Source organism: Streptomyces sp. NPDC015242, assembly GCF_043079125.1.
GTDB lineage: Bacteria > Actinomycetota > Actinomycetes > Streptomycetales > Streptomycetaceae > Streptomyces.
In genome coordinates this window covers 461,374-574,102 of record NZ_JBIBUF010000002.1, presented here as the reverse complement: position 1 = coordinate 574,102, position 112,729 = coordinate 461,374, and the positions used below count along the sequence as shown (strand labels likewise).

Annotated in this window: 99 protein-coding genes, 2 tRNA genes, 3 pseudogenes and 1 riboswitch (2 of these 105 running past the window's edge); of the genes and pseudogenes, 61 read left to right on the top strand and 43 right to left on the bottom strand. The window is 71.8% G+C overall.

Features of this window, described 5'->3' with window-relative positions:
* From ACF07N_RS08020 to nudC, 4 genes are all read left to right on the top strand, one after another.
* Nucleotides 1-2,839: the 3' portion of an ATP-dependent helicase gene (locus tag ACF07N_RS08020; RefSeq protein ID WP_392109722.1), read on the top strand. It extends 680 nt beyond the left edge of the window; 2,839 of the gene's 3,519 nt are visible here — the last part of the coding sequence; its start codon lies beyond the left edge, outside the window; its stop codon occupies nt 2,837-2,839.
* Nucleotides 2,840-3,041: 202 nt separating this feature from the next.
* Nucleotides 3,042-6,560, top strand: a complete 3,519-nt coding sequence (locus ACF07N_RS08015; protein WP_392109719.1) for a UvrD-helicase domain-containing protein — start codon at nt 3,042-3,044, stop codon at nt 6,558-6,560.
* A gap of 10 nt (nt 6,561-6,570) precedes the next feature.
* The gene (locus ACF07N_RS08010; protein ID WP_392109716.1) at nt 6,571-7,974 is read left to right on the top strand and encodes a dipeptidase; all 1,404 of its coding nucleotides are present in this window, start codon (nt 6,571-6,573) and stop codon (nt 7,972-7,974) included.
* Nucleotides 7,975-8,145: 171 nt separating this feature from the next.
* Nucleotides 8,146-9,090, top strand: a complete 945-nt coding sequence (nudC, locus tag ACF07N_RS08005; protein WP_383324043.1) for an NAD(+) diphosphatase — start codon at nt 8,146-8,148, stop codon at nt 9,088-9,090.
* Nucleotides 9,091-9,194: 104 nt separating this feature from the next.
* Here nudC and ACF07N_RS08000 read toward each other — a convergent pair whose 3' ends face one another.
* Nucleotides 9,195-9,437, bottom strand: a complete 243-nt coding sequence (locus tag ACF07N_RS08000) for a mycoredoxin (protein ID WP_333936850.1) — start codon at nt 9,435-9,437, stop codon at nt 9,195-9,197.
* Nucleotides 9,438-9,620: 183 nt separating this feature from the next.
* On the opposite strand from ACF07N_RS08000, the gene ACF07N_RS07995 reads away from it, so the two are divergent.
* From ACF07N_RS07995 to ACF07N_RS07980, 4 genes are all read left to right on the top strand, one after another.
* The gene (locus tag ACF07N_RS07995; protein WP_383337415.1) at nt 9,621-11,816 is read left to right on the top strand and encodes an ATP-dependent DNA helicase UvrD2; all 2,196 of its coding nucleotides are present in this window, start codon (nt 9,621-9,623) and stop codon (nt 11,814-11,816) included.
* 164 nt (nt 11,817-11,980) lie between these two features.
* Nucleotides 11,981-12,307: a hypothetical protein gene (locus ACF07N_RS07990; protein WP_383324037.1), complete on the top strand. Its 327-nt coding sequence runs from the start codon at nt 11,981-11,983 to the stop codon at nt 12,305-12,307.
* A gap of 170 nt (nt 12,308-12,477) precedes the next feature.
* Nucleotides 12,478-12,846: a WhiB family transcriptional regulator gene (locus ACF07N_RS07985; RefSeq protein WP_383324034.1), complete on the top strand. Its 369-nt coding sequence runs from the start codon at nt 12,478-12,480 to the stop codon at nt 12,844-12,846.
* Nucleotides 12,843-13,166, top strand: a complete 324-nt coding sequence (locus tag ACF07N_RS07980; protein WP_383324031.1) for a hypothetical protein — start codon at nt 12,843-12,845, stop codon at nt 13,164-13,166. The genes ACF07N_RS07985 and ACF07N_RS07980 overlap by 4 nt, the downstream gene beginning before the upstream one ends.
* 138 nt (nt 13,167-13,304) lie before the next feature.
* Here ACF07N_RS07980 and ACF07N_RS07975 read toward each other — a convergent pair whose 3' ends face one another.
* Both ACF07N_RS07975 and ACF07N_RS07970 read right to left on the bottom strand, forming a co-directional pair.
* The gene (locus ACF07N_RS07975; RefSeq protein ID WP_392109710.1) at nt 13,305-14,675 is read right to left on the bottom strand and encodes an ABC1 kinase family protein; all 1,371 of its coding nucleotides are present in this window, start codon (nt 14,673-14,675) and stop codon (nt 13,305-13,307) included.
* On the bottom strand, nt 14,668-15,882 hold the full coding sequence (locus tag ACF07N_RS07970) for a TOMM precursor leader peptide-binding protein (RefSeq protein ID WP_392109707.1): 1,215 nt from the start codon (nt 15,880-15,882) through the stop codon (nt 14,668-14,670). Before ACF07N_RS07970 ends, ACF07N_RS07975 begins: the two co-directional genes overlap by 8 nt.
* Nucleotides 15,883-16,096: 214 nt before the next feature.
* On the opposite strand from ACF07N_RS07970, the gene ACF07N_RS07965 reads away from it, so the two are divergent.
* From ACF07N_RS07965 to ACF07N_RS07950, 4 genes are all read left to right on the top strand, one after another.
* Nucleotides 16,097-16,705 (top strand): M48 family metallopeptidase, encoded by a 609-nt coding sequence (locus ACF07N_RS07965; protein WP_392109704.1) that lies wholly within the window; start codon nt 16,097-16,099, stop codon nt 16,703-16,705.
* Nucleotides 16,706-16,847: 142 nt separating this feature from the next.
* The gene (locus ACF07N_RS07960) at nt 16,848-18,641 is read left to right on the top strand and encodes a TerD family protein (protein WP_392109701.1); all 1,794 of its coding nucleotides are present in this window, start codon (nt 16,848-16,850) and stop codon (nt 18,639-18,641) included.
* Between the two features lie 11 nt (nt 18,642-18,652).
* On the top strand, nt 18,653-19,333 hold the full coding sequence (locus ACF07N_RS07955) for an AIM24 family protein (RefSeq protein ID WP_383324016.1): 681 nt from the start codon (nt 18,653-18,655) through the stop codon (nt 19,331-19,333).
* A 17-nt stretch (nt 19,334-19,350) separates the two neighbouring features.
* The gene (locus ACF07N_RS07950; protein WP_383324014.1) at nt 19,351-20,106 is read left to right on the top strand and encodes an AIM24 family protein; all 756 of its coding nucleotides are present in this window, start codon (nt 19,351-19,353) and stop codon (nt 20,104-20,106) included.
* A 171-nt stretch (nt 20,107-20,277) separates the two neighbouring features.
* On the opposite strand, the gene ACF07N_RS07945 is transcribed toward ACF07N_RS07950, so the two are convergent.
* On the bottom strand, nt 20,278-20,805 hold the full coding sequence (locus ACF07N_RS07945; protein ID WP_392109696.1) for an NUDIX hydrolase: 528 nt from the start codon (nt 20,803-20,805) through the stop codon (nt 20,278-20,280).
* Nucleotides 20,802-22,253: a zinc-dependent metalloprotease gene (locus ACF07N_RS07940; protein ID WP_383586419.1), complete on the bottom strand. Its 1,452-nt coding sequence runs from the start codon at nt 22,251-22,253 to the stop codon at nt 20,802-20,804. Before ACF07N_RS07940 ends, ACF07N_RS07945 begins: the two co-directional genes overlap by 4 nt.
* A 192-nt stretch (nt 22,254-22,445) precedes the next feature.
* Here ACF07N_RS07940 and ACF07N_RS07935 point away from each other — a divergent pair, with 192 nt between their 5' ends.
* From ACF07N_RS07935 to ACF07N_RS07920, 4 genes are all read left to right on the top strand, one after another.
* Nucleotides 22,446-23,567, top strand: a complete 1,122-nt coding sequence (locus ACF07N_RS07935) for an SDR family oxidoreductase (protein ID WP_383324005.1) — start codon at nt 22,446-22,448, stop codon at nt 23,565-23,567.
* Between the two features lie 119 nt (nt 23,568-23,686).
* Nucleotides 23,687-24,148 carry a molybdenum cofactor biosynthesis protein MoaE gene (locus tag ACF07N_RS07930; RefSeq protein ID WP_094057152.1) on the top strand — a complete coding sequence of 154 codons (462 nt, stop codon included), beginning with the start codon at nt 23,687-23,689 and terminating at the stop codon, nt 24,146-24,148.
* Nucleotides 24,149-24,264: 116 nt separating this feature from the next.
* Complete coding sequence (locus ACF07N_RS07925) at nt 24,265-24,429, top strand: hypothetical protein (RefSeq protein ID WP_383324000.1); 165 nt, start codon at nt 24,265-24,267, stop codon at nt 24,427-24,429.
* A 102-nt stretch (nt 24,430-24,531) separates the two neighbouring features.
* The gene (locus ACF07N_RS07920; RefSeq protein WP_392109691.1) at nt 24,532-25,623 is read left to right on the top strand and encodes a PDZ domain-containing protein; all 1,092 of its coding nucleotides are present in this window, start codon (nt 24,532-24,534) and stop codon (nt 25,621-25,623) included.
* Nucleotides 25,624-25,686: 63 nt separating this feature from the next.
* Here ACF07N_RS07920 and ACF07N_RS07915 read toward each other — a convergent pair whose 3' ends face one another.
* Nucleotides 25,687-26,229, bottom strand: a complete 543-nt coding sequence (locus ACF07N_RS07915) for a PPA1309 family protein (protein WP_392109688.1) — start codon at nt 26,227-26,229, stop codon at nt 25,687-25,689.
* 163 nt (nt 26,230-26,392) lie between these two features.
* On the opposite strand from ACF07N_RS07915, the gene ACF07N_RS07910 reads away from it, so the two are divergent.
* The 4 genes from ACF07N_RS07910 to ACF07N_RS07895 all read left to right on the top strand — a co-directional run bounded on the left by ACF07N_RS07910 (nt 26,393) and on the right by ACF07N_RS07895 (nt 32,350).
* Nucleotides 26,393-29,320, top strand: a complete 2,928-nt coding sequence (locus tag ACF07N_RS07910) for a UPF0182 family protein (protein ID WP_392111075.1) — start codon at nt 26,393-26,395, stop codon at nt 29,318-29,320.
* Nucleotides 29,321-29,376: 56 nt separating this feature from the next.
* Nucleotides 29,377-29,450, top strand: a tRNA-Met gene (locus ACF07N_RS07905).
* A 234-nt stretch (nt 29,451-29,684) separates the two neighbouring features.
* On the top strand, nt 29,685-31,508 hold the full coding sequence (locus ACF07N_RS07900; RefSeq protein WP_383323991.1) for a sel1 repeat family protein: 1,824 nt from the start codon (nt 29,685-29,687) through the stop codon (nt 31,506-31,508).
* A 768-nt stretch (nt 31,509-32,276) separates the two neighbouring features.
* Nucleotides 32,277-32,350 (top strand) — tRNA-Met (locus ACF07N_RS07895).
* A gap of 131 nt (nt 32,351-32,481) precedes the next feature.
* On the opposite strand, the gene ACF07N_RS07890 is transcribed toward ACF07N_RS07895, so the two are convergent.
* Entirely contained in the window at nt 32,482-32,898 is a 417-nt protein-coding gene (locus ACF07N_RS07890; protein ID WP_309095379.1) for a Fur family transcriptional regulator, read from the bottom strand.
* 73 nt (nt 32,899-32,971) lie between these two features.
* On the opposite strand from ACF07N_RS07890, the gene ACF07N_RS07885 reads away from it, so the two are divergent.
* On the top strand, nt 32,972-34,498 hold the full coding sequence (locus ACF07N_RS07885; RefSeq protein ID WP_392109683.1) for a catalase: 1,527 nt from the start codon (nt 32,972-32,974) through the stop codon (nt 34,496-34,498).
* Nucleotides 34,499-34,580: 82 nt separating this feature from the next.
* Here the strand turns inward: ACF07N_RS07885 and ACF07N_RS07880 are convergent, their stop codons facing one another.
* Together ACF07N_RS07880 and hisN are read right to left on the bottom strand one after the other, a co-directional pair.
* Nucleotides 34,581-34,973 (bottom strand): cyclic nucleotide-binding/CBS domain-containing protein, encoded by a 393-nt coding sequence (locus ACF07N_RS07880; protein ID WP_383323985.1) that lies wholly within the window; start codon nt 34,971-34,973, stop codon nt 34,581-34,583.
* Nucleotides 34,974-35,083: 110 nt separating this feature from the next.
* On the bottom strand, nt 35,084-35,884 hold the full coding sequence (gene hisN, locus ACF07N_RS07875; RefSeq protein ID WP_392109680.1) for a histidinol-phosphatase: 801 nt from the start codon (nt 35,882-35,884) through the stop codon (nt 35,084-35,086).
* A 204-nt stretch (nt 35,885-36,088) separates the two neighbouring features.
* Here hisN and ACF07N_RS07870 point away from each other — a divergent pair, with 204 nt between their 5' ends.
* The gene (locus ACF07N_RS07870) at nt 36,089-36,697 is read left to right on the top strand and encodes a TetR/AcrR family transcriptional regulator (protein ID WP_392109677.1); all 609 of its coding nucleotides are present in this window, start codon (nt 36,089-36,091) and stop codon (nt 36,695-36,697) included.
* 7 nt (nt 36,698-36,704) lie between these two features.
* Here ACF07N_RS07870 and ACF07N_RS07865 read toward each other — a convergent pair whose 3' ends face one another.
* The 4 genes from ACF07N_RS07865 to ACF07N_RS07850 form a co-directional block, all read right to left on the bottom strand.
* Complete coding sequence (locus ACF07N_RS07865) at nt 36,705-37,028, bottom strand: DMT family transporter (protein WP_383323976.1); 324 nt, start codon at nt 37,026-37,028, stop codon at nt 36,705-36,707.
* 119 nt (nt 37,029-37,147) lie between these two features.
* On the bottom strand, nt 37,148-38,158 hold the full coding sequence (gene rsgA, locus ACF07N_RS07860) for a ribosome small subunit-dependent GTPase A (protein WP_094057141.1): 1,011 nt from the start codon (nt 38,156-38,158) through the stop codon (nt 37,148-37,150).
* Between the two features lie 17 nt (nt 38,159-38,175).
* Nucleotides 38,176-39,492: a 3-phosphoshikimate 1-carboxyvinyltransferase gene (aroA, locus tag ACF07N_RS07855; RefSeq protein WP_392109673.1), complete on the bottom strand. Its 1,317-nt coding sequence runs from the start codon at nt 39,490-39,492 to the stop codon at nt 38,176-38,178.
* Nucleotides 39,493-39,563: 71 nt separating this feature from the next.
* On the bottom strand, nt 39,564-40,286 hold the full coding sequence (locus ACF07N_RS07850) for a M50 family metallopeptidase (RefSeq protein ID WP_383323970.1): 723 nt from the start codon (nt 40,284-40,286) through the stop codon (nt 39,564-39,566).
* A 201-nt stretch (nt 40,287-40,487) separates the two neighbouring features.
* On the opposite strand from ACF07N_RS07850, the gene ACF07N_RS07845 reads away from it, so the two are divergent.
* From ACF07N_RS07845 to ACF07N_RS07775, 15 genes and pseudogenes are all read left to right on the top strand, one after another.
* Entirely contained in the window at nt 40,488-41,072 is a 585-nt protein-coding gene (locus ACF07N_RS07845; protein ID WP_383588073.1) for a sigma-70 family RNA polymerase sigma factor, read from the top strand.
* 23 nt (nt 41,073-41,095) lie between these two features.
* Entirely contained in the window at nt 41,096-41,824 is a 729-nt protein-coding gene (locus ACF07N_RS07840; protein ID WP_392111072.1) for an anti-sigma factor domain-containing protein, read from the top strand.
* Between the two features lie 216 nt (nt 41,825-42,040).
* Nucleotides 42,041-43,642, top strand: a complete 1,602-nt coding sequence (locus ACF07N_RS07835; protein ID WP_392109669.1) for a molybdopterin-dependent oxidoreductase — start codon at nt 42,041-42,043, stop codon at nt 43,640-43,642.
* A gap of 77 nt (nt 43,643-43,719) precedes the next feature.
* Nucleotides 43,720-44,379, top strand: coding sequence for a fasciclin domain-containing protein (locus ACF07N_RS07830; protein WP_383337443.1), 660 nt, complete (start codon nt 43,720-43,722; stop codon nt 44,377-44,379).
* Between the two features lie 156 nt (nt 44,380-44,535).
* Nucleotides 44,536-45,456, top strand: a complete 921-nt coding sequence (locus tag ACF07N_RS07825) for a YihY/virulence factor BrkB family protein (RefSeq protein WP_392109665.1) — start codon at nt 44,536-44,538, stop codon at nt 45,454-45,456.
* A 216-nt stretch (nt 45,457-45,672) separates the two neighbouring features.
* Nucleotides 45,673-46,488 carry an SOS response-associated peptidase gene (locus tag ACF07N_RS07820; protein WP_383323957.1) on the top strand — a complete coding sequence of 272 codons (816 nt, stop codon included), beginning with the start codon at nt 45,673-45,675 and terminating at the stop codon, nt 46,486-46,488.
* A gap of 55 nt (nt 46,489-46,543) precedes the next feature.
* Complete coding sequence (locus tag ACF07N_RS07815) at nt 46,544-47,173, top strand: alpha/beta family hydrolase (RefSeq protein ID WP_392109661.1); 630 nt, start codon at nt 46,544-46,546, stop codon at nt 47,171-47,173.
* A gap of 256 nt (nt 47,174-47,429) precedes the next feature.
* On the top strand, nt 47,430-48,116 hold the full coding sequence (gene sigR / locus ACF07N_RS07810; protein ID WP_383323955.1) for an RNA polymerase sigma factor SigR: 687 nt from the start codon (nt 47,430-47,432) through the stop codon (nt 48,114-48,116).
* A complete protein-coding gene (rsrA, locus tag ACF07N_RS07805; RefSeq protein WP_383323952.1) occupies nt 48,113-48,415 on the top strand; it encodes a mycothiol system anti-sigma-R factor in 303 nt (100 codons plus the stop codon). The genes sigR and rsrA overlap by 4 nt, the downstream gene beginning before the upstream one ends.
* Before the next feature lie 120 nt (nt 48,416-48,535).
* Nucleotides 48,536-49,813 (top strand): annotated as a pseudogene (locus ACF07N_RS07800) (HD-GYP domain-containing protein); the annotation flags it as partial.
* 422 nt (nt 49,814-50,235) lie between these two features.
* A complete protein-coding gene (locus tag ACF07N_RS07795; RefSeq protein WP_392109658.1) occupies nt 50,236-51,483 on the top strand; it encodes an HD-GYP domain-containing protein in 1,248 nt (415 codons plus the stop codon).
* 117 nt (nt 51,484-51,600) lie between these two features.
* The gene (locus ACF07N_RS07790) at nt 51,601-52,581 is read left to right on the top strand and encodes a hypothetical protein (protein WP_010047594.1); all 981 of its coding nucleotides are present in this window, start codon (nt 51,601-51,603) and stop codon (nt 52,579-52,581) included.
* 114 nt (nt 52,582-52,695) lie between these two features.
* Complete coding sequence (gene def, locus ACF07N_RS07785; RefSeq protein ID WP_392109655.1) at nt 52,696-53,346, top strand: peptide deformylase; 651 nt, start codon at nt 52,696-52,698, stop codon at nt 53,344-53,346.
* Nucleotides 53,347-53,641: 295 nt separating this feature from the next.
* Nucleotides 53,642-54,727: an epi-isozizaene synthase gene (gene cyc1 / locus ACF07N_RS07780; RefSeq protein ID WP_392109652.1), complete on the top strand. Its 1,086-nt coding sequence runs from the start codon at nt 53,642-53,644 to the stop codon at nt 54,725-54,727.
* The gene (locus tag ACF07N_RS07775) at nt 54,724-56,094 is read left to right on the top strand and encodes a cytochrome P450 (protein ID WP_392109649.1); all 1,371 of its coding nucleotides are present in this window, start codon (nt 54,724-54,726) and stop codon (nt 56,092-56,094) included. The genes cyc1 and ACF07N_RS07775 overlap by 4 nt, the downstream gene beginning before the upstream one ends.
* Before the next feature lie 12 nt (nt 56,095-56,106).
* Here the strand turns inward: ACF07N_RS07775 and ACF07N_RS07770 are convergent, their stop codons facing one another.
* Nucleotides 56,107-57,069, bottom strand: coding sequence for a GlxA family transcriptional regulator (locus ACF07N_RS07770; protein ID WP_392109646.1), 963 nt, complete (start codon nt 57,067-57,069; stop codon nt 56,107-56,109).
* Nucleotides 57,070-57,162: 93 nt separating this feature from the next.
* Here ACF07N_RS07770 and ACF07N_RS07765 point away from each other — a divergent pair, with 93 nt between their 5' ends.
* Nucleotides 57,163-57,405, top strand: a complete 243-nt coding sequence (locus tag ACF07N_RS07765; protein WP_383323935.1) for a hypothetical protein — start codon at nt 57,163-57,165, stop codon at nt 57,403-57,405.
* Here the strand turns inward: ACF07N_RS07765 and ACF07N_RS07760 are convergent.
* The 5 genes from ACF07N_RS07760 to ACF07N_RS07740 all read right to left on the bottom strand — a co-directional run bounded on the left by ACF07N_RS07760 (nt 57,318) and on the right by ACF07N_RS07740 (nt 63,947).
* Nucleotides 57,318-58,328 (bottom strand): ribonucleotide-diphosphate reductase subunit beta, encoded by a 1,011-nt coding sequence (locus ACF07N_RS07760; protein ID WP_311679450.1) that lies wholly within the window; start codon nt 58,326-58,328, stop codon nt 57,318-57,320. The genes ACF07N_RS07765 and ACF07N_RS07760 overlap by 88 nt on opposite strands.
* The gene (locus ACF07N_RS07755; RefSeq protein WP_392109642.1) at nt 58,328-60,691 is read right to left on the bottom strand and encodes a ribonucleoside-diphosphate reductase subunit alpha; all 2,364 of its coding nucleotides are present in this window, start codon (nt 60,689-60,691) and stop codon (nt 58,328-58,330) included. The genes ACF07N_RS07760 and ACF07N_RS07755 overlap by 1 nt, the downstream gene beginning before the upstream one ends.
* A 121-nt stretch (nt 60,692-60,812) precedes the next feature.
* Nucleotides 60,813-60,971: riboswitch (cobalamin riboswitch) on the bottom strand.
* A gap of 173 nt (nt 60,972-61,144) precedes the next feature.
* The gene (gene mctP, locus ACF07N_RS07750; protein WP_311679446.1) at nt 61,145-62,773 is read right to left on the bottom strand and encodes a monocarboxylate uptake permease MctP; all 1,629 of its coding nucleotides are present in this window, start codon (nt 62,771-62,773) and stop codon (nt 61,145-61,147) included.
* Nucleotides 62,770-63,036, bottom strand: coding sequence for a DUF3311 domain-containing protein (locus ACF07N_RS07745; RefSeq protein WP_383323925.1), 267 nt, complete (start codon nt 63,034-63,036; stop codon nt 62,770-62,772). Before ACF07N_RS07745 ends, mctP begins: the two co-directional genes overlap by 4 nt.
* Before the next feature lie 146 nt (nt 63,037-63,182).
* Nucleotides 63,183-63,947 (bottom strand): GntR family transcriptional regulator, encoded by a 765-nt coding sequence (locus ACF07N_RS07740; protein WP_309097218.1) that lies wholly within the window; start codon nt 63,945-63,947, stop codon nt 63,183-63,185.
* A 311-nt stretch (nt 63,948-64,258) separates the two neighbouring features.
* Between ACF07N_RS07740 and ACF07N_RS07735 the strand changes: the two genes are divergently transcribed.
* From ACF07N_RS07735 to ACF07N_RS07720, 4 genes are all read left to right on the top strand, one after another.
* On the top strand, nt 64,259-65,542 hold the full coding sequence (locus tag ACF07N_RS07735) for an extracellular solute-binding protein (RefSeq protein WP_392109637.1): 1,284 nt from the start codon (nt 64,259-64,261) through the stop codon (nt 65,540-65,542).
* A gap of 71 nt (nt 65,543-65,613) precedes the next feature.
* Complete coding sequence (locus ACF07N_RS07730; RefSeq protein ID WP_383323918.1) at nt 65,614-66,603, top strand: carbohydrate ABC transporter permease; 990 nt, start codon at nt 65,614-65,616, stop codon at nt 66,601-66,603.
* On the top strand, nt 66,600-67,448 hold the full coding sequence (locus ACF07N_RS07725) for a carbohydrate ABC transporter permease (protein WP_383337455.1): 849 nt from the start codon (nt 66,600-66,602) through the stop codon (nt 67,446-67,448). The genes ACF07N_RS07730 and ACF07N_RS07725 overlap by 4 nt, the downstream gene beginning before the upstream one ends.
* Before the next feature lie 9 nt (nt 67,449-67,457).
* Nucleotides 67,458-68,996 carry a glycoside hydrolase family 3 protein gene (locus tag ACF07N_RS07720; protein ID WP_392109632.1) on the top strand — a complete coding sequence of 513 codons (1,539 nt, stop codon included), beginning with the start codon at nt 67,458-67,460 and terminating at the stop codon, nt 68,994-68,996.
* A gap of 534 nt (nt 68,997-69,530) precedes the next feature.
* Here the strand turns inward: ACF07N_RS07720 and nagB are convergent.
* Together nagB and ACF07N_RS07710 are read right to left on the bottom strand one after the other, a co-directional pair.
* A complete protein-coding gene (gene nagB, locus ACF07N_RS07715; protein WP_392109629.1) occupies nt 69,531-70,316 on the bottom strand; it encodes a glucosamine-6-phosphate deaminase in 786 nt (261 codons plus the stop codon).
* Between the two features lie 251 nt (nt 70,317-70,567).
* Nucleotides 70,568-71,320 carry an SDR family oxidoreductase gene (locus tag ACF07N_RS07710; RefSeq protein WP_392109626.1) on the bottom strand — a complete coding sequence of 251 codons (753 nt, stop codon included), beginning with the start codon at nt 71,318-71,320 and terminating at the stop codon, nt 70,568-70,570.
* Between the two features lie 97 nt (nt 71,321-71,417).
* Between ACF07N_RS07710 and ACF07N_RS07705 the strand changes: the two genes are divergently transcribed.
* Together ACF07N_RS07705 and ACF07N_RS07700 are read left to right on the top strand one after the other, a co-directional pair.
* Nucleotides 71,418-72,077 (top strand): TetR/AcrR family transcriptional regulator, encoded by a 660-nt coding sequence (locus ACF07N_RS07705; RefSeq protein ID WP_392109623.1) that lies wholly within the window; start codon nt 71,418-71,420, stop codon nt 72,075-72,077.
* Nucleotides 72,078-72,445: 368 nt separating this feature from the next.
* Nucleotides 72,446-73,912, top strand: a complete 1,467-nt coding sequence (locus tag ACF07N_RS07700) for a sensor histidine kinase (RefSeq protein ID WP_383325000.1) — start codon at nt 72,446-72,448, stop codon at nt 73,910-73,912.
* A 232-nt stretch (nt 73,913-74,144) separates the two neighbouring features.
* Here ACF07N_RS07700 and ACF07N_RS07695 read toward each other — a convergent pair whose 3' ends face one another.
* Together ACF07N_RS07695 and ACF07N_RS07690 are read right to left on the bottom strand one after the other, a co-directional pair.
* Nucleotides 74,145-74,402: a WhiB family transcriptional regulator gene (locus ACF07N_RS07695; protein WP_003992873.1), complete on the bottom strand. Its 258-nt coding sequence runs from the start codon at nt 74,400-74,402 to the stop codon at nt 74,145-74,147.
* Between the two features lie 319 nt (nt 74,403-74,721).
* Complete coding sequence (locus ACF07N_RS07690; protein WP_383323899.1) at nt 74,722-75,690, bottom strand: diacylglycerol/lipid kinase family protein; 969 nt, start codon at nt 75,688-75,690, stop codon at nt 74,722-74,724.
* 116 nt (nt 75,691-75,806) lie between these two features.
* Here ACF07N_RS07690 and ACF07N_RS07685 point away from each other — a divergent pair, with 116 nt between their 5' ends.
* Entirely contained in the window at nt 75,807-76,256 is a 450-nt protein-coding gene (locus ACF07N_RS07685; RefSeq protein WP_383323896.1) for a hypothetical protein, read from the top strand.
* Between the two features lie 39 nt (nt 76,257-76,295).
* On the opposite strand, the gene ACF07N_RS07680 is transcribed toward ACF07N_RS07685, so the two are convergent.
* The 3 genes from ACF07N_RS07680 to ACF07N_RS07670 all read right to left on the bottom strand — a co-directional run bounded on the left by ACF07N_RS07680 (nt 76,296) and on the right by ACF07N_RS07670 (nt 78,398).
* Entirely contained in the window at nt 76,296-77,432 is a 1,137-nt protein-coding gene (locus ACF07N_RS07680; protein WP_392109619.1) for an RNA polymerase sigma factor SigF, read from the bottom strand.
* 17 nt (nt 77,433-77,449) lie between these two features.
* Nucleotides 77,450-77,863 carry an anti-sigma regulatory factor gene (locus ACF07N_RS07675; protein ID WP_361198141.1) on the bottom strand — a complete coding sequence of 138 codons (414 nt, stop codon included), beginning with the start codon at nt 77,861-77,863 and terminating at the stop codon, nt 77,450-77,452.
* A gap of 274 nt (nt 77,864-78,137) precedes the next feature.
* A complete protein-coding gene (locus tag ACF07N_RS07670) occupies nt 78,138-78,398 on the bottom strand; it encodes a UBP-type zinc finger domain-containing protein (protein ID WP_383323890.1) in 261 nt (86 codons plus the stop codon).
* A gap of 62 nt (nt 78,399-78,460) precedes the next feature.
* On the opposite strand from ACF07N_RS07670, the gene ACF07N_RS07665 reads away from it, so the two are divergent.
* Complete coding sequence (locus ACF07N_RS07665; RefSeq protein ID WP_392109615.1) at nt 78,461-80,059, top strand: Na+/H+ antiporter; 1,599 nt, start codon at nt 78,461-78,463, stop codon at nt 80,057-80,059.
* Between the two features lie 39 nt (nt 80,060-80,098).
* Here the strand turns inward: ACF07N_RS07665 and ACF07N_RS07660 are convergent, their stop codons facing one another.
* Together ACF07N_RS07660 and ACF07N_RS07655 are read right to left on the bottom strand one after the other, a co-directional pair.
* Nucleotides 80,099-81,007: a 1-aminocyclopropane-1-carboxylate deaminase/D-cysteine desulfhydrase gene (locus ACF07N_RS07660; RefSeq protein ID WP_392109612.1), complete on the bottom strand. Its 909-nt coding sequence runs from the start codon at nt 81,005-81,007 to the stop codon at nt 80,099-80,101.
* Nucleotides 81,008-81,017: 10 nt separating this feature from the next.
* Nucleotides 81,018-81,509 (bottom strand): DUF6010 family protein, encoded by a 492-nt coding sequence (locus ACF07N_RS07655; RefSeq protein WP_392109609.1) that lies wholly within the window; start codon nt 81,507-81,509, stop codon nt 81,018-81,020.
* A gap of 303 nt (nt 81,510-81,812) precedes the next feature.
* Here ACF07N_RS07655 and ACF07N_RS07650 point away from each other — a divergent pair, with 303 nt between their 5' ends.
* From ACF07N_RS07650 to ACF07N_RS07640, 3 genes are all read left to right on the top strand, one after another.
* Complete coding sequence (locus ACF07N_RS07650) at nt 81,813-83,219, top strand: family 2B encapsulin nanocompartment shell protein (RefSeq protein ID WP_392109606.1); 1,407 nt, start codon at nt 81,813-81,815, stop codon at nt 83,217-83,219.
* A gap of 111 nt (nt 83,220-83,330) precedes the next feature.
* Nucleotides 83,331-84,500, top strand: a complete 1,170-nt coding sequence (locus tag ACF07N_RS07645) for a family 2 encapsulin nanocompartment cargo protein polyprenyl transferase (RefSeq protein ID WP_392109603.1) — start codon at nt 83,331-83,333, stop codon at nt 84,498-84,500.
* Nucleotides 84,501-85,111: 611 nt separating this feature from the next.
* Nucleotides 85,112-85,741 (top strand): GNAT family N-acetyltransferase, encoded by a 630-nt coding sequence (locus ACF07N_RS07640; RefSeq protein ID WP_392109600.1) that lies wholly within the window; start codon nt 85,112-85,114, stop codon nt 85,739-85,741.
* Between the two features lie 55 nt (nt 85,742-85,796).
* Here the strand turns inward: ACF07N_RS07640 and ACF07N_RS07635 are convergent, their stop codons facing one another.
* On the bottom strand, nt 85,797-86,396 hold the full coding sequence (locus ACF07N_RS07635) for a TetR/AcrR family transcriptional regulator (RefSeq protein ID WP_392109597.1): 600 nt from the start codon (nt 86,394-86,396) through the stop codon (nt 85,797-85,799).
* Between the two features lie 112 nt (nt 86,397-86,508).
* Between ACF07N_RS07635 and ACF07N_RS07630 the strand changes: the two genes are divergently transcribed.
* The 3 genes from ACF07N_RS07630 (at nt 86,509) to ACF07N_RS07620 (ending at nt 88,363) form a co-directional block, all read left to right on the top strand.
* A complete protein-coding gene (locus ACF07N_RS07630; protein WP_392109594.1) occupies nt 86,509-87,093 on the top strand; it encodes a dihydrofolate reductase family protein in 585 nt (194 codons plus the stop codon).
* 503 nt (nt 87,094-87,596) lie between these two features.
* Nucleotides 87,597-88,010 (top strand): YciI family protein, encoded by a 414-nt coding sequence (locus tag ACF07N_RS07625; protein WP_392109591.1) that lies wholly within the window; start codon nt 87,597-87,599, stop codon nt 88,008-88,010.
* 122 nt (nt 88,011-88,132) lie between these two features.
* Nucleotides 88,133-88,363 carry a hypothetical protein gene (locus ACF07N_RS07620; protein WP_392109588.1) on the top strand — a complete coding sequence of 77 codons (231 nt, stop codon included), beginning with the start codon at nt 88,133-88,135 and terminating at the stop codon, nt 88,361-88,363.
* Nucleotides 88,364-88,375: 12 nt separating this feature from the next.
* Here the strand turns inward: ACF07N_RS07620 and ACF07N_RS07615 are convergent, their stop codons facing one another.
* The gene (locus ACF07N_RS07615; protein WP_392109585.1) at nt 88,376-89,119 is read right to left on the bottom strand and encodes a VOC family protein; all 744 of its coding nucleotides are present in this window, start codon (nt 89,117-89,119) and stop codon (nt 88,376-88,378) included.
* Between the two features lie 104 nt (nt 89,120-89,223).
* Between ACF07N_RS07615 and ACF07N_RS07610 the strand changes: the two genes are divergently transcribed.
* Complete coding sequence (locus ACF07N_RS07610) at nt 89,224-90,378, top strand: anion permease (RefSeq protein WP_392109582.1); 1,155 nt, start codon at nt 89,224-89,226, stop codon at nt 90,376-90,378.
* A gap of 167 nt (nt 90,379-90,545) precedes the next feature.
* On the opposite strand, the gene sodN is transcribed toward ACF07N_RS07610, so the two are convergent.
* Nucleotides 90,546-90,941: a superoxide dismutase, Ni gene (gene sodN, locus ACF07N_RS07605; protein WP_004983535.1), complete on the bottom strand. Its 396-nt coding sequence runs from the start codon at nt 90,939-90,941 to the stop codon at nt 90,546-90,548.
* Between the two features lie 146 nt (nt 90,942-91,087).
* Here sodN and sodX point away from each other — a divergent pair.
* A pseudogene (gene sodX / locus ACF07N_RS07600) lies at nt 91,088-91,339 on the top strand (nickel-type superoxide dismutase maturation protease); the annotation flags it as partial.
* A gap of 65 nt (nt 91,340-91,404) precedes the next feature.
* Here sodX and ACF07N_RS07595 read toward each other — a convergent pair.
* Entirely contained in the window at nt 91,405-92,064 is a 660-nt protein-coding gene (locus ACF07N_RS07595) for a CGNR zinc finger domain-containing protein (RefSeq protein ID WP_392109579.1), read from the bottom strand.
* A gap of 89 nt (nt 92,065-92,153) precedes the next feature.
* Between ACF07N_RS07595 and ACF07N_RS07590 the strand changes: the two genes are divergently transcribed.
* Nucleotides 92,154-92,924: a class I SAM-dependent methyltransferase gene (locus ACF07N_RS07590; RefSeq protein ID WP_392109576.1), complete on the top strand. Its 771-nt coding sequence runs from the start codon at nt 92,154-92,156 to the stop codon at nt 92,922-92,924.
* A 65-nt stretch (nt 92,925-92,989) separates the two neighbouring features.
* On the opposite strand, the gene ACF07N_RS07585 is transcribed toward ACF07N_RS07590, so the two are convergent.
* From ACF07N_RS07585 to ACF07N_RS07575, 3 genes are read right to left on the bottom strand one after another with little or no spacing between them, the layout of a single operon-like run.
* On the bottom strand, nt 92,990-93,751 hold the full coding sequence (locus ACF07N_RS07585; RefSeq protein ID WP_383323844.1) for an amino acid ABC transporter ATP-binding protein: 762 nt from the start codon (nt 93,749-93,751) through the stop codon (nt 92,990-92,992).
* Entirely contained in the window at nt 93,748-94,689 is a 942-nt protein-coding gene (locus ACF07N_RS07580) for an amino acid ABC transporter permease (RefSeq protein WP_392109572.1), read from the bottom strand. The genes ACF07N_RS07585 and ACF07N_RS07580 overlap by 4 nt, the downstream gene beginning before the upstream one ends.
* A gap of 32 nt (nt 94,690-94,721) precedes the next feature.
* The gene (locus tag ACF07N_RS07575; protein WP_392109569.1) at nt 94,722-95,678 is read right to left on the bottom strand and encodes an ABC transporter substrate-binding protein; all 957 of its coding nucleotides are present in this window, start codon (nt 95,676-95,678) and stop codon (nt 94,722-94,724) included.
* A 624-nt stretch (nt 95,679-96,302) separates the two neighbouring features.
* Here ACF07N_RS07575 and ACF07N_RS07570 point away from each other — a divergent pair.
* The 4 genes from ACF07N_RS07570 (at nt 96,303) to ACF07N_RS07555 (ending at nt 99,634) form a co-directional block, all read left to right on the top strand.
* Nucleotides 96,303-97,535 carry an NADP-dependent malic enzyme gene (locus ACF07N_RS07570; protein WP_383323835.1) on the top strand — a complete coding sequence of 411 codons (1,233 nt, stop codon included), beginning with the start codon at nt 96,303-96,305 and terminating at the stop codon, nt 97,533-97,535.
* A 256-nt stretch (nt 97,536-97,791) separates the two neighbouring features.
* On the top strand, nt 97,792-98,757 hold the full coding sequence (locus ACF07N_RS07565; protein WP_383323832.1) for a zinc-binding dehydrogenase: 966 nt from the start codon (nt 97,792-97,794) through the stop codon (nt 98,755-98,757).
* Nucleotides 98,758-98,855: 98 nt separating this feature from the next.
* The gene (locus ACF07N_RS07560; RefSeq protein WP_003992902.1) at nt 98,856-99,065 is read left to right on the top strand and encodes an HTH domain-containing protein; all 210 of its coding nucleotides are present in this window, start codon (nt 98,856-98,858) and stop codon (nt 99,063-99,065) included.
* The gene (locus ACF07N_RS07555) at nt 99,065-99,634 is read left to right on the top strand and encodes a Clp protease N-terminal domain-containing protein (protein ID WP_392109565.1); all 570 of its coding nucleotides are present in this window, start codon (nt 99,065-99,067) and stop codon (nt 99,632-99,634) included. The genes ACF07N_RS07560 and ACF07N_RS07555 overlap by 1 nt, the downstream gene beginning before the upstream one ends.
* Nucleotides 99,635-99,644: 10 nt before the next feature.
* Here the strand turns inward: ACF07N_RS07555 and ACF07N_RS07550 are convergent, their stop codons facing one another.
* Both ACF07N_RS07550 and ACF07N_RS07545 read right to left on the bottom strand, forming a co-directional pair.
* The gene (locus ACF07N_RS07550) at nt 99,645-100,694 is read right to left on the bottom strand and encodes a PadR family transcriptional regulator (protein WP_392109562.1); all 1,050 of its coding nucleotides are present in this window, start codon (nt 100,692-100,694) and stop codon (nt 99,645-99,647) included.
* A 1-nt stretch (nt 100,695) separates the two neighbouring features.
* On the bottom strand, nt 100,696-101,667 hold the full coding sequence (locus tag ACF07N_RS07545; RefSeq protein ID WP_392109559.1) for a DUF4097 domain-containing protein: 972 nt from the start codon (nt 101,665-101,667) through the stop codon (nt 100,696-100,698).
* Nucleotides 101,668-101,814: 147 nt separating this feature from the next.
* Here ACF07N_RS07545 and ACF07N_RS07540 point away from each other — a divergent pair.
* Nucleotides 101,815-102,652: pseudogene (locus tag ACF07N_RS07540) on the top strand (hypothetical protein).
* A gap of 250 nt (nt 102,653-102,902) precedes the next feature.
* Here the strand turns inward: ACF07N_RS07540 and ACF07N_RS07535 are convergent.
* The 6 genes from ACF07N_RS07535 to ACF07N_RS07510 all read right to left on the bottom strand — a co-directional run bounded on the left by ACF07N_RS07535 (nt 102,903) and on the right by ACF07N_RS07510 (nt 110,821).
* The gene (locus tag ACF07N_RS07535; RefSeq protein WP_028420339.1) at nt 102,903-103,082 is read right to left on the bottom strand and encodes a DUF6104 family protein; all 180 of its coding nucleotides are present in this window, start codon (nt 103,080-103,082) and stop codon (nt 102,903-102,905) included.
* A gap of 74 nt (nt 103,083-103,156) precedes the next feature.
* Nucleotides 103,157-107,011: a multifunctional oxoglutarate decarboxylase/oxoglutarate dehydrogenase thiamine pyrophosphate-binding subunit/dihydrolipoyllysine-residue succinyltransferase subunit gene (locus tag ACF07N_RS07530; protein ID WP_392109556.1), complete on the bottom strand. Its 3,855-nt coding sequence runs from the start codon at nt 107,009-107,011 to the stop codon at nt 103,157-103,159.
* Nucleotides 107,012-107,292: 281 nt separating this feature from the next.
* On the bottom strand, nt 107,293-108,405 hold the full coding sequence (locus tag ACF07N_RS07525) for an ATP-binding protein (RefSeq protein WP_383323802.1): 1,113 nt from the start codon (nt 108,403-108,405) through the stop codon (nt 107,293-107,295).
* Complete coding sequence (locus tag ACF07N_RS07520; protein WP_383323799.1) at nt 108,402-109,142, bottom strand: response regulator transcription factor; 741 nt, start codon at nt 109,140-109,142, stop codon at nt 108,402-108,404. The genes ACF07N_RS07525 and ACF07N_RS07520 overlap by 4 nt, the downstream gene beginning before the upstream one ends.
* Before the next feature lie 135 nt (nt 109,143-109,277).
* Complete coding sequence (locus ACF07N_RS07515; protein ID WP_392109551.1) at nt 109,278-109,955, bottom strand: spermidine synthase; 678 nt, start codon at nt 109,953-109,955, stop codon at nt 109,278-109,280.
* Nucleotides 109,956-110,161: 206 nt separating this feature from the next.
* Nucleotides 110,162-110,821 carry a GNAT family N-acetyltransferase gene (locus tag ACF07N_RS07510; protein ID WP_392111068.1) on the bottom strand — a complete coding sequence of 220 codons (660 nt, stop codon included), beginning with the start codon at nt 110,819-110,821 and terminating at the stop codon, nt 110,162-110,164.
* Nucleotides 110,822-110,995: 174 nt separating this feature from the next.
* On the opposite strand from ACF07N_RS07510, the gene lon reads away from it, so the two are divergent.
* Nucleotides 110,996-112,729 carry the 5' portion of an endopeptidase La gene (gene lon / locus ACF07N_RS07505; protein ID WP_392109548.1) on the top strand. The gene runs 681 nt beyond the window's last position, so 1,734 of the gene's 2,415 nt are visible here — the first part of the coding sequence; the start codon lies at nt 110,996-110,998; the stop codon falls past the right edge of the window.

Below are 112,729 nucleotides of genomic sequence, written 5' to 3'. Positions count from 1 at the left end.
CGTGCTCGACCTCCAAGGCGTGATCGACTACGCCGAACTCGTCCACCGCGCGGTGCTCCTCGCCCACCGCCCCGAGGTCGCCGCGTGGCTGGCCGACCGGTACGACGCCGTCTACGTCGACGAGTACCAGGACACGGACCCCGCCCAGGTACGGCTGCTGCGCGCGCTGGCCGGCGGCGGACGCACGCTCGTCGCGTTCGGTGATCCCGACCAGTCGATCTACGCGTTCCGCGGGGCGGACGTGAACGGCATCCTCGACTTCCCGCACGTCTTCCCGCGCGCGGACGGCCGCCCGGCGCCCGTCGCGGTCCTGCGCACGTCCCGCCGCTCCGGCGCCGCGCTGCTGGCCGCGACCCGGCTGCTGACGCAGCGCATGCCGCTGACCCGGCTGCCCGCCGAGAAGGTGCGGGCCCATCGGGAACTCGCCCCCGTGCGGGACGGCGGGCGCGTCGAGGCGTACACGTACCCGACGTCCGGGACGGAGCTGGAGAACATCGCCGACATCCTCCGCAGGGCCCACCTGGAGGACGGCGTCCCGTGGAGCGAGATGGCGGTTCTGGTGCGCGCGGGCTCCCGCACCGTCCCCACGGTCCGCCGGGCCCTGACGGCGGCGGGCGTGCCCGTGGACGTCGACGGTGACGACGTGCCGCTGCGGCACGAACCGGCGGTGGCACCGCTGCTGACCGCGCTGCGCGCGGTGGCGACGGCGGAGGCGGCGGAGGCGGGGCTTCCGGGGGCTTCCGGGGATGTGGTGGGGAGGCCGGAGGACGCTTCCGTCCCCGGCCGGGCCTCGGATCCTGCCCCCGGCTCCGGGCTTGACCCCGACCCCGACCCCGACCCCGACGAGGACGCGGGGGCCGACGCAGGCGCCGACGCCGGTTCCCGCGCCGGCACCGGACCGGACGGAGACCGAAGCCGAAGCGGGAGCGACTCCGGTCACAGCGCCGCGGGCGAGACCGGCGCCTGCTGGCTCGACACCGAGACCGCCCTCACGCTCCTCACCTCACCCCTCGCCGGCATGGACGCCGCCGATCTGCGCCGTCTCGGCCGTGCCCTGCGCGACGAGGAGCGGGCCGCGGGCAACCCGCTCCCGCCGCCCTCCGACGTCCTGCTCGCGCAGGCGCTCGCCGAGCCGGAGCGGCTCACCGTGCACGACCCCACCTACGCGCGGGGCGCCCAGCGCCTCGGCGCGCTGCTGCGCAAGGCCCGGGAACGGCTGGCCGGCGGCGGTACGGCCGAGGAGGCCCTGTGGGACCTGTGGGAGGGCACGCCCTGGCCCGGACGGCTGGAGCGGGCCGCGCGGCGGGGCGGCGCGGCCGGGCGCAACGCGGACCGTGACCTGGACGCCGTCTGCGCGCTGTTCGCCACGGCGGCCCGCGCCGAGGAGCGCACCGGCGGCCGGGGCGCGCTGAACTTCCTGGAGGAGATCGACGCCGAGGACATCGCCGCCGACACCCTCACGCGGCGTGCCGTACGCCCCGACGCCGTCCGCCTGATGACCGCGCACCGCTCCAAGGGCCTGGAGTGGCGTCTCGTGGTCGTCGCGGGCGTGCAGGAGGGCCTGTGGCCCGACCTGCGCCGCCGCGGCTCCCTCCTGGAAGCCGACCGCATCGGCCGCGACGGTCTCGCCGAACCGCTCACCCCCGGTGCGCTGCTCGCCGAGGAGCGCCGCCTGTTCTACGTGGCCGCCACGCGCGCGCGTGAACGGCTCGTCGTCACCGCGGTGAAGGCCCCGGCGGACGACGGCGACCAGCCCTCCCGCTTCCTGACCGAGCTCGGTGTGGAACCCAGGGACGTCACCGGACGGCCGCGCCGGCCGCTGTCGGTCGCCGCCCTGGTCGCCGAACTGCGCGCCACGACGGTCGACCCGCGCGTCTCCGACGCCCTCCGGGAGGCCGCCGCCCGGCGCCTGGCCCGGCTCGCCGCCCTCGCCGACGAGGACGGCCGCCCCCTGGTGCCGTCCGCCCACCCCTACCGCTGGTGGGGCATGTTCGAACCGACCGAGTCCAAGGTGCCGCTGCGCGACCGCGACCAGCCGGTCGTGCTCTCCGGCAGCGCCCTGGACCAGCTCGCCAACACCTGTGCCCTGCAATGGTTCCTGGGCCGCGAGGTGAAGGCCGACGCGCCCGCGACCGTCGCGCAGGGCTTCGGCAACGTGGTGCACGTCCTCGCCGACGAGGTCGCCTCCGGGCACACCCCCGCCGACCTCTCCGTCCTCATGGAACGGCTCGACTCCGTGTGGAACGCCCTGGCCTTCGACGCGCCCTGGAAGTCGGAGCAGGAGAAGGACAACGCGCGCGTGGCGCTCGAACGCTTCCTGCAGTGGCACGTGATGGACCGCTCCGGGCGCACCCCGGTGGCCAGCGAGCACGATTTCGACGTCACCCTCGAAGCGGGCGACTACCAGGTGCGCATCCGCGGACAGATGGACCGGGTCGAGGCGGACGGCGACGGCCGCGCCTACGTGGTCGACTTCAAGACCGGCAAGCAGGCCCCCACGTCCAAGGAGGTGGAGCGGCACCCGCAGCTCGCCGTCTACCAGCTCGCCGTCCGGGAGGGTGCCGTCGACGAGATCTTCGACGGCGTGCGCCCCGAGCCGGGCGGCGCCGAACTCGTGCACCTGCGCCAGGGCGCCGCCCGGCGCGACGGCGGGGAGAGCCTGCCCAAGGTGCAGGCCCAGGAGCCGCTGCGGGGAGAGTGGGTCGGCGACCTGCTGGCCACGGCCGCCGGCAAGGTGCTCGACGAGCGGTTCACGCCGACCGCGGGGCAGCACTGCACCCACTGCGCGTTCCGGGCCTCGTGCAGCGCGCGCCAGGAGGGCCGTCACGTGGTGGAGTGACCACCCGGGGCCGAGGGGCCGGCGGCCAGTGCCGTGGCCAGCGGTGGCGAAGAGGCCGTCGCGCGGTCGAGTGACCACGGTGGCGAAGAGGCCGCCGCTCGGTCGAGTGACCCATCGCACCATCTGTGCTGACCTGCGGTTCTTCCCTCCCGAAGGGCTGATCCGGCCCCTGCTGTCAGTGTCCGCCGCTAGCCTCTCGGATGTGCCAGCCCGTATCACCGATCCCGAACAGCTCAAAGAGCTCCTCGGCATCCCCTTCACCCCGGAGCAGACGGCCTGCATCACCGCGCCGCCCGCCCCCCAGGTGATCGTGGCCGGAGCCGGTTCGGGCAAGACGACGGTGATGGCGGCGCGCGTGGTGTGGCTGGTCGGCACCGGCCAGGTCGCGCCCGAGCAGGTGCTCGGCCTCACCTTCACCAACAAGGCCGCCGCCGAACTCGCCGAGCGCGTCCGCAAGGCCCTGATCAAGGCCGGCGTCACCGACCCGGACGTCATCGACCCGGACAACCCACCGGGCGAGCCGGTGATCTCGACGTACCACGCCTTCGCGGGGCGCCTGCTGACCGACCACGGACTGCGCATCGGCCTGGAGCCCACGTCCCGGCTGCTCGCCGACGCCACCCGCTTCCAGCTCGCCGCGCGCGTGCTGCGCGAGTCGCCCGGCCCCTACCCGGCACTCACCCGGTCCTTCCCCGACCTCGTCGGCGACCTCCTCGCCCTGGACGCCGAACTTTCCGAGCACCTCGTCCGCCCGGAGGCCCTGCGCGCGTACGACGCGCAGCTGCTGCTGACGCTGGGCGGCGCCAAGCTCACCAACGCCGACCTGCGCAAGGTGCCCGAAGCGGCCGCCGCCCGCCGCGAACTGGCCGAGCTGGTGAGCCGCTACCGGGCCGCCAAGCGCGAGCGGGACCTGCTCGACTTCGGTGACCAGATCGCGCTGTCCGCACGGCTGGCGAAGGTCCCCGAAGTGGGCCGGGCCCTGCGCGACGAGTTCCGGGTGGTCCTGCTCGACGAGTACCAGGACACCTCGGTGGCCCAACGCGTGCTGCTCGCGGGCCTGTTCGGCGAGGGCACCGGCCACCCGGTCACCGCCGTCGGCGACCCCTGCCAGGCGATCTACGGCTGGCGCGGTGCCTCCGTCGCCAACCTCGACGACTTCCCCGAGCACTTCGCCCACGCGGACGGTCGCCCCGCGACCCGGCAGGCGCTCAGCGAGAACCGCCGCAGCGGCGGCCGCCTCCTCGACCTCGCCAACGGCCTCGCCGAGCCCCTGCGCGCCCTGCACGCGGGCGTGGAGGCCCTCCGCCCCGCCCCCGGCGCCGAACGCGACGGCATGGTCCGCTGCGCCCTCCTGCGCACCCACGCGGAGGAGATCGACTGGGCCGCCGACTCCGTCGCCCACCTCGTCCGCACCGGGACGGCCCCCGGCGAGATCGCCGTGCTGTGCCGCACGGCCACCGACTTCGCCGAGATCCAGGGCGCCTTGGTCGCCCGGGACGTCCCCGTCGAGGTCGTCGGCCTCTCCGGACTGCTGCACCTGCCCGAGATCGCCGACCTCGTCGCCGTCTGCGAGGTCCTGCAGGACCCCGGTGCCAACGCCTCCCTGGTGCGCCTGCTGACCGGGCCGCGCTGGCGCATCGGCGCCCGCGACCTCGCCCTGCTGGGGCGGCGCGCCCGGCTGCTCGTGTCCCACGCGCGCGTGGAGGGCGACGACGACCCGGACCGTCGTCTCGCCGAGGCCGTCGAGGGGGTCGACCCGGCCGAGGTGATCTCGCTCGCGGACGCGCTCGACACGTTCCTCGAGACGCCCCTCGACGGCCGCGGGGACGACGACGGACTGCCCTTCTCACCCGACGCGCGCGTGCGCTTCGCCCGGCTCGCCACGGAACTGCGCGAACTGCGCCGCTCCCTGGCCGACCCGCTGATGGACGTCCTGCACCGCGTCCTCGCCGTCACCGGCCTGGAGGTCGAGCTGTCGGCGTCCCCGCACGCCCTGGCCGCCCGGCGCCGCGAGACCCTGTCCAACTTCCTGGACGTCGCCGCGTCCTTCGCCGCCGGCGACAACGAGGCGACCCTGCTCGCCTTCCTCGGCTTCCTGCGCACCGCCGCCCAGTACGAGAAGGGCCTCGACAACGCGCTCCCCGGCGGCGAGAACACCGTCAAGGTGCTCACCGCCCACAAGTCCAAGGGGCTGGAGTGGGACGTCGTGGTCGTCCCCGGCCTGGTCACCGGCACCTTCCCCAGCAGCCAGGGCCGCGAGAAGTGGACCTCACAGGGGAAGGTCCTGCCGCACGCGCTGCGCGGCGACGCCGACACCCTGCCCGACGTGCCCTCCTGGGACGCCAGGGGCCTCAAGGCGTTCCACGAGGCCATGAAGGACCACCAGCACACCGAGGAACTCCGCCTCGGCTACGTCACCTTCACCCGCCCCCGGTCCCTGCTCCTGGGCTCCGGCCACTGGTGGGGCCCCACCCAGAAGAAGCGCCGCGGCCCGTCCCCGTTCCTCCGGGCCCTCTACGAGCACTGCGAGGCCGGACACGGCGAGATCGAGGCCTGGGCGGACGAACCCGCCGAGGACGAGGAGAACCCGGTCCTGCACCAGGCCACCGCGGACCAGGTGTGGCCGCTGCCCCTGGACTCCGCGGCCCTGGCCCGGCGCCGCGCGGCCGCCGAGACCGTCCTGGCCCACCTGGAGGACCTCGCGTCCCACGAGGACGCCCGCCCCGCCGCCGTGCACGACCCCGACGCCCTCGACGACCCGGAATGGCCCCCGCCGCCCGAGGACGACGAGTTCCCGTACGAGGACGACGCCCCGTTCGACGCGGCGGACCCGTACGAGGACGCCCCCTGCGCGGACGGCCAGGAGTCCGCCGGCGGGACTGCGGCGGCCGCCGGCGGCCGGCCCGCCGACCGCCGCGCCACCGTCCCCCACCAGGCCTCCCCACCGGGCACCGGCCGCCCCGGGGGCCACCCCACCCTCACCCCGGAGGAGGCCCGGACCGTCGCCTCCTGGGACCGCGACCTCGACGCGCTCACCGGCGAGCTGCTGCGCGCCCGCGACCGTGTCACCGAGGTGCCGCTCCCCGCGTCGCTCACGGCCTCCCAGCTGATGCACCTGGCCGCCGACCCGGACGGGTTCGCGCGTGAGCTGGCCCGCCCCATGCCGCGCCCGCCCCAGCCCGCCGCACGCCGCGGCACCCGCTTCCACGCCTGGGTCGAGGCACGCTTCGAAGAGCTCACCCTGCCCCTGCTGGAACCGGAGGAGCTGCCCGGCAGCGACGCCGAGATCGCCGACGAGCGGGATCTCGAGGCGCTCAAGGAGGCCTTCGAACGCACCGCATACGCACGCCGCACGCCCTACCGGGTGGAGGCCCCTTTCCAGCTGGCGATCGCCGGCCGGGTCGTCCGGGGCCGGATCGACGCCGTCTACAAGGAAGGCGACGGCCCGGACGCGACGTACGAGATCGTCGACTGGAAGACCAGCCGCTCGCGCACCGCGGACCCGCTGCAGCTGGCCGTCTACCGCCTCGCCTGGGCCGAGCAGCAGGGCGTGCCCCCCGAGAAGGTCACGGCTGCGTTCCTGTACGTGCGCGGCGGGGAGGTCGTGCGCCCGCGGCACCTGCCCGGCCGGGCCGCGCTGGAGCGGCTGCTGCTGGAGGAGCCCTCGGGGGCGGACTTCGGTGAGGAACCGCACTCCGAGGACGTCGGTGCGGGCCGATAGGCTCGTGACCATGAGCGACACCCCGGACAGCGTCGTCCGTACGTACATCCAGCAGCACCGCGCCGCCTTCCTCGACGACCTCGCCGAGTGGCTGCGCATCCCGTCGGTGTCGGCCCAGCCCGACCACGCGCCCGACGTACGACGCAGCGCCGACTGGCTCGCCGCCAAGCTGACGGAGACCGGCTTCCCGACGGCCGAGGTCTGGCCGACCCCGGGCGCGCCCGCCGTCTACGCCGAGTGGCCCTCCGACGACCCGCGGGCGCCCACCGTGCTGGTCTACGGCCACCACGACGTGCAGCCCGCCGCCCGGCAGGACGGCTGGGACAGCGACCCGTTCGAGCCCGAGGTCCGCGGCGACCGCCTCTACGCGCGCGGGGCGGCCGACGACAAGGGCCAGGTCTTCTTCCACACCCTCGGGGTCCGCGCCCACCTCGCCGCCACGGGCCGCACCGCCCCTGCCGTGCACCTCAAGCTGCTGATCGAGGGCGAGGAGGAGTCCGGCTCGCCGCACTTCCGGGCCCTGGTCGAGCAGCACGCCGAGCGGCTCGCCGCCGACACCGTGATCGTCTCCGACACCGGCATGTGGTCCGAGGACACCCCCACCGTGTGCACGGGCATGCGCGGCCTGGCCGAGTGCGAGATACGCCTGTACGGACCCGATCAGGACATCCACTCCGGTTCCTTCGGCGGTGCCGTGCCCAACCCGGCGACGGCCGCCGCCCGCCTGGTCGCCGCGCTGCACGACGAGTACGAGCGCGTCGCGATCCCCGGCTTCTACGACGGCGTCGTCGAACTGACCGACCGCGAGCGCGCCCTCTTCGCCGAGCTGCCCTTCGACGAGCGGCAGTGGCTGCGCGCGGCCAGGTCGCACACCACCCGGGGAGAGGCCGGCTACACCACCCTGGAGCGCGTCTGGGCCCGCCCCACCGCGGAGGTCAACGGCATTGGCGGCGGCTACCAGGGGCCGGGAAGCAAGACGATCATCCCGTCCTCCGCCCTGGTGAAGCTGTCGTTCCGGCTGGTGGCGGGCCAGGACCCCGACCGCGTGGAGAAGGCCGTACGCGCCTGGGCCGAGGAGCAGGTGCCCGCGGGGATCCGCTCCGAGATCACGTTCAGCGGGGCCACGCGCCCGTGTCTGACGCCGCTGGACCACCCGGCGCTGCAGTCGGTCGTCCGCGCGATGGGCCGGGCCTTCGGCAAGCCCGTGCTCTTCACCCGGGAGGGCGGCTCCGGGCCCGCGGCCGACCTCCAGGACGTCCTGGGCGCCCCGGTGCTGTTCCTGGGCATCTCCGTGCCCTCCGACGGCTGGCACGCGCCGAACGAGAAGGTCGAACTGGATCTGCTCCTCAAGGGCGTCGAGACCACCGCGTATTTGTGGGGTGACCTCGCCGAGCACTGGCGTCACGCGCCCTGAGCCCCGCCGCCGTCCGGACCGGCCGGGCGCGCGGGGCACACTGGAAGAACCGTCCCGCACCGCACGAGACCGCCGGAAACCCGGTCGCCTCCCACCGCACAGCGCGCCGCCGCACATCCCGCCGAACAGCCGCCGAACCCAACCGTTCCACCGGGGGAGTTGGAAGCACCCGTGACCACCTGGACCGACCACAACGCCGACCGACCCATCTCGCTCACCGCCCCGAGCGGCATCGACCGGGCCGCGCACCACCGGCTCGACGAGGCCTGGCTCGCGGCGGCGTGGAGCCACCCGTCCACGCGCTGTTTCGTGGTCTCCGGCGGCCAGGTCCTCATCGACGAGACGGCGGACGGGCGCACCGAACTCGTCATGACGCCCTCCTTCGAGGCCCCCCTCACCGAGGCGCACCGCTACTTCCTCGGCATCGACGAGGACGGCGTCAGCTACTTCGCCCTCCAGAAGGACGCCCTGCCCGGGCGGATGGACCAGTCCGCGCGCCCGGCGGGCCTGCGCGAGGCCGGCCTGCTGCTGTCCGCGCGTGACGTGGGCCTGATGGTGCACGCGGTCGGTCTGGAGAACTGGCAGCGCACCCACCGCTTCTGCTCCCGCTGCGGCGAGCGCACCGTCATCGCCGCGGCCGGCCACATCCGCCGCTGCCCGGCCTGCGGCGCCGAGCACTACCCGCGCACCGACCCGGCCGTGATCATGGCCGTGACCGACGACGACGACCGCATCCTGCTCGGCCGCCAGGTGCACTGGCCCGAGGGCCGCTTCTCGACGCTCGCCGGATTCGTCGAGCCGGGCGAGTCCATCGAGCAGTCGGTGCGCCGCGAGGTCCACGAGGAGGTCGGCGTCACCGTCGGGCAGGTCGAGTACGTCGCCAGCCAGCCCTGGCCGTTCCCGTCCAGCCTCATGCTGGGCTTCCTGGCCCGCGCCACGACGACCGAGATCGACGTCGACGGCGACGAGATCCACGAGGCCCGCTGGTTCTCCCGCGACGAACTGCGCGCCGCCTTCGAGTCCGGCGAGGTGCTCCCGCCCTACGGCATCTCGATCGCGGCCCGTCTGATCGAACTCTGGTACGGCAAGCCGCTCCCGACGAGAACCGCCGCCTGACGCCGGGACGAGCGGAGGAGGCCCCGTTGTGGGGCACATCACAAGAAGGCGGTTCCTGAGCGCGCACGCTCAGGAACCGCCTTCCCCGCACAACCGCGCGGCGACTACGCGCCGATCTTCTGCTTGACCTGGGCCAGCGACGGGTTGGTGAGGGTGGAACCGTCCGGGAACAGCACGGTGGGCACCGTCTGGTTGCCGCCGTTCGCCTTCTCCACGAACGCGGCGGACTCCGGGTCCTGCTCGATGTTGATCTCGTCGTACGCGATGCCCTCGCGGTCCATCTGGCTCTTCAGCCGGCGGCAGTAGCCGCACCACGTAGTGCTGTACATCGTCACAGTGCCCGGCATGTCTCTCGTGCTCCTTCGATGACTCGGGGACGGGTTCGCAGTGGAGGGAACGTATGTGAAACCTCCACCATTCCCGGGTCCCCCGCCCCGCCGGACGTGACGCCTGCCGCATCAGTACGACTATCGGCGCCTGCCTGTGGACAACCGGCACAGCCGTCTCGCGGGACCTGGCAGCATGGCGGTGTGACAGCAGCAACGCACTCCACCCTGTTCCCGCAGGTACCGGACTCGGCCGACGCGGTGCTCGAAGGGCTCGACCCCGAGCAGCGCGAGGTGGCCACCGCCCTGCACGGTCCGGTGTGCGTCCTGGCGGGCGCGGGCACGGGCAAGACCCGGGCCATCACCCACCGCATCGCCTACGGAGTGCGGGCCGGCGTCCTGCAGCCGTCCAGCGTGCTCGCCGTCACGTTCACCAACCGCGCGGCCGGGGAGATGCGCGGCCGCCTCCGCCAGCTCGGCGCCGCGGGCGTCCAGGCGCGCACGTTCCACTCGGCCGCCCTGCGCCAGCTCCAGTACTTCTGGCCGAAGGCCATCGGCGGCTCCATGCCCCGGCTCGTCGACCGCAAGATCCAGCTCGTCGCCGACGCGGCCGCCGCCTGCCGCATCCGGCTCGACCGCGGCGAGCTGCGGGACGTCACCGCGGAGATCGAGTGGTCCAAGGTCACCCAGACCGTGCCCTCCGACTACGCGCCCGCCGCGGCCAAGGCCGGCCGCGAGGCCCCCCGGGACCCGGCCGAGATCGCCCAGCTCTACGCCGCCTACGAGGACATCAAGCGCGAGCGCTCCGTCATCGACTTCGAGGACGTGCTGCTGCTGACCGTGGCCGTCCTGCAGGACCGGCACGACATCGCCGAGCAGGTCCGCGCCCAGTACCAGCACTTCGTGGTCGACGAGTACCAGGACGTCAGCCCCCTCCAGCAGCGCCTGCTGGAGCTGTGGCTGGGCGAGCGGGACAACCTGTGCGTGGTCGGCGACGCCAGCCAGACGATCTACTCCTTCACCGGGGCGACCCCCGACCACCTGCTCGACTTCCGCACCCGCCACCCCGGGGCCACGGTCGTCAAGCTGGTCCGCGACTACCGCTCCACCCCGCAGGTCGTCCACCTGGCCAACGGCCTGCTCGCCCAGGCCAAGGGCCGTGCCGCCGACCACCGCCTGGAGCTCGTCTCCCAGCGCCCCCCGGGCCCGGAGCCGGTCTACACGGAGTACACCGACGAACCCGCCGAGGCCGAAGGCGCCGCCCGCCGCATCCGCGAGCTCATGGACGCGGGCGTCCCGGCCGCCGAGATCGCCGTGCTGTTCCGCACGAACGCGCAGTCCGAGACCTACGAGCAGGCCCTCGCCGACGCCGGGGTGCCCTACCAGCTGCGCGGCGCCGAGCGGTTCTTCGACCGCCCGGAGGTCCGCAAGGCGGGTGTCGCCCTGCGCGGCGCGGCCCGCTTCGGAGGCAACGACTCCCTCCTGGACGACGCCGTCGACCTGCCCAGCCAGGTGCGCGCCGTGCTGTCCGGGGAGGGCTGGACGCCCCGGCCCCCGGCCGGCTCCGGCGCCGTGCGGGAGCGCTGGGAGTCCCTGGCCGCCCTGGTGAACCTCGCGCAGGACTTCGCCGCCGCGAAGCCGGGCGCCACCCTGGCGGACCTCGTCGCCGAGCTCGACGAGCGGGCGAACGCCCAGCACGCCCCCACCGTGCAGGGCGTCACCCTGGCCTCCCTGCACTCGGCGAAGGGCCTGGAATGGGACGTCGTGTTCCTCGTCGGCGTCGCCGAGGGCATGATGCCGATCACCTACGCGAAGACCGACGAGCAGATCGAGGAGGAACGCCGGCTGCTCTACGTCGGCGTCACCCGCGCGCGCGAGCGCCTCCATGTCTCCTGGGCCCTGTCCCGTTCACCCGGCGGCCGTCCCGGCCGCCGCCCCAGCCGCTTCCTCGACGGACTGCGCCCCGGCTCCACGGCCACCGCCGGGCGCACGACCGCGGGCGGCGCGGGCGGCATCGAACGTGGCATTCCCGGAACCAGGGGCTCCGCCCCGAGACGGGTCCCGCGCACCCCCGCCCGCTGCCGCGTCTGCGGCCGCACCCTGACCGACGCGGGCGAGATGAAGCTGATGCGCTGCGACGACTGCCCCTCCGACATGAACGAGGGTCTCTACGACCGGCTCCGCGAGTGGCGCGCCGACCAGGCCCGCAAGAGCGGCCAGCCCGCCTTTTGCGTGTTCACCGACCGGACACTGATGGCGATCGCCGAGACCGCCCCGGACGATCAGCACGAGCTGGCGCGCATCCCGGGCGTCGGCATGCGCAAGCTCACCCGCTACGGAGCCGACGTACTGGCCATCTGCGCAGGCCAGTACCCCGCCGCGGACACGGATCAGGACTGACACGAACTCGTCGGAAAAATAGTTTGCGCATGCCCCAGCAATCCCCATAGGTTCTTAGGCACGAGAGCAGCGGCCTTCTCGGAGGCCCTGATTCCGTGTTGTACTTGCATATCCGTAGGACTGGTTCATCCAGTCCCCCGAGACGCCGAGAGGAGGCGAGTCCAGTGATCAGCATCAACACCAGCTCCATCAGCACCGTGAAAATGACCGATCGCTCGGCCGTCTCCGCGTGCATGCTCGGCGTTTCGCTCCTGGGCACCGGTCTGTCCGGCATTCGTGCCGTCCGTCCGGCGTCCTCCTCCGTTGCTCCCGCGGGCCTTCCTGTCCGTGAGCGCAATGAGCGACCGACCAAGGCACTGGAAGCGGCAGTAGCGGCACAGGCGCAGGCCTATGCCTTTACGGCGACCGGTGCCGGATTCCGGAAGCAGACGACGCAGCACCACCTGATGTGGGCCTTCCGTGGGCCAGAACCCTGGAGTGATCCAGCCTGATTCGATCAGGCCGGCGCCTTCAGGGCCGCGGAACCCCATCCGGGATCCGCGGCCCTTCTGTTTGTCCCTGAACAGGGACGACGGACCGAAGGAGCCTCGGGACAAGTCAAGAACCCGGTACCAGCCGCCCCCGGCCAACAGGCCGGAACGAACAGACGAGGAAGACGACCGTGCAACTCGAAGCGCACGCACCGTCCGTACCGCCTTCGCAAACGATCCCCAAGCCCGGCTCCACGGAGGACCCCGCCTTGACCCCGCTCACCGCGCTCACCGCGCTCGACGACGCCATCGAGAACCTCGGCGTACCCGTCCCGTGCCGCTCCTACGACCCGGAGGTCTTCTTCGCCGAGTCGCCCGCGGACGTCGAGTACGCCAAGTCCCTCTGCCGCACCTGCCCGCTGATCGAGGCCTGCCTCGCCGGCGCCAAGGAGCGGCGTGAGCCCTGGGGCGTCTGGGGTGGCGAGCTGTTCGTCCAGGGTGTCGTCGTCGCCCGGAAGCGGCCGCGTGGCCGCCCGCGCAAGAACCCGGTCACAGCATGAACACCGCAGGAACCATCGACCGTCCCCTCACGCACGACCCCCAGAAGCAGGCCCCGATGAAGCCGTCCGCCGACGAGCCCGCAGGCTCCGCGACCCAAGACTTCCCCAGCAATGGCGCGATGGACTCGCGTCAGAACAGGACCCGAGAGATGCAACTCATTCCAGAAGCCATGGCTCGTGCGCATATGCGCGAGCGACTGGACGAGGCGGAGCGGGATCGCCAGGCCGTGCGCCTGGTGACCGCCCGCCGGATGCAGCGCAGGGCGGAGCGCGCCTCGCGGCGCGCCCGCCGGGCGCTCGCCATGGCGGTCATGCAGTGACCGACCGCACCTGAAACGGTGGCCTCCCGTCCAGGAGGCGATGATCTCCCCGCGGGGCCGGTCCGTGTTTGAACGGACCGGCCCCCGCGGCGCGTTGCCGCCGGGTCAGATGTCCGAGTGGTGGTGAGGGAGGCGGACTCAGGCCTCGGCCACCGAGTCACCGCCGTCCGCCGGGTCCTCCGGAACAAACCCCGGCAGCCACTCCTGAAGCTCCTCACGCAGCAGCACTGTGGCCCCCAGCTGGCACAGCACGCCGATCGTGCTCAGCGTCACCCGGTGGATCAGCAGGTACGACGGCGGCAGATTGAGCTGCTTGCCCAGCTGGTAGGCGGGGGAGCGGGGATCGGCGACGCGGGCCGCCTGGCTGCGCATCCAGCCGCGGGTGAAGGTGAACGCGTCGACCTGGGCCGGCTCGATGATAGGCAGCAGGTAGTCCATGACGGCGTCCGGGTCCAGCTCTATGGTCTCCTTGACGAAACCCTCCACGCACAGAAGCTCGTAGACCGCCTCGGCCTCGCCGTCGAGGGTCATGCGCAGGGATTCGCCGATGGTGGCGGGCAGTCCGCCCGGGAGGCGGTCGACCGTGCCGAAGTCCAGGACGCCCAGGCGCCAGTCGTCCTCTCCGCCGGGGCCGCCGGGCAGCAGACGGAAGTTGCCCGGGTGCGGATCGGCGTGCAGCAGGCCCGTGCGGGCCGGACCGGAGAACAGGAAGCGGGCCAGGAGCTGTCCGGCCCGGTCGCGCTGCTCCTGCGTACCGTCAGAGATGATCTCCGACAGCGGGATGCCGTCGATCCACTCCGTGATCAGCACCTGCTCGGACTGGTGGACCACGTGCGGCACGAGGACGTCCGGATCGTCCGCGAACTCCTCCGCGTGCGCCTGCTGGGCCTGGGCCTCCAGGCCGTAGTCCAGCTCCTCCGAGACGCGGTCCTTCAGCTCCGCGATCAGCGGCTTGATGTCCATGCCGGGGATCAGCGGGCCGAGCAGACGGGAGAAACGGCTCAGCTGGTTCAGATCGGACAGCAGCGCCTCGCCCGCGCCGGGGTACTGCACCTTGACCGCCACCTCGCGGCCGTCGTGCCACACCGCGCGGTGGACCTGGCCGATCGAGGCGGCCGCGGCGGGCTTGTCCTCGAACTCCAGGAACAGCTCCTGCCAGTCCTCGCCGAGCCGCTCCCGCAGTACGCCGTGCACCGTGCGCGTGGGCATCGGCGGCGCGGCTTCCTGGAGCTTCGTCAGCGCGGCCCGGTAGGGGCCGGCGACCTCCTCGGGCAGGGCCGACTCGAAGACGGACAGCGCCTGGCCGAACTTCATCGCGCCGCCCTTGAGCTCACCGAGCACCTTGAACAGCTGCTCGGCCGTGCGCTGCTGGAGTTCGCGGCCGACGAGCTCCGCGGACTCGCCGACGATCCGCTTGCCGAATCCCCAGGTCGCCCGCCCGGCGATGCCGAGCGGGAGCGCGGCGAGCTTGGCGGTCCGGGTGACCGCCTTCCGGGGAAGATCAGACATGCGCCCTCCAAGTCCCAGCCGGCCGCTCCGCCGCTGCCTCACGGCACTGCGCCGACGGCCGTTGCACCGCCATTGTCTCGTGTGACGCCCCGTCCTCCGAGGGGTGCTCCCGGTTTCCTTCCCGCGCGGCCCCGCAGGGGCAGGCGGAATGGGCCCAGACCGGCCGGGCGTGCCAGTGCAGAGCGGGCAGGGACGCCTCCCAGCGCGCGCCGGCGCTCGACGGGGTGCGCCCGTCCAGGAAGGCGAGCGCGTGCGCGGCGGCCAGTCCCGCAACGGTCGTGGCCAGTGCCAGGTCACAGGGCCGCACCTGTCGCTGCCGGCCCGAGCGCCACTGCGCGGTCAGACGCGGCCAGGCCGGGTCCCGGTCGGTGCGGTTCTCGTGCAGGCAGCGCGCGCAGCCCGTCTCCCCGGGCAGGACAAGGGGGCCGACCACGCCCGTCCCCTCCACGACACCGGCGTACAGATGGGCTGTCCCGGAGGCCATCAGGGGCTCGACGAGGGACGGATCGGGCGCGTGCACCGCGACGTCGTCCCGTGGGGCGAGGACCACCAGGGAGAGACCCGGCTCGCCCTCGTCCGAGAGGGGCGGGGCCTCGGCGCGGCGCGGCGGCCGGTCCGGTGACGCCAGCCGGACGGCGCGGCGGGCCGATGCGTCCCTGCGGTCGCCCACGGCCTGGACCGGATGCCCGCCCGGGGCGACGTCCCACGGCTCCACCCGGCCGCCGTCCCGTACCTCGACCTCCCCCACACCGGCCCCCGCCAGCAGCGAGGCCAGGACGGCGCCCACCCGGCCCGCGCCCCGCACCTGGACCCGGTGGGAGCGCCGGGCCGCCAGCTGCCCGATCGCGTCTCCGGGATCCGAGGTGGTCAGGGAGAGGGAGGCCAGGTCGGGCCGCAGCCGGTCGAGGACCGTCTTCTTCTTCCGCAGCGCGTCGGCGGCGGGCCCGCCGCCCCGGGCGTCGTCGAGGAGCCCGGCCCGTGACAGGCGCCGCACCAGCTGGTCGACATGACCGTCGGGCAGGTCCATCCGGCGTCCCTCCGCGCGCAGCAGCTCCATCCCCCGCGTGCCGTTCAGCAGGTCGAGGAAGCCGGCCGTCGTCCGGTCGACCGGCCCGAGTGTCAGCGCGTGCGCCGGGGCCATGCCGAACTGCACGGTATCGAGGTCACGCCAGCCGCGCCGGAGCGCGGGTTTCACCACCGGATGCATGACAGGCCCCCGTATGCCTAGGAACGTCCCCGTATGCCGGGAGCGGACGCCGCTTCGCCGACGGGATCCAGCATGCCCATTTCCGCCGTCCGCCGCCGAAAGTTGTCCACAGGCACGGGGATTCGTCGTACAAATCCGGCGGCCGGTGAGGGCAGCGGGAGCCGAAGCGTCCCGGGGTCGGGACTTCGCCGGGTGCAGCGGGTAACGTCGGGGCGTGCCCGCCGACCCACTGCACAGCGCCGGAAAGCCACAGCGCAGCACGACGAGCCAGCCGCCGGGCGGCTCGGGGGCGAGCGCGATCGAGGTCCGCAGGAGTTCCCGCCGCCGCAGGACGGTCTCCGCGTACCGCGAGGGCGATCGCACCGTGGTGCTCATCCCCGCCCGCATGTCCGCGGCGGAGGAACAGCGCTGGGTGAACGTCATGCTCGACAAGCTGGCCGCCCAGGAGAGCAGGCGGGCCCTCGGGGACACCGAGCTGATCGAGCGGGCGCGGCGGCTCTCGGAGCAGTACTTCGGCGGCCGCGCCCGGCCCGCCTCCGTGCGCTGGGTCACCAACCAGAACACCCGCTGGGGGTCCTGCACCCCGTCCGACGGCAGCATCCGCCTGTCGCACCGCCTCCAGGGCATGCCCGAGTACGTCGTCGACTACGTCCTCCTCCACGAACTCGCGCATCTGCTCGTCCCCGGGCACGGCCCCCGCTTCTGGCGGCTCCTGGAGGCCTATCCGAAGACGGAGCGGGCGCGGGGCTATCTCGAGGGCGTGGTCGCTGCCGAGCGGTTGCCCCACCTGCCCGGCGCGCGGGGTGAGAGCCCCGCGGGGTGAGTGACCGCTTTGCCCGAGCGAGCAGCCGATACGGCTGAGCGAGGGTTCTGTACCGGCTCTGTACCGACGTCTTCCGATGTCCGGATTTGCCGTTAGCCTGGCGCGACGCACTCACGTTCTGGATGGGGGACGGTCGTTACGCATGGCCAGGGAATTCCAACGCGGCCACAAGGCCAGGATCAGTGACCTCACCGCGGGCACGGATCTGTACGTAGGCGTGCAGATCTCCGGCCCCGGCCTGAGCTTCGACATCAGCTGCTTCGGCCTGGACGCCGACGAACGGCTCTCGGACGACCGCTACTTCGTCTTCTTCAACCAGCCGAAGTCGCCCGAGGAGGCCATCCAGCTCCTGGGTGCCCAGGCGGGCGACACGGAGTCCTTCCGGGTCACGCTCGACCGCATCCCGCCGCAGATCCAGAAGCTGTCCTTCACGGCGACGATCGACGGCGCCGGGCAGATGTCGCAGATCGCCGCCGGGTACATCCGGATCGTCGCGGGCGGCGAGGAGGTGGCCCGCTACTCCTTCAACGGCTCGGAATTCTCCACCGAACGCGCCGTGATGCTGGGCGACTTCTACCTCAAGGACGTGTGGCGGTTCGCCGCCGTCGGCCAGGGCTTCGACGGCGGCCTCGACGCGCTGCTGAAGAACTTCGGCGGCGAGGTGGCCGAGGAAGAGGCAGCGGCTCCTCAGCCCGCCCCGCAGGCCCAGGGCGGTGCCGCACCGGGCTTCGCCCCGCCGCCCTTCGCGGCTCCCTCCGCCCCGGCCGCTCCGGCACCCGCCCCCGCCCCTGCTCCGGCACCTGCCCCGGCACCGGCGCCCGCCGCGCAGGGCTTCGCGCCCCCGCCCGCGGCCACTCCGCCCGGCGCCACCCCGCCTCCGGCCCCGGCGCCCGCGCCCCAGGTGCACGCCGCGCCGACCATCGTCGCGCCCATGCACACTCCGCCGGCGGGCTCGCCGGTACCGCCCCCGGCCCCGGCACCCGCGCCGTACGGCCAGCCGGGCCAGCAGCCGCCGCAGTACGGGCAGGCGCCCGGCCAGACGGCCCCGCCGCCGCCCGGATACGGCCACCCCCAGGCCCCCCAGGCCCCCGCCCCGCCCCCCGGTTACGGCCAGCCGACCCCGCCCCCGGGCTACGGCCAGCAGCCGCCGTTCGGGCAGGCCCCCTACGGCGCCCCGCAGCACGGGGCCCCGCAGCACGGCGCCCCGCAGCACGGCGCTCCCCAGCCCGGCTTCCCGCACCAGGCCGGCGGCGTGCAGGCCGGTGGCGTGCAGGGCCCCGGCGTGGTCGCCGCGCTGGAGCAGTTCAAGGAGACGCCCACCGGGCAGCGCTGGACGCAGCAGAACAAGAAGCTGGTCCGAGTCGACCTCGGCATCGGCGGGCAGCCGGTGCTGGCCCGGCAGGGCAGCATGGTGCTCTACCAGGGCAAGGTCGACTTCAGCTACAAGGGCGCCGGCTTCGCCGGCCGGATCGTCGGCAACGCGACCGGCCAGGAGATGCAGCTGATGCGCTGCACCGGCCAGGGGCAGGTGTTCCTCGCCGAGAACTCGACCATGCTGCACCCGATCGAGCTCCAGGGTGACGGCATCTGCGTCTCCGCCGAGAACGTCCTCGCGTTCGACGAGAGCCTCACCTACGAGGTCCGCCGCATCGAGGGGCACGGCATCCCCGGGGGCGCGCTGTTCACCATGCAGTTCCAGGGCACCGGCACGATCGTCGTGAAGACGCACGGCACGCCCGTCGTCCTGCCGGTCACGCCCACCACCTTCGCCGACTGCAACGCCGTGGTCGCCTGGTCGGCCGCCGCCCAGGTCGTCGTCTCCAGCCAGGTGCGGATGCGCCGCAACGCCTACCCGGGCGACACCGGGGAGAGCGTCAACCTCCAGTTCCGGGGAGCTCCCGGCAACTTCATCGTCGTCCAGCCGTACGAGGTCTGAGGGAGCCCGTCATGACACAGCAGCTCGCGGGCTACGCCCCCGCACCCGTCACCGCCCGCATGGAGAACCACGGCAACCACATGCTGAAGGTCGCCATGCAGACCGGGAACGACCTCCTCGCGCGCGTGGGGTCGATGGTCGCCTACGAAGGGTTCGTCCAGTACGAGCCGAACCCGCCCGCCGTACGGCAGATCGCCAAGGACTGGCTGACCGGCGAGGGCGCGCCCCTGATGAAGTGCTCCGGGGACGGCCTGCTCTACCTCGCCGACTACGGGGCGAACGTCGTCGTCATCAACCTCAACGGCGACGGCATCTCCGTCAACGCCACCAACCTGCTCGCCTTCGACGCCCACCTCACGTGGGGCGTGGAGCGGGTCAAGGGCCTGGCCAAGTTCGCCGGGCAGGGCCTGTGGAACACCAGGATCTCCGGGCAGGGCTGGGTCGCGCTGACCTCCCGAGGCAAGCCGATCGTCGTCGACTGCGGAGGCGGCGAGGACGAGACGTACGTCGACCCCGACGCGCTCGTCGCCTGGTCCCCGAACCTCAAGGTGAAGGGCAAGCGCAGCTTCCGGGCCCAGTCGCTGATCGGCCGCGGCAGCGGCGAGGCCTACCAGATGGCCTTCTCCGGTCAGGGCATCGTCGTCGTCCAGCCCAGCGAGGACAGCACCGACCGCCTCCGGTTCCGGGGCTGAGGGGGAGCCAGAAAGCCATGCAGAGCCCGATTTTCGCCTACAACGAGCAGCAGACCCAGGAACGCTGGAGCCTGCAGAACAAGCAGATGCTGCGCGTCGCCCTGGAGGGCCACGACGACATCCTGGCCCGCAAGGGCACCATGGTCGCCTACCAGGGGCTCGTCGAGTTCGACGCCGAGTACCAGAGCAACGACCAGGCACGCGCGCGGGCGCACACGGGTGAGGGACTCGACCTGATGCGCTGCCACGGGCAGGGCACGGTCTACCTCGCCAACCTCAAGCAGCACGTCCACGTCATGGACGTCGACCAGGACGGTCTCACCGTCGACAGCAGCTACGTGCTGGCGATGGACTCGTCCCTGCACCACGAGGTCATCGCCGTGGACAGCCTCTACGGCATCTCCGGCTCCGGGAAGTACCAGCTCAACATCTCCGGCCGGGGCAAGGTCGCGCTGATGACCTCGGGCATGCCGCTGCTGATGCAGGTGACGCCCGACAAGTACGTCAACTGCGACGCCGACGCGATCGTCGCCTGGTCGACCGGCCTGCGCGTGCAGATGCAGGCCCAGACGCACTCCTCCGGGGTGTGGCGGCGCCGCGGCAGCACCGGCGAGGGCTGGGAGCTGAGCTTCATGGGCACCGGCTTCGCGCTGGTCCAGCCCAGCGAGCTGCTGCCGCCGCAGAACGCGCAGATCGGCTCGGGCCTCGCCGCGCAGTACGGGATGGGGCAGCAGGGGGCGCGGGGGCAGAACCAGGGGAACGCCTGGAGCTGAGCGCTGCGGTCGAGCGCCGGGTGTTCAGTGGTCCGGGGTTCGGCCGATCGGGTGAGGGGGCGTGCGGACCGGTGCCGGCCGCGGGCCGATCGTGGCCGGCCGCGCGGTTCCCCGCGTCTCTGAGGGGCGGCCGGTTTCGGCGGCCGGTTTCGCGGCCGCCCCCTCGTCAGCTCACGCCGCGAGCCTCGCCCGTGTCGCCTCCAGCAGCCGTACCACCGAGTCGTCCGCCACCTTCGCCACCTCGTCGTAGCCGAACCAGCGCACGTCCAGCGACTCCTCGCTGACCGCGTGCGCGGCGTCCGGGGGCGCCACGACCGCGTACTGCACGTCGAGGTGCCAGTGGCACGGCGCCGGGATGGGGTGGCGGTCCAGGCGCACCGGGCCGCCCGGCAGCAGGGCCAGCCCCGAGACGCCGGACTCCTCCGTCGCCTCGCGCAGCGCCGCTGCCGCCAGGGTGGCGTCCCCCGGCTCGCAGTGGCCGCCCATCTGCAGCCACATCCTCAGCTTCCTGTGCAGTGTCAGCAGCACCCGGCCGCCCTCGGGGTCGACCACCAGGGCACTCGCCGTGATGTGGCCGGCGTGGCAGGCCTTCCATAGGCCGTCCGGGTGATCGGCCAGGTGGTCGAGGTAGGCCTGGCGGAGCTCCGGCTGGTCCTCGTAGCCCTTCAGCACGAGGACCGCGTCGTCGTACAGGCTCACCCGGCGTCGTCGCCCTTGCTCTTGTCCTCGCCCTCGTCCTTCTTGCGCAGGTCGGGCTTGTCCGCCGCCTCGCCGAGCATCTTGTCCAGCTCGGAGAAGTCGATCTGCTCGCGGTGGACGAAGCCGTCCGGGTCGTCCAGGTCGGTCGCCGTCGGGAGCATGTCCGGGTGGTGCCACAGGGCGTCCCGGCCGTCGACGCCGCGCGCGTCCGTGAGCGAGGCCCACAGCCGGGAGGCGTCCCGCAGCCGGCGCGGGCGCAGCTCCAGGCCGATCAGCGTGGCGAACGTCTGCTCGGCCGGGCCACCCGAGGCGCGGCGGCGGCGCAGTGTCTCGCGCAGCGCGTCCGCGGATCCCAGGCGGGGCTTCGCGGCCGCGTGGACCACCGCGTCCACCCAGCCCTCGACCAGCGCCAGCGCGGTCTCCAGACGGGCCAGGGCCGCCTTCTGCTCGGGCGTGTCCTCGGGCTGGAACATGCCCTGCTGCAGCGCTTCCTGCAGCTGCTCGGGGTTCTGCGGGTCGAACTGGCCGACCACGTCCTCCAGCTTGGCCGTGTCGACCTTGATGCCGCGGGCGTAGCCGTCGACGGCGCCGAACAGGTGCGAGCGCAGCCACGGTACGTGCGCGAAGAGGCGCTGGTGGGCGGCCTCGCGCAGCGCGAGGTACAGCCGTACCTCCTCCTGGGGGACGCTCAGGTCCTTGCCGAACGTCTCGATGTTCACCGGCAGCAGGGCGGCCTTGCCGGCCGGGCCGAGCGGCAGGCCGATGTCGGACGAACCGACGACCTCGCCCGCGAGCACGCCGACGGCCTGCCCGATCTGCGTACCGAACATGGCGCCGCCCATCGAGCGCATCATGCCGATCAGCGGGCCGGCCATGGCCTGCATCTCCTCCGGCAGGACGTCGCCCATGGCGGTGCCGACGCGCTCGGCGACCGGGTCGACGAGCTCCTTCCAGGCGGGCAGGGTCGCCTCGACCCACTCCGCGCGGCTCCAGGCCACGGCGGAACCGGCGCCCGACGGCAGGGACGTGGCGTCGTCGAGCCACAGGTCCGCCAGGCGGACGGCCTCCTCGACGGCCCGGCGCTCGGCGGGGCCGACGCTGGTGTCCTTCGTGCCGTCGGGGGAGCCCTGGGAGACCGTCTGGCGGGCGATCTGCTTGGCCATGTCCCAGTTCACCGGGCCGCCCTCGTAGGAGAGCATCTGGCCCAGCTGCTGGAACGCGGCACCCAGGTCGTTGGGGTTCAGGGAGCCGAACATGGCTGCGAACGGATTGTCCGCACCGGGGCCACCGGGGCCGCCGCCGAAGCCGCCGGCTCCGGGCAGGCCGCCGAAGCCGAACGGATTGGCCGGTCCCTGACCACCACCGCTCTGCTGGTCCTTCTTCTTGCCCTCGTCGCCGTCGTCCGGCTCCTCCGGCGGAAGGCCGAATCCGAATGGGGTGTCACTCACGGGATTCCTCGGCTGGTAGGGCCGCCGGTTCTTTCCGGCGGCACGGCTGCCCGACAACACCACCCAGCGTAGACACCCGGGGCGGATCGGGCCTCGGTGCTTCGCCGACTGACGGCCTGCGGCAGGATGGATGCCACCTGGTACGCACGCGTCGCTCGCGCTCGTACTGAAGACAACCGCTGGAGACGCCCGGTGAGTTCCCCAGATCCGCAGGTTCGCGCAGCGCGAAACCAGTCAACCAGTTCCGCGAGTCCCACGGGGCGCGGCCCCGTCGTCGCGGTCACCGGCGCCGCGTACGGCGTCGGCGCGCTGCTCACCGAGCGGCTCGCGGCGTCCGACGAGGTCAGACAGGTGCTGGCCATCGACGAGCGGCGCGGCGAGTGCGCCGCCGCGCAGTGGCACATCCTCGACGTACGGGATCCGGCCATCGCCGACAAGCTGCGCGGCGCCGACGTGGTGGTGCACCTGGCGCTGGACCTCGACCTGGAGACCGACGCGGCCGCCCGAACGGCCTACAACGTCCGGGGGACGCAGACCGTGCTGACGGCGGCGGCCGCCGCCGGAGTGCACCGGGTGGTGCTGTGCACCTCGTCCATGGTCTACGGCGCGCTGCCGGACAACGAGCTGCCGCTGTCGGAGGACGCGGAGCTGCGGGCCACGGCGGAGGCGACGGGCGTCGGCGACCTGCTGGAGATCGAGCGACTGGCGCGGCGGGCACCGCGGGCCCACCCGGGGCTGAACGTCACGGTGGTGCGGCCGGCCGTTCTGGTCGGCGGCACCGACACGGCGCTGACCAGGTACTTCGAGTCGCCCCGGCTGCTGGTCGTGGCCGGCTCGCGGCCCGCGTGGCAGTTCTGCCACGTCGAGGACCTGTGCAGCGCGCTGGAGTACGCCGTCCTGGAGAAGGTCGACGGGGAACTCGCCGTCGGGTGCGACGGGTGGCTGGAGCAGGAGGAGGTCGAGGAGCTCAGCGGGATCCGCCGGATGGAGCTGCCGTCGGCGGTCGCCCTGGGCGCGGCTGCCCGGCTGCACCGGATCGGCCTCACGCCGTCCCCGGCCGGTGACCTGGCCTACACGATGTACCCCTGGGTGGTGAGCGGCAGCCGGCTGCACGACGCCGGGTGGCGGCCGCGGTACACCAACGAGGAGGTGCTCGCGGAGCTGCTGGAGGAGGTCTCCGGGCGGCACACCGTGGCCGGGCGGCGCCTGGGCCGCAAGGACGCCACGGCCGCCGGTGCCGCGGGCGCGACGGTGGCGCTGCTGGGCGCGGCGGCGGTGGTACGGCGGGCCCGGAAGGCGCGGCGGCGCATCTGAGGGGCGCGGGGTCCCCGCACCCGCCCCGTGTGCCCCTGTAGGAGACTCCAACCGCCACGCGCGCGTGCCGGTCGATGCCTCTATTTCGCGCCGCCGGTCCCGTGCGGCACGATGGGCCCATGGCATCCACGAGCGATCACCCCGGTGAGCGGGCCGCGCAGGACCCCGTCAAGCTGATCGGGATCCGCGACACGCCCCTGTCCGTGGACGAGGTGTTCCGCGCCGTCGGGGACGACGCGTCCGGCGGCACCGCCCTCTTCGTGGGCACCGTGCGCAACCACGACGGCGGCGCCGACGTGGCGGAGCTGGGCTATTCGTGCCACCCCAGCGCGGAGGCCGAGATGCGGCGGATCGCCGAGAAGGTGGCCGCCGAGTTCCCGGTGCGGGCCCTGGCCGCCGTGCACCGCGTGGGCGACCTGCGCATCGGGGACCTGGCCGTGGTGGTCGCCGTCTCCTGCCCGCACCGCGGGGAGGCCTTCGAGGCCTGCCGCAAGCTCATCGACGACCTCAAGCACGAGGTGCCCATCTGGAAGCACCAGAGGTTCTCCGACGGCACCGAGGAGTGGGTCGGCGCCTGCTGATCCGGCGAGGCGACTTCCGGTTGCGTAACCGCACCCCTGGCGTGAGCGTTGTCACTGCGGATGGTTAATCTGCTGATCAGTCAGTTCGCGGACGCTCGATGGGGTTGGAGGTCGGCATGGCGGCGCTCGCCTGGTTGCTGATTCCGCTTGTGGCTGCGATCGGCGCGGGGCTGTGGGGAAGCTGGGCCAACCGGACCCGCAAGGTCCGCAGCGACGGCCCGGAGCTCATCGGCTACGCCCGCTTCCGCGAGGCCATGGAGAAGCCCCGGCCGGGCAGCTGACAGCCGGTGAAACAGCAGGTCACAGACGTCTCGGAGCGGGGCAGCGCCCCGGACGGGCGGCCCTGACGGTGCGCTGACAGAACCGTCCCGTACTGTCGAGTCATGCCACGCCGCACTGCGACGATGCTCGCCTCCACCCTGATGCTGATCGCGCTTTTGTGCGCAGGAGTCTTCATCCCCGTGCCGTACGCGGAGATGTCCCCGGGGCCGACGGTGAACACGCTCGGCGATCACGACGGCGAGCCGGTGCTGCAGATCGCGGGACGCAAGACCTACCCGACCAGTGGCCATCTGAACATGACCACGGTCAGGGTCACCAGCGCCGACTACCGCATGAACCTGGTCGAGGCCGTCTACGGCTGGCTCGCGCACGACAACAAGGTCGTGCCGCACGAGACGCTCTACCCGGACGGCAAGACCGAGGAGCAGTCCACCCAGGAGAACGCCGAGGAGTTCAGCCAGTCCCAGGAGAGCGCCAAGGTCGCCGCCCTGAAGGAACTCGACGTCCCGGTGAAGTCGTGGGTGATCGTCTCCACGGTCGTCAAGGGTTCCCCGGCCGAGAACAAGCTGCACGCCGGGGACGTGATCAAGGCCGTCGACGGCACGGAGGTCAAGGAACCGGCCGACGTCGCGAAGCTGGTCACCGAGCACAAGCCCGGCGAGGACGTGCGCTTCACGATCGTGCCCGCCAAGGAGCAGGCGGCCGCCGAGAAGGAGAAGCGGACGCCGACCAGGACCGAGAACATCACGATCACCACCACGACGTCCGACGACGCGGGTGAGAAGCGCGCCATCGTGGGGATCTCCGCCGGGACCGACCACACCTTCCCGTTCACCATCGACATCAAGCTGGCCGACGTCGGCGGGCCGAGCGCCGGCCTGATGTTCGCGCTGGGCATCTACGACAAGCTCACGCCGGGCAGCCTGACCGGCGGCAGGTTCGTGGCCGGCACCGGCACGATCGACGACGCCGGCAAGGTCGGCCCCATCGGGGGCATCGAGATGAAGACCGTGGGCGCGCGGGCCAAGGGCGCCCAGTACTTCCTGACGCCCGCCGACAACTGCGCCGCCGCCGCCAAGGACACCCCCGAGGGCCTCACCCTGGTCAAGGTGGACACCATCCAGGACGCCCTGGGAGCCCTGAAGGACATCCGCGGCGGCGACACGGCGGACCTTCCGCGGTGCGGTAAGTAGCGCGGGAGCGCGGGAGCGCGGGAGCCTGTGGGGCCCGGCGGGCCGGACCCCACCGCCCGCGTACTACTCCTCGAAGGTGGCGGACAGCGCCTCCGCCAGGCCCGGGACCAGGTCGGAACCGGTGAGGACCTCCGTCGGTGAGTCCTTCTCGCGCAGCCGCAGAGCCGAGTCCCGGGTGCCGTCGCGCAGCACCCCGACCGTCATGCGGACCTCCTGGCGGTCCGGGTGCTCCGCCACCCACTTGGTCAGTGCCGCCCCGCTCAGGTCCTTCGGGACCTGGGCCTCGGCGGACGGCGGCAGCATCAGGCGCTCCACGGCGAGGGCGCAGCCGGCCACCGAGTCGGGCCAGGCGATGGTGGCGAGGAACTCGTCGAGCGGCTTGCCCGTTGGAATCTCGTCCTGCTCGATCGGGGTGAGGCCGGAGTTCTCCGGCTCCTCGTCCAGACCGAGCCGGTCGGCGAGCGAGGGCTGCTCGGTGCGCAGCCGTGCGGTGTCGACGAGGGCGAAGAGGCGGGCCGGCTGGTCCCAGCCGAGGCCGGAGACGTACTCGTCGATCTCGAGAACGGCCCGGGTGAGCGGGTTCGCAGCCATGGGAGTGTTGGACATGGTCACAATCCTCTCTCGTTCCTGGCCGGAATCGGGAACCGAGTAAACGGTGAGTAAGTTGCATAGGTGAGGGTCCACGATCACGGGGGCCACGGACGGTCCGTGAAGACGCGGGCCTGACGAATCGACAGCGAACTTCGAGGTGCGCACCTTGGCTTTCCAGATGCCGGACCGCGGCGGAGGCCCTTCGGGGCCGCGGATCAGAGTGGGCCGCCCGTCCCGGCGTGTCCGGACCCTGCTCATGACGCTGGGCGTCCTGGCCGTCCTCGGCATGGCGTTCACCATGTTCGCGGGCTTTTGGACGGACTGGCTCTGGTACCGGTCGGTGAAGTACTCGTCGGTCTTCACCACGACCCTGTGGACCAAGATCGGGCTCTTCTTCGTCTTCGGCCTGCTCATGGCCCTCGCGGTCGGCTTCAACATCTGGCTGGCGCACCGCCTGCGGCCCCCGCTGAGCGCCATGTCGATGGAGCAGCAGAACCTCGACCGCTACCGCATGAGCATCGCGCCGTACAAGAAGTGGCTGCTGCTCGGGATCACCGCCCTAGTGGGCCTGATCGCCGGCGCCTCCGCCTCCGGCCAGTGGCGCACCTGGCTGATGTGGGTCAACGGCGTGTCCTTCGGCGAGAAGGACCCCCAGTTCCAGCTGGACGTGTCCTTCTACGCCTTCGACCTGCCCTGGTACCGGTTCCTGCTCGGCTTCGGCTTCGCCGCCGCGATCCTCTCCGTGATCGCCGCCGCGCTCACCCACTACCTCTACGGCGGGCTGCGCGTCACCAGCCCCGGCGCCCGCGCCACGGCGGCGGCCACCGGCCACCTGTCGGTGCTCATCGGCGTCTTCGTCGCCCTGAAGGCGGTCGCCTACTGGCTCGACCGGTACGGACTCGCGGTGAAGTCGAGCGACTTCCGCGCGACCGACAACTGGACCGGTCTGCGCTACGTCGACGCCAACGCCTACCTGCCGGCCAAGACGATCCTGTTCTGCATCGCCGTCATCTGCGCGCTGCTGTTCTTCGCCACCCTGTGGCGGCGCACCTGGCAGCTGCCCGTCATCGGCTTCGGCCTGATGGTGCTCTCGGCCATCCTCATCGGCGGCCTGTACCCGGCGATCGTGCAGAAGTTCCAGGTCCAGCCGAACGAGCAGGCCAAGGAGGCGCCGTACGTCGAGAAGAACCTCGAGGCGACGCGCAAGGCCTACGGCATCGACGGCACCAAGGTCACCGACTACACGGGTACCAGCACGACCGAGGACAAGACGAAGCTCCGCGACGACGTGGACGCCACGGCGAGCATCCGGATCATGGACCCGAACATCGTCTCGCCGACGTTCCAGCAGCTCCAGCAGATCAGGAACTACTACGCGTTCCCGACCAACCTGGACGTCGACCGCTACGCCAAGGACGGCAAGGACCAGGACACGGTCATCGGCCTGCGCGAGATCAACCTGGCGGGCATCCCGAAGAAGAACTGGATCAACAACCACTTCCGCTACACCCACGGCTACGGAGTGGTCGCCGCCGAGGGCACCAGCGCGGACGCGCAGGGCCGGCCGAACTTCACCGAGTCCGACCTGCCCTCCGAGGGCCAGCTCGGCACGTACGAGCAGCGGGTCTACTACGGCGAGAAGACCACCACGTACTCGATCGTCGGCGGTCCCCAGAAGGAGATCGACTACTCCGACGACAACGGCGAGAAGACCACCAGCTACAAGGGCGACAGCGGGGTCAACCTGTCGAACCCGGTCAACCGGGCAGCGTACGCGGTGGCGTTCGGCGAGCCGCAGATCCTCTACTCCGGCGCCATCGGCGACGGTTCGCGGATCCTGTACAACCGCACGCCCAAGGAGCGCGTCGAGGCGGTCGCCCCCTGGCTGACCATCGACGGCGACGCCTACCCGGCGGTCGTGGACGGGCGGATCCAGTGGATCGTCGACGCGTACACGACGACGAACGGCTACCCGTACTCCTCGCGCACGACCCTCGGTGACACGACGGCGGACTCGCTGACCGCCACCAACGACAACCGCGCGGTGGTGGCCCAGCAGAACCAGGTCAACTACATCCGCAACTCGGTGAAGGCGACCGTCGACGCGTACACCGGTGAGGTCAAGCTCTTCCAGTGGGACACGAAGGACCCCGTCCTCAAGACCTGGATGAAGGCCTTCCCGGACACGGTGGAGCCCAAGAGCGACATCTCCAAGTCGCTGATGGACCACCTGCGTTACCCGCAGGACCTGTTCAAGGTCCAGCGGGAGCTGCTCACGCGCTACCACGTGAAGGACGCCACGACGTTCCTCAGCGGCAGCGAGGTGTGGCAGGTGCCGGACGACCCGACGAACCGGTCGGGCAACGCGGTGCCGCCGTACTACCTGAGCATGAAGATGCCCGACCAGCAGGCGCAGGCGTTCTCCCTGACGACGACCTTCACGCCCAACGGCCGGGACAACCTCAGCGCGTTCATGGCGGTCGACGCCGAGGCGGGCACGAGTGACTACGGCAAGATCAGAATCCTGAAACTGCCGACCAACACCACGGTCAACGGACCCAAGCAGGTCCAGAGCCAGTTCAACTCGCAAGAGGACATCGCCGAGTCCATCAGGCTGCTGAGAGGCGGCGACTCGGAAGTCGAGTACGGCAACCTGCTGACCGTGCCGCTCGACGGCGGACTGCTCTACGTGGAGCCGGTCTACGTCCGCGGTGGCGGACTGAAGTACCCGCTGCTGCGCAAGGTGCTGGTCACCTACGGAGGCCAGACCGCCTTCGAGAACACGCTCGACGAGGCCCTCAACAAGGTCTTCGGAGCGGAGGGCGCGACTCCCGAGCCGCCGGACGAGGGTGACACGCCACCGCCGCCCACCTCCGAGAACCCGACGGTCCAACAGGCCCTGGAAGACGCCCAGAAGGCGTTCGACGCCGGCCAGGAGGCCCTGAAGGAGAACGACTGGGAGGCGTACGGCCGGGCGCAGAAGGACCTGGAGGAGGCTCTGCAGCGGGCCGAGGACGCGCAGGCCGCGGGCGGCGGCGCCGGGGGCGGCGAGGGCAAGCCCGACGCCGAGCCGAGCGGCAGCCCCAGCCCGAAACCGAGCAGCTAGGCCCTGGCCTGGTGAAACGCCCACTCCGCGCCGTGATACGGTTGTGAACACAACGGCGCGGGGTGGAGCAGCTCGGTAGCTCGCTGGGCTCATAACCCAGAGGTCGCAGGTTCAAATCCTGTCCCCGCTACTGAAGTCGCGACGTCCGAGTGACGGAGCGGCCACGAAGGCCCGGATTCCACACAGGAATCCGGGCCTTCGTGATGTGTGAACGCATGTCCAGGCGCAGGCCGCGGCCGCGCCGCCGGGGGGAGTTGGCCGAACTGTGTTTGACTTGTCTCTCTGTGGGCATGTCGACAAAACGCTGTAGTGACCTCACTGGCTGCGGTATACCAGGTGTACCCAGGTTGCAGGTGGTGCGACGATGGACGTTATGGGGGACAAGGCAACTCTGTTCGAGACAGGGCGTTTTGTGCAGCCTTCCAGCCGGGAGGACACCGAGACCCCGGACGAGACCGGGGAAATCGCCGACGAGGCGGCCGAAGAGCTGCGTCAGCGGCTCGCCGCGGAGGCCGGCGACGTCGAGGCGATGAGTGTCCTCGGGGCCATGCTGCTGCGCCGTGGCGACCTCGACGGTGCCGAACCCCATCTGCGTGCCGCCACCGCCGCGGGCGACCGGGCCGCAGCCAACAACCTGGGTGTCCTGCTCCACCAGCGGGGATACGCCGACGAGGCCGCCGGATGGTGGCGGATCGCCGCCGTCGCCGGATCGGCCGCGGCGGCGCACGCCCTGGGCCGGCACCATCGTGAGCGCGGCGACGAACCCGCCGCCGAGTACTGGCTGCGCCAGTCCGCCGAACAGGGCCACACCCTGGGCGCGTACGCCCTCGCCGACCTGCTGGAGCACCGTGGTGACGCCGCGGCCGAGCAGTGGATGCGCGTGGCCGCCGAGCGTGGGCACCGCGAGGCCGCGTACCGGCTCGCGCGGGCCCTGGACCGGAAGGCGGCACGGGAGACCGACGGCGACAGCGGCGTCCAGGCGCCCGAGGAGGCCGAGCAGTGGTACCGGCAGGCCGCCGCGCGCGGCCACCGGCGGGCCGCCCTGCACCTCGGGTCGATCCTGGAGCGGCGCGGCGAGCTCAAGGAGGCGGGGCGCTGGTACCTGACGTCCGCCAAGGACGGCGAGGCGCGGGCCGCCTGCGCGCTCGGGTTCCTGCTGCGCGACGCGGGCGACACGGAGAACGCCGCCGTGTGGTGGCTGCGGGCCGCGCAGGACGGCGACGGCAACGCGGCGAACGCGCTGGGGGCGCTGCACGCCGAGCGGGGCGAGACCCAGACCGCCGAGCGGTGGTACCGGGCCGCGATGGACGCGGGCGACGTGAACGGCGCGTACAACCTCGGGCTGCTCTGCGCCGAGCAGGGGCGCACCTCCCAGGCCGAGCAGTGGTACCGGCGCGCGGCCTACGCCGGGCACCGTGAGGCCGCGAACGCGCTGGCGATCCTGCTGCTGCAGGGCGGGGACGAGACGGGCGCGGAGCCGTGGTTCTCCAAGGCGGCGGAGGCCGGGAGCGTGGACGCGGCGTTCAACCTGGGCATCCTGCACGCCGGGCGCGGCGAGCAGGAGGCCGCGCTGCGCTGGTACGAGCGGGCCGCCGCCGCCGGGCACACCGAGGCGGCGCTGCAGGTCGGCATCGCGCGGCTGCGGGACGGCGACGAGCAGGAGGCCGAGCGGCACCTGCGGTGCGCGGCCGGCGGCGGGAGCGCGGAGGCCGCGTACCGGCTGGCGACCGTGCTCGACGCGCGGCGCCCGCCGGAGCCGGCGCACGAGCTCGGCGAGCCGGTGCACCGGCGCAGCGAGTGCGAGGAGTGGTACGAGCGGGCGGCCTCCCAGGGGCACCGGCGGGCCCAGGTCCGGGTCGGCATGCTGGCGGCGGCCCGGGGGGACGTGGTCGAGGCGGCCCGGTGGTACCGGGAGGCGGCCGAGGCCGGGTCCCGCAACGGCGCGTTCAATCTCGGGCTGCTGCTGGCCCGGGAGGGCAGTGAGCCCGAGGCGGCGGTGTGGTGGACACGGGCCGCCGACGCCGGGCACGGACGGGCGGCGCTCCGGCTCGCCCTGGTCTACGCGCGTCGGGGCGAGCTGGCGGAGGGCCAGCGGTGGGCCGACCGGGCCGTCTCCCTGGGGCCGGGGTCGGTGGCGGAGCGAGCGGCCCGGCTGCGGGACGCGCTCCGGCAGGAGCTGTCGGCGTGAGACCGGCCGCCCACGCCTGTGGCTGCCGCCCCGGGTAGGGGGCCGGCCCGCGCCCTGGCCGGTGCCATGGCGACGACCCGTCTCACCCTGACCGCCTCGGTCCGGCGGCCCGTACGGTGGCGGCCTGCCCCATCCGGCCGCTCCCGCCCTGGCCGGTGCCATGGTGACCGGTTCTGCCCGGCCGTTCCCGCCCTGGCCGGTCCCATGGTGACCGGTCTTGTCCGGCCGCCCCCGCCCTGGCCAGTGCCACGGTGACCGGTCCTGCCTGGCCGTTCCCGCCCCGGCCGGTGCCACGGTGACCGGTCCTGCCCGGCTGGTGCCGGCCCGGTCGGTCTGACGCGCGGGTCCGATGACCGGCCGGTCTGATGTGTTGGCCCATGACCGGCCGGTCCGAGACGGGCGGTCCGGCGATGGCAGGTCTCAGTCAGCCCGGTTCGGCGACGGCTGGTCCGAGCGAGGCCGCTCCGACGGGCCGCTCCGACGGGCCGGTCCGGCGGGGGACGGTCCCAGCCGGGCCGGTCCCTCCCGGCGGTCCCGGGAAAGCCGGTCCGCGTCGGCCGGTCACAGTGAGGCCGGTCCCAGGGCGGTCAGTGGGCCCTGCCGTCCCGGGTGACCAAGCCGGGCCGGCCGCTTTGCGGCGGCCGGTGCTGGCGCCTTCCTCCCGGACTCCGGCCCGGGCCGGAGGGGTGGGGCGAGGGTTCGGCGGGAGGTCTGGTGTTAAGCGATTTGCATCCTTCCTCGCCATTGACGTAACGTTGCATTCATCGACGCGGGGTGGAGCAGCTCGGTAGCTCGCTGGGCTCATAACCCAGAGGTCGCAGGTTCAAATCCTGTCCCCGCTACTGAAGGCCGAGGGCCGGAATCCGAAAGGGTTCCGGCCCTCGGTGTTTCCCCGGTCCGTGCCCGGTCCGTGTGCGCAGCGAAAAGCCCCGGCGCCCATGAGGGCCGGGGCTTTCGCGTGGCGCTTGGCAGGCTACGCGGCCGCGCAGTTCGGGCAGACGCCGCGGTACGTCACCTCGACGTCCGAGACCGTGAAGCCGAAGCGCTCGGAGTCGGGGAGGTCCGCCAGGGGGTTGCCGACCGGGTGGACGTCGCGGATCGCGCCGCACTGGGCGCAGACCAGGTGATGGTGCGGCCGGTGGGCGTTCGGGTCGTACCGCTTGGCGCGCTGGTCGGTCGAGACCTCCAGCACCTCACCCAGGGTGACGAGCTCGCCGAGCGTGTTGTAGACGGTCGCCCGGGAGATCTCGGGCAGCTTGGCGACGGCCCGGGCGTGGACCTCGTCGGCCGTCAGATGGACGTGTTCGCCGTCGAGGACCTCGGCCACGACGCGCCGCTGCGCGGTCATCCGCCATCCGCGTCCGCGCAGGCGTTCCAGAAGGTCACTCATGGCCACCAGCCTAACAGCTAAGGGGACCAGGTCCCGAACAGGTGTGAGATTAGAGTCTCACTTGCTTTAGACAATGTCTATTGTAGGATCGAGAACGGCTTTGGCCAAGGGACAGGTTTGGCCAGGAACGGTGCAGGAGGCGCACGTGACGACGCAGGGACCGCTTACGACGGAGGCCGGGGCTCCGGTCGCCGACAATCAGAACAGCGAGACCGCGGGCGTCGGTGGCCCGGTGCTCGTCCAGGACCAGCTCCTGCTGGAGAAGCTGGCCCACTTCAACCGGGAGCGGATCCCGGAGCGCGTGGTGCACGCCCGCGGTGCCGGCGCCTACGGCACCTTCACCGTGACCGCCGATGTCACCCCCTACACGCGCGCCGCGTTCCTCTCCGGGATCGGCAAGCAGACCGAGGTCTTCCTGCGCTTCTCGACCGTGGCCGGCAACCTGGGCGCGGCGGACGCGGTGCGCGACCCGCGCGGCTTCGCGCTGAAGTTCTACACCGAGGAGGGCAACTACGACCTCGTCGGCAACAACACCCCGGTGTTCTTCATCAAGGACGCCATCAAGTTCCCCGACTTCATCCACACCCAGAAGCGCGACCCCTACACCGGCTCGACCGAGGCGGACAACGTCTGGGACTTCTGGAGCCTGTCGCCCGAGTCCACGCACCAGGTGACCTGGCTCTTCGGCGACCGGGGCATCCCGGCCTCCTACCGTCACATGGACGGCTTCGGCTCCCACACCTTCCAGTGGAGCAACGCGGCCGGTGAGGCCTTCTGGGTGAAGTACCACTTCAAGACGGACCAGGGCATCAAGAACCTCACCAGCGCGGAGGCCGCCCGGCTCGCCGGTGAGGACCCCGACTCCCACCAGCGCGACCTGCGCGAGGCCATCGAGCGGGGCGAGTACCCGAGCTGGACCGTCGGCGTGCAGATCATGCCGGTGGCCGAGGCGGCGACGTACCGGTTCAACCCGTTCGACCTGACCAAGGTGTGGCCGCACGCGGACTATCCGCTCGTCGAGATCGGCAAGCTGGAGCTCAACCGCAACCCGGAGAACATCTTCGCCGAGGTCGAGCAGTCGATCTTCAGCCCCGCCCACTTCGTGCCGGGCATCGGCCCGTCCCCGGACAAGATGCTCCAGGGCCGCCTCTTCGCCTACGGCGACGCCCATCGCTACCGCGTCGGCATCAACGCCGACCACCTGCCGGTGAACCGCCCGCACGCCACCGTGGCGCGCACCCACTCCCGTGACGGCCACCTCTACGACGGCCGCCACGGGGGCGCGAAGAACTACGAGCCGAACAGCTTCGGCGGCCCGTTCCAGACGGACCGTCCGCTGTGGTCGGCCGTCGCCGTGGGCGGCACCACCGGCAACCACGAGGCGCCCGTGCACGCCGAGGACGACGACTTCGTCCAGGCGGGCAACCTGTACCGGCTGATGTCGGAGGACGAGAAGGAGCGCCTGATCGCGAACCTGGCGGGCTTCATCGCCAAGGTCTCGCGCGACGACATCGTCGAGCGGGCGATCGACAACTTCCGTCGGGCCGACGGAGACTACGGCAAGCGGCTGGAGGTCGCGGTCCAGGCCCTGCGCGGCTGAACTCCAGCACTGGACCGCTTGCGGTGGCGGACGGGCCGGGTTCCCCTCGGGGAGCCCGGCCCGTCCGTGTCCCTACGTGCCGTCAGGCGGGCACCTGCTGACGTGCCGGTGCCCAGCAGCGGATGATGTCGCGGACCGAGACGACGCCGGCGGGCTCGTCGCGGTCCAGCACGATGAGATGACGGAAACCGCCGTGCGCCATCGCGCCGGCCGCCTCCTCCAGGGTCCAGGTCGGAGTCGCGAACACGACGTCGTTGGTCGTGTGGGCATGGGTGCGTTCGGTGTCCGGGTCCTGGCCACGGCCCACGGAGTTGAGGATGTCGCGTTCGGTGAGGATGCCGATGCCACCGGCGTCCGGGTCGAGCACGATGGCCGCGCCGACCTTGCGGGCGGACATCAACGCGGCGGCCTGGCGCAGGGTGTGAGCCGGGCCGATGGTGAGGACGACGGTGCTCATGGCGTCACGGACGAGCATGGATGGAGCCACCTCCTGGGAATGCCCCCGCCTTTGTTCCGCTTTTCACAAGTGCACAAGTGGGGGGACTGTCAGAGTGGCAGGCAAAGGGAGGGTCAACAAGGGGGCGGTCAGTAACGCTGGTTGAGGTATCCGAGCAACTCGTCGTGCAGCAGGCCGTTCGACGCGGCCGCGTTGCCGCTGTGCGGGCCCGGGCGGGCGTCCAGGCCGGTGAAGGTGCCGCCCGCCTCGGTGACGATGATCGCGTTGGCCGCCATGTCCCACAGCGACAGCTCGGGCTCGGCGCACATGTCGATCGAGCCCTCCGCGACCATCATGTACGGCCAGAAGTCGCCGTACGCGCGTGTGCGCCACACCGCGCGGGTCAGGTCCAGGAAGCCGTCCAGGCGGCCCTGTTCCTCCCAGCCGCTGAGCGAGGAGTACGCGAAGGAGGCGTCGGAGAGCGCCGAGACGCGTGAGACGTGCAGCCGGGAGGCCTTCGTGAGGGAGCGGCCGCTGAAGGCGCCGTGGCCCTTCGCCGCCCACCAGCGGCGGCCCAGGGCGGGTGCGGAGACGACGCCGACGACCGGCTGGAAGCCGCCCTCGCCCGCCTCCATGAGGGAGATCAGGGTGGCCCAGACGGGGACGCCGCGGACGTAGTTCTTGGTGCCGTCGATCGGGTCGATCACCCAGCGGCGGGGGCCGGTGCCCTCGACGCCGTACTCCTCGCCGAGGATCGCGTCGCGCGGCCGGGCGCGCTGGAGCTGGCCGCGGATGAGCTCTTCCGCGGCCTTGTCCGCCTCGCTCACCGGTGTCATGTCCGGTTTGGTCTCCACCTTGAGGTCGAGGGCCTTGAACCGGTCCGTCGTCGCGGCGTCCGCGGCGTCCGCGAGGACGTGAGCGAGACGCAGGTCGTCGAGGTAGTCGGGCATGTGACGAACCTATCTGCCGAGGTGGGGGTGGGGCCACCGGGGGTTCGAGAGGGCGGGGCCGCCGGCGCGTGACGCGTGGCCGGGGCCGCCGGCACCCCGCGCGACACGGCCGAAACGCGCCCCCCGAGCGCGCTCGCGAACCCTTGACAGTGGTCCCACGCGCGTCAAATCTGGGCCCAGAGCCGCTCGCCCCAAGGGGAGGCGATGATGCCTGCAGCGCGGGAGTCCCTGCTGGACGCCGCTTTCGCGGCGCTGGCGCGCCGGCCGTGGTCCGCCGTGCGGATGGTGGACGTGGCGGCGGCGGCCGGAGTGTCCCGGCAGACGCTGTACAACGAGTTCGGCAGCAAGGACGGCCTCGCGCGGGCGCTCGTGCGCAGGGAGGCGGACGGCTACCTCGCCGGGGTCGAGCGCGCGCTGGCGACGCACAGCGACCCGCGCGAACGGCTCACCGCCACCGCCGAGTGGGTCACCACCTCGGCCCGCGACAACGCCCTCGTCCGCGCCATGCTCACCGGCTGCTGGAGCGAACGCCTGCCGTCACCGGCCCTGACGGGGGTGCCGTCCACCTCCGCCGTCCCCGCCCAGCGCCGCGCCGACGGCCCGCTGCCCTCACCCGGGGACTTCGTCGCCCTCGTCCGCGACCGCGCCGTGACCGCCCTGGCCGGACCGGGCACCTCCCCGTCCGACGCGGCCGAGCTGGCCCGCTCCTGCGAACTCGCCGTCCGGCTGGCCCTGTCCTGCGTGGCCGCGCCCCCCGGCGAGGGCGGTGTCGCCGGCCTGGTCCGCGGCGCCCTGCACCGGCAGGGCGGCTGACGCGGCGTCAGTGCGCCGAGCCCGACAACTGCAGCCCGATCACGCCGATGATGACGAGACTGATCGACACGATCTTCAGCGTCGACACCAGGTCACCCAGGAACACCATGCCGTAGATGGCCGTCCCCGCCGCCCCGATGCCGGTCCACACGGCGTAGGCGGGGCCCACGTCGAGCTTCTTCAGCGACAGGGTGAGCAGACCGAAACTGCCGAGGGCGAAGACGCAGAACGCGATCGTCGGCCAGAGCCGGGTGAAGCCGTGCGACAGCTTCAGGCAGACGGCGAAACCGGTCTCGAGCAACCCGGCCACGATGACCAGCAGCCACGCCATGTGTCGTCCTCCCGTAGCCCACGTTCAGTGACCGCTTCGTCTCGTTTTGCCGAGGCTTGCATCCGGCTTGGTGCGATTATGCACTTACCGTCCGCACGGCAGGACAAACAACGCGGAGGTCAGTCGCCTTCCGTGCGCTCCCGCGTGGCCAGCAGCCGGCGCAGCGAGTACAGCCGCGCCGGGTCCGCGTGCCCCTCGGCCACCCAGGCGTCCAGCGCGCAGTCCGGCTCGTCGTGACTGCACGCGCGCGGGCAGCCCTCGGTGCCCGGCTCCAGGTCGGGGAAGGCGTGGATGACCCGGGACGGGTCGACGTGGTTCAGCCCGAACGACCGCACGCCCGGAGTGTCGATGACCCAGCCGTCGCCGCCGGCCAGCGGCAGCGCCAGGGCCGAGGTGGTGGTGTGCCGGCCGCGGCCCGTCACCGCGTTCACGTGCCCGGTCGAACGCCGCCGCTCCTCCGGTACCAGCGCGTTGACCAGCGTCGTCTTGCCGACCCCGGAGTGCCCGACGAACGCGGTGATCCGGCCGTCGAGCTGCTCGCGCACCCGGGCGACGGCGGCGCCGCTCTCCAGTTCCGCGCGGCTCGTGACGACGTACGGGATGTCGAGGTCGCCGTACAGCTCCAGCAGCTTCTCGGGCGGGGCGAGGTCCGACTTGGTCAGCACCAGCAGCGGTTCCAGACCGCCGTCGTAGGCCGCGACCAGGCAGCGGTCGATCAGGCGGGGGCGGGGCTCCGGGTCGGCCAGGGCCGTGACGACGGCCAGCTGATCGGCGTTGGCCACGACCACGCGCTCGTACGGATCGTCGTCGTCCGCCGTGCGGCGCAGCACGGACGTGCGCTCCTCGATGCGCACGATCCTCGCCAGGGTGTCCTTCTTCCCGGACATGTCGCCCACGAGGGCGACGCGGTCGCCGACGACCGCGGCCTTGCGGCCCAGCTCGCGGGCCTTCATCGCCATGACCACCCGGTCCTCGACGAGGCAGGTCAGGCGGCCCCGGTCCACGGTGAGGACGAGGCCCTCGGCGGCGTCCTCGTGCTTGGGCCTGATGTTCGTCCGGGGCCGGGTGTTCCGGCGGCCCGGACGGGTGCGGATGTCGTCCTCGTCGGTGTGCTTGCCGTAGCGGCGCATGACCTGGTCCCCGCGTCCTACGCCCCGAGCATCCCGGTCCACAGGTCGGGGAAGTCGGGCAGGGTCTTGGCCGTCGTCGCCACGTTCTCGATCTGCACGCCCTCCACCGCCAGGCCGATGACCGCGCCGGCCGTGGCCATGCGGTGGTCGTCGTAGGTGTGGAAGATGCCGCCGTGCAGCCGGCGCGGGCGGATGTGCAGGCCGTCGGCCGTCTCCGTGACGTCACCGCCGAGCTCGTTGATCTCCTTGGTCAGGGCCGCCAGCCGGTCGGTCTCGTGCAGGCGCAGATGGGCCACGCCGCGCAGGGTCGACGGGGAGTCGGCGAGGGCCGCGACGGCCGCGATGCCCGGCGTCAGCTCGCCGACCTCGCTCAGGTCGACATCGATGCCGTGGATCGAGCCGGAGCCGGTGAACACCAGCCCGTACTCGGTCAGTTCGCAGGAGCCGCCCATCTCGGTGAAGATCTCGCGGAGCTTGTCACCGGGCTGGGTGGTGCGGGCCGGCCAGTCCGGGACGGTGACCTTGCCGCCGGTGACCAGGGCCGCCGCCAGGAACGGCTGGGCGTTGGAGAGGTCCGGCTCGATCACCAGGTCCCGGCCGAGCAGGGCGCCCGGCGTGACCCGCCAGACGTTCGGCTCGCCGCCCGACTCGGGGGTGTCCACCTGGGCGCCGACCGCGCGCAGCATGTCCACGGTCATGCGGATGTGCGGCAGGGAGGGCAGCGTGGCACCGGTGTGGCGGACCTCGACGCCCTGGTTGAAGCGCGGGCCGGACAGCAGCAGGGCGCTGACGAACTGCGAGGAGTTGGACGCGTCGATCGAGACCGGTCCGCCGTCCAGGGCACCGCCGCCGTGCACGGTCAGCGGCAGGGCGCCGCGGCCGTCGTCGTCGATCCGGGCGCCCAGCTGGCGCAGCGCGTCGATCACACCGTTCAGGGGGCGCTCGTAGGAGCGGGGGTCGCCGTCGAAGCGGACGGGGCCGTCGGCGAGCGCGGCGACGGGCGGCAGGAACCGCATCACCGTGCCGGCGTTGCCGACGTCGACCGTGGCCGGGCCGCGCAGCCCCGTGGGCAGCACCCGCCACGCCTCGCCGGTGCCGTCGGGACCCACGCCCTCCTCGATCTCGATGCCCATCGCACGCAGCGCGCCGGCCATCAGCAGCGTGTCGCGGGAGCGCAGCGGGCGGCGCAGCCAGCCCGGCTCGGAGGCGAGGGCGGCGAGGACGAGGGCGCGGTTCGTGACCGACTTGGACCCGGGCACGTGGACCGTCGCGTCGACGGCTCCGCTCGCGTGCGGGGCGGGCCAGAGGGCGGTGTCTGCGGTGTTCGGGGCCATGCCTTTACTTTATAAGCAGGCCGTGGCCCGAGGGTGGCTGCGTCGGGCCCCGTCGCGCCCGGGCGGGCCGGTCACAGGCCGAGCAGCCAGCGCCCTCCGCCGACCAGCGAGCACAGCGACACGGCGTGGAACAGGAAGAACCACAGCGCCGCCGGTACGTGCGTCAGCCGGGACAACTGGTCCGCGTCCGAGTCGCCCGCCCCGCCCCGGGCCCGCTTCGCCTGGAGCTCGAAGGCCGGCCGCACCCCGCCCACCAGCAGGAACCACACCACCACGTACGCGAACGCCGCCTGCACCTGTGGGCCGGCCAGCCAGGACACCAGTACGAACAGGCCGCCGGTGATGACCATGGTGAGGGCGCCGTAGGCGTTGCGGATCATCACGAGCATGGCGAGCAGCAGGGCCGTGGCCAGCCACAGCAGCAGCGTGATGCGGCCCGCGCCCAGCAGGGCCGCGCCGCCGAGGCCCAGCAGGGGAGGGGCGGTGTAGCCGGCGGCGGCCGTGAGGATCATGCCGATGCCGTGCGGCTTGCCGCGGCTGACGGTCAGGCCGCTGGTGTCCGAGTGCAGCCGTATGCCCGTGAGGGTGCGGCCGGTGAGCAGCGCCACCAGCCCGTGGCCGCCCTCGTGCGCGATGGTGATGGCGTTGCGGGAGATGCGCCACAGACCGTGCGGGAGCACCACGGCGAGCGCGACGCCCAGGGCCGCGACCACCACCCACAGGTCGGGGTCGGGCTGCGTACCGGAGACCTCGTCCCAGAGGGAGGCGAGCGAGGCGGTTGCGGTGCTGTCCATGTGCGGCGTCGGCTCCCTGCGGTCGGACGGGATCTGGCAGTGTGGCACGTACGTGCGGACGGTATCCGAGAAGCCTGAGAGCCCGGGCAGCCGTGCGCGACGCCGGGCGGGCACCCGCGGTCGTCGGTGCCGCCGGGACCAATCCGCCGCCTCACCGGGACCGGATTACGTGCGGAGATGTCCGAGCAGCGGAGGCCCCCTGTGAAAGAAGCCGTGTACATCGGCAGAAGTCCCTCGTCCCGACCGGACCTGCAGGAGCTGGTGGGCCGTGTCGCCCTGGGCGACGAGGACGCGTTCGCCTCCGTCTACGACGCCGTGGCCGGATCCGTCCTCGGGGTCGTACGGGCCGTGCTGCGCGACCGGGCGCAGTCGGAGGAGGTCGCGCAGGAGGTGCTGGTCGAGGTGTGGCGGACCGCGCCCCGCTACCGGCCCGAGCGCGGGAGCGCCCTCAACTGGATCCTCACCCTCGCCCACCGCCGCGCCGTCGACCGGGTCCGCTCGGTCGAGGCCGCCGCCGTCCGCGACCACAAGGCCGCGCTGCTGGAGCGCACGCCCGAGTTCGACGAGGTGACCGAACAGGTCGAGGCACGGCTGGAGCGGGAGCAGGTGCGGCGCTGCCTGCGCACGCTCACCGAGGTGCAGCGGCAGGCCATCACGCTCGCCTACTACCGCGGCCTGACCTACCGCCAGGTGGCCGAGGCGCTCGCCCTGCCGCTGGGCACCGCCAAGACCCGCCTGCGCGACGGCCTCATCCGCCTGCGCGACTGCCTGGGGGTGACCGCGTGACCACGTCCGCCGAGCTGCACCGGATGACCGGTGCCTACGCCCTGCACGCCCTGGCCGACGGGCAACGCGCCGCGTTCGAGCGGCACCTCGAAGGCTGCGAGCCGTGTGCGCAGGAGACCGCCGAACTGTCCGCCACCGCCGCCCGGCTGGGGCTCGCCGCCACCGTGACGCCACCCCCGGCCATGCGCGCGCGGGTGCTGCACCGCGTCTCCGCGGTCCGCCAGGAGCCGCCGGGCGCGCCGGCGGCCGTGCGCACGGGACGGGCCGCGCTGCGGGCCCGGCTGCTGTCCCGGTGGGCGCTGGCCGCCTGCGTCGCGGTGGCCACCGCGCTCGGCGGCACGGCGGTCTGGCAGCACCAGCGGGCCGAGGACGCGGTGCGCGAGGCCCGGCAGGCGCGCCAGGGGACCGACCGGATCGCCGCGGTCCTGGCCGCGCCGGACGCCAGGACCCGGACGGCCGCGCTCGGCGACGGCGCGGTCGGCACGGTCGTCGTCTCGCGCAGCATGGACCGGGCCGTGTTCGCCGTCTCCGGGATGGCGCCTCCCGGTGCCGGGAAGGTGTACCAGCTCTGGTTCGACGACCGCGGCACCATGCGGCCGGCCGGGCTGATGGACCCCGGGCGCACCGCCCAGACCGTCCTGATGAGCGGCCCCGTCGACGGGGCCTCGGGCCTGGGAGTCACCGTGGAACCGGCGGGTGGCTCCCGGCAGCCGACGTCCGCGCCGGTGGCCGTGCTGGGGCTGCCCGCCTGACCGGGGCGCATACGCGAGCGGCGACCGAAGGCGGGTCCGGCCGAACCGGGCCCGCCTTCGTCATGGCGGTTCGGCGCGCCGCCTGATCCGGCACCTCCCCATTCCGTGCATTCCTTTTCATCCGGAGCCGATCGGCGTGCGGATGGGTCCGGAAAAAAGATTCATCCGATCGGGGAAACGGCCAATCCGCCCCGCCCGCCGGACCGGATTCCCCACGTGATCGACGACGACAGGAAACTCCGCAGGCCCCTCGGTGGGCTCCGCCCGGCGGCGGGCGCGCTCGCCGGGGCCGTGTCCGGCTTCGCCGCCCTCGCCGTCGCCGAGCTGGTGTCGGCGGCGGTCCGCCCGGAGGCGGGGCCTGTCGTCGCGGTCGGCGGCGCGGTGATCGACCGCACCCCGGCGGAGGTGAAGGACTGGGCGATCCGGAATTTCGGCACGGACGACAAACTGGTTCTGCAGACCGGAATTCTCGGCGTGCTCGCGCTGGTCGCGATATCCCTGGGAATGGCCGCGCTGCGCTTCAGGCGGGCCGGGGCGGCGGGGGTGCTGGTCTTCGGCGCGATCGGCGCGCTCGCGGCGACGACCCGGCCCGACTCCCGCGGTCTGTCCGACGCCCTGCCCGCCCTCGTGGGCGCGGGCGCCGGCGCGGTCCTCCTCCATGCCCTGGCGCGCCGGCCGGCCCGGCGCGAGCAGGCCGGTGCCGGTGTCTCGTCCCCTTCCGCCGCGGACTGGGACCGGCGTGGTTTCGTGGTCGCGGCCGGCGGCGCCGCCGTGGCCTCCGCCGGTGCCGGGGCCCTGGGCCGGTTCCTGAACGGCTCGCGCGGCGGGGACGCGGTGGCGTCCCGCTCCCGGGTGGTCCTGCCCGCGCCCGCGTCGCCCGCCGCGGCCGTCCCGCGGGGCGCCGCCCTGCGGATCGACGGCGTCAGCCCCTTCGTCACGCCGAACCGCTCCTTCTACCGGGTGGACACCGCCCTGGTCGTGCCCAAGGTGGACGCCACGACCTGGCGGCTGCGCATCCACGGTGACGGCGTCCGGCGTCCGCGCACGCTCTCCTTCGACGACCTGCTGCGCCGCGAGCTCGTCGCACGCGACATCACGCTCACCTGCGTCTCCAACGAGGTCGGCGGACCCTACGTGGGCAACGCCCGCTGGATCGGCGTCCGCCTGGCCGACCTGCTGGCCGAGTGCGGGGTCGTGCCGCCCTCGCGCGGCGGGCCGGCCGACCAGCTCGTGGCCCGCTCGGTGGACGGCATGACCCTCGGCAGCCCCGTCGAGGACGTCATGGACGGCCGGGACGCGCTCCTGGCCGTCGGGATGAACGGAGAGCCGCTGCCCTTCGCGCACGGCTTCCCCGTCCGCATGGTGGTGCCCGGGCTCTACGGATACGTCTCCGCCTGCAAGTGGATCGAGGACATCGAACTGACGACGTTCGCGTCCTACGACCCCTACTGGGTCCGGCGCGGCTGGGCCCGGCGGGCCCCCGTCAAGACCCAGTCGCGCATCGACACCCCCAAGCCCTTCGCCAGGCTCCCCGCCGGTCCCGTGACGGTCGCCGGCGTCGCCTGGGCGCAGCGGCGGGGCATCGACCGGGTCGAGGTCCGTGTCGACGACGGCCCCTGGCAACAGGCCCGCCTCGCCGCCGAGGACAGCCGCGACACCTGGCGCCAGTGGTCCTTCCCCTGGCAGGCCACCGAGGGCGGACACACCCTCACCGTGCGCGCCACCGACCGCACCGGGCGGACGCAGACCGCACGCCGGGCCGGCACCGTCCCCGACGGGGCCACCGGCCGGCACTCGGTCGTGGTCACCGTCGAGTGACCCACGCGCCACCCCTCCCCTTTCCCCCTTTCCCCCCGCGCGCAGCACCCCGCTGCGGCCCTACACAGGAGAATCACATGAACACCCGTATCCGCCGTGCCGCCGTCACCCTGGCCGCCGCGGCCGTCCTGCCCCTGTCCCTGAGCGCCTGCTCCGACGGCGGCGGCGACTCGGCCGAGGCCGGTTCCTCCTCCAAGGCGTCGGCCCCGGCCACCGCCTCCGGCGACGGCATGGCCGGCTCGGACACCACCACCGGCACGGACGCGCCCTTCGGCCCGGCCTGCTCGGCGGTGCCCGACAGCGGCGCCGGCTCCTTCGACGGCATGGCCCAGGACCCCGTCGCCACCGCCGCGTCCCACAACCCGGCCCTGTCCACCCTGGTGACGGCCGTGAAGAAGGCCGGGCTGGTCGACACCCTCAACAACGCCGAGAACATCACCGTGTTCGCCCCCACCAACGACGCCTTCGCCAAGATTCCCAAGGCCACCCTGGACAAGGTCCTGAACGACAAGGCGCAGCTCACGAAGATCCTCACCTACCACGTCGTGGGCCGGAAGCTCGCGCCGAAGGACCTGGAGAACGGCTCCTTCGAGACCCTGGAGAAGACGAAGCTCACCACCGCCGGGTCCGGCGAGTCCTACACCGTCAACGACTCGGCCAAGGTGGTCTGCGGCAACGTCAAGACCGCCAACGCCCACGTGTACATCATCGACTCGGTCCTGATGCCCGCCTCCTGACGGATCGTCAGCCGGGGGCGCCGGGGCCGTCGCGGTCCCGGCCCCCGGCCGCGTTCCACCGGGCTCTTTCCGGGCAACCGCGTCACAACGGCGGCCGGAGCGGACCCGGACGGGCCCGGCCGCCTCGCCGACGAGCCGGGACGGAAGGACAGCGACATGGCCACGCGGACCCCGGCCCGTGACGCCCCCGGCGGGTACGCGGAGGGCGGCGGGCGGCCGCCCGCCCTCTGGTGGCCGGCGCTGCGGCGCACCCCGGTGTCGCTGTGGGACGACGACATCACCGACTACGCGGCGGCCCTGACGTACTACGCGATCCTGGCGGTGCTGCCCGCGATGCTGGCCACGGTCCTGGCGTTCGGCCTGATCAGCCCGGACACGGCGAAGGAGTTCGTCAGCCACGTCACCGCCTACGCGCCCGCCGAGTCCGCCGGGGACCTGCACGCCGCCCTGTCCCGGATGCTCGGCGCGGACGGCGGGGCCTGGCCGCTGCTGACGGCCGGCACCGTCAGCGCGCTGTGGTCGGCCTCCAGCTACCTCGCGGTCTTCCGCCGGGCCCTGCATCACATGCACCGCATCGAGGACCGGCGTTCGCCCTGGCGCAAGGCCCACCGGATCGTCCTCACCGCGCTCGTCCTGCTCGCGCTGCTCCTGACCGGCTCCCTCGCCCTGCTGCTGACCGGGCCGCTGGCCGAGAGCGTGGGCCGGGCGCTCGGCCTGGGCAGTACGGCGGCCTGGAGTTGGAGCGTGCTGCGCTGGCCCCTGCTGCTGTGCCTGGTGGCGCTGCTCGTCGTGGTCGTGTTCCACACCGGCCCGGCCCCCGCCCGCCGCCGCCGGCTCTCTCTGCCCGGCGGTGTCCTCGCCGCCGTCCTGTGGCTGCTCGTCTCGACGGGCTTCGCGCTGTACACCTCGACCCTGAGCGCGTACAGCAGGCTCTACGGCTCGCTCGCGGGCGTCGTCGTGTTCCTCATCTGGCTGTGGCTGTCCAACCTCGCGCTGCTCACCGGCGCGCAGTTCGCCGCGGAGCTCGCGAAGGACCGGGCCGCCGGGAGCGGGAGCGGAACGGATCCCACCGGCTGATGGTGAAGGCGGGCGCGCGGCCGGTCGTGCCCGTCTGCGATTCTTGGACGTGTCCCGGTGGCCGGGACACCAGAGCAGCGAGGAGACGCCGTCCGGGCACGCCGCTCCGCAGCGCCGGGCCGGCAGGACGGCCGAGGCGACGGGCCAGGCGTCCCGGTACCGTGCCGGCCGAAGCGGCACGGTCTTGCGTCCTCGCAGGTCGGAGGGGTGTCGGAGATGTGCGGACGGTATGCGGCGAGTCGCCGGCCGGAGGACCTCGCGGGGATCTTCGAGATCGAGAAGTGGGAGCCCGAGGAGACCCTCGCGCCGGACTACAACGTGGCGCCCACCAAAGAGGTCCACGCCGTCCTCGACCGCCCGCTGAAGGACGCGGACGACCCGCGCCCGGTCCGGCAGCTGCGCACCCTGAAGTGGGGACTCGTCCCATCCTGGTCGAAGACGCCCGAGGGCGGCGCCCGGATGATCAACGCGCGCGCGGAGACCGTCCACGAGAAGCCGTCCTACCGCCGCGCCTTCACCTCCCGGCGCTGCATCCTGCCCGCCGACGGCTATTACGAGTGGGTCACCGGCACCCAGGAGCGCGAGCTGGAGGTCGAGGGGAAGAAGAAGCGGCCCCGCAAGCAGCCCTACTTCGTGACCCCCGCGGACGGGTCGGTCTTCGCGATGGCCGGGCTGTACGAGTTCTGGCGGGACAAGACGCTGCCGGACGACCACCCCCAGGCCTGGTGGGTGACCTGCTCCGTCATCACCACCGAGGCCGAGACGAGCCCGCTCGCCGTGGCCCCGGCCGAGGGCCCCGGGGCCCTGGCCGACATCCACCCCCGGATGCCGCTGATGCTGACCCCGGACCGCTGGGACGCCTGGCTCGACCCGGCCCGCACCGACGTGGACGGGCTGCGCGAGCTGCTCGCCCCGCCGCCCGGCGGGCTGATGCGTGCCTACCCCGTCTCCACGGCCGTCAGCAACGTGCGCAACAACGGGCCGGAGCTGCTGAAGGAACTGGAGGGGCCCGAAGAGGGCACACTCTTCTGACGTGACCCACGGGAAGAATGTGAAGAAGGCGCCTGGAGGTTCCCAGGTGGACGACGTGACCACGGAGACCGTCGACACCGACGCCGGGACCGCCCGCATCACCTGGCACCGGGCGGCGGAGCCCCGGCTGGTGCTCGCCCTCGGCCACGGCGCCGGCGGGGGCATCGAGGCCCGGGACCTGACCGCCCTGGCCGCCGTCCTGCCCGCCCACGGCGTGACCGTGGCCCGGGTGGAGCAGCCCTGGCGGGTGGCCGGGAAGAAGCTCGCGCCCGCGCCGAAGACGCTCGACACCGGCTGGCGCGGCCTCTGGCCCGCGCTGGCCGCGCACGGGGTGCCGGTGATCTCCGGCGGCCGCAGCGCAGGCGCCCGGGTCGCCTGCCGTACCGCCCGCGAGCTCGGCGCCCACGCGGTCCTCGCCCTCGCCTTCCCGCTCCACCCGCCCGGCAAGCCGGAGACGTCACGGGCCGGGGAACTGCTCGGCTCCGGCGTGCCCACCCTGGTCGTCCAGGGCGGCAACGACACCTTCGGCAGGCCGGCGGAGTTCCCCGACGGCCCGTACGACCTCGTGGAGATTCCGTACGGGGATCACGGCTTCGCCGTGCCCAAGCGCGCGGAGATCTCGCAGGACGAGGCCGTGGCGGTCCTCACCGACGCGGTCGCCGGGTGGGCCGGGTCACTGGGGTGAAGCCCCGGGAATGCCGGGGCGGCGGTCGCTGTTGTGCGGGACGTACGCGCTGGGGACCAGCGCCGACGCCGTAGGAGAGGAAGTCCGCCGCATGGGTTCGACCTTCTGCCCGAGCCGCAGCAGCCGTGCCGACCTGGAGTGGACGGTGCTGCACGCGGCCAAGACCGCCCCGATTCGGGCGGCGGGCGGACCGGATCGTCGTCTATCCTCCGATTCGGGTGAGACCGGCCTCGGTCTCACGAGAACACTGGAGGAGGTGGGTCCGGTCACTGGGACCGACGCAGGGACCGAACACGGCCAGGCGGAGCAGCCCGAGGGCCAGGGCGGCACGGGTGCGGAGACGACCGCGGAGCGCAGCGCGCGCTTCGAGCGGGACGCGCTCGAGTTCCTCGACCAGATGTACTCGGCCGCGCTGCGCATGACGCGCAACCCGGCCGACGCCGAGGACCTGGTGCAGGAGACCTACGCCAAGGCGTACGCGTCCTTCCACCAGTTCCGTGAGGGCACCAACCTCAAGGCGTGGCTGTACCGGATCCTCACCAACACCTTCATCAACTCCTACCGCAAGAAGCAGCGCGAACCGCAGCGTTCGGCGGCCGAGGAGATCGAGGACTGGCAGCTCGCCCGCGCCGAGTCGCACATGTCGACCGGCTTGCGCTCCGCGGAGTCGCAGGCGCTCGACCACCTGCCCGACTCGGACGTGAAGGAGGCCCTCCAGGCGATCCCCGAGGAGTTCCGAATCGCCGTCTACCTGGCGGACGTCGAGGGCTTTGCCTACAAGGAGATCGCCGACATCATGGGGACACCCATCGGAACGGTGATGTCCCGCCTGCACCGCGGCCGCCGTCAGCTGCGCGGCATGCTGGAGGACTACGCCCGTGAGCGGGGGATGGTTCCGGCCGGCGCCGGAGAGTCGAACGAAGCGAAAGGCTCGGGGTCATGAGCTGCGGAGAGCCGCACGAGACGGATTGCAGCGAAATCCTCGATCATCTCTACGAGTTCCTCGACCGTGAGATGCCGGACTCGGACTGCGTGAAGTTCGAGCACCACTTCGAGGAGTGCTCGCCGTGCCTGGAGAAGTACGGCCTGGAGCAGGCCGTGAAGAAGCTCGTCAAGCGCTGCTGCGGGCATGACGACGTGCCGGGCGACCTGCGCGACAAGGTCATGGGGCGGATCGAGCTGATCCGCTCCGGGCAGACCGTCCCCGAGCAGGACGTCACGGCCACGCCGCAGGAGTCCTGAACCCGGTCCCGGGACTCGAACGCATCACTCGAACGTGCTAATCCGCGGGTTATCGGCCCGCGGAGCCCCCTCCAGCCGTCCTAGGCTCCGGGCCTGACGGACCTGGCCGGGGAGGGGCTCATGGAAGCGGTACCGGCACGGACACGTGGATACGTCGCCTGTGTCGTCGTCGCCGCGGTCCTCTGCCTCCTGCCGCTGCCGGGGGTGCGCGTGCCCTGGTGGGCGGTCGCGCTGCTCGCCGCCCTGTACGCCGGCTGCGAGCGTGCCGCACGGTCCCGCTTCGCCGGGATCTCCCACCCGGCCGGCACCTTCTACCCCGTGCTGCTCGCCGCCGCCTTCCTGCTGCCCGCGCCGGCCGCCGCCCTGGTGGCCGTGCCGGGCGCGCTGCTCTCCCACGTCGCGCAGCGGCCCGTCGCCCTGCGACGGCTGTGGCGGGCCGCCCAGCTGGTCCTCGGAGTGTGGGCGGCGGCCCGGGTGCACTGGCTGCTCGGCGGCCGGGACGCGGTCGTCGCGGGCGACGTCCCCTACGCGCTCGGTCCCGCCGCGGCGGCCGTGCTGACGTTCTGCCTGGTGCTGGCGGCCCTGGACGGCGGCATCCTGGCCGTGGCCGAACGGGTGCCCGTCCGGCGGGCCTGGCGAGGACTGGTGGCGCGCTCCCTCGCGCCGATCGCCGTGCACGGGCTGGCCGGGCTGATGATGGCCGTACTGTGGCGCAGCCCCTACGGACCCGTGGCCGCGCTGCTCGTGCTGCTGCCGATGTGCGTCTCGTGGTGGGCGTTCGCCCAGTACCACCGGGAGCGGGCGGCCCACCAGGCGACCATCCGGGCGCTGGTGCAGGCCGTCGACATCAAGGACGGGTACACGCGCGGGCACAGCGAGCGCGTCGGGCAGGCCTCCATGATGATCGCGCGCGAGCTGGGCATGGACGACGAGCGCGTCGAGGTGCTCCGCTTCGCCGGGATCCTGCACGACGTGGGCAAGCTCGGCGTGCCCACCCGGCTGCTCCGCAAGAACGGGCCACTCACGCCCGAGGAGCGTCGGGTGATCGAGCTGCACCCCGAGTACGGGCACGAGATGGTCCGCGGCATCGGCTTCCTCGGCGAGGCCCGGGCCGCCGTGCTGCACCACCACGAGCGGCTGGACGGCAGCGGGTACCCGTACGGGCTGGCGGGCCGTCAGATCCCCGAGTCGGCGCGGGTGGTGGCGGTCGCCGACGCCTTCGACGCCATGACCTCCACCCGCTGCTACAGCAGGGCCCGGCCCGTGCCGGTGGCCCTGGCGGAGCTGGAGCGGTGCGCGGGCAGCCAGTTCGACCCCGTGATGGTCACGGCCCTGGTCGAGGCCGTCGCACGGGCGGGCTGGCGGCCGGCGGTGACCGCGGACGACACGGCGGGCCCGGTCGGCGGGGACGCCGGGGGCGGCGGAGACCGCCTGGCCGGCGAGGGCGACCGGACCGGCGAGGGCGACCGGAACGGCGAGGGCGACCGGGCCGCCCGGAGCGAACACGGCGGGCGGATCGAGCAGGCCGCCCGGAGCGAGCAGGGTGGGCGGATCGAGCAGGCCGCCCGGAGCCAGCAGGGCCAGCAGGGCGAGCAGGGCCAGCAGGGCGGGCAGGGCAAGCAGGGCAAGCAGGGAGAACAGGGCCCGGATGTCCGGGGCGGGCAGGGTGGAGAGGGCGGTCCCGGCCCTCAGGGCGAGGCGCCGGAGCGGAGCGGACCCGGCGGGCGGACGGACGAGGGCGGCGGCACCGGCCAGGGGGACGGGGCGTCCCGCGTGCCCCCGCCGGGCACCCCCGTCACCGGGCGGCCGGGGGCCCGCCGATGAACGGCCACCGGCCGCCCCCGCTCCTCACCCTCGTCCACGCCTGTGCCGCCGTCCTCGCCGCGGGCTGTCTCGCCGTCACCCTCTACGGCGGGCTGGAGGAGCGCCGGGTCGCACTCGCCTTCGGCGTGCTCGTCACCGTCGGCGAGCTCACCCGGCGCGACGACGCCCAGGTCAGGGAGCCGGCACCGCTCGGAGCCGCCGCGGCCCTGTCGTACGCGCTGCTCGGGGAGGCCGGTGGGCGGGCCACGCACCACGGTCCCGCCCAGGTCGTGGCCGTCGTGCTGGCCGCCTCGCTGCTCGGCAGCGTCCCGCACGTGGCCCGCGGGCAGGGCCCCACGCTCGACCACCTGGCACGCCGGGTGCTCACCGTCGGCTTCGTCGCCGTCTGCTTCCAGCCGCCCTACAGCCGGGGCATGTTCGACGACTGGGTCGGACCGGCCTACGCGCTGCTGCTGCTCGCGCTGCTCTCCCTGACCGCGCTGTGCGACGCGGTGCTCGCCGCCGCGCTGGCGCACTCGCGCACCGGCTGGCCGTTCGGGCCGGTGCTGCGGGACGAGCTGCGGACCGTGCGCGGCATCGGGTCCGCCGTCATCGCGACCGGGGCGGTGATGGCGCTCGCGGTCGCCGTCGTGGGCCTGTGGGCACTGCCCGTCTTCTCCGTGCCGCTGCTGCTCGCCCAGATGTCGTTCCGCCGCTACGCCGCCGTCCGGGCGACCTACCGGCAGACCATCGCCTCCCTCGCGCGGGCCACCGAGGTCGCCGGGTACACCCCCGGCGGTCACGCCCGCCGGGTCGCCGCGCTCAGCCTCGCCGTCGGGCGTGACCTGGGCCTCACCGAGCCGGAGCTGGCCGTGCTGGAGTACGCGGCCCTCATGCACGACATCGGCCAGCTGAGCCTCGTCGACCCGGTGCCGGCGGGTGCCACGGCCGCCCTGCCCGCCGCGGAACAGCGCCGGATCGCGCTCCTCGGCGGGGCCGTCGTCCGGCAGACGGGCGTCGACGAGGCCGTCGCCGTCGTCGTGGAACGCCAGGCCGACCCGTACCCGGAGCAGCCGCTCGCGGCCCGGATCGTCCGGGCTGTGAACGCGTACGAGGAGAAGTCCCGGGAAGGAGGCCCGGGCGGGCCGCTGACGGCGCTGGAGGAACTCCGGCTCGCCACCGCCGGGCAGTACGCCCCGGAGGTGGTGGAATCACTGGCCCGGGTACTGGCAAGGAGCAGTCTGACGCTGCCCGTGGCTGGGTAACCCATGGGTAATGAGCGCCCCCGAGGCCGTACGTGGTTGGATGCGAAGGAGAAGGTGTCCGGGGGCTCGAAACACAGCTACGGCCAGCCCACCGCACGGAACTGGCAGGCGGGAATCGTGAGGATCTTCGGCAAGGGACGGCACCGGCCCTCCGCCTCCTGGCGGCAGGCCACGGACCGGGCATTCACCCTCATCGGCGACGGCCGGTACGAGGACGCGGGCGCACTGCTGACACGTGCCGCCGATCTGGAGCCCTGGCTGTCCGAGTCCTGGTTCAACCTCGCCCTGCTGCACAAGTTCCGGCACGACTGGGAGCAGGCACGGGCCGCCGGTCTGCGGGCCGTGGCCCTGCTCGACCGGGACACGGGCGCGCCGGACTGGTGGAACGTCGGCATCGCCGCCACCGCCCTCCAGGACTGGCCGCTGGCCCGCCGCGCCTGGCAGGCGTACGGGCTGCGGGTGCCGGGAGCCGCGAACGACTCGGGCGAGCCGGTCGGCATGGACCTGGGCAGCGCGGCCGTACGGCTGTCCCCGGAGGGCGAGGCCGAGGTCGTGTGGGGGCGGCGGCTGGATCCCGCGCGGATCGAGGTGCTGTCCATCCCACTGCCGTCGTCCGGGCGGCGCTGGGGCGAGGTCGTCCTGCACGACGGCGTGCCGCACGGGGAGCGGACCACGGCCGCCGGGCACACCTACCCGGTCTTCGACGAGATCGAGCTGTGGGCCCCGTCGCCGGTGCCGACATGGGTGGTGCTGCTGGAGGCGGCGACCGAGTCGGACCGCGACGCGCTGGAGCAGCTGGCCGCGGACGCCGGGTTCGCCGCGGAGGACTGGTCCTCCTCGGTGCGGCTGCTGTGCCGGATGTGCTCGGAGTCGCGGATGCCGTCGGACGAGGGCGACGGGGAGCACCTCGACCCGCACGACCACAGCGAGCCGGGACATCCCGGGCCGCTGGGGCACCGCACGGACGGGCAGCTGTGGGTGCCGGAGCGGGAGTGCGGGCTGGCCGCGCCGGCTTCGCTGGTCCGGGGGTTGCTGGACGGGTGGGTGGCGGACAGTCCGGACTCCCGTGACTGGCGGGATCTGGAAGAGGTCTGCTAGCGCTGTCGTCAGGGGCGGCGCCGTCGAGGCCGTTCGCGCAGTTCCCCGCCCCCCTGATGCCCGTACCCTGTATCAGCATCCCGTGGATTTGTTCAGGAAGGCGTACGTAACGTCATGGCTCAGCAGGACACCGATCAGCAGCACGCGGGCGTGCTTCCCGTCGATGACGAGGGGTACGTGATCGACACGGAGGACTGCGAGGGGCGCGAGGCGGCCTGGCGGGAGCGGGGGACCTCGCGGCCGATCACGGTGGTCGGGAACCCGGTGCTGCACAAGGAGTGCAAGGACGTCACCGACTTCGGCGAGGAGCTGCAGCAGCTCGTCGCGGACATGTTCGCCAGCCAGCGCACCGCCGAGGGCGTGGGCCTGGCCGCCAACCAGATCGGCGTCGACGCGAAGGTCTTCGTCTACGACTGCCCCGACGACGAGGGCGTCCGGCACACCGGTGTCGTCTGCAACCCCAAGCTGGTCGAACTGCCCGCCGACAAGCGCCGGCTCGACGACAGCAACGAGGGCTGCCTGTCCGTGCCGACCGCTTATGCGCCGCTCGCCCGGCCCGACTACGCCGAGGTGACCGGGCAGGACGAGCAGGGCAACCCGATCAAGGTGCGCGGCACCGGATACTTTGCGCGGTGTTTGCAGCACGAGACCGACCACCTGTACGGCTACCTGTACATCGACCGGCTCTCCAAGCGCGAGCGCAAGGACGCGCTGCGCCAGATGGCCGAGAACGAGCCGCGCTACCCCGTGGTCGCCAACGACTGACACCTCATACGCACCAGGCGAACGGCGCCTGTCCTGGTTCCCCACCACGGACAGGCGCCGTTCGTCTGTGTCGTTCGCCTGTCCGTCGCACGTTCGATCGCTTCCGCTCTCCTGGCGATCCGGTGGCCGTCACACAACGGGAGGATCCCGGCACTGTGGGGTAGTGAATGAAGCAAATACGTTCCCAGAACGGTCAGTTGTAGTGCTGAATGGGATGAGCGGGGTATGCAACGGCGCACGCCCGGCACGAAGGGAGGGGCGCCCGCGCCAACTGGCGGCTGAGAGGGGTTAGTTCGTGCATGCTTTGTCACACGGCACCACATCGACACCGACCACCATCGCAGTTCCACCGTCGCTCTCTCTCCCTGTGATCGAGGCGGCGTTTCCCCGGCGACTCCACCCGTATTGGCCGCAGTGCCAGGAGAAGACGCGGGCCTGGCTGCTCGAAAAGCGGCTCATGCCGGCGGAGAAGGTGGCGGAATATGCCGACGGCCTGTGCTACACGGACCTCATGGCCGGGTACTACATCGGCGCCCCCGACGAGGTGATGCAGGCCATCGCGGACTACAGCGCCTGGTTCTTCGTCTGGGACGACCGTCACGACCGCGACATCGTGCACGGCCGCCCGCTCGCCTGGCGGAGTCTGCGGGACCGGCTGCACGCCGCGCTCGACTCCCCCCGGGAGCACCTGCACCACGAGGACCCACTGGTCGCCGGGTTCGCCGACAGTGTGCTGCGGCTGTACGGGTTCCTGCCGCAGACGTGGAACCTCCGGTTCGCCCGGCACTTCCACGCCGTCATCGAGGCCTACGACCGGGAGTTCCACAACCGCACGCACGGCATCGTGCCGACGGTCGAGGAATACCTCCGGTTGCGCCGGCTCACGTTCGCGCACTGGATATGGACGGACCTGCTGGAGCCGACCGCGGGGTGCGAACTCCCCGACGGCGTGAGAAAACACCCTGCCTATCGGCGGGCGGCGCTGCTGAGCCAGGAATTCGCCGCCTGGTACAACGACCTCTGCTCGCTCCCGAAGGAAATCGCGGGCGACGAGGTGCACAATCTCGGCATCAGCCTCATCACCCATGAAGGGCTGACCCTGGAGGAGGCGGTCGCGGAAGTCCGGCGCCGCGTCGAGGAATGCATCACCGAATTCCTCGACGTCGAGCAGGAGGCCTTGCGGTTCGCCGACGACCTGGCCGACGGGACGGTGCGCGGAAAGGAATTGAGCGCCGCCGTGCGGATCTGCCTCGGTGACATGCGGAACTGGTTCAGTTCCGTCTACTGGTTCCATCACGAGTCCGGCCGGTACATGGTCGACAGCTGGGACGACCGGTCCACGCCCCCGTACGTCAACAACGAAGCGGCAGGTGAGAAATGACCGTCGAGTCTGTGAAGCCGGACGTCCCTCCGGCTGTGGAACTGCGCGAGCCGCCGCGGGCCGGGGGCGGGGTCCCCCTCCTCGGGCACGGCTGGAAGCTGGTGCGCGACCCGCTCGCGTTCATGTCCCGGCTGCGCGACCACGGCGACGTGGTCCGCCTCAAGCTCGGCCCGAAGACGGTCTACGCCGTCACCACGCCGGCCCTGACGGGCGCGCTGGCGCTGAGCAACGACTTCATCATCGCCGGGCCGCTGTGGGAGTCCCTGGAGGGCCTGCTCGGCAAGGAGGGCGTGGCCACGGCGAACGGCCCGCGCCACCGCCGTCAGCGGCGCACCATCCAGCCCGCCTTCCGGCTCGACGCCATCCCCGCCTACGGGCCGATCATGGAGGAGGAGGCACACGCCCTCACCGAGCGCTGGAAGCCCGGCGAGACCGTCGACTGCACCTCCGAGTCCTTCCGGGTGGCCGTGCGGATCGCGGCCCGCTGCCTGCTGCGCGGCGACTACATGGACGAGCGGGCGGAGCGGCTGTGCGTCGCCCTGGCCACCGTCTTCCGCGGGATGTACCGGCGGATGGTCGTCCCGCTCGGACCGCTCTACGACCTCCCGCTGCCGGCCAACCGGGAATTCAACCGGGCCTTGGCCGATTTGCATCTCCTGGTCGACGAGATCGTCGCCGAGCGCCGCGCAAGCGGTCAAAAGCCGGACGATTTGCTGACGGCATTGCTGGAGGCGAAGGACGAGAATGGCGATCCCATCGGGGAACAGGAGATCCACGATCAGGTCGTGGCGATCCTCACCCCGGGCAGCGAAACCGTGGCCTCCACGATCATGTGGCTGTTGCATATGCTCGCGGAACACCCTGAACACGCCGACCGGGTGCGCGACGAAGTGCAAGCCGTCACCGGTGGCAGGCCGGTGGCATTCGGCGACGTCCGTGAGCTCAGGCACACGAACAATGTCGTGGTCGAGTCCATGCGTTTGAGTCCGGCGGTGTGGATTCTGACGCGTAGAGCGGTACGGGACACCGAACTCGGCGGTTACCGCATTCCGGCGGGGGCGGACATCGTATACAGCCCGTACGCCATCCAGCGCGACGCGAAGTCCTACGAGCGGAACCTGGAGTTCGACCCGGACCGCTGGCTGCCGGAGCGGGTCAAGGCGATCCCGAAGCACGCCATGAGCCCGTTCAGCACCGGCAACCGCAAGTGCCCGAGCGACCACTTCTCGATGGCCCAGCTGACGCTGATCACGGCGGCGCTGGCCACGAAGTACCGCTTCGAGCAGGTGCCCGGATCGAACGACAGCACGCGGGTCGGGATCACACTGCGCCCGCACGACCTGCGGGTGCGGCCGGTGGCGAGGTGAGAACCGCCGGCCTCAGGCCGCCGCGGGGCCCCTGAACGTGCGCCGGTAGGCGTACGGCGTGGTCCCCACCGCCCGGACGAAGTGGTGGCGCAGCGCGGCCGCGTTGCCGAACCCCGTCCGGCCGGCGATCGCGTCCATCGTCTCGTCCGTCGCCTCCAGCAGCCGCTGGGCCAGCAGCACCCGCTGGCCCAGCACCCAGCGATAGGGAGTCGTCCCCGTCTCCTGCTGGAAGCGGCGGGCGAAGGTGCGCGGGGACATGTGGGCGCGGACGGCGAGCTGCTCGACGGTCACCTCCTCGTCGAGGTGGCGCTCCATCCACGCCAGCACCTCGCCGATCGTGTCGGTCTCCGACCGCGGCAGCGGCCGCTCGATGTACTGGGCCTGGCCGCCGTCGCGGTGCGGCGGCACCACCATCCGCCGGGCGATCTTGTTGGCGACCTCCGGACCCTGCTCCTTGCGGACCAGGTGGAGGCAGGCGTCGATGCCGGCGGCCGTGCCCGCGGAGGTGATCACCGGATCCTCGTCGACGTAGAGCACGTCCGGTTCGACGGCCACCCGGGGATAGCGGGAGGTGAGCTCCCGCGCGTGCTTCCAGTGCACCGCGCAGCGCCGGTCGTCCAGCAGTCCGGCCGCGGCCAGGACGAAGACGCCGGAGCAGACGCTGAGCACCCGGGCGCCGCGGTCGACGCCGCGGCGCAGGGCGTCCAGCAGCTGAGGCGGGAAGGTGCGGGTGGAGTAGCCGTCCCCGGCCGGGACGGCGATGAGGTCGGCCGTCTCCAGCCGCTCCAGGCCGTGCTCGACCTGGAGCGACAGGCCCGAGGCCATACGCAGGGCGGGGCCCTCGGCCGAGGCCACGGCGAAGTCGTAGACCGGCAGGCCGTCGTCACTGCGGTCGGTGCCGAAGACCTCGCACACCACGCCGAGTTCGAAAGGGGTCACACCGTCGAGCAGGGCGACGGCCACGTTCTGCAGCATCTCCCCAGTGTGCCCCGCCGGTGGCAGTAATTCGAGGGTCTGCGGCAGTACTGCCACTGACGGTAAGGAGCATCCGGAGCGACAGTGGTGTCCATGGACACGAACCAGACGCAGACACTCATCGCCATGATCTTCGTACTCGGGACGCTGGTCCTCCTGGTCCTCCCGTCCGTGCTCGGCCTGATGCACGACAGGCGCATCGACCGGCAGATCCGGGAGGCCCAGGAGGCCCGTGAGGACGTGCCGGCTCAGAAGTCCTCGTCCAGGTCGACGGTGCCCTCCACCGCCACCTGGTACGCGGAGGGCCGCCGCTCGAAGAAGTTGGTCAGCTCCTGAACCCCCTGGAGCTCCATGAAGGAGAAGGGGTTCTCCGAGCCGTACACCGGAGCGAAGCCCAGGCGGGTCAGCCGCTGGTCGGCGACGCACTCCAGGTACTGCCGCATCGACTCGGTGTTCATGCCCGGGAGGCCGTCACCGCACAGGTCGCGCGCGAACTGCAGCTCGGCCTCGACGGCCTCGCGGAGCATGTCCGTCACCTCCTGCCGGAGCCGGTCGTCGAAGAGCTCCGGCTCCTCCTTGCGGACGGTGTCGACGACGTCGAACGCGAACGACATGTGCATGGTCTCGTCGCGGAACACCCAGTTGGTGCCGGTGGCGAGACCGTGCAGCAGCCCCCGGCTGCGGAACCAGTACACGTAGGCGAAGGCGCCGTAGAAGAACAGGCCCTCGATGCACGCGGCGAAGCAGATCAGATTGAGCAGGAAGCGGCGCCGGTCCGCCTGTGACTCCAGCCGGTCCAGCTTCTCGACCGAGTCCATCCACCGGAAGCAGAACTCCGCCTTCTCGCGGATGGACGGGATGTTCTCCACCGCCGCGAAGGCCGCCGCCCGGTCCTCCGGGTCGGGCAGGTAGGTGTCGAGCAGCGTCAGATAGAACTGGACGTGCACGGCCTCCTCGAACAACTGACGGCTCAGGTACAGCCGCGCCTCGGGGGAGTTGATGTGCTTGTACAGCGTCAGCACCAGGTTGTTCGCGACGATCGAGTCGCCCGTCGCGAAGAACGCCACCAGCCGGCCGATGAGGTGCTGCTCCGCGGGGGAGAGCTTGGCGAGGTCGGCGACGTCCGAGTGGAGGTCGACCTCCTCCACGGTCCAGGTGTTCTTGATGGCGTCCCTGTAGCGCTCGTAGAAGTCCGGGTAGCGCATGGGGCGCAGGGTCAGCTCGAAGCCGGGGTCGAGGAGATTCTGGGTGCTGGGCATTACTGGCAGGCCTCGCAGGACTCGGGGTTTTCCAGGGAGCAGGCGACCGCTTCGGGGTCGGGGGTGGCCTGCACGGGGACGGTGGCCCGGGCGGCGCGGGCGATGCGGGTCGCCGGGCGCGAGCGCAGGTAGTACGTGGTCTTCAGCCCGGACTTCCAGGCGTAGGCGTACATCGAGGAGAGCTTGCCGATGGTCGGCGTCTCCAGGAACAGGTTCAGGGACTGCGACTGGTCCAGGAACGGGGTCCTGGCCGCCGCCATGTCGATCAGGCCGCGCTGCGGGATCTCCCAGGCGGTGCGGTAGAGGGCGCGCACGTCCTCGGGGATCCAGCCGAAGCCCTGCACCGAGCCGTTGGCCTCGCGCAGTGCCTCGCGGGTGCGGGCGTCCCACACGCCGAGCCGCTTGAGCTCGTCCACCAGGTAGGAGTTGACCTGGAGGAACTCGCCGGACAGCGTCTCGCGCTTGAACAGGTTGGACACCTGCGGCTCGATGCACTCGTACACGCCCGCGATGGAGGCGATGGTGGCGGTGGGCGCGATGGCGAGCAGCAGCGAGTTGCGCAGGCCGGTCGTGGCGATCCGCTCGCGCAGGGCCGCCCAGCGTTCGGGCCAGGTCAGCTCCACGTCGTAGTGGTCGGGGTGCAGCACGCCCCGGGCCGTACGCGTCTTCTCCCAGGCGGGCAGCGGGCCGTTGCGCTCGGCGAGGTCGGCGGAGGCCTCGTAGGCGGCGAGCATGACGCGCTCGGCGAGGCGGGTGGACAGGGCCTTCGCCTCGGGCGAGTCGAAGGGCAGGCGCAGCTGGAAGAAGACGTCCTGCAGACCCATCGCGCCGAGGCCGACCGGGCGCCAGCGGGCGTTGGAGCGGCCCGCCTGCTCGGTCGGGTAGAAGTTGATGTCGACGACCCGGTCGAGGAACGTCACGGCCGTGCGGACGGTCTCGTCCAGGCGCTCCCAGTCGATGTCCCCGCCGGTCACGAACGCGCCGAGGTTGACCGAGCCGAGGTTGCAGACCGCCGTCTCGCCGTCGCTGGTCACCTCCAGGATCTCGGTGCAGAGGTTGGAGGAGTGGACGACGTGGCCCGGCTCGGCGGTCTGGTTGGCGGTGCGGTTGGCGGCGTCCTTGAAGGTCATCCAGCCGTTGCCGGTCTGCGCGAGGGTGCGCATCATCCGGCCGTACAGCTCGCGCGCGGGCAGCGTCTTGCGCGCCAGGCCCTTCGCCTCGGCGGCCCGGTAGGCGGTGTCGAACTCCTCGCCCCACAGGTCCACCAGCTCGGGCACGTCCGCGGGGGAGAACAGCGACCACTGCGCGTCGGCGTTCACCCGGCGCATGAACTCGTCCGGGACCCAGTGCGCGAGGTTGAGGTTGTGCGTGCGGCGGGCGTCCTCGCCGGTGTTGTCGCGCAGTTCCAGGAACTCCTCGATGTCGGAGTGCCAGGTCTCCAGGTAGACCGCGGCGGCGCCCTTGCGGCGGCCGCCCTGGTTCACGGCGGCGACCGAGGCGTCGAGGGTCTTCAGGAACGGGACGATGCCGTTGGAGTGGCCGTTCGTGCCGCGGATCAGCGAACCCCGGGCCCGGACGCGGGAGTAGGCGATGCCGATGCCGCCGGCGTGCTTCGACAGGCGGGCGACCTGGTGGTAGCGGTCGTAGATGGAGTCCAGCTCGTCCTTGGGGGAGTCGAGCAGGTAGCAGGACGACATCTGGGGGTGCCGGGTGCCGGAGTTGAACAGGGTGGGGGAGGAGGGGAGGTAGTCGAGGCGGCTCATCAGCCGGTAGAGGGCGGCGACTTCGTCCACGGCCCGTGCGGTGTCGTCCTCGGCGAGGCCGCTCGCCACGCGCAGCAGGAAGTGCTGGGGCGTCTCGATCACCTTGCGGGTGAGGGGGTGGCGCAGCAGGTAGCGGCTGTGCAGGGTGCGCAGGCCGAAGTAGCCGAAGCGGTCGTCGGCGGTGGTGTCGATCAGGGCGTCGAGCCGGGCCGCGTGCACCCGGACGAACTCGGCGGTGCGGTCGGCGATGAGCCCCTCGCGGTGCCCCACGGCGACCGACTCCGTGAACGACGAGACGCCCTGGGAGGCGGCCTCGGCGCGGATGCCGATGGTCAGCAGCCGGGCGGCCAGCCGGGAGTAGGCGGGGTCCTCGGAGATGAGACCGGCGGCCGCCTCGGTGGCCAGCTCGCGCAACTCCGCCTCGTCGGCCCGCGCCGACCGGCCGCGCAGGGCGGCGGCGGCGACCCGGCCGGGGTCGGCGTCGGGGAGGTCGGCGGTCAGTTCGGTCAGGGTCCGCAACAGGGCGGCACCGGGAGCGTCGTGCGCTTCTTCCGCGGGTTCTTCGGCGGCTGAGACCGGATCGGCTGGCGCGATGGTCACGTGGGGCTCTCCCTCGCTCGGCACGGGGCCTCGTCGAGGGCAGGGGGCAGCACACGAGCGCACGCGGCGTCGCGTCCACCGGCCCATTCCACGAGGCCCGGACGTCAGGCACACCGGCCGGGTGGCCGGGCGCACTGTCGGCAGGTCCTCGGACTGACGCCCATACCGCGTGAAAGGGCATGGGTACACCGTTGCGGGACAGTTCCGGATTCGCACCGGATTCCCCTGCGGCGACAGCGAGCATGAGCATACATCTTGTGCCGGGTTCGATCGGCACCCCCAGATGTTGTGTCGCGCTGGTTTCAGAGCGTCAGCTGGTAGGTGTGCAGAGTGATCTCCGGCAGGCGCGGGACGGGCACCGGGCGAACGACGGCGGGCCGCCGTGAGGTGTGCTCACGGCGGCCCGCTGCGGGTCGTTCGTCGTGCGGGGCGCGGTGCCGGGCGCCCCAAAGGTCAGTGCGAGGAACCGGCGGTGGCGGGCGGCAGTTCGACCTGCACCCCCGGGTCGCCCGCGTCGGCCGTGTAGTCCTCCGGCTTGGTCTCGTCGACGCCGTCGGGGGCCTTCAGGGCCTTGAGGACGAACGTCAGGACCACCGTCACCACCACGTTCAGCACGAACGCCGTGAGGCCGATGTAGCCGATCTCGCCGATGCCGGGGATCTCCTTGGAGGAGCCGCCGAAGTGCTTCTGCGTCGGCGAGGCGACCCCGTACGCGGCGACCGTGCCGTAGACCATGCCGACCGCCCAGCCCGCGAGCAGCGCCCAGCGGTGGAACCAGCGCGTGAACAGGCCGCCGACCAGGGCCGGGAAGGTCTGCAGGATCCAGATACCGCCGAGCAGCTGGAAGTTGATGGCGACCGTCTTGTCCATCGTCAGCACGAAGGCCAGGGCGCCCACCTTCACCAGCAGGGACACCAGCTTGGAGACCTTGGTCTCCTGCGCGGGCGTGGCGTCCGGCTTGATGAAGTCCTTGTAGATGTTGCGCGTGAACAGGTTCGCGGCCGCGATGGACATGATGGCCGCCGGCACCAGCGCGCCGATGCCGATCGCCGCGAACGCCACACCGGCGAACCAGTCCGGGAACATCGTCTCGAACAGCTGCGGGATCGCCAGCTGCCCGTTCTGCACCTTGATGCCGGCCGCGATCGCCATGAACCCGAGCAGCGCCAGCAGACCCAGCATCAGCGAGTACAGCGGCAGGATCGTGGTGTTGCGGCGGATCACCTCACGGCTCTTGGAGGACAGCGTCGCCGTGATGGAGTGCGGGTACATGAACAGCGCCAGCGCGGAGCCCAGCGCCAGCGTGGCGTAGGTCCACTGGCCCGCCTCGGGCGGTGTCAGCGCACCGCGCGGCGCGCCCGTCGCCGGGTTGGTCTGGCTGAACGCGTCGCCCGCCTTGGCGAAGATGTCGTCGAACCCGCCCAGCTTGATCGGGATGTAGATGATCGCCACCGCGATGACGATGTAGATCAGCGTGTCCTTCACGAACGCGATGAGCGCGGGCGCCCGCAGACCCGACGAGTACGTGTAGGCCGCCAGCACACCGAAGGCGATCAGCAGCGGCAGGTCCTTGATGAACCAGTTGGTGTTCTCACCGCCGCCGACCCCCATCACGTCCAGCACGGCCTGGATGCCGACCAGCTGGAGGGCGATGTAGGGCATCGTCGCCAGGATGCCGGTGAGCGCCACGGCCAGGGACAGGCCCTTGGAGCCGAAGCGGCCGCGCACGAAGTCGGAGGTCGTCACGTAGCCGTGCTTGTGGGAGACCGACCACAGGCGCGGCAGGAACGTGAAGATCAGCGGGTAGACCAGGATCGTGTAGGGCACCGCGAAGAAGCCCGCCGCTCCCGCCGCGTAGATCGCCGCCGGCACGGCCACGAAGGTGTACGCCGTGTACAGGTCGCCGCCGAGCAGGAACCAGGTGATCCAGGTGCCGAACGAGCGGCCGCCCAGGCCCCATTCGTCCAGGCTGTGCTCGTTCTCGGCCTTGCGCCAGCGCGCGGCGAGGAAGCCCATGACCGTGACGGCCAGGAAGAAGAAGATGAAGACGGCGAGTGCGACGCCGTTCACGCCGTCCTTCACTCCGACGCACCGCCCTTCGCGGCCGAGCGGGCGCGCTGGTCACGCTGCCACAGCTTGAAGGCGATCATCGTCAGCGCCGTGGAGATCAGCACCCAGGCCATCTGGTACCAGTAGAAGAACGGGATGCCGATGAAGGCCGGGTCGGTCTTCGCGTACGAGCCGACCCACAGCATGGCGATGAAGGGCGCTATGAGACAGACGGCGATGACGACGCGCATCGGCGTCACCACCGGCCCTCTGCTGGTTTCCGGGGGTTGCGACATCAGGCGGCTCCGTCCCCTCAAGTGATCACCTGTGCAATGCGCAGGCAATCTAGGTCAGGGTGCGGCGGAAGCGGAACCCCTCGTCCGCAATGCGGTACCCAAAAGAAACGGGAGTCCCGCCGTGGGCCGGTCGCGTCGCCGGCCGGTCACTCCTGGGGGCGCTTCAGGCGGGCCACGAACTTGTACCGGTCGCCGCGGTAGACCGACCGCACCCACTCCACCGGCTGGCCGTCCCGGTCCAGCGAGTGCCGGGACAGCATCAGCATGGGCAGGCCGACGTCGGTGCCGAGCAGGCCCGCCTCGCGCGGGGTGGCCAGCGACGTCTCGATCGTCTCCTCGGCCTCGGCGAGATGGACGTCGTAGACCTCGGCGAGCGCGGTGTAGAGGGACGTGTACTTCACCAGGGACCGGCGCAGCGCGGGGAAGCGCTTCGCGCTCAGGTGCGTGGTCTCGATGGCCATGGGCTCGCCGTTGGCCATGCGCAGGCGCTCGATGCGCAGCACGCGTCCGCCCGGTGTGATGTCGAGCAGCCCGGCGAGCCGGTCGTCGGCGGTGATGTAGCCGATGTCCAGCAGCTGTGAGGTCGGCTCCAGGCCCTGGGCGCGCATGTCCTCGGTGTAGGAGGTCAGTTGCAGGGCCTGCGAGACCTTCGGCTTGGCGACGAAGGTGCCCTTGCCCTGGATGCGTTCCAGCCGGCCCTCGACGACCAGCTCCTGCAGTGCCTGGCGCACGGTCGTGCGGGAGGTGTCGAACTCCGCCGCGAGGGTGCGCTCGGGCGGGACGGGCGTGCCCGGCGCCTGGGTCTCCGTCATGTCGAGCAGGTGCTTCTTCAGGCGGTAGTACTTGGGCACACGTGCGGTACGGACGGGCACCCCGTTCTCGTTCTCCGCACTGCTGACGTCGGTGCTCATGCTCCGCCTTCCCGGCTCGGTCCGCCGAACGATCTCACTTGTATACCGTCGGCGCCTTGTTTGGTCTAGTCCACCGTTGTCAGTGGTCTACCTGAAGTATGGCCTCTGCAAGCGGGTTTTCGCTGGCTTCTTACTTAAAGGTTCCTGCATATGTAGGTCGCATAACGGCTGGTCAGAGCCTTCTCGCGACCCTTGACAGGCTGGTTGGCCTGGGCCAAGCTCCCCGTACTGGTCTACACCAATGGTCCAGGCCCGGCCCACCGTCCAGTGCGGGGAGCCAGGGGGGTTGTGGGATCCCTGAGGAGGGTGGCGTGAAGCGCAAGCTGACAGCCGCGATCGGTATCGCGGGCATGATGGTCTCCATCGCGGCGTGCGGCGGCGAGGGCGACGGGGGCTCGGACAAGGGCGGCGCCGACGCCAAGGAGCTGACCGTCTGGCTCACCGTCGACGCCCAGAACAACTGGCCGGAGCTGGTGAAGGCCGCCGACGACGCGGTGAAGAAGAAGCACCCGGGCCTGAAGATCGAACACGAGTACTACGGCTGGCCCGACAAGAACGCCAAGCTCGACGCCGTCCTGGCCACGGACAAGGCCCCCGACGTGGTCGAGATGGGCAACACCGAGATGCTCGGCTACATGGTCAAGGGCGCCTTCGCCCCCCTCGACCAGGGCAAGTTCGACAACTCCGACGCCTGGCTCGACGGCCTCAAGGCCTCGGTCACCTACGAGGACAAGACCTACGGCGTCCCCTACTACGCCGGCGGCCGCGTCGCCAACTGGCGCAAGGACGTCGCCGCCTCGGTCGGCGTGAAGACGCCCCCGAAGACGTACAAGGAACTGACCGGCGCCCTGGACAAGATCCAGAAGAAGCAGGGCGACAAGTTCAACGCCTGGTACCAGCCCACCCGCGACTGGTACGCGGCCATGTCCTTCGTCTACGACGCCGGCGGCGCCATCGCCACCGAGTCGGGCGGCCAGTGGAAGGCCTCGCTCTCCTCGCCCGAGTCCCTCAAGGGCCTCAAGGAGTTCAAGAACGTCGTCGACAAGTACATGCACGGCGACAAGACCAAGGACGAGTCCGACCGCTACATCGTCTACGGCCAGGGCAAGTCCGCCATGATCTTCGCGGCCGCCTGGGAGGGCGCCACCGCCGAGGACCCGAAGAACGACAAGAGCGGCAAGCTCAAGGGCAACCTCGAGAACTTCGTGATGCCCGGCCCGTCCGGCAAGAACATGCCCGTCTTCCTGGGCGGCTCCGACCTCGCCGTGCCGGTGAAGTCCGACGCGCAGGACCTGGCCGCCGAGTGGATCAACGCGTTCACCGGCTCCTCCGGGCAGAAGGGCCTGATGGCCAAGGGCAACCTGCCCAACAACAAGACGGACCTCGCCACGCTCAAGAACGACCCCAAGACGGCGGTCCCGGCCACCGCGGCCGAGTCCAACTGGTTCGTCCCGATGGCTCCCGGCTGGGGACAGGTCGAGAAGGCGCAGATCCTGCAGACCATGCTGCAGAGCATCGGCACCGGCAAGAAGTCCGTCGAGGCCGCCGCCAAGGAGGCGGACGCCGCGATCGACAAGGTCATCAACACCAAGTGACCTACGGGCGGGGCTCCCTCACACGGAGCCCCGCCGTCGTCAGGACCTGAGGGACCGCCAAGGAGCGCGCGATGAGTGCCGCAGACACCACCACCCCCGCCAAGGTGCCGCCGCCGCGGCCGGTACCTTTGCCGCCCCCCGCCGGCCGGCGGCCCCGCCGCCAGCGCACCTCGGGCGGTGCCGCCGTCCCGTGGCTGCTGCTCGCCCCCTGCCTGCTGGTCCTGGCCCTGGTCATGGGCTATCCGCTGGCCCGCCTGGTCACCCTGTCCTTCCAGAAGTTCGGCCAGTCCCAGCTGTGGGGCTTCCAGCCCGCCGAGTCCGTCGGCTTCGACAACTTCGCCAAGGTGCTCGGCGACGGCGAGTTCTGGGCCGTCGTGCTGCGCACGGTGATCTTCGCCGGCGGGGCCGTCGTCCTCACCATGGTGATCGGCATGGCGCTCGCCCTGCTGCTCCAGCGCGTCTCGGGCTGGCTGAAGATGCTGATCAACATCGTGCTGGTGGCCAGCTGGGGCATGCCCGTGATCGTGGCCACCACGGTCTTCAAGTGGCTCTTCGACTCGGACTACGGCGTCTTCAACGCCCTGCTGAGCAAGCTGCCCGGCGTCGACATGATCGGCCACAACTGGTTCGCGAGCGGCCCCGAAGGGCTGGCCGTGATCATGCTGCTGGTGGTCTGGGGTGCCGTGCCGTTCGTGGTCATCACGCTCAGCGCCGGTCTCACCCAGGTGCCGAAGGAACTGGAGGAGGCGGCCCGCCTGGACGGCGCCAGCTCCTGGGGCGTCTTCCGCTACGTCACCCTGCCCGTCCTCAAGCCGATCATCGTGATGCTCACGACCCTGTCGGTCATCTGGGACATGGGCGTCTTCCCGCAGGTGTTCGTCATGCGCAACGGCCACCCCGAACCGGAGTTCCAGGTTCTCAACACCTACTCCTACGACCGTGCCTTCGTGGTCAACGACTACGCCCAGGGCTCGGCCATCGCGCTGATCACCGTCCTGCTGCTGCTCGGCGTGGTCGCCGTCTACATGCGGCAGATGCTGAAGATCGGAGAGGTCGAATGAGCACGCTCGCCGGAACCCGCCGCCGCAGGAGGAACCCGCGGCTCGGCTGGAACCTCCTCGGCCTCCTCGTCTTCCTCGTCGCGGGCTTCCCCCTCTACTGGATGCTCAACACGGCGTTCAAGCCCGCCAAGGACGCCATCGACCCCGACCCGAGCCTGCTGCCGACCGGCCTGACCCTCGACAACTTCGGGCGGGCGCTGGACATCGCCGACTTCTGGGGTCCGGTGGGCCGCAGCCTGGTGGTGTCGCTCGCGGTCGTCCTCATCGGCATGGGCGTCGGGCTGCTGGCCGCGCTCGCCATCTCCCGGTTCGCCTTCCGCGGCCGCAAGATCGTGATCGTCGGCATCCTCGCCGTCCAGATGGTGCCGCTGGTCGCCATGATCATCCCGGTCTTCCTGCTCCTGAACGACCTGGGCCAGTACGACCGGCTCACCGGCCTCATCATCACCTACCTGACCTTCGTCCTGCCCTTCACGGTCTGGACGCTGCGGGGCTTCATCGTCAACATCCCGAAGGAGCTGGAGGAGGCGGCCATGGTCGACGGCTGCTCCCGCACGGGCGCCTTCGTCCGGGTCGTCTTCCCCCTCCTGGCCCCCGGCATGGTCGCCACCTCGGTCTACGCCTTCATCCAGGCCTGGAACGAGTACCTCTACGCCCTGATGCTCCTCAGCCAGAAGAACCAGACCGCGACCGTCTGGCTCGGCAACTTCACCACCAAGCACGGCACCGAATACGCCCCGATGATGGCCGGAGCCACGATGATGGCCGTGCCGATCGTCGCCCTCTTCCTCCTCGTCCAGCGCAAGATGGCCGCGGGCCTGACCGCGGGCGCCGTGAAGGGATGACCTCACCCCATGACGACACTCGCCAGCGGCACCGACACGCTCACCCGCGACGCCCTGACCGTCCTGCAGCCCGGCTTCACCGGCACCACCGCGCCCGACTGGCTGCTGCGCCGGCTCGGTGAGGGCCTCGCCTCCGTCGGGCTCTTCGGCCGCAACATCGCCTCACCGGACCAGCTCGCCGCCCTCACCGCGCAGCTGCGGGCCGAGCGCGACGACGTCCTCGTCGCCATCGACGAGGAGGGCGGTGACGTCACCCGCCTGGAGGTGCGCAGCGGCTCCTCCTTCCCCGGCAACCACGCCCTCGGCGCCGTCGACGACGTGGAGCTGACCCGGCAGGTCGCCCACGAACTCGGCCGCCGCCTCGCCGCCTGCGGCGTCAACCTCAACTGGGCCCCTTCCGCCGACGTCAACTCCGACCCGCGCAACCCGGTCATCGGCGTGCGCTCCTTCGGCGCCGACACCGCCCTGGCCGCCCGGCACACCGCCGCCTACGTCTCCGGCCTGCAGTCCGCCGGCGTCGCCGCCTGCACCAAGCACTTCCCCGGCCACGGCGACACCGCCGTCGACTCCCACCACGCCCTGCCGCGCATCGACGTCTCCGCCGACGTGCTGGCCGAGCGCGAACTGGCCCCCTTCCGCGCCGCCATCGCCGCCGGGACCCGGGCCGTCATGAGCGCCCACATCCTCGTCCCGGCCCTCGACCCCGACCACCCGGCCACCCTCTCGCGCCGCATCCTGACCGGCCTGCTGCGCGGCGAACTCGGCTACGACGGCCTGATCGTCACCGACGGCATGGAGATGCGCGCCATCGCCGGCACCTACGGCATCGAACGCGGCAGCGTCCTCGCCGTCGCCGCCGGAGCCGACGCGATCTGCGTGGGCGGCGGCCTGTCCGACGACGCGACCGTGCTCCGCCTCCGGGACGCCCTGGTCGGCGCCGTCCGCACCGGCGAACTCCCCGAGGAACGCCTCGCCGACGCGGCCGGCCGCGTCCGGTCCCTGGCCCGCTGGACAGGCACGGCCACCCGCCCCGCGGGAGACCCCCACGGCAACGAGGTCGGCCTGCGCGCCGCCCGCCGCGCCCTGACGGTGACCCCGGCCCCGGGCCTCGGCAGCCCGGAGGCCTTCGAACCCCTCACCGAACCGCCCTACGTCGCCGCCCTCACCCCCGTCGCCAACATCGCCGTCGGCGACGAGACCCCCTGGGGCGTCGCCGCCGAACTGATCCACCTCCTGCCCGGCACGGTGACCGGCAGCTTCTCCGCCGGGGAGGGCCCGGAGAACGAGGCCGGGCAGCGCGCCGGCCGGGCGGCCCTGGAGGCGGCAGGTCAGCGCCGGATCGTCGCCGTCGTCCGGGACGAACACCGCCACCCCTGGATGGCCTCCGCCCTCGACGCCCTGCTGGCCACCCGCCCTGACACGATCGTCGTCGAGATGGGCGTCCCGCAGGCCGCCCCCCGCGGCGCCCTGCACATCGCCACCCACGGCGCGGCCCGCGTGTGCGGGCGCGCGGCGGCCGAGGTGATCGCGGGAGTCACGGCCCGCTGACGCCTTCCTCGAAGAACCTGGTGGTGTGAGCCTGCGACCGAATGGGGGGGGCAGTACAGCGGCCTGGCGGCCGGCCCCCACAGGGGCGTCACGCCCCGGTGGGTGGCGACGACGGCGATGAGCAGGGGCGCCGCGTAGGCCCCCGGAACGTGGCCGCCGACGCCGCCCGTGACCAGGCTCGCCGAGGACGACCCGGCCGACGACGACGTTTTGGCGGACACGGCCTTCGGCTTCTAGGCCGATGTTCGGGTCGGGGTCTCGGCGTGCCGGATGGGGCCCGGCGTGCCGGATGGAGGGCCGGCGTGCCGGATGGGGCCGGCGTGCCGGATGGAGGTCCCGTGTGCGGACCGAGTCCCCGGTGAGCCGGACCGGTTTCGGCGGTGGGCCGGACCGGTTTCGGCGGTGGGCCGGACCGGTTTCGGCGGTGGGCCGGACCGGGTTCCCGGTAGGCCGGACCGGGCTCCCGGTGGGCCGGTGGTGTCCCCGGTGGGCCGGAGCCGGCTTCCGGGCCCGGCCCGATGCGTGCGGCAGGTCCTAGATCCCCTGCCACTCCGGCTTGTTGGCGTACGTGTGCCGGAAGTAGTCCGCCAGCTTCAGCTTCGACGCGGCCGCCTCGTCCACCACCACGGTGGCGTGCGGGTGGAGCTGGAGTGCGGACGCCGGGCACACGGCCGCGACCGGGCCCTCCACCGTCGCCGCCACCGCGTCCGCCTTGCCCTCGCCGGTGGCGAGCAGCACCAGGTGCCGGGCCTCCAGGATGGTGCCGATGCCCTGGGTGATCACGTGGTGCGGCACCTGGTCGATGTCGCCGTCGAAGAACCGGGCGTTGTCGATCCGCGTCTGCTCGGTCAGCGTCTTGATCCTGGTCCGCGAGGCCAGCGAAGAGCACGGCTCGTTGAACCCTATGTGCCCGTCGGTCCCGATGCCGAGCAGCTGAAGGTCCACCCCGTCGGCCTCCGCGAGGGCCCTGTCGTACGCCTCGCACGCCGCCTGCACGTCCTGCGCGGTGCCGTCCGGACCGGTGAACCGCTCCATCCCGATGCCGAGCGGCTCCAGCACCTCACGCCGCAGCACCGACCGGTATGACTCCGGATGGTCGGCGGGCAGCCCCACGTACTCGTCGAGCTGGGCGATCCGCGCCCGGGCGACGTCCACGGCGCCGGAGCGCACCTTGGCCGCCAGGGCCTCGTACACGGGCAGGGGCGTGGAACCCGTCGCCACTCCGAGCAGGGCGTCGGGCTTGCGCCGGAGCAGCTGCGCCATCGCCTCGGCGATGAGCTCGCCACCCGCCTTGGCGTCCGGAACGATGACAACTTCCACGCTGGGCCTGCCGATCTGAGAGGGATGCTCAACTGGGACCGGACCCGGGAGGGGTCGTGTGGTTTAGACCAATCTAACAGAGCAGGTGCATCCCTCCCAGGGTGCGGGACGGCGCTCCCGCGCAGGCGGTGACGCCGTGCCGGCCAGGTCTCCGGCAGGTGAACGGCGCGAGGCGCGTTCGGGCGTTCCGCCGTGCGGGGGAGTGGAAGCTGCCCTGCCGGGCCAGCCGGATCGGGGCAGGTCAGGTCAGGTCAGGTCAGCGAACCCCCTGTCACGTCCACCCAGCTCCCCGTGACCCACCGGCCTCCGTCCGAGACCAGGAACGCCACCACGTCGGCGACCTCCGCCGGCCGGCCCACCCCGCCCAGCGCCGATATCGCCGCGGCCTTCGCCCAGCCGTCGTCGCTGCCGTGCAGCAGCTCGGCCGTGTTGTCCGTGTCGATGATGCCCGGCGCCACCGAGTTCACCGTGATGCCCCGGGGGCCCAGCACCTTGGACAGGTCGCGGGAGAGGACGTCCAGCGCGCCCTTCGTCATCGCGTACGCCACGTTGTCCGGCATCACCGCCGTGCGCGCCAGGCCGGACGAGATGTTGACGACCCGGCCGCCGTCGCGCAGACGCGTCATGCCGTGCTTGAGGATGAAGAACGGCGCTTTCACGTTCACCGCGAAGACCTCGTCGAACTGCCGTTCCTCCAGCTCGCCGATGGGCCGCGTGCTGCCGATGGCCGCGTTGTTCACCAGGATGTCGAGCCCGTCCGCGTGCCGGTCGAACTCCTCCCACAGTGTCTCGGCGTCTCCCGCCACGCCCAGCTCGACGCCGAGTGCGAAGGCCTCGCCGCCCGCCGCCTCGATCGCGGCGACCGTCTCCTTCGCCGCGGTCTCGTTGCGGCCATAGTGCACGGCGACCCGCGCGCCGTCGTGCGCCAGCCGCTCGGCGATGCCTCGCCCGATCCCCCTGCTCGCCCCCGTGACCAGTGCCGTCCTGCCGGTGAGCACGCCCATGCCGACGCCCCCTTCACATTTTTCTAGCGGTCGCTACAGAAATGACCGTACAACACCCCGCCGACATTTCTCTAGTGCCCGCTATAAAATGCACTCCATGGTGAACGACGACGGATCCGCGAAGACCCGGGGCAAGGCCGCGCCGAGACCGCCCAGGCCCCGCGGGCGCCCTCGCTCCTTCGATCGCGAGACCGCGCTGGAGAAGGCGCTCCTGGCCTTCTGGGAGCACGGCTACGAGGCCACGTCCGTCTCCGACCTCACCCGCGTCATGGACATCGGCGCCCCCAGCCTCTACGCGGCCTTCGGGGACAAGCGGTCCCTCTTCGACGAGGTCGTCCGTGTCTACGGCACGCGCTACGGCTCGTTCACGGCCCGCGCCCTCGCCGAGGAACCCACCGCGCGGGCCGCCGTCGCCCGGGTGCTGCGCGAGGCCGCCACCGCTTACACGGAACCGGGCCACCCGCACGGCTGCCTCGTCGTGCACGCCGCCGCGAACTGCTCCACGCCCGAGGTCGAACAGTCCCTGCGGGATCGCCGCAACGCCAACATCGCCGCCTTCGAGGAGCGCATCAGGGCCGACATCGCCGCTGGTGTGCTCCCGGCGGACGTCGACGCCGCGGCCCTCGCGCGGCACACGGGCGCGATGATCCAGGGCATGTCGCAACAGGCGCGTGACGGGGCGAGCCGGGAGGAGCTGGAGGCCGTCGCGGAGATTGCCATGTCGATCTGGCCCCGCACAGGAACCCACACGGGTTAGGCTGCGTGGTGGACGCCCGCGCGTCCGATCAGTCGCGGAATTGACAAGAACGAACAGCCTCCCACGCATGGACACCCCGAGTGGTCTAGTCCACAATGCGTAAGGGGAGCGCATGCATCACGCGCAGCAGACCTCCGTCTTCCCCGCACAGGAAGACGGACCGAGGAACCGAGGCTCTCTGCCCTGACTGCCCCGGCTCCTCGACCTTCGGCCGACCGGGACCGCACACCCCACGGCCGATATTGCTCCGGGCTGCGGTGCCGGGAGGGTTGAGGGTCCCTCTCAGGCGCCGCGGCCCGCGGGTGTTTCCGGGCCCGAGATATTTCAGACCCGTACAAACGCCCGGGTACGCTCGCCACGTGCCCTCCATGAACGAACTCGTACGCCAGCACACCGCCCTCGACGACACCGATCTCGAGTGGCTGCACCTGCTGGTCTCGGAGTGGCAGCTGCTCTCCGACCTCTCCTTCGCCGATCTGGTCCTGTGGGTCCCCACGAGCGACGGCACCCGGTACGTCTCGGTCGCCCAGATGCGGCCCAACACCGGCCCGACCTCGTACCAGGACGACATGGTCGGCCACCTCGTCCCGCGAGGCCGCCGCCCGATGCTGGACGCCGCCCTCGACGAGGGGCGGATCGTGCGCGAGGGCGACCCCGAGTGGCGCGAGGAAGTGCCCGTCCGGGTCGAGTCGATCCCCGTACGGCGAGAGGGCCGGGTCCTCGGGGTCATCGCCCGCAACACCAACCTGCTCACCGTGCGCACCCCGAGCCGGCTGGAGCTCACCTATCTGCAGAGCGCCTCCGACCTGGCGCAGATGATCGCGGCCGGCTCCTTCCCGTTCGCGAACCAGCAGCTCGACATGGACGCCTCGCCCCGCGTGGGCGACGGCCTCATCCGGCTGGACGCCGACGGCCTCGTGCAGTACGCCTCACCGAACGCCCTGTCCGCCTACCACCGGCTCGGCCTCGCCTTCGACCTCGTCGGCCAGCACCTCGGCAGGACCACGGCCGAACTCGCCCCCACCCGGGGCCCGGTGGACGAGGCGCTGGCCAAGGTCGCCAGCGGCTGGGCGCCGCGCGAGTTCGAGATCGAGGCCAACGACGGGGTCATCCAGTTCCGCGCCATCCCGCTCAAGCCCAAGGGCACCCGCATCGGTTCGCTGGTGCTCCTCCGGGACGTCACCGAACTGCGTCGCCGCGAGCGCGAGTTGATCACCAAGGACGCCACGATCCGGGAGATCCACCACCGGGTCAAGAACAACCTCCAGACGGTCGCGGCCCTGCTCCGCCTCCAGGCCCGCCGCATCGAGTCCGACCGCGGCAGGGAGGCCCTGGAGGAGGCGGTGCGGCGGGTCGGATCCATTGCGATCGTGCACGAGACCCTCTCCCAGAACCTCGACGAGCGCGTGGAGTTCGACGAGATCGCCGACCGGGTCCTCGCGATGGTGGCGGAGATCTCCCCGGGCAAGGTGGCGGGCCGGCGCACCGGACGCTTCGGCATCCTCGACGCCGAGGTCGCCACGCCCCTGTCGATGGTGCTGACCGAAATCCTGCAGAACGCGCTGGAGCACGGCTTCCGCGAGGGGGACACCGGCACGGTCGAGGTGTCGGCGGTCCGCGGCGGCACCACGAAGGAGGCCCGCCTTCTGGTCACGGTCCAGGACGACGGCGTCGGACTGCCGGAGGGCTTCGATCCGCACACCGCCGGCAACCTCGGCCTGCAGATCGTGCGGACCCTGGTGGAGGGGGAGTTGGGTGGCACCTTCGACATGGTCCCGGCGCCGGAGCGCGGCACCCGCGTGATCCTCGACATCCCGGTGCGCGCGCAGAAGTAGCGGCGGCCGGACACGACGATCCGGGAAAGCGGCGGGGCCGGGACGGCGACCATCCCGGCCACAGCGATGAGCCCGGGACAGCAATGAGCCCCGGGCCACCAAGTGGCCCGGGGCTAAAGCTCGTTGCTGCTTAACTAAGCGCATCGGGGGAACTGCGCGCTGCGGCTCGGGGGCGGGAGATGCGTACGCGCTGTACGCGCCGCCAAGCTCAGGCTGTCAGCAGGGGTGGGTGTCAGGCGGAGGCCTGACGGGCCCGGTTGCGGGCGGCGCGGCGCTTCATGGCGCGGCGCTCGTCCTCGCTGAGACCACCCCAGACGCCGGAGTCCTGACCGGACTCGAGCGCCCACTGCAGACACTGCTCGATCACCGGGCAGCGACGGCAGACGGCCTTGGCTTCCTCGATCTGCAGCAGCGCAGGACCGGTGTTGCCGATGGGGAAGAAGAGCTCGGGGTCTTCCTCGCGGCAAACGGCGTTGTGACGCCAGTCCATGGCTGCTACCTCTCCTTGGTATTACGTGCAGGTGCTTGTGAATGTGAACGCTTTCACGAATCCCTCAACAAGTGAAGGGCCGACCGCCAGGTTCCCTGGCGTGGGTCCTGTGAGTTGAAGAGGGGTTCTGGTGATCAGTGGAGGCCGGTGTTGCGGGCCGTCCCGATCGCCACGTAGAGACTCGCAAACCTCAGCGGCGGATACAACCCCTTCTGGAAAGTTTTTTTTGATTCTTCGGTGTCGACTAGGTCACAGCCGTACTTCCATGGGGTGGATCCTGGCCTAAACGTTCGAGTGAAAGGACTTTAGCCAGTTCTGCTCACACAATCACACGCAGTGCACGGCGTACGCCTGTGAACGTCACGCTGGTGCGCAGCCCCAGGTGGTCACCGTCCATCTGGAGGGGGAGCGGCACCTTCGAATGCAAGGTGAACTCCGTCAAATCGTGCAGAGAGGTGGCGTGCTTGCCCTGGGGTCCACGCTCGGGGGACGAAGTGAGCAACTGGGTGCCATACCGGGCAACAGCGGCGGTCGACAGGCGGCTGAGAGCGAAGATGTCGAGGCCGGTATCGAACGAGGCCTTAGGTGCCGCGTAGATCGGGCGATTCCCCAGAAACGTCCACGGGGAGGTGTTCGAGACTATGGACAGCACCAGATCGGTGACCGGGTCCGCTCCGTCCCGTTCCAGGGTGATCGTCCCGCTCCGGCGGTTCGGCTCGCCGAAGAGCTGACGCACCACCTGGCGCACGTAAAGAGCGTGTGTGGATTTCCGGCCGCGCTCGCGGTGCTGCTCCACCCGGCCGACCACGCCCGCGTCGAAGCCGAGGCCCGCGTTGAAGGTGAACCAGCGGGCCGGCACCGACTCGTCCTCCGTGCCCGGCGTGCCGGAGGTCAGTCCCAGGCCGACGGTCCGTTCGCTGCCGTCGCGCAGGGCGTCCAGCAGGGCGCCGGTGGCCTCCACGGCGTCGTTCGGCAGGCCCAGGGCGCGGGCGAAGACGTTGGTGGAGCCGCCCGGCACCACGGCGAGACCGGGGAGGCGCTCCGGGGCGGGTCCGGCGTGCAGCAGGCCGTTGACCACCTCGTTGACCGTGCCGTCGCCGCCGAGGGCCACCACAAGGTCGATGTCATCGCTGTCCGCCGCCTGCCGGCCCAGGTCGCGCGCGTGGCCGCGGTACTCGGTGGTGACCGCTTCCAGCTTCATCTCGCTGGCGAGTGCGTGGATCAGCACGTCGCGCGTGCGCGCACTCGTGGTGGTTGCCGCCGGATTGACCACGAGAAGTGCACGCATGACTGGCAGCGTACCTACTGGGTGGTACCGGGCCCAGACCGAGGTAGGGATCGGGTAAGAGACCGGGGGTGAACCTCACCACTGGGGGCGCGCGGGGCGAGGGCTACCCTTCAGGGGTGAGCAGTGAGCAGACCCCCACCACCCCCGACATCACCGGCCCCCGTCCGCGGCGCCTGACGTACGCCGCGCTGCTGGCCGCGCTGGAAGGGCTCGCGCTGGTCGTCGGCGGTGTCTGGATGCTGGTCCTCGGCTTCACCGGGCACCCGGACGACCGGCAGCAGGCCGTCACCGGAGGGATCACGCTGATCGCGCTCGCGCTGCTGCCCCTGCTCGCCGCGCGCGGACTGCTCGCGCTGCGCAGCTGGAGCCGCGGCCCGGCCGTCATCACCCAGCTCATGGCGCTGCCGGTGGCCTACAACCTGCTCCAGGCCGACAGCATGGCCATCCCCGGCGGGATCGCCCTGGCCGTGGTCGCGGTCGCCTCGCTCGTCCTGCTGGTGAACCCGGAGACGACCCGGGCCCTCGGGATCCGCGGGCCCGGCAACGCCGGCGGTACGGAGAAGTAGGCGGTACGCGAGGGCGGGCCGGGCACGGAGGGACTGTCGTCACTCCTCGACAAGCAGCTTTTCCCGGAGCTGCGCCAGGGTGCGCGCCAGCAGGCGGGAGACGTGCATCTGCGAGATGCCGACCTCCTGCGCGATCTGCGACTGGGTCATGTTGCCGAAGAAGCGCAGCAGCAGGATCCGCTTCTCGCGCGGCGGGAGGTCCTCCAGCAGCGGCTTGAGCGACTCCCGGTACTCGACGCCCTCCAGCGCCTCGTCCTCCGCGCCGAGCGTGTCCGCGACCGCCGGGGACTCGTCGTCCGTGTCGGGGACGTCCAGGGACAGCGTGGAGTACGCGTTGGCGGACTCCAGGCCCTCCAGGACCTCCTCCTCGGAGATCGCCAGCTTCTCCGCGAGCTCGTGGACCGTGGGGGAGCGCCCGTGCAGCTGCGACAGCTCGGCCGTCGCCGTGGTCAGCGACAGCCGCAGCTCCTGCAGCCGGCGCGGCACGCGCACCGCCCAGCCCTTGTCGCGGAAGTGCCGCTTGATCTCGCCGACGACCGTCGGGGTCGCGTACGTGGAGAACTCCACGCCGCGGTCAGGGTCGAAACGGTCGACCGACTTGATCAGGCCGATCGTGGCCACCTGGGTCAGGTCGTCCAGCGGCTCGCCGCGGTTGCGGAAGCGGCGCGCCAGATGCTCGACGAGCGGCAGGTGCATACGGACCAGCTGGTTGCGCAGCTCGGCGTACTCCGGGCTGCCGCTGCTCAGCGTGCGCAGTTTGAGGAACATCTCGCGCGCGCCGCTGCGGTCCGGGGCGCCGTGCTGCGTGCCGTGCGCGTGCTGCGCGCTCGGCGTCTCGTCCTCGGAGTGTCGCTCGTGCTCGCTCATCGTCCCGCCCGTCGCCCTTCCCCGAGCCCTCGCCTCCTCCGCCCCTCTCGACTTCGCGCGAGTGGCGGGAACCCCCTGGGCCGGGGATGCGGTGATCCCCCCGCCCGGAGGCGCGCTCCGCACGGCACCGTCCTGGTCGCGTCGCCCGCCGCCCGGAGGGACGGCCCCCTGGGAGTCGTCCTCCGGATGCGGGCGGGCCTGCTCGGGGATGCCGTCGATGCCCTCAGCCATGCGCCGGGCTCCGGCCGGACCGCTCACGCCCGTGCCCTCGGCCGGCAGCTCTCGTGTGCCGCGCTCTTCGTCCCGCACCGGCCCGTCCTCGTTCCTCACGCCGGCCCGGGTCCCGCGCCGCGCTGTTTGTAGAGGCTGATCGAAACGGTTCTGTCCTTGTCCACGGCGGAGGAGACCTTGCCCGCGAGGGCGGACAGCACGGTCCAGGCGAAGGTGTCCCGCGAGGGGGCATGGCCATCGGTGGTCGGCGCCGAGACGGTGACCTCGAGTGAGTCGTCGACGAGGCGGAAGACACAGCTGAGCACCGAGCCGGGCACGGCCTGCTGGAGCAGGATCGCGCAGGCCTCGTCCACCGCGATGCGCAGGTCCTCGATCTCGTCGAGGGTGAAGTCCAAACGGGCCGCGAGACCGGCCGTGGCCGTACGCAGCACCGACAGGTAGGCACCCGCGGCCGGCAGCCGGACTTCGACGAAGTCCTGGGTCGCGGGCTCGCCTGCGATCTGGGACACCCTCACCTCCATGGTGGTACAAGCGTTTCAGGGCCGAGGGTCGCCCCCCGGGGTAACGCGATACGTGGTTCAGCGGTGACGCTATCGCGCTCTCGACGATCCTGTCCCCGGGACCCCAACCCCTTGCCGTCACTCACAGTAAACCTGTGGACACGCTCCGTGTCTAGGGGTTGGGCGGGCCCAAATGGGAAGAGCGCGCGCCGGATTGACGTACCCAGACGTCAGACGCTCGAACCGTCCTGGTCGGACCGTCCTGCGCCGGGGTGGTGCCGGCTCATACGAGGACGTGATCGACGAAGCACCAACGCCATGCTTCCCCGGGTTCGTGCGTCCGCATGACGGGATGGCCGGACTGCTTGTGGTGCTCCGCGGCGTGCCGCCCCGGTGAGGAGTCGCAGCAGCCGACGTGACCGCAGCTGAGGCACAGCCGTAGTTGTACCGGGTCCGTGCCGTCGGCCAGGCACTCCGGGCACGTCTCGCTGAGCGGGTCGGGCTCGGGGTGCGGCAGCGCGTCGGCGTGCGTGCACTGTTTCATGATTGCCAGGTTACGACGGTCGAGCGGAAGACCGTGCCGAAAAAAGAGGGCGGGCGAGAACGATGGACGTGATGCCACTGCTGTTGCTGGTGGCGGGCAGTGCCGCGATCGCGGCGGCCGCGCGGCGCACCCCGGTGCCGGCGCCGCTGCTGCTGGTGGCGGCCGGGCTCGCGGTCAGCTACGTGCCCGGCGTGCCCGACTACACGCTCGACCCGCACATCGTCCTGCCGCTCATCCTGCCCCCGCTGCTGCACACGGCCGCCACCGAGAGCTCGTACCTGGACCTGCGGGCCCAGCTGCGGCCGGTCGCCATGCTGTCCGTCGGGTACGTGCTGTTCGCGACCTTCGTGGTCGGCTGGGCGCTGTACCTGATCGTGCCGGACCTGCCGCTGACCGCGGCGCTGGTCTTCGGGGCGGTCGTGGCGCCCCCGGACGCGGTCGCGGCGACCGCGGTGGCCCGCCGGGTCGGGCTGCCGTCGCGGATCACCACGATCCTCCAGGGCGAGTCCCTGCTGAACGACGCCACCGCGATCACCGCCTACCGGGTGGCGCTGGCCGCCGCCGTCGGGGAGGGCGCCACCTGGGCCGGGGGCATCGGCGAGTTCCTGGTCGCCGCGATCGGCGGCGTCGTGGTCGGGCTGGTGCTGATGGCGCCGATCCACTGGCTGCGCACGCACATGAAGGAGGCGCTGCTGCAGAACACGCTGTCCCTGCTGATCCCGTTCGTCGCGTACGCCGTCGCCGAGCAGGTGCACGCCTCCGGTGTCCTCGCGGTCGTCGTGGTCGCGCTCTACCTGGGACACCGCGCGTGGGAGGTCGACTTCGCCACGCGCCTGCAGGAGGCGGCGGTGTGGAAGATGGTCGCCTTCGTACTGGAGTCCGCGGTGTTCGCGCTGATCGGGTTGCAGCTGCCGGTGGTGCTGCGGGGTCTCGGCGAGTACGAGGGCGTCGAGGCCGCCTGGTACGCCGTCGCCGTCTTCCTGGTGGTCGTCGCGGCCCGGTTCGTGTGGGTGTACCCGGCGACCTTCCTGCCACGGTTGGTGTCCGCGCGCCTGCGCAAGCGCGAGGGGCCGCTGACCTGGAAGGGGCCGTTCGTCATCGCGTGGGCCGGCATGCGGGGCGTGGTGTCGCTGGCCATCGCCTTCTCCATCCCGCTGACCATGCACGACGGTGAGGAACCGTTCCCGCAGCGCAACCTCATCCTCTTCCTGACCTTCACGACCGTCATCGCGACCCTGGTCGTGCAGGGACTGACCCTGCCCCCGCTGATCCGTCTGCTGAAGTTCCCCGGGCGGGACGCGCAGGCCGAGACGCTCGCCGAGGCCAACGCGCAGGCGCAGGCGTCCCGGGCCGCCGAGCGGCGCCTTGACGAACTGCTGTCCGACGAGCGCAACGCCCTGCCCGCCCCGCTCGCCGACCGGCTGCGCACCGTCCTGGAACGCCGCCGCAACGCCGTCTGGGAGCGGCTCGGGCAGGCCAACCCGGTCACCGGGGAGTCCGTCGACGACACCTACCGGCGGCTGTCACGGGAGATGATCAGCGCCGAGCGGGAGGTGTTCGTCAAGCTCCGTGACGCCCGGTACATCGACGACGAGATGCTGCGGACGCTGCTGCGCCGGCTGGACCTGGAGGAGGCGGCGGCCTTCCGGGAGACGGCCTGACGGCTCGGCCGGACGCCGAGAGAGAAACGCGGCCGGGCGTCAGGGAAAGGGGCGGCCGGTGATCACGGCCGCCACCGTCGTCCCGCGGGCGAAGACACCCTCGTCGGCCAGGGTGACGAGCCCGTACAGCAGCTTGGCGACGTACAGGCGCTCCACGGGCAGGCCGTGGCGCTGCTCGAAGTCCGCGGCGAACGCGTCGAGTTCCTCGGGCACGCGCGCGTAGCCGCCGAAATGGAAACGGTCGTCCATGGCCCAGGTGCCGCGCCGGCCGCCGAAGGCCGCCCGCTGCAACGCCTCGGTGCCGGCGGTCAGGAAGCCGCCCCTGAGGACCGGCACACCCAGGGCGCGCTGCCCCGGCGCGAGACCGGCGGCCAGCCCCGCCAGCGTGCCGCCGGTGCCGCACGCCACGGCGACGACGTCCGCCCGCCCGCGCAGCTCGGTGCCCAGCTCCCGGCAGCCGCGCACCGCCTCCGCGTTGCTTCCGCCCTCCGGGACGACGTACGCGTCCTCGGCGTCCGCCGCGCGCAGGAGCCCGGCCAGGGTCCGGGGCTCGGACTTGTGGCGGTAGGCCGTCCGGTCGGCGAAGTGCAGCCGCATGCCGTCGGCGGCGCAACGGGCCAGCGAGGGGTTGAGGGGCCGGCCGGCCAGCTCGTCGCCGCGTACGACACCGACCGTGGGGATGCCGAGCAGGCGGCCGGCCGCGGCCGTGGCGCGCAGGTGGTTGGACCATGCCCCGCCGAAGGTGACGACGGTCCGGCCGGCCGCCGCCGCGAGATTCGGCGCCAGCTTGCGCCACTTGTTGCCGATCAGCTCCGGGTGGATCAGATCGTCCCGCTTGAGCAGCAGCCGCACGCCCCGGCGCTCGAACCGGGCGTCGGCGACCTCCTGCACCGGCGAGGGCAGCAGCGGCCGCAGGCCGGCGAGGCCGGGGATGTCGGGGCTGGTCACCGGGTCATTGTCACCCGGCGGGGGGAGAGGCGGCCGTGGCGGCCCCGCCGCGGCCGGCCTCGTCCCGGTCGCGGTCCGCTTCCGTCGCCGGACCGTGCTGCCGGTGCCGGGCCCCGCGCCGGGCGCGGACCCACTCGGTGAGCGACGGCCCGCCCCGCAGGCACCAGAGCGCGATCACCGGGTCGCAGACGGCACAGCCCAGCGAGGAGGTGTGGGCGAACGGGATGATCGGGTTCCCCTTGATGTGGTGCACGACGTCCCACACCGTGTGCAGCAGCCAGCCGACGCCGATCCACGTCCACGACTCCAGACCGCGGAAGGCCACGTACGTCAGGACCGCGGTGAAGGCGAACTCCCAGCCGCCCAGACCGCCGCCGCTGAGGTAGGCGGCACCGGCACCGGCCACCATGACCGCGTTCAGGCGCCGCCGGTGCGGTTCGCGGACCAGGGACATCACCAGGGCGTAGAGGAGGCCGACAGCGATCGGTGCGACGTACTGCATGGCGGGGCCGTTCTCTGGAAGGGGCCGGGGGACGGATCATCACGCTAGGACCGGTCCCGCGGGCCTCCCAGAGGCGCGGCCGCCAACTTCCCACGGGTTGTCGCCAGCAAGTCCGGGCGCGGCGGCGGGCGGCCCCGGCAGCGGGTTCCGACGCCCGAATTCGTCGCTCCTGCCCAGCAGTACGAAGATCCATTCCCGCTCTTTCGGGTAATACCATCGTCGCGCTGCGTAAGGAAGGCTGGGCCGTGCACATCGATGCCCGAGGCATGTGGGCGTCGGTCACAACCGGGAGGGCAGTTCTCTATGTCGGTAGGCGAAGAGGTCCGCACGGAGCAGACCAAGCCGCAGCAGAGTCTCGGCACGGCGGCCGCGCGGAACCTGGCCACCACGACCAAGTCCGTGCCGCAGATGCAGGAGATCAGCTCCCGCTGGCTGCTGCGCATGCTGCCCTGGGTCGACATCCAGGGCGGCACGTACCGGGTGAACCGGCGGCTGACGTTCGCCGTGGGCGACGGCCGGCTCACGTTCGTCAAGACCGGCGACCGTGTCGAGATCATCCCCGCTGAGCTGGGCGAACTGCCCGCGCTGCGCTCCTACGAGGACGAGGAGGTGCTCTCCGAGATCGCCCGCCGCTGCGAGCAGCGCGAGATCCCCGCGGGCGACGTGATCGTCTCCTTCGGCAGCCCGTCCGACGAGGTCTACCTGCTGGCCCACGGCCGCGTCGAGAAGGTCGGCACGGGCCCCTACGGCGACGACGAGTCCCTCGGTGTCCTCGCCGACGGCGCCTACTTCGGCGACGACGCGCTGCTGAACGAGGACGCCATCTGGGAGTACACGGCCCGCGCGCTCACCGCCTGCACCGTCCTCGTGCTGCCCCGCCAGGAGTTCGCGCAGATCACCGAGCGCTCGGACACACTGCGCGAGCACCTCCAGCAGCTCCGCTCCATCCCCTCGCAGCGTTCCAACAAGTACGGCGAGAAGGAGATCGACCTCGCCGCCGGCCACTCCGGCGAGCCGGACATCCCGCACACGTTCGTCGACTACGAGGCCAGGCCCCGTGAGTACGAACTGAGCGTCGCCCAGACCGTGCTGCGCATCCACACCCGCGTGGCCGACCTGTACAACCAGCCCATGAACCAGACCGAGCAGCAGATCCGGCTGACGGTCGAGGCGCTCAAGGAGCGCCAGGAGCACGAGCTCATCAACAACCGCGACTTCGGGCTCCTGCACAACTGCGAGTACGACCAGCGGATCCAGCCGCACGACGGTGTGCCCAGCCCGGACGACCTGGACGAACTGCTCAGCCGGCGCCGGGGTACCAAGCTCCTCCTCGCCCACCCGCGCGCGATCGCCGCGATCGGCCGCGAGCTGAACAAGCGGGGCCTGGTCCCGGAGACCATCGACATGGCCGGCAACCGCATCCCGACCTGGCGCGGCGTGCCGATCTTCCCGTGCAACAAGATCCCGGTCACGGACGCGCGGACGACGTCGATCATCGCCATGCGTACCGGTGAGAGCGACCAGGGCGTCATCGGTCTGCGGGCCTCGGGCATCCCGGACGAGATCGAGCCGAGCCTGTCGGTGCGCTTCATGGGCATCAACGAACAGGCCATCATCAAGTACCTGGTCACGGCCTACTACTCGGCAGCGGTCCTGGTACCGGACGCGCTCGGAGTCCTGGAGAACGTCGAGATCGGCCGCTGGCGGTGACCCTCCCGGCAGGTCCGCCGTGTCCCGCCCCGGCCGGACGGGTACACCCTGGGGGTACGCGCCCGGTGGCAGCCCAGGCGCCACCGTCCGCTCCTTCTTCGAGGCGGTCCCATGGGTGAGTTCCTCACGGAGTTCAGGACGGAACCGACGCTGCCCGCCCCCGGTGGGCAGCCCGGCTCCGAGCCCCGGCGACCGGCCGGGGCGCCGGAAGGGCGGGGGCCCATCGGGACGCAGCAGGACAGCCGGGCGGTACCGGCCGAGGGACACGAGGCGGTCATACTCCTGGAGCGCGCCCGGGCGGAGGTCGATCCGGTGCTGCGGGCCGCGCTCGACTCGCTGCCGGCGCCGATGCGCCGGGTCGCGCGCTACCACTTCGGCTGGGAGCAGGCCGACGGTACTCCGGCCGAGGGCGGCTCGGGCAAGGCGATCCGGCCCGCGCTGGTTCTCGCCGCCGCGGCCGCCCTGGGGGGACCCGAGGCAAGAGCGCGCGCGGTCCGGGCGGCCGCCGCGGTGGAACTGGTCCACAACTTCACGCTGCTGCACGACGACGTGATGGACCGTGACGCCACCCGTCGCCACCGCCCCACCGCGTGGGCCGTGTTCGGCGACGCCGACGCGATCCTCGCCGGGGACGCCTTGCAGGCGCTGGCTCTGCGGCTGCTCGCCGAGGACCCGCATCCGGTGTCCCAGGCGGCCGCCGTCCGGCTCGCGGACTGCGTGGTCGAGCTGTGTGCCGGACAGCACGCGGACACGGCCCTGGAGCGGCGCGTCCCGGCCGGGGTGACGCTGGACGAGGTGCTCGCCGTGGCGGAGGCCAAGACGGGCGCCCTGCTGGGCAGCGCGTGCGCGATCGGCGCGCTGTACGCGGGGGCCGGGGCGACGGACGTGGCGGCGCTGGACGGGTTCGGCAGGGAGGCCGGACTGGCCTTCCAGTTCATCGACGACGTCATCGGCATATGGGGCGACCCGAGCCGCACCGGCAAACCGGTCGGCGCGGACCTGGCCGCGCGCAAGAAGTCCCTGCCGGTGGTCGCGGCCCTCGTCTCCGGCACACCCGAGGCCGCCGAACTCGCCGAGCTGTACGCACGACCCGCCGACGAGGAGGACCTGGACCGCATCGCCCTGACCGTGGAGCGTGCGGGCGGCCGCGACTGGGCACAGGAGCAGGCGGCCGACCGGATGGGCCGGGCGATGCAGCAACTGGCCCGGGCGGTACCCGATCCCGAGGCGGCGGGCGGGCTGCTCGCCCTCGCCGAGTTCGTGACCCGGCGCAGCAGTTGACGGCCGGCCGGGTCAGCGCCGGGTGCGAGCGCCGCGTCTGACCGCTGGTCGGCCGAGTGAGAGGGCCGTCTTCTTCGGACGGCCGAAGGACAGACCCCGGGGCGCCGGGGCCGTGCGGCTCCTGACACCGCACGGTCACCGGAACCCGGCCGGCGGGTCCCGCACTGCCCCACGGTGTGCGGGGCCCGCCCCTCGTCCGCTCCTCACTCGTGTCACACGGCCTCTTCGGGCAGGTGTGCGACACATTTCCGCCAACGTCCGGCCTCACCGGCCACGCTGCCCCCCGACCGGCCTACGATCACGCCCGGCGGCACCGGGTCGGCACCGCGGATCTGTACCGCGATCGGCACCAGTGGTCGGCACCGCGGATCTGTACCGCTGATCGGCACCGGTCATGGGTGCCGGCGATGGGTGCCGGCGGACGGCATCGGCGTTGCGGCATCGGTGATCGGCACCAGCCATCCGGCCATCGGCAGCAGTGGCCGGCATCGGGCGGACTGCACCGCGCGGACTGCACCGCACGGACGCCATCGGTGTTCGGCGTCGGTGTCGGCAATCGGTGATGCCGGTGATCGGTGATCAGTGATCAGGGCGAGCGAAGGGGCGGGGACATGGGCGTGTCGATCCGGACGGCGGGCGCGGAGGACCGGGAGCTGATCGTCCGGCTCCTGGACGAGGCTTTCCAGGACGACCCCGTGAGCGGCTGGGTCTTCCCCGGCGTGGAGGACCGCCGGACCAAGCACCCCGGACTCATGGCCGCCTTCACCGACATCGTGCTCGAGTCGGGCCGTGTCGACGTCACCGAGGACGGCTCCGCCTGCGCGCTGTGGCTGTCCATGCCCGCCCAGGACGGTCACGGCGAGGACGGCTCCGCCGACGCCGGTGAGGACGACGGCCCCGCCCAGGTGCGGGAGGCCGTCGACCCCGGCAACGCGCGCATCGAGGCGATCGGCCGCCTGACGGCCGCGATCCATCCCGCCGGGCGCGCCCACGAGTACCTGTGGATGATCGGGGTCGCCCCCGGCCGGCAGGGCGAAGGTCTCGGGACCGCGCTCATCGAGTCGGTCCTCGACCGTTGCGACCGCGAGGGGCTGCCCGCCTACCTGGAGGCCAGCAGCGACCGCAGCCGCAAGCTGTACGAGCGGCTGGGCTTCGAGCTGTCGGGCGAGGTCCTCGAACTGCCCGACGGCCCGGTGATGTGGCCGATGTGGCGCGAGCCCCGAACGGTGACGTCCGCCTAGGTCCCTGCGGGCCGCGCCTCCACCAGCAGACCCTCACGCCCCTGCCGTTGCGCCCCTACTCTTGCGCCCCCTCCGGCAGGACCGTCGCCACGATCCGCTCCACCAGTCCGTCCGGCACGCTCACGCCGGGCAGCACGTCCTCCAGCACGCCCGGCAGGGTCAGGTGCTCCAGGAGCAGTCCGAGCATGGCCAGATAGAGCACGGCGACTCTCTCGTCACCCCCGGGCAGCCCGGCCGTCCGGTGGAACTCCATGGCCTCCTCCAGGTCGCCGCGCACCGACTTCGTGTAGGAGGCGCGCAGTTCGGGGCGCCGGGTGGCCTCCAGCCGTAGCTCCAGCAAGGCCAGGTAGCCCGTGCGGTCGCGGGTCGCGCGGGCCGTCAGGTCGTGCATGAAGGCCGTGACCAGCGAGCGGTCCCTCGGCCGGTTCATGAGCCCGGTGACCACCTCCGGGTCGGGCGCGAGGCGCGCGTGCAGCCGGGTGTCGATCTGGCGGAGCAGGTCGCCGCGGTCGGCGAAGTAGTTCGAGGCGGTGCCCACCGGGACGCCGGCCTCCGCGTCCACCGCGCGGAACGTCAGCCCACGGGCTCCCTCCCGCGCGAGGACCTCGACACCGGCGTCGACGAGCGCGGCGCGCCGCTCAGGGTTGCTGGCCATGCGGAGTCCCTTCTCCCACTTCCGCGGATCGCGGATAATCCCTTGCAACCACTACAAGTGAAGCACTACAACTGGAGTCGTTGCAGCGACAGCCTACGAAAAGAGACCTGGCTTGCGAAAGCTCACCTACTTCATCGCCTGCTCCATCGACGGCTTCATCGGGGACCCGGACGGCGACGCGTCGTCGATGTATCCCTTCGTCGACGAGGAGTTCTTCGGCTTCCTCGCGGAGGAGTATCCGGAGACCGTCGCGACCGGCGGGCGGCGCGCCACCGGCATCGACGACCTGCCGAACAAGCGGTTCGACACGATCGTCCAGGGCCGGGCCAGCTACGAAGTGGCCCTCAAGGAGGGCATCACCAGCCCCTACAGCCACCTGCGCGAGTACGTCGCCTCGCGCACGCTGGGAAAGTCGCCCGATCCGAACGTGGAGATCATCGCGGACGACCTGCTCGGCAAGGTCCGCGCGCTCAAGGCGGAGGACGGCGACCTCGGCATCTACCTGTGCGGCGGTTCCCGCCTGGCCGGAGAGCTGCTGGACGAGATCGACGAACTGGTCATCAAGACCTACCCGCTCGTCTACGGCTCGGGCATGCCCATGTTCGGCTCCGGCTTCCAGCTCTCCGAATTCACACTGGAGTCGGTGCGCACCTTCGGCAACGGCGTGCTGGTGCGCACGTACAGCAGGAAGCGCTGAGCGCCGCACCGGCCTACCCTGAAGGCATGGGCAGCGAGGAGCACGTCTGTCCGACCTGCGGACAGCCAGTGGAGACAGTCGTCCGGCGGCACAAGACGCTGGGCACCTGGGTCCCGAGGTGGGTGGCGGGACCGTGCCGCAACCCCGAGTGCGGGGCCTACGACGACGCGGAGGGTGCGGAAAGCGGCCGGGCCGAAGGCGCCCGGCCGGGCGGGGACGCCGGAGCGGCCCGGCCCGCCGAAGACCCCGCCCCATCCGTGACCGCCCCGCCGGGCCCGGCCCGGCCCGAGGCCACCCCCGGGGGAACGGTCGCGAAGAATCCCCGAGCCTGAGCCGGTATCGAGCCGGCGCCTGAGCCGGTCCCCGGATCCGTGCCCGGCACCGCGGCCCGTCCGCGGCGCCCCGCCCGGGGTCCGCCTGGGGCCCCGTGGGATCCGCGTCGGCTCCGCCTGGGATCCGCGTGGGATCCGCCCGGCGGCACGGGACGAGCACGGAGGAGCGGCATGAGGTACCTGGTCCTGGTGGAGGGCTCACAGGCGGACTACGACGCCCTGCGCGGCAAGGGCTCGGCGGACTCCGCGGCCTGGAGCGAGGAGGACCTGCGCGCCATGTCCGCGCACATGGGCGCGCTCGGCGACGACCTGGCCGGGAGCGGCGAGCTGGTCGACGCGCAGGGCCTGGCCGAGCCGGCGCGGAGCCGGCACGTCACGCTCGGGGCCGACGGGAAGGCCGTGATCGACGACGGCCCGTACGGCCTGACGGAGGTGCTGCCCGCCGGTTACTGGGTTTTGGAGTGCGCGAGCCTGGAGCGGGTCACGGAGATCGCGGAGCGGATCGCACGATGCCCCCAGCCCGCGGGCGCCCCGGGCCGTCCGGTGGTGATCCGCCCGATCGTGGACGGCTCGGCCGACCTCTGACGAGCCGACGCGGACGAATCCGCCGACGAGCCGACGCGGATCGGATCCCACCACCCTCCCGGCCCTGTCCGGGACGGTGGTCCCGGCGCGGGGGCTGAGGCCGGACGCGTTAGCGTGTGGCCATGAGCATGACGGGGGAGCGGCGTCGCAGGGTGTGGCGGTGGGTGGTGATCCTGTGGGCGCTGGTCGTGGTCGCGGCGGGCGGGCTGACCCTCTGGGCGCAGACATCGGCGGAGCCCGGAGGGCCGTACGTCTGGGAGAACGCGGATCCGGACGAGGCGCCGGATCTTCCGCCCTGCCCCACGCCCGAGGGGGACCTCATGACGGCGTGCGCGTACATCGGCAGGCCTTAGGCAGCTGTCCGGTCAACACACCCGAACCCGCGGCCGGCCCGTCTCCGGGTCCCGGGTCGTCAGGCAGTACGTGCCGCCCGCCGGGTCGCGCATCACCGTCCAGCCGGAGAACGCGGCCACGAACGACGCCCCGTGCTCCTCGTGCCAGGCCCGGGTCGTGCCGGCGTCCGCGCAGGCGAGGTCGAGGTGGGCGGAGGCCGGGCGTTCGCCGTCGAGGCGCTGCAGGAGCAGGCGCACCGGCAGCCCGGGCGGCGGCTCGACCACATGGAACTCCGGAAGGGAGCCGGGACGTGACTCCCAGCCGGTCAGCAGCGCGGTCCAGAAGGCGACTTCGGCGTCGTGGACCGACGGCGGCACGTCCAGGCACACCTGGTCGAGCCGGCTGCCGCGCACCGGGTCCGGCCGCGACGACTGCCCGCGCCAGCAGTCCGCGCAGAACAACTGCCCGCCCGGCGAGCGCAGCACGGCGAGTGACCCGAGGTCGCGCACCACGCGTGCCCCGAGCCGCACCGCCGTGTCGGTGAACTCCCGTACGTCGTCCACGCAGAAGTCCAGGTGCGCGCCGCCGGGACCGGATGCGACCGCCTGCACCTTCACGCACGCGTCGGCGCCGTCCGGGAGCAGCGTGACGAACTCGGAGTGCTCGCCGCGTGGTTCGGAGAGCCGGGTGCCGGTGACCGCCGTCCAGAAGCCGCAGGCGGCGTCGAAGCCCGCGCGGGGCCGGTCGGCGAAGGCGTACGTCCAGCGGATGCTCATGGCCGCGATCGTAGGGGGTGCGCGCCACGGCCACCTGCGTGAACCTGACCGGCCGTCGCCTCGCCGGTCCCAGCCCCCCGGCCCGGACTTGCTTGCATGCAGCAATGGACCACATCACGTTCCTCGTGGCCGTCGTCATCGTCACGGCGCTCGCGTTCGACTTCACCAACGGTTTCCACGACACGGCGAACGCGATGGCCACCTCCATCGCCACCGGCGCGCTCGCTCCCCGTACAGCGGTCCTGATCAGCGGCGTCCTCAACGTCGTCGGCGCCTTCCTGTCCACCGAGGTCGCCAGGACCATCTCGGGCGGCATCGTGGACGACGCCCTCGTCACACCGGGGATGATCTTCGCGGGGCTTGTCGGTGCGATCCTGTGGAACCTGCTGACCTGGCTCCTCGGACTGCCCTCCAGTTCCTCGCACGCCCTGTTCGGCGGGCTGATCGGAGCCGTGTGGGTGGGGGCGGGCCGTCACGGCGTGCACTTCGGCAAGGTCGTCGAGAAGGTGCTGGTCCCGGCGGTGGCCTCGCCGGTCGTGGCCGGAATCGCCGCACTGCTCGCCACCTGGCTCGCCTACCGGCTCACCGACCGCGCCCGCGAGGAGTCCGTGGCGAAGGGCTTCCGGATCGGGCAGATCGCCTCCGCCTCGCTCGTCTCGCTCGCCCACGGCACCAACGACGCGCAGAAGACCATGGGCGTCATCACCCTCACCCTGATCGCGGCCGGCGCGCTCGGCCCCGACGCCGGTCCGCCCCTGTGGGTGGTCGCCTCCGCGGGCCTCGCGATCGGCCTCGGCACCTACCTCGGCGGCTGGCGGATCATCCGCACCATGGGCAAGGGCCTCACCGAGATCCGGTCGCCGCAGGGCTTCGCCGCCGAGACCGCCTCCACCACCGTCATCCTGACCTCCGCCCACCTCGGTTTCGCCCTGTCCACCACCCAGGTCGCCTCGGGCAGCATCCTCGGCGCCGGACTCGGCCGCAGGCTCGCGGAGGTCCGCTGGAGCGTCGCGGGCCGGATGGCGGTCGCCTGGGTGATCACCCTGCCCGCCGCGGCGCTGATCGGCGGCGGGGCCGCCGCGGCCGTCCAGCACGGCGGCGACCTCGGCACGGCGGTCGTCGCGGTGGTCGGCACCGCCCTCGCCGCGGGCATCGTGGTGCTCTCGCGCCGCAACCCGGTGCACGCGCGGAACGTCAACGACACGCACGAGGTCAGCCTGCGCGACGAGCCGCCGGCCAAGGTCGGCGCGGCCGCCTGAACGGGCGGTGACGTCACGCCCCTCGACCGGACCGCACACGGCGGGGCCGCAGGCACCCCGGCCACCGTGACGCCGGCGAAGTCCCCACGACGGTGCCGGCACCGGGCACCGTACGACGAAGGGGCCCGGCCGGATCGGCGGCAGGGCCCCTTCGGCGTACGTGGCGATCAGGCCTTCTTGGTCTCCCAGAAGATCTTGTCGATCTGGGCGATGTAGTCCAGCGCCTTCTGGCCGGTGGCCGGGTCGGTCGACGCCTTGGCGGCCGAGAGGGCCTTCAGGGTGTCGTTGACCAGCTGGTGCAGCTCCGGGTACTTCTCGAAGTGCGGGGGCTTGAAGTAGTCGCTCCACAGCACCGAGACGTGGTGCTTGGCGAGCTCCGCGCGCTGCTCCTTGATGACGGTGGCGCGGGCCTGGAAGTGCGGGTCGTCGTTTCCGGCCATCTTCTCCTGGACGGCCTTGACCGACTCCGCCTCGATGCGGGCCTGGGCGGGGTCGTAGACACCGCAGGGAAGGTCGCAGTGCGCGCTGACCTTGACCTTGGGTGCAAACAGGCGGGAAAGCATGGAGCATTCCTTCCTCGTGATCGTCTTCTCACAGGGGACATTACTCCGTGGGGGAGGGGTTTTCGCGAGTGCCCCCTAGGGCTTAGGACAAAAGTCCGGGGTGAGACTGAGACTGGTGGAGGAAAGAACCGGGGAGGTGCCGGGTGATGCCGGAGCTGTCGCAGGAGTCCGAGCGGGGGAGGCCGGCCGCGCCCTTCGGGGTGGCCGAGGTGACCGGGCCGTCCATGGTGCCCACGCTGTACCACGGGGACCGGCTCCTGGTGCACTACGGCGCCCGGATCAGGCCCGGTGACGTGGTCGTGCTGCGCCATCCCTTCCAGCAGGACCTGCTCGTGGTGAAGCGGGCCGCCCAGCGGCGCGAGAACGGCTGGTGGGTGCTCGGCGACAACGCCTACGCCGGCGGCGACAGCACCGACTACGGCGTCGTCCCCGACGACCTGGTGCTGGGCCGGGTCCGGTTCCGCTACCGGCCGCTCAGGCCCGGCCGGCGCTCGCCGTGGGCGCTGCTCGGCTGGGCGCTGTCGGCCGCCAGGCCCGTCCTCTCCGGCAGGCCGGGCCGGGCCGCCTCCAGGCGTTTGCGGGCCCGGTAGGCCGCCACGTTGGCACGGGTCGCGCAGCGGTCGGAGCAGTAGCGCCGCGAGCGGTTGGTCGAGGTGTCCAGGTAGGCGTTGCGGCAGGGCGGGGCCTCGCACAGGCCGAGGCGGTCCACGCCGTACTCGGTGAGGTGGAAGGCCAGGCCCATCGCGGCGATGGCCGCGTAGCCGGCGGTGGCGTTGGACGGGTGGTCCGCCAGGTGCATGTGCCACAGCGGGCGGCCGTCGTCGTCGCGGAAGTCGTGCCCCGAGATCTGCGGGCTCACCGGGAACTCCAGCAGCAGGGAGTTCAGCAGGTCCACGGCGAGCTGCTCGTCGCCGCCGTCCGCCGCCTCGAAGACCGCGCGCAGCCGGGCCCGGACCGAGCGGAACCGGGTCACGTCCGCGTCCGTGGCGCGGCGCGCGGCCGACTGCTGGCCGCCGAACAGATCGCGCACGGCCTCCACCGAGGTCAGGGTGTCCGTGCCCCGGGCCGGCTCCTCGGTGTTGACGAGGCGCACGGCATAGTCCGAGTAATAGGCCAGTTCCACTTGTAGTCCTTACGGAGGGGCTTTATGGTCGTGAGTGCGCGCTGGTAACAGCTGATCGTGTATCCAGGGTATTACGACGGAGGGGCTCGATGACGGACGCGGACACCACCACGGCCACCACCGACTGGCAGGCCTGGCAGGCGAGCTGGGACCGCCAGCAGGAGTGGTACATGCCCGACCGCGAGGAGCGGTTCCGCATCATGCTCGACATGGTGGAGGCCGTCGTGGGCACCGCCCCGCGCGTCCTCGACCTGGCCTGCGGCACGGGCAGCATCACCGCCCGGCTGCTCGCCCGGTTCCCCGACGCCACCAGCACCGGAGTCGACCTCGACCCGGCGCTCCTCGCCATCGCCGAGGGCACCTTCGCCGGTGACGACCGGGTCACCCTGGTCGGCGCCGACCTCAAGGATCCCGACTGGCCGGCCAGGCTGCCGCACGACTCGTACGACGCCGTCCTCACCGCGACGGCCCTGCACTGGCTGCACCGGGACCCTCTCGCGGAGCTCTACGGCCGCCTCGCCGGACTCGTCCGCGAGGGCGGGGTCTTCCTGAACGCGGACCACATGATCGACGAGTCGACGCCCCGGATCAACGCCGCCGAGCGTGCCCAGCGCCACGCCCGCATGGAACAGGCCAGGGAGTCCGGCGTCCTCGGCTGGACCGAGTGGTGGCAGCTCGCCGCGAAGGACCCTGTCCTCGCCGGACCCACCGCCCGGCGTTACGAGATCTACGGCGACCACGCCGACGGGGACACGCCGTCGGTGGCCTGGCATGTGCGCGTGCTGCGCGAGAAGGGGTTCGGCGAGGTCAGGCCGGTGTGGTGCTCGCCCTCGGACACCCTGCTGCTCGCCATGAAGTAGACGCGCGGGGGAGCGCGAAGGGGGCGGCACGGAGATTCCGTACCGCCCCCTCGCCGTGCGTGCCGTCAGAGCACCTTGGACAGGAACGACTTCGTCCGCTCGTGCTGCGGGTTCGTCAGCACCTCGCGCGGATGTCCGGATTCGACCACCACGCCGCCGTCCATGAAGACCAGGCTGTCGCCCACCTCGCGGGCGAAGCCCATCTCGTGCGTGACGACGACCATCGTCATACCCGACTCGGCCAGGTCGCGCATGACGTCCAGGACGTCACCGACCAGCTCCGGGTCGAGCGCCGAGGTCGGCTCGTCGAACAGCATCAGCTTCGGGTCCATGGCCAGGGCCCGCGCGATGGCCACGCGCTGCTGCTGGCCGCCGGAGAGCTGCGAGGGGTAGTTGCCCGCCTTGTCGGCCAGGCCCACCCGGTCCAGCAGCTCCAGCGCGCGCAGCCGCGCCTGGCCCTTGTTCACGCCCTTGACCTGGACGGGCGCCTCCATGACGTTCTCCACGGCCGTCATGTGCGGGAACAGGTTGAAGCGCTGGAAGACCATGCCGATGTCCCGGCGCTTCAGCGCGACCTCGCTGTCCTTCAGCTCGTAGAGCTTGTCGCCCTTCTGCTTGTAGCCGACCAGCTCGCCGTCGACGTACAGGCGGCCGGCGTTGATCTTCTCCAGGTGGTTGATGCACCTGAGGAAGGTCGACTTGCCGGAGCCGGACGGTCCGATGAGGCAGAACACCTCGCCGGACTTCACCTCCAGGTCGATGCCCTTGAGGACCTCGACGGGACCGAAGGACTTGTGGACGCCCTCGGCCTTCACCATGGCGGTCATGCGGTGCCTCCCGTCGTCGACGAGCGGTTGGACAGGGACAGCACGTTGGCCTTGATCTTCTGGAACGGCGTGGCCGGGAGCGACCGGCTCGAACCACGCGCGTAGTACCGCTCCAGGTAGTACTGGCCGACGCTGAAGACCGAGGTCAGCAGCAGGTACCAGGCCGCCGCCAGGAACAGCATCTCAGCCGGGGCGCCGGAGGTCTGGCCGATGTCCTGGGCGGCGCGGAGCAGTTCGGGGTACTGGACGACCGAGACCAGCGAGGTCGTCTTCAGCATGTTGATGACCTCGTTGCCCGTCGGCGGCACGATCACGCGCATCGCCTGCGGGATCACGATCCGGCGCAGCGTCTTGGAGTGGCTCATGCCGAGCGCGTGCGACGCCTCGGTCTGGCCCTCGTCGACCGAGAGCAGACCGGCACGGCAGATCTCCGCCATGTACGCCGCCTCGTTCAGGCCGAGGCCCAGCAGCGCCGTCAGGAACGGGGTCATGAAGTCCGACCACTCGTCCTTGTAGAACGGCCCGAGGTTGATGTACTCGAAGACCAGGCCGAGGTTGAACCAGACGATCAGCTGGACCAGGACCGGGGTGCCGCGGAAGAACCAGATGTAGAACCAGGCGATCGACGAGGTCACCGGGTTCTTCGACAGGCGCATCACGGCGAGCAGGACGCCGCCGATGATGCCGATCGCCATGGACAGCACCGTCAGCAGGAGCGTTTTGCCCACGCCGTCGACGATGCGGTCGTCGAAGAAGTAGTCCGGGATCGCGTCCCAGTTGATCTTGCCCTGGGCGAACGCGTAGACGACGCCGCCCAGCAGGGCGAGGGCGACGACGGCCGAGATGTACCGCCCGTAGTGCCGGACCGGGATGGCCTTGATGGCCTCCGGCCCGGCCGGGGGCGTGTCGCCCGCCGTCTTGTCGATGTCAACAGTCACGGGTGTTGCCTTTCAGTGCCGCTGCGTCGCGGTCACTTGCCGCCGTTGATCGTGGCCTCGTCGACGGAGCCGTCCGTGACGCCCCACTTCTTCAGGATCTTCTCGTACTCGCCGTTCTTGATGATGGCGTCGAGCGCGGCCTTGAGCGCGTCCCGCAGCTCCGTCTGGTTCTTGGCGACCGCGATGCCGTACGGAGCGGCCTCGACCTGCTCGCCGACCAGCTGGAAGTCCTTGCCGCCGCCGGAGGTCTTCACGGCGTACGCGGCGACCGGGAAGTCGGACGAGCCGGCGTCGGCGCCGCCCGCGCGCAGGCGGGTCTGGGCCTGCTGGTCGTTGTCGAAGGGCTCGATGGCGATCTTCTTGCCGGACGGGCACTTCTTCGACTCGGCCTTGGCGAGGTCCTCGGAGACCGTGCCGCGCTGCAGCACGATCTTCTTGCCGCACAGGTCGGACCAGGTCTTGATGCCCTGGTCGTCGCCCTTCTTGGTGTAGATCGACACACCGGCGGTGAAGTAGTCCACGAAGTCGACGCCCTCGCCGACCTTCTTGCCCGTGTCGGAGTCGATGCCCTCCTGGCGGTCCTTGGTGTCGGTCATCGCGGACATGGCGATGTCGTACCGCTTGGAGCGCAGACCCGTGATCAGCGTGTCGAAGGTGCCGTTCTCGAACTGGAAGTCGACCCCGAGCTGCTTGCCCATGGCGGCGGCGAGGTCGGGGTCGATGCCGACCACCTTGCCCGAGCTGTCCTTGAACTCGACCGGGGCGTAGGCGATGTCCGAACCGACCTTGATGACGCCCTTGTCGCGGATCGCCTTGGGCAGCTTGTCGGCCAGCGGGGCGGAGGCCGTCGCGGTCTCGCTGCCCGAGCCGTTGTCCTTGGTCTGGTCACCGCATCCGGTGAGCATCAGCGCGCCTGCGACCGCGATCGCACCGACCGCTGCTAGCCGGGAGCGGGCGGCGGTCGTACGACGGGTGGAGCTTGCGGTCATGGTGGGTTCCTCCGGCGGATGGGTGGAGTTGCCGATGGGGCTCAGCGCCGCCGATGGGGTCGGCAGCGCCGTGGCCTGCCGGCGGGGCCGGCAATGCCGTGGGTCGACGAGAACACACGTCTTCGAGTGTCGCGACCTCGTGTGATTACGGCATCTTGCCATTCGGACTGCGCCATTCTGGGGGCCAGCCATGTCAAAATCGGATAACGGGCGACCCCCGAACCGCACCACTCCGGTACATCACGGCCGGACCTTCTGTGGGAATCTCTCCTTCCGGCCGGAAGATCTTCGGCATATCCCGGGATTTGGCTCCGGGGGCCGCGGACTTCGCCGCCGCTTGAGTGGTTGTCGATGGTTTGTCCAGGCCTTGTCCCGATTTTGGACGAAGAGTCAGGGCGCTGGCATGTGACCTTGGCGTTATGGACTCGTCCTCGGTGCCGTCCGTCCGGTAAGAAAGGTCTTTACACCCCTCATCCGGGGCTCAGGGCGCGTGTGCGGCGCGCCCGTCGCGTACGCGCCCGTACGTATCACGTACAAGCACGACCACGGCGGTACGCGGTCCCGCCCACCCCTCACCAGGAGTGGCCACCCTCAAACCGATGAAGATTTAAGGGGTAAAACGAAGTGGCAGCGGAGATCGTCAATCCTCGCAGCGAGAGCAAGACCGGTGATACGGGCAACGAGGGCGGTGCGGAGCCCCTCGACTCCTTCGATCCGGCGTTCGCGCTGCACCGCGGCGGCAAGATGGCCGTGCAGGCCACCGTGCCGGTCCGTGACAAGGACGACCTGTCCCTGGCGTACACGCCCGGGGTCGCGAAGGTGTGCAGCGCGATCGCGGAGCAGCCGGAGCTGGTGCACGACTACACATGGAAGTCCTCGGTCGTCGCCGTCGTGACGGACGGTACGGCCGTGCTGGGGCTCGGTGACATCGGGCCCGAGGCCTCCCTCCCGGTGATGGAGGGCAAGGCCATCCTGTTCAAGCAGTTCGGCGGTGTGGACGCGGTTCCGATCGCGCTGGCCTGCACGGACGTCGACGAGATCGTCGAGACGGTGGTGCGGCTCGCGCCCTCGTTCGGCGGCGTCAACCTGGAGGACATCTCGGCGCCGCGGTGCTTCGAGATCGAGCGGAAGCTGCAGGAGCGGCTGGACATCCCGGTCTTCCACGACGACCAGCACGGCACGGCGGTCGTGACGCTGGCCGCCCTGCGGAACGCCGCGCGGCTGAGCGGGCGGGCCGTGGGCGACCTGCGGGCCGTCATCTCCGGCGCCGGCGCGGCGGGTGTCGCCATCGCGAAGATGCTGGTCGAGGCCGGGATCGGGGACGTCGCGGTGGCCGACCGCAAGGGTGTCGTGTCGGCGGACCGGGACGACCTCACGCCGGTCAAGCGGGACCTGGCCGGGTTCACCAACAAGGCCGGGATCACGGGCTCGCTGGAGACGGCGCTGGCCGGGGCCGACGTGTTCATCGGGGTCTCGGGAGGGACCGTCCCGGAGTCCGCGGTGGCGTCCATGGCCGAGGGCGCGTTCGTCTTCGCCATGGCGAACCCGAACCCGGAGGTGCACCCCGAGGTCGCGCACAAGTACGCGGCGGTCGTCGCCACCGGGCGGTCGGACTTCCCGAACCAGATCAACAACGTGCTGGCGTTCCCGGGGATCTTCGCCGGGGCGCTGCAGGTGCGGGCCTCCCGGATCACGGAGGGGATGAAGCTGGCCGCCGCGGAGGCGCTGGCCGCTGTGGTCGGGGACGATCTCGCCGCCGACTACGTCATTCCGTCGCCGTTCGACGAGCGGGTGGCGCCTGCGGTGACCGCGGCGGTCGCGGCCGCGGCGCGGGCCGAGGGTGTCGCGCGTCGCTGATACCGCCGAGCGAGTGATGAGGTGACCCCGTCCGGGTTGGGCGGGGTCATTTCTTTGCCGGGGGTTCGGCTGTTCGGGTGGTGTACGGACGCGGACGGGTCCCGGAGGCCACCGCGGGCGCGCGCGGCGGCCTCCCGCTCCGCCGGGCCGCGGGCCGGCCCCGGCCTCAGCAGGGGCGTCCCGGTCCTGGCAAGAGGGTGTGTCTCACAGGGGCATACGGTTCCGTCACCCCGGTGGGGAACCTATCGTCAAGGTCATGTTCGCTGTCTACGCCGCCCGAATCGACCGCGACCAGCCGCTGTCCGGCCTGGAGTTGGGGGAGCGTCCTGCTCCCGAGGCCCGTCCCGGCTGGAGCACCGTCACGGTCAAGGCCGCCTCCCTCAACCACCACGACCTCTGGTCCCTGCGCGGCGTCGGCCTCGCGGAGGACAAGCTGCCGATGATCCTCGGCTGCGACGCCGCCGGGGTCGACGAGGACGGCAACGAGGTCGTCCTGCACTCCGTCATCGGACAGAGCGGGCACGGGGTCGGCCCGAAGGAACCCCGTTCCATCCTCACCGAGCGCTACCAGGGCACCTTCGCCGAGCAGGTGTCCGTGCCGACCTGGAACATCCTGCCCAAGCCGAAGGAGCTGTCCTTCGAGGAGGCCGCCTGTCTGCCGACGGCGTGGCTGACCGCGTACCGGATGCTGTTCACGAACGCGGGTGTCCGGCCCGGCGACTCCGTGCTGGTGCAGGGCGCCGGCGGCGGTGTCGCCACGGCCGCGATCGTGCTGGGCAAGGCCGCCGGGCTGCGGGTCTTCGCCACCAGCCGGGACGAGGCCAAGCGCAAGCGGGCCCTGGAACTGGGGGCCGTCGAGGCGCTGGAGGCCGGAGCGCGTCTGCCGCAGCGGGTCGACGCCGTGATCGAGACCGTGGGGGCCGCGACCTGGTCGCACTCCGTGAAGTCGCTGAAGCCGGGCGGCACCCTGGTCATCTCCGGTGCCACGAGTGGCGACCGGCCCTCGCACGCCGAGCTGACCCGCATCTTCTTCCTGGAGCTCAAGGTCGTCGGCTCCACCATGGGGACCAAGGACGAGCTGGAGGATCTGCTGGCGTTCTGCGCCGCCACCGGAGTGCGGCCCGTCATCGACGAGGTGCTGCCCATGGACCGTGCGCGGGAGGGCTTCGAGCGGCTCGCCTCCGGTGAGCAGTTCGGGAAGATCGTGCTGACCAATCCCTGAGCGCGCGCAGTGCTCGAACGGCCGGTCCGGGAACGGGCCGGCCGTTTCGCGTGTCAACTGGGGTTGACGAATGCCGGGTGTCAACCTATGTTGACGTCATGACCGAAGCAACCGATCTGGCCGAGCGTGCCGGTGACCGTGATCCGCGGGTCGGCCTGCGGGCCGTCGCCGCGCTGCGCCGGCTGCTGGAGCAGCTGGAAGCCGTGCAGGTGCGCAACGCGCGCAACCAGGGCTGGTCGTGGCAGGAGATCGCCACCGAACTCGGTGTGAGCAGGCAGGCCGTGCACAAGAAGTACGGGAGGCATTGATGTTCGAGCGGTTCACGAAGGACGCCCGGGACGTGGTCAAGAGCGCGTTCACCTATGTCGAGGCGGGTGGTGGGAGCAGCGTGGAGCCCGAGCATCTGCTGCTGGCCCTGCTCGACCGGGAGGGCAGCCGGGGCTCCTTCGCCCTCGCCGCCGTGGGGGTCGGGTCCGACGGACGGGAGTCGGTGAGGGAGGCCCTGCGGGAGGCGCGGAAGCGCGCCGGGCTGTCCCGGGCCGAGAGCGACGCGCTCGCCGGACTGGGGATCGACGTGGCGGAGATCGTCGCGCGGGTGGAGGAGGTGCACGGAGCCGGGGTCATGTCCGGCGACCGCAAGGACTCACGGTGGTGGTCGGGACGCCCCTCGTTCGGGCGCGCGGCCAAGGGCGTGCTGGAGGGGTCGCTGCGCGCGGCCCTCGCCCAGCGGGACCGGCACATCGGCGACGAGCACCTGCTGCTGGCCCTGACTGTGCGCCCGGGCGTCCCGGCCGAGGTCCTCGCCGACCACGGGGTGACGTACGCGTCGCTGGTGCGCGTGCTGTACGGGGGTGGCGGCGAGGCCAAGGCCGGCTGAACGCGGCCGCTTACGCCTTGGGCGTGCGCAGGAGCGCTCCTATGTGGGCCGCGGCCGTGGACAGGTGGCGGCGGGCGTCCCGGAGCTGGTCGGCGGTGACGCCGTTGTCGCGGGCGGCATCGCGGATGTCGTCCCGGAAGCGGTCGAGGAGGCGGTCCAGGTCGCGGGCCGGATCGCCGGTGGAGGACGCGGCGTCCTCGTGGGCCCAGGACGGTTCGTAGGCGGCGGGGAAGTCCTCCGCGGACTGTGAGCGAGCCGTCTCCTGCTTGCCCGAGCCGGTCCAGTCGAAGCCGAAGTCCTTGCCGTAGTCCTTGCCGAACTCGCCGACCTCCTTGACCAGTTCGCTGAGGCCCTCGCGCAGTCCCGTCGGCCAGTCGCCGCGGGTGAAGTGGTCCTGCACCTGCTCCTGGACGCGGCGGGCGATGCGCTGCACCTGCTCCTGCGCCTGGGCGCGGGCCTGCTCCTGGGCCTCCTTCGCCTGACGGCGGGCGCGCTGGGCGTCCTCGCGGGCGCGGCGGCTCTCGTCCTTGGCCCGGCGGGCCTGCTCCTTCCACTCCTGCCGGGCGCGCCGCATCTCCTCCTTGGCGATGCGCCAGGCGTCCTTGTCGCCGAACTGCCCGAAGTCGCCGTGAGAGGTGCCGTCGGTTCCGCCGGTCCTGGTGCCGTTGTCCCGGCGGGCCTCGGTGGCTGCTGCGCGCATCTCGCGGCGCAGGTCGCCCGCCGCTCCGCGTACGTCCGCCTGGATCTCGGCGGCCAGTTCGGCGACGGACTCCCGGATCTCCAGCTCCAGGTCGGCGAGCTCGCCGCTGCGGTCGGCCAGTTCGGCGCGGCCCGCGTCCGTGATCGAGTAGACCTTGCGGCCGCCCTCGGTGGTGTGGGTGACCAGGCCCTCGGCCTCCAGCTTGGCCAGGCGCGGGTAGACCGTGCCCGCAGAGGGGGCGTACAGCCCCTGGAAGCGCTCCTCGAGGAGGCGGATCACCTCGTAGCCGTGGCGGGGGGCCTCGTCCAGCAGCTTGAGCAGGTAGAGGCGGAGGCGGCCGTGGGCGAAGACGGGGGGCATGTCAGAGCACCTTCTTGTCGGTCGTGCCGTCGGCCGGGGCGGTGGTGGTGCCCTCGCCCGGGCCGGAGACGGAATTGTCCCCCGAGTCGCCCTCGGGGCGGCCCGCCGGGGCCGTCGGAGGGCTGTCGGTGCCGGGGCGTGCGTCCCGTGGTTCCTGGTCGTCGTCCGGCCCGGCCGGCCGGCGCAGCAGGGCGATCGAGCCGGAGACCGTGGTGGCCCGCAGGGTGCCGCTGCCCGAGCCGAGACGGCCGGTGATCTTGTGAGCGCCCCACTGGCCATGCACCCGGAGGTCGTCGAAGGCGTTGGAGACGGCGCCGCTCGCCGTGTTGGCCTCGACCTCGGCGTCCGCCCGGTGCGGCAGCCGGATCGCGATCTCGCCGGAGACGCTGGTCAGCTTCACGTCCGTGGGGCCGTCCGGGGCGAGGTCGACGATCATCGAGCCGCTGACCGAGTCGGCCCGGACCGAGCGGCCGGAGCCCTCGACCACGGTGAGGTCGCCGGAGACCGAGTTGAACCGAAGGTCACCCGTGACGTCCTGGGCCTCCAGGCTGCCGGAGACCGTGTCGGCCCGGACCGGACCGGAAAGACCCACCAGCGTGGTGTCGCCGGTGACGCCCTTGACCACCGTCCGCCCCTCGATGCCCGAGACCACGGCGGCGGCGCCCACCACTCCCACCTCCACGCGGGTGCCGGCCGGGACGGCCAGGGACGCGACCGCGCTGCGGCGCCAGCCCTTGCTGTCCAGCCAGGACAGGAAGCCCTTCCAGGGCAGGTCCTCGTAGGCCACCGTCAGGGTGCCGCCCTGCCGGGTCACCACCAGGGGCGGCCCCTCGATCTCGGAGACCTCCAGGCGGGCGGAACCTTCGTCCGTGCCCACGACGTTCACCGTTCCGTTGACCAGGCGCACGTGGAGGTCGCTCACCGGCTCGTCGAACGTGAGCTTGCTCGGTTCCGTGACGGACCACTCGGACATCGTGAGACCTCCCCGCCTCGACGCGCCATATCGCGTCTCCTGTCATTCACGATATATCGTGGTGGTCGAAAGTCAAGACACCCGTTCTGGGGATGAAGGGGTGGTCATAAGTGCTCATATCCCACCGGATCGACCTAGCGTGTGAGCATGCCGACGCCCGACGCCCCCACCGGACCCGCCCGCGGGGCGCTGCTGTTGTGCAGGGCGGTGCCCGGGGCCGTCGCGCCCGTCGCCCATCTGCTGCGGGAGCCCATGCGGCTGACCCGCGCGGGCGACGACTGGAGCGTTTTGGTCCCCGAGGGCCGGCCCTGGCGGGACGGCGCGGAGCCCGTCGACCGCGTGGTCACCGGCTGGGCCACCGCCCTCGCCGTGGGCGCGCCCTGGCCCGTCCTCGCCCTGTGGTGGGACGCCGACCACGCCGGGTTCACCCTCGCCTACGGCTTCCGCCGCCCTGTCGGATTCGTCTGGCTCGCGAGCGGCGTCCCGGCGGGGGAGGACGAGGCGCTGCGCACCTTCGCCGCGCGCGTGGGCCTCGACCCCGTCCTGGACCTGCAGGCCCTCGAACAGCTCACCAAGCCCGACCTGGCAGCCGACGGGGCCGCCCGGCTGCGCGGCCTGCTGGCGGTCCTCGCGCGCGTGGGGCGTCCTGATGCCGCCGGGACTCACCCCGGGCACACCCGCCGACCGTCTCGGAGAAATTGCCGCCCTGTTGCCGGGCAGCCTGCCCGTCGCATGGCCCGGCCTGCGCGAGGCCGTCGCGGAACGCGACACCGTCGACCACAGCCGACTCGGGCCCTGGATGCCGTGGGCGGGCGGCCCGAGGGCCCGAGCCCTGGCCCTCGTCCAGGTGGCGGGAGGCGTGCCTCTGCTGGCCTGGGGGCTACGGCGGCGCGGTGGTGGCTGGGGCTGGGCCGCGGCCGGGGCACTGCTCCTGGCCCACGGGGCGCTGGGCCTGGCCTACGACCTCACGCACCCGCGCGACTGACGGCCGTGAGGGCTGGGCCGGGTGCCGAGCAGGCGTCTGGCGACCGCGTGGTGCTGCGAACTGCGCGCGCAGGGGGGAGCCGGGCGCCTCACGGCGGAGCCGTGCTGAGCGGTGTCGTGTCCCGATCTCCCCGCCTCCGTCTGATGCGCGGCTCACGGGCCGTCGGTGGGCCGGGTGCCCAGTACGCGTCCGACGCCCGCCCGTCGCAGCGGGCCCCCGCGCGCTCAAGGGGCGCCAGCGCCGGGCTTCCCTACTCGTCGTCCTCGTCGTCCAGCCGCGCCAGCCACGTCGCCAGGCGCTCCACCGGCACCTCGAAGTCGGGGTTGAGATCGACGAACGTGCGCAGCTGCTCGGCGAGCCACTCGAAGGTGATCTCCTCCTCGCCGCGCCGCTTCTCCAGTTCCTCGATGCCACGGTCCGTGAAGTACATGGGTCAAGGATATGCGGCCGGGCCGCACCCCCTGGCGGGGATGCGGCCCGGTCACCTGCGACGGGGTACGAGGGCTACGCCTCGAACACCTCACGCACCAGCTGCTCCTGCTCGGCCTGGTGCCGCTTCGCGGAACCGACGGCCGGGGACGAGGAGTGCGGGCGCGAGATGCGGCGCAGGCGCTCGCCGTGCGGGACGTCCGCGCCGACCGCCAGGTCCAGGTGGTCGATCAGGTTGAGCGCGATGAACGGCCAGGCACCCTGGTTCGCCGGCTCCTCCTGGGCCCACAGGTACTTCTCGGCGTTCGGGTACTTCTTGATCTCCGCCTGGAGCTCGGTGCCCGGCAGCGGGTACAGCCGCTCGATGCGGATGATCGCCGTGTCCGTCACACCGCGCTTCTGCCGCTCGGCCTCCAGGTCGTAGTAGACCTTGCCGGCGCAGAAGACGACCTTCTTGACGGCGGCCGGGTCGACCGACGTGTCGCCGATGACCGGCTGGAACTGCCCGGTCGTGAACTCCTCCGCCTTCGAGGCCGCCGCCTTCAGGCGCAGCATCGACTTCGGCGTGAAGACCACCAGCGGCTTGTGGTGCGGGTTGTGCACCTGCCACCGCAGGAGGTGGAAGTAGTTCGACGGCGACGTCGGCATGGCGACCGTCATGTTGTTCTGCGCGCACATCTGGAGGAAGCGCTCCGGGCGGGCCGAGGAGTGGTCCGGGCCCTGGCCCTCGTAGCCGTGCGGCAGGAGCAGCACGACGCCGGAGGTCTGGGCCCACTTCTGCTCGGCCGACGAGATGAACTCGTCCACCACGGTCTGCGCGCCGTTGACGAAGTCGCCGAACTGCGCCTCCCACATCACGAGCGCCTCGGGGCGGGCCAGCGAGTAGCCGTACTCGAAGCCCATCGCCGCGTACTCGGAGAGGAGGGAGTTGTAGACGTTCAGCCGCGCCTGGTCCTCGGAGAGGTACTGCAGCGGCGTGTACTCCTCGCCCGTGCTGCGGTCGATGATGACCGCGTGGCGCTGGCCGAAGGTACCGCGCTGCGAGTCCTGGCCCGCCAGGCGGACCGGGACGCCCTCCAGCAGGAGGGAGCCGATCGCGAGGGTCTCGCCCATGCCCCAGTCGATGGTGCCGTCCTCGACCATCGACGCCCGGCGCTGCAGCTGCGGCAGCAGACGCGGGTGCACGGTGACGTGGTCGGGGATGTTGACCTGGGACTCGGCGATCCGCTTGACGACCTCCGTGGTCACCGCGGTGTTCACGGCGACCGGGAACTCGGCCTGCGGGTCCGTGGGCGCGGCCGCGGCCGGCTGGGACGTGGCCTCGCGGACCTCCGTGAAGACCTTCTCCAGCTGGCCCTGGTAGTCCTGCAGCGCCTGCTCGGCCTCTTCCAGGGTGATGTCGCCGCGACCGATGAGGGACTCGGTGTACAGCTTGCGCACCGAGCGCTTCTTGTCGATCAGGTCGTACATCAGCGGCTGGGTGAAGGCCGGGTTGTCCGACTCGTTGTGACCGCGGCGGCGGTAGCAGATGAGGTCGATCACCACGTCCTTGTTGAACGCCTGGCGGAACTCGAAGGCGAGCCGCGCCACGCGGACCACGGCCTCCGGGTCGTCGCCGTTCACGTGGAAGATCGGGGCCTCGATCATGCGGGCCACGTCCGTCGCGTACATGGAGGAACGCGAGGACTCGGGGGCCGCGGTGAAGCCGACCTGGTTGTTGATGACGATGTGGACCGTGCCGCCGGTGCGGTAGCCGCGCAGCTGCGACATGTTCAGGGTCTCGGCCACCACGCCCTGGCCCGCGAAGGCCGCGTCGCCGTGGATCGCCACCGGCAGGACCGTGAAGTCCGTGCCGCCCTTGCCGATGATGTCCTGCTTGGCGCGGGAGACGCCCTCCAGGACCGGGTCCACCGCCTCCAGGTGCGAGGGGTTCGCGACCAGGGAGACCTTGATCTGCTCGCCGTCCAGGCCCGTGAAGGTGCCCTCGGCGCCCAGGTGGTACTTCACGTCGCCGGAGCCGTGCATCGACTTCGGGTCGAGGTTGCCCTCGAACTCGCGGAAGATCTGCGCGTACGACTTGCCGACGATGTTGGCGAGGACGTTCAGCCGGCCGCGGTGGGCCATGCCGATGACGACCTCGTCCAGGCGGGACTCGGCGGCCGAGTCCAGCACCGCGTCCAGCAGCGGGATGACGGACTCGCCGCCCTCCAGGGAGAAGCGCTTCTGGCCGACGTACTTGGTCTGCAGGAACGTCTCGAACGCCTCGGCCGCGTTCAGCCGGCGCAGGATGCGCAGCTGCTCCTCGCGCTCCGGCTTGGAGTGCGGGCGCTCCACGCGGTCCTGGATCCACTTGCGCTGCTTGGGGTCCTGGATGTGCATGAACTCGATGCCGGTGGTGCGGCAGTACGAGTCGCGCAGCACGCCGAGGATGTCGCGCAGCTTCATCATCGACTTGCCGGCGAAGCCGCCGACGGCGAACTCGCGCTCCAGGTCCCAGAGCGTGAGGCCGTGCTCGGTGATGTCCAGGTCGGGGTGCTTGCGCTGCTGGTACTCCAGCGGGTCGGTGTCGGCCATGACGTGGCCGCGGACCCGGTAGGAGTGGATCAGCTCGAAGACGCGGGCGGCCTTGGTGACGTCGTCGTCGTGGCTGGCGTCGATGTCCTTGAGCCAGCGGACCGGCTCGTAGGGGATGCGCAGCGCCTCGAAGATGTCGTCGTAGAAGCCGTTCTCGCCGAGGAGCAGGTTCGCGACCTGGCGGAGGAACTCGCCGGAGGCGGCGCCCTGGATGACCCGGTGGTCGTAGGTCGACGTGAGCGTCATGACCTTCGAGATGCCGAGCTTGTTCAGGGTGTCCTGGCTGGTGCCCTGGAACTCCGCCGGGTAGTCCATGGAGCCGACGCCCATGATCACGGACTGGCCGGGCATCAGACGCGGCACCGAGTGGACCGTGCCGAGGCCGCCGGGGTTGGTCAGGGAGACGGTGACCCCGGTGAAGTCGTCCATCGTCAGCTTGCCGTCGCGGGCGCGGCGGACGATGTCCTCGTAGGCCTGCCAGAACTCGAAGAAGTTCAGCGTCTCGGCCTTCTTGATCGCCGCGACGACGAGCTGGCGGTCGCCGTTCGGCTTGACCAGGTCGATGGCGAGACCGAGGTTGACGTGCTCCGGCTTGACCAGGGTCGGCTTGCCGTCGACCTTCGCGAACGAGTAGTTCATCGCCGGCATGGCCTTGATCGCCTGGACCATGGCGTAGCCGATGAGGTGCGTGAAGGAGATCTTCCCGCCGCGCGCCCGCTTGAGGTGGTTGTTGATGACGATGCGGTTGTCGAACAGCAGCTTCACCGGGACCGCGCGCACGGACGTGGCCGTGGGCAGCTCCAGGGAGGCGTCCATGTTCTTCGCGACCGCGGCGGCGGGGCCGCGCAGCACGACCTGCTCGGGACCCGCGGGGGCCTCGGCGGCGGGCTCGGCCTTCTTCGCCGGGGCGGCCGGCTTCGCGGCGGCCGGCTGAGCGGGGGCCGGGGCGGCCTTGGCGGGGGTCGGGGCGGCCTTCGCGGGAGCCGCGGGCCGGTCCGGGGCCTGGGCGGCGGGCTTCGCCTGGGCCGGAGCCTGGGCGGGGGCCGGCGCGGCGGGCTTCTCGGCCGCCGGGGCGGAGGCCTGGGCCGGAGTGGCCGGCGCGGCCGGCTGAGCGGTGGTGGTCCCCGCGGCCCCCGTGGCCGCGGTACCCGCCGGAGCCGAGGCGGCAGCGGCGCCCGGCTTGTAGTCGGCGAAGAAGTCCCACCAGGCTCGGTCTACCGAATTCGGGTCCTGGAGGTACTGCTGATAGATCTCGTCGACGAGCCACTCGTTGGCACCGAACGACGCGGCGGGGTTCTTGCCCGCTTGGTCGGTGTCGGTCGAGATGCTCGAGTTACTGGGGGACTGTGGCGACACGGCGGCAACCGCCCTCTTCCGCTTCACAAGATGATGGACAGCGGGAATCAAGGCTACGCCTCCCCGAGCGCGAAGGTCAGGCCGGGCCCGTTCAACGTCGCGCAAGTCACATCTTGGAGAGTGTTTCGCCGCTTGAAATGGCGGGAAACAAGCGTAGTTCCGCTTAAGAAGGGAAGGGTTGAGCGGGGCCTGACACGCCAGTGGCGCGGGCCTGTGCCTGATCACACGTGTCCGTCAGCGCGGATGCCGGTGGATCTTGTGGCTCCGCTTCGAACTTTACGTCAACTTGGCACAGATGGAAGTCCCGGAAGAGTGACAAGAATCCGGCAACCCCGCTCGGATTCGGCCACTCCGATCCGTCCGCCGTGCAGATCCACCGCCCAGCGGGCGATCGCCAGGCCGAGGCCCGTGCCGCCGTCGCTGCCCGGCCCCTGCGGCCGCTTGGCGCTGCCGCGGTTGAACCGCTCGAAGACGCGGTGCCACTCGGACTTCGGAATGCCGGGGCCCTCGTCCAGGACCTCCAGCTCCAGCGACTCCGGCAGCGCGCCGCGCCGCGCCTTGACCGTCACCCGGCCGTGCGGCGGACTGTGCTTGACCGCGTTGTCGATGAGATTGGCCACGACCTGGTGGATGCGCTCCGGGTCGGCGTGCGCGGTCAGCTCCGGCGGGTGCACGTCGAGGTGCAGGTGCACGTCCGTGCGGGTGTGACTGCCCGAGCCGGTGGCGATGCCCGCGCGCACGGAGGCGACCATGTTGGCCTCCTTCAGCACGCCCGACAGGTACGGCCACACCTCGAACCGCCGCTGCTTCAGCGGGACGACGCCGTTGTCCAGGCGGGACAGGTCCAGCAGCGTCTCCACCAGCCGGCCGAGGCGCTCGGTCTGCTTCAGCGCCGTGCGCATCGTCTCCGGGTCGGCCTGGGTGACGCCGTCGACGATGTTCTCCAGCACCGCGCGCAGCCCGGCGATGGGGGTGCGCAGCTCGTGCGAGACGTTCGCGACCAGCTCCTTGCGCTGGCGGTCCTGGGCCTCCAGCTCGTCGGCCATGGCGTTGATGGTCACGGCCAGGTCGCCCAGCTCGTCCCGGCGGTTCTCCCGCGTGCGGCGGGTGTAGTCGCCCTGCGAGATGGAGCGCGCCACGGCCGTCATCTCGTCCAGCGGCGCGGTGAGCGAATGGGCCACGAACTGCGTGATGAGCAACGTGGCGATCATCGAGAAGACCGTGATGAAGCGCAGCTCCGTCTTGGTGTGCACCGCGATCACCGACAGACCCGTGGTGATCAGCACCGAGATGACCACCAGCGCGCCCAGCTTCGTCTTGATCGAGAAGGGGCTCACCTTTCCCCAGGGTTCCGGCTCCCCGGGGTTTCTCCGTGCAGCCGGCCCGCCGCTCATGGCGTCGGGGTCTCCAGGGCGTAGCCGACGCCGTGCACCGTGCGGATCCGCTCGGCGCCGATCTTCCGGCGCAGCGCCTTGATGTGGCTGTCGACCGTGCGGGTGCCGGAGGCGTCCGCCCAGTCCCAGACCTCGGCGAGCAGCTGCTCGCGCGAGAGCACCGCGCGCGGGGTGTTCGCGAGGCACACCAGCAGGTCGAACTCGGTCGGTGTGAGGTGGACGTCCTCGCTGCGCACCCGGACCCGGCGCTGCGCGTGGTCGATCTCCAGTTCACCCAGGCGCAGGATGCCGCTGCGCGGCGTCGCGGCGGCCAGGGCGGCGCGCTCGACGCGGCGCAGCAGCACGTGCACGCGCGCGGCCAGCTCCCGCATGGAGAACGGCTTGGTCATGTAGTCGTCGGCGCCGACACCGAGGCCGACCAGCATGTCGGTCTCGTCGTCGCGCGCGGTGAGCATGAGCACCGGCACGGGGCGGGCGGCCTGCACGCGCCGGCAGACCTCCAGACCGTCGAAGCCGGGCAGCATGATGTCGAGGATCAGCAGGTCCGGCTGCCAGGCCTCGGCCGTGTCGACCGCGGCCGGACCGTCACCCGCCGTTTGCACGAGGAATCCCTCGGCGCGCAGGCGGGTCGCGATGGCGTCGACGATCGTGGCGTCGTCCTCGACGACGAGCACCCGGCGCTGCGCGCCAGGAGTAGCCGTCGCCGAACCGTGTTGGGAGGTGTGTGTCTGCTCCATCGCCCGCCCCTGGGGTGTGCTTTCCGGAATCAGTGGGGTGATTCCTTCTGACTGGCTATGCCTGCGCATCGTTGCGATTGACGCTTGAATGATCGGCGTCAGGGGAGCAGCGTACGGGCAGGCAGTACGCCTTTGCTATCCAGGGCGGATGCCGAGGTGCACGACGTCCGGAACGCCCCGGGCAACGGGGATCTCTTCGGTACGCACCTGCTGGAACCCGGCATTCCGCAAGGTTCCCTCGAATTCCGGAGACGGCTGCGCCGACCACACGGCGAGCACCCCGCCCGGTCTCAACACCCGTGCGCAGCTTGCCAGTCCGGCCTCGCCGTAGAGGTGAGCGTTGTCCTCCGTGACGGTCCAGTCGGGGCCGTTGTCGATGTCGAGGCAGAGGGCGTCGTACGTGTCGGATGTCTCATTGACGTATGCGACGAGATCCGCTTCGACGATGTCCGTGCGGGGGTCGGCGAGGGCCTCGGCGGAGATCGCTGCCAGTGGGCCGTCGCGGTGCCATGCGACGATCGCGGGCTCGCGTTCCACCACGGCGATCCGTCCCCAGCGCGGGTCGGCCGCGGCGTGTGCGAGGGAGAAGCCGACGCCGAGTCCGCCGATCAGTACGTCCGGGTGGTCCCGGCCGGGCAGGGTTTCGAGGGCCGCGTCGACCAGCCGCCGCTCCGAGCGGCCGTCGGAGGTGTCCATCAGGAAACAGCCGTTCGCGATGATCTCCAGCCGGTCGCCGTGCCGCCGCAGCACGACCTCGCCGTGCGGGCCCTCGCGCCGGTCCAGGACGTCAGGCGTGTCGTATGAGGTGGGCATCGGCTCATCCTGGCAGGCCGGACCGCCGGGGGCGCGGAAATATCGGGGGAGCGGGTCCTGGAACGGACGCGAGCCGCGTCCGCCGCCCGCGCGCCGGGATTCGTTGCCACGCGGGCGGGAGGCCGGTCGGGTCCGGGCGGAGGGCGGCGTATCGGTCAGGTCCGGGTGGTGGGCCGGTCGGGTCCGGGCGGAGGCGAGTGGGTCGGTCAGGTCCCGGCGGAAGCCGCCGGGTCGTGCCGGGCACTGGTCAGCACGGCCGTCACCTTCCAGCCCAGCGACTCGTAGAGGGCGCGCCCCGCCGGGGTGCCGGCGAGGACGCCCGTGCGGGCTCCCTGCCGGGCGGCGGTGCTCTGCAGGGCGCGCATCACCAGGCTGCCGAGTCCCTTGCGGCGATGCCCGGGGGCCGTCTCGATCCGGTCGGCGACGGCGGTGGCGCCCGTCGGGGTGATCTGGCCGCGCGCCGCCAGGGAGCCGTCGGGGGCGGTCACCATCACCCGGGTCACTCCGTCGCGCGCCCACGAGCGCAGCCGGTAGCCGCCGGGCACGTCCGGGGTCTCGTCCGCCGTCAGCGGCACCGTCATCAGGAAGCCGGGCTCGGGGTCGACCCACCAGTCGCCGTCCAGCCAGCCGGCGACCACCTCCGGGTCCCGGAAGGCCTTCAGCCACACGCCCTCCCCGGTCACCGCGCCGGCCACCTCGCGGACGGTCGTCTCGTCGAGGTCGTCGCCCGTCGCGCCGAACACGTGCCGTGTGACGTGCCCGTACAGCCCCACGTCGATCGTCCAGCCCCACGGCTCGCTCATGGGCGGAGCCGCCCCGCGCGAGACGACCCACCCCTCCACCCACGCCCGCACGGTCCCGTCCACGCCGCCCCCGTAATTGGTGTACGCCACTTTCAGCTATTACGCATCGGGACCTTACGCGTGCCCCCGCCCGTCGCGTCACGGTTGATCGCTGACAGCGAACACCGGGCGGGGAACAATGGGCCACCCTCAAGCATTGAGTCGGCATAGCTCAACTTGACTGCCGAAGGGGAGATCATGGCTTCGACGTCCACACCGCTCACCCTGCCCGTGCTGCCGCTCGACGACGAGGTCGTGCTGCCCGGGATGGTGGTCCCGCTGGACCTGAGCGACTCCGAGGTCCGTGCCGCGGTGGAGGCCGCCCAGGCCGCCGCTCGGACAACGCCCGGAAAGCCCCGGGTACTCCTGGTGCCACGCATCGACGGGACGTACGCGAACACCGGTGTCCTCGGCACCGTCGAGCAGGTCGGCCGGCTGGCCGACGGCGACCCGGGCGCGCTGATCCGCGGCCGGGGGCGGGTGAGGATCGGTGCGGGGACCACGGGTCCCGGCGCGGCCCTCTGGGTCGAGGGCACCAGCGTCGACGAGACCGTGCCGGAGCCACTGCCCGGCCAGGTCGCCGAACTGGTCAAGGAGTACAAGGCCCTGGCCACCGCATGGCTGCGCAAGCGCGGCGCCTGGCAGGTCGTCGACCGGGTCCAGGCCATCGACGACGTCTCGGCGCTCGCCGACAACTCCGGCTACTCGCCGTTCCTGACCACCGACCAGAAGGTCGAACTGCTGGAGACCACCGACCCGGTGGCCCGGCTCAAGCTCGCCACGCAGCAGCTGCGCGACCACCTCGCCGAGCAGGACGTGGCCGAGACCATCGCCAAGGACGTCCAGGAGGGCGTCGACAAGCAGCAGCGCGAGTTCCTGCTGCGGCGTCAGCTCGAAGCGGTCCGCAAGGAGCTGCGCGAGCTGAACGGCGAGCAGGAGGGCGAGGAGTCCGACGACTACCGCGCCCGCGTGGAGGCCGCCGACCTGCCCGAGAAGGTCCGCGAGGCCGCCCTGAAGGAGGTCGACAAGCTGGAGCGCTCCTCCGACCAGTCGCCCGAGGGCTCGTGGATCCGCACCTGGCTCGACACGGTCCTGGAGATGCCGTGGAACGAGCGCACCGAGGACGCCTACGACATCCGCGGCGCCAAGGCCGTCCTGGACGCCGAGCACGCCGGGCTCGAGGACGTCAAGGAGCGCATCACCGAGTACCTGGCCGTGCGCAAGCGGCGCGACGACCGGGGCCTCGGGGTCATCGGCGGGCGGCGCGGCGGAGCCGTGCTCGCGCTCGTCGGTCCGCCCGGCGTCGGCAAGACCAGCCTCGGCGAGTCCGTCGCCCACGCGATGGGCCGCAAGTTCGTCCGCGTCGCCCTCGGCGGCGTCCGGGACGAGGCCGAGATCCGCGGCCACCGGCGCACCTACGTCGGCGCCCTGCCGGGCCGTGTCGTCCGGGCCATCAAGGAGGCCGGGTCGATGAACCCGGTCGTGCTGCTCGACGAGATCGACAAGGTCGGCTCGGACTTCCGGGGCGACCCGGCCGCGGCCCTGCTCGAAGTGCTCGACCCGGCGCAGAACCACACCTTCCGCGACCACTACCTGGAGGTCGAACTCGACCTGTCCGACGTCGTCTTCCTGGCCACCGCCAACGTCCTGGAGGCGATCCCGGAGGCCCTGGCCGACCGGATGGAGATCGTCCGGCTCGACGGCTACACCGAGGACGAGAAGGTCGTCATCGCCCGCGACCACCTGCTCCCGCGCCAGCTGGAGCGGGCCGGGCTCGACCAGGACGAGGTGACCCTCGACGAGGGCGCGCTGCGCAAGCTCGCCGGCGAGTACACGCGGGAGGCGGGCGTGCGCACCCTGGAGCGGTCGATCGCGCGGCTGCTGCGCAAGGTCGCCGCCCAGCACGAACTGGGTGAGCGGGAGCTGCCCCTC

Excerpts from the sequence above, each read along its gene's own strand:
- ACF07N_RS08010 (WP_392109716.1), top strand. The coding sequence starts at position 6,571 with ATGAGCGACACCCCGGACAGCGTCGTCCGTACGTACATCCAGCAGCAC.
- ACF07N_RS08000 (WP_333936850.1), bottom strand. The coding sequence starts at position 9,437 with ATGCCGGGCACTGTGACGATGTACAGCACTACGTGGTGCGGCTACTGC.
- ACF07N_RS07980 (WP_383324031.1), top strand. The coding sequence starts at position 12,843 with ATGAACACCGCAGGAACCATCGACCGTCCCCTCACGCACGACCCCCAG.
- ACF07N_RS07975 (WP_392109710.1), bottom strand. The coding sequence starts at position 14,675 with ATGTCTGATCTTCCCCGGAAGGCGGTCACCCGGACCGCCAAGCTCGCC.
- ACF07N_RS07970 (WP_392109707.1), bottom strand. The coding sequence starts at position 15,882 with ATGCATCCGGTGGTGAAACCCGCGCTCCGGCGCGGCTGGCGTGACCTC.
- ACF07N_RS07960 (WP_392109701.1), top strand. The coding sequence starts at position 16,848 with ATGGCCAGGGAATTCCAACGCGGCCACAAGGCCAGGATCAGTGACCTC.
- ACF07N_RS07955 (WP_383324016.1), top strand. The coding sequence starts at position 18,653 with ATGACACAGCAGCTCGCGGGCTACGCCCCCGCACCCGTCACCGCCCGC.
- ACF07N_RS07950 (WP_383324014.1), top strand. The coding sequence starts at position 19,351 with ATGCAGAGCCCGATTTTCGCCTACAACGAGCAGCAGACCCAGGAACGC.
- ACF07N_RS07930 (WP_094057152.1), top strand. The coding sequence starts at position 23,687 with ATGGCATCCACGAGCGATCACCCCGGTGAGCGGGCCGCGCAGGACCCC.
- ACF07N_RS07925 (WP_383324000.1), top strand. The coding sequence starts at position 24,265 with ATGGCGGCGCTCGCCTGGTTGCTGATTCCGCTTGTGGCTGCGATCGGC.
- ACF07N_RS07920 (WP_392109691.1), top strand. The coding sequence starts at position 24,532 with ATGCCACGCCGCACTGCGACGATGCTCGCCTCCACCCTGATGCTGATC.
- ACF07N_RS07915 (WP_392109688.1), bottom strand. The coding sequence starts at position 26,229 with ATGTCCAACACTCCCATGGCTGCGAACCCGCTCACCCGGGCCGTTCTC.
- ACF07N_RS07910 (WP_392111075.1), top strand. The coding sequence starts at position 26,393 with ATGCCGGACCGCGGCGGAGGCCCTTCGGGGCCGCGGATCAGAGTGGGC.
- ACF07N_RS07900 (WP_383323991.1), top strand. The coding sequence starts at position 29,685 with ATGGACGTTATGGGGGACAAGGCAACTCTGTTCGAGACAGGGCGTTTT.
- ACF07N_RS07890 (WP_309095379.1), bottom strand. The coding sequence starts at position 32,898 with ATGAGTGACCTTCTGGAACGCCTGCGCGGACGCGGATGGCGGATGACC.
- ACF07N_RS07885 (WP_392109683.1), top strand. The coding sequence starts at position 32,972 with ATGTCTATTGTAGGATCGAGAACGGCTTTGGCCAAGGGACAGGTTTGG.
- ACF07N_RS07880 (WP_383323985.1), bottom strand. The coding sequence starts at position 34,973 with ATGCTCGTCCGTGACGCCATGAGCACCGTCGTCCTCACCATCGGCCCG.
- hisN (WP_392109680.1), bottom strand. The coding sequence starts at position 35,884 with ATGCCCGACTACCTCGACGACCTGCGTCTCGCTCACGTCCTCGCGGAC.
- ACF07N_RS07870 (WP_392109677.1), top strand. The coding sequence starts at position 36,089 with ATGATGCCTGCAGCGCGGGAGTCCCTGCTGGACGCCGCTTTCGCGGCG.
- ACF07N_RS07865 (WP_383323976.1), bottom strand. The coding sequence starts at position 37,028 with ATGGCGTGGCTGCTGGTCATCGTGGCCGGGTTGCTCGAGACCGGTTTC.
- rsgA (WP_094057141.1), bottom strand. The coding sequence starts at position 38,158 with ATGCGCCGCTACGGCAAGCACACCGACGAGGACGACATCCGCACCCGT.
- aroA (WP_392109673.1), bottom strand. The coding sequence starts at position 39,492 with ATGGCCCCGAACACCGCAGACACCGCCCTCTGGCCCGCCCCGCACGCG.
- ACF07N_RS07850 (WP_383323970.1), bottom strand. The coding sequence starts at position 40,286 with ATGGACAGCACCGCAACCGCCTCGCTCGCCTCCCTCTGGGACGAGGTC.
- ACF07N_RS07840 (WP_392111072.1), top strand. The coding sequence starts at position 41,096 with ATGACCGGTGCCTACGCCCTGCACGCCCTGGCCGACGGGCAACGCGCC.
- ACF07N_RS07830 (WP_383337443.1), top strand. The coding sequence starts at position 43,720 with ATGAACACCCGTATCCGCCGTGCCGCCGTCACCCTGGCCGCCGCGGCC.
- ACF07N_RS07825 (WP_392109665.1), top strand. The coding sequence starts at position 44,536 with ATGGCCACGCGGACCCCGGCCCGTGACGCCCCCGGCGGGTACGCGGAG.
- ACF07N_RS07820 (WP_383323957.1), top strand. The coding sequence starts at position 45,673 with ATGTGCGGACGGTATGCGGCGAGTCGCCGGCCGGAGGACCTCGCGGGG.
- rsrA (WP_383323952.1), top strand. The coding sequence starts at position 48,113 with ATGAGCTGCGGAGAGCCGCACGAGACGGATTGCAGCGAAATCCTCGAT.
- ACF07N_RS07795 (WP_392109658.1), top strand. The coding sequence starts at position 50,236 with ATGAACGGCCACCGGCCGCCCCCGCTCCTCACCCTCGTCCACGCCTGT.
- def (WP_392109655.1), top strand. The coding sequence starts at position 52,696 with ATGGCTCAGCAGGACACCGATCAGCAGCACGCGGGCGTGCTTCCCGTC.
- ACF07N_RS07775 (WP_392109649.1), top strand. The coding sequence starts at position 54,724 with ATGACCGTCGAGTCTGTGAAGCCGGACGTCCCTCCGGCTGTGGAACTG.
- ACF07N_RS07770 (WP_392109646.1), bottom strand. The coding sequence starts at position 57,069 with ATGCTGCAGAACGTGGCCGTCGCCCTGCTCGACGGTGTGACCCCTTTC.
- ACF07N_RS07765 (WP_383323935.1), top strand. The coding sequence starts at position 57,163 with ATGGACACGAACCAGACGCAGACACTCATCGCCATGATCTTCGTACTC.
- ACF07N_RS07760 (WP_311679450.1), bottom strand. The coding sequence starts at position 58,328 with ATGCCCAGCACCCAGAATCTCCTCGACCCCGGCTTCGAGCTGACCCTG.
- ACF07N_RS07745 (WP_383323925.1), bottom strand. The coding sequence starts at position 63,036 with ATGTCGCAACCCCCGGAAACCAGCAGAGGGCCGGTGGTGACGCCGATG.
- ACF07N_RS07740 (WP_309097218.1), bottom strand. The coding sequence starts at position 63,947 with ATGAGCACCGACGTCAGCAGTGCGGAGAACGAGAACGGGGTGCCCGTC.
- ACF07N_RS07730 (WP_383323918.1), top strand. The coding sequence starts at position 65,614 with ATGAGTGCCGCAGACACCACCACCCCCGCCAAGGTGCCGCCGCCGCGG.
- ACF07N_RS07725 (WP_383337455.1), top strand. The coding sequence starts at position 66,600 with ATGAGCACGCTCGCCGGAACCCGCCGCCGCAGGAGGAACCCGCGGCTC.
- ACF07N_RS07720 (WP_392109632.1), top strand. The coding sequence starts at position 67,458 with ATGACGACACTCGCCAGCGGCACCGACACGCTCACCCGCGACGCCCTG.
- ACF07N_RS07710 (WP_392109626.1), bottom strand. The coding sequence starts at position 71,320 with ATGGGCGTGCTCACCGGCAGGACGGCACTGGTCACGGGGGCGAGCAGG.
- ACF07N_RS07705 (WP_392109623.1), top strand. The coding sequence starts at position 71,418 with ATGGTGAACGACGACGGATCCGCGAAGACCCGGGGCAAGGCCGCGCCG.
- ACF07N_RS07700 (WP_383325000.1), top strand. The coding sequence starts at position 72,446 with ATGAACGAACTCGTACGCCAGCACACCGCCCTCGACGACACCGATCTC.
- ACF07N_RS07695 (WP_003992873.1), bottom strand. The coding sequence starts at position 74,402 with ATGGACTGGCGTCACAACGCCGTTTGCCGCGAGGAAGACCCCGAGCTC.
- ACF07N_RS07690 (WP_383323899.1), bottom strand. The coding sequence starts at position 75,690 with ATGCGTGCACTTCTCGTGGTCAATCCGGCGGCAACCACCACGAGTGCG.
- ACF07N_RS07670 (WP_383323890.1), bottom strand. The coding sequence starts at position 78,398 with ATGAAACAGTGCACGCACGCCGACGCGCTGCCGCACCCCGAGCCCGAC.
- ACF07N_RS07665 (WP_392109615.1), top strand. The coding sequence starts at position 78,461 with ATGGACGTGATGCCACTGCTGTTGCTGGTGGCGGGCAGTGCCGCGATC.
- ACF07N_RS07655 (WP_392109609.1), bottom strand. The coding sequence starts at position 81,509 with ATGCAGTACGTCGCACCGATCGCTGTCGGCCTCCTCTACGCCCTGGTG.
- ACF07N_RS07650 (WP_392109606.1), top strand. The coding sequence starts at position 81,813 with ATGTCGGTAGGCGAAGAGGTCCGCACGGAGCAGACCAAGCCGCAGCAG.
- ACF07N_RS07645 (WP_392109603.1), top strand. The coding sequence starts at position 83,331 with ATGGGTGAGTTCCTCACGGAGTTCAGGACGGAACCGACGCTGCCCGCC.
- ACF07N_RS07640 (WP_392109600.1), top strand. The coding sequence starts at position 85,112 with ATGGGCGTGTCGATCCGGACGGCGGGCGCGGAGGACCGGGAGCTGATC.
- ACF07N_RS07635 (WP_392109597.1), bottom strand. The coding sequence starts at position 86,396 with ATGGCCAGCAACCCTGAGCGGCGCGCCGCGCTCGTCGACGCCGGTGTC.
- ACF07N_RS07625 (WP_392109591.1), top strand. The coding sequence starts at position 87,597 with ATGAGGTACCTGGTCCTGGTGGAGGGCTCACAGGCGGACTACGACGCC.
- ACF07N_RS07620 (WP_392109588.1), top strand. The coding sequence starts at position 88,133 with ATGAGCATGACGGGGGAGCGGCGTCGCAGGGTGTGGCGGTGGGTGGTG.
- ACF07N_RS07615 (WP_392109585.1), bottom strand. The coding sequence starts at position 89,119 with ATGAGCATCCGCTGGACGTACGCCTTCGCCGACCGGCCCCGCGCGGGC.
- ACF07N_RS07610 (WP_392109582.1), top strand. The coding sequence starts at position 89,224 with ATGGACCACATCACGTTCCTCGTGGCCGTCGTCATCGTCACGGCGCTC.
- sodN (WP_004983535.1), bottom strand. The coding sequence starts at position 90,941 with ATGCTTTCCCGCCTGTTTGCACCCAAGGTCAAGGTCAGCGCGCACTGC.
- ACF07N_RS07590 (WP_392109576.1), top strand. The coding sequence starts at position 92,154 with ATGACGGACGCGGACACCACCACGGCCACCACCGACTGGCAGGCCTGG.
- ACF07N_RS07585 (WP_383323844.1), bottom strand. The coding sequence starts at position 93,751 with ATGACCGCCATGGTGAAGGCCGAGGGCGTCCACAAGTCCTTCGGTCCC.
- ACF07N_RS07575 (WP_392109569.1), bottom strand. The coding sequence starts at position 95,678 with ATGACCGCAAGCTCCACCCGTCGTACGACCGCCGCCCGCTCCCGGCTA.
- ACF07N_RS07565 (WP_383323832.1), top strand. The coding sequence starts at position 97,792 with ATGTTCGCTGTCTACGCCGCCCGAATCGACCGCGACCAGCCGCTGTCC.
- ACF07N_RS07560 (WP_003992902.1), top strand. The coding sequence starts at position 98,856 with ATGACCGAAGCAACCGATCTGGCCGAGCGTGCCGGTGACCGTGATCCG.
- ACF07N_RS07555 (WP_392109565.1), top strand. The coding sequence starts at position 99,065 with ATGTTCGAGCGGTTCACGAAGGACGCCCGGGACGTGGTCAAGAGCGCG.
- ACF07N_RS07550 (WP_392109562.1), bottom strand. The coding sequence starts at position 100,694 with ATGCCCCCCGTCTTCGCCCACGGCCGCCTCCGCCTCTACCTGCTCAAG.
- ACF07N_RS07545 (WP_392109559.1), bottom strand. The coding sequence starts at position 101,667 with ATGTCCGAGTGGTCCGTCACGGAACCGAGCAAGCTCACGTTCGACGAG.
- ACF07N_RS07535 (WP_028420339.1), bottom strand. The coding sequence starts at position 103,082 with ATGTACTTCACGGACCGTGGCATCGAGGAACTGGAGAAGCGGCGCGGC.
- ACF07N_RS07525 (WP_383323802.1), bottom strand. The coding sequence starts at position 108,405 with ATGAGCGGCGGGCCGGCTGCACGGAGAAACCCCGGGGAGCCGGAACCC.
- ACF07N_RS07520 (WP_383323799.1), bottom strand. The coding sequence starts at position 109,142 with ATGGAGCAGACACACACCTCCCAACACGGTTCGGCGACGGCTACTCCT.
- ACF07N_RS07515 (WP_392109551.1), bottom strand. The coding sequence starts at position 109,955 with ATGCCCACCTCATACGACACGCCTGACGTCCTGGACCGGCGCGAGGGC.